The organism is Arthrobacter sp. THG-b23, from assembly GCF_059091265.1.
This window is the reverse complement of the sequence record NZ_JBNHGM010000011.1, coordinates 1-104,979: the sequence shown is the minus strand read 5'-3', so window position 1 is coordinate 104,979 and position 104,979 is coordinate 1. Positions and strand designations below refer to the sequence as shown.

Annotated in this window: 94 protein-coding genes, 2 tRNA genes and 2 pseudogenes; 77 read left to right on the top strand and 21 right to left on the bottom strand. The window is 67.8% G+C overall.

What is annotated here, in order from left to right; genetic code table 11:
- The 12 genes and pseudogenes from AC5RVD_RS16140 to AC5RVD_RS16085 all read left to right on the top strand — a co-directional run.
- The coding region (locus AC5RVD_RS16140; RefSeq protein WP_494127481.1) for an Rne/Rng family ribonuclease at window positions 1–3,094 on the top strand (3,094 nt) is incomplete at its 5' end.
- A 421-nt stretch (window positions 3,095–3,515) separates the two neighbouring features.
- Complete coding sequence (gene rplU, locus AC5RVD_RS16135; RefSeq protein WP_493977453.1) at window positions 3,516–3,824, top strand: 50S ribosomal protein L21; 309 nt, start codon at window positions 3,516–3,518, stop codon at window positions 3,822–3,824.
- A gap of 55 nt (window positions 3,825–3,879) precedes the next feature.
- Entirely contained in the window at window positions 3,880–4,140 is a 261-nt protein-coding gene (gene rpmA / locus AC5RVD_RS16130) for a 50S ribosomal protein L27 (protein ID WP_136785451.1), read from the top strand.
- Between the two features lie 125 nt (window positions 4,141–4,265).
- Window positions 4,266–5,780: pseudogene (obgE, locus tag AC5RVD_RS16125) on the top strand (GTPase ObgE); the annotation flags it as partial.
- Window positions 5,781–5,805: 25 nt separating this feature from the next.
- Entirely contained in the window at window positions 5,806–6,939 is a 1,134-nt protein-coding gene (gene proB / locus AC5RVD_RS16120) for a glutamate 5-kinase (protein WP_494113109.1), read from the top strand.
- Between the two features lie 80 nt (window positions 6,940–7,019).
- Complete coding sequence (locus AC5RVD_RS16115) at window positions 7,020–8,336, top strand: glutamate-5-semialdehyde dehydrogenase (protein WP_494127480.1); 1,317 nt, start codon at window positions 7,020–7,022, stop codon at window positions 8,334–8,336.
- 124 nt (window positions 8,337–8,460) lie between these two features.
- Window positions 8,461–8,694, top strand: a complete 234-nt coding sequence (locus tag AC5RVD_RS16110; protein WP_494113102.1) for a hypothetical protein — start codon at window positions 8,461–8,463, stop codon at window positions 8,692–8,694.
- 45 nt (window positions 8,695–8,739) lie between these two features.
- On the top strand, window positions 8,740–9,384 hold the full coding sequence (gene nadD / locus AC5RVD_RS16105) for a nicotinate-nucleotide adenylyltransferase (RefSeq protein ID WP_494113108.1): 645 nt from the start codon (window positions 8,740–8,742) through the stop codon (window positions 9,382–9,384).
- 34 nt (window positions 9,385–9,418) lie between these two features.
- Window positions 9,419–10,855, top strand: coding sequence for a ribonuclease E domain-containing protein (locus AC5RVD_RS16100; protein WP_494127479.1), 1,437 nt, complete (start codon window positions 9,419–9,421; stop codon window positions 10,853–10,855).
- 40 nt (window positions 10,856–10,895) lie between these two features.
- Complete coding sequence (rsfS, locus tag AC5RVD_RS16095) at window positions 10,896–11,282, top strand: ribosome silencing factor (protein WP_494113100.1); 387 nt, start codon at window positions 10,896–10,898, stop codon at window positions 11,280–11,282.
- Between the two features lie 151 nt (window positions 11,283–11,433).
- A tRNA-Ala gene (locus AC5RVD_RS16090) sits at window positions 11,434–11,506 on the top strand.
- A 73-nt stretch (window positions 11,507–11,579) separates the two neighbouring features.
- A tRNA-Ala gene (locus AC5RVD_RS16085) sits at window positions 11,580–11,652 on the top strand.
- Window positions 11,653–11,906: 254 nt separating this feature from the next.
- On the opposite strand, the gene AC5RVD_RS16080 is transcribed toward AC5RVD_RS16085, so the two are convergent.
- A complete protein-coding gene (locus tag AC5RVD_RS16080) occupies window positions 11,907–12,830 on the bottom strand; it encodes a LysR family transcriptional regulator (protein ID WP_494113099.1) in 924 nt (307 codons plus the stop codon).
- Between the two features lie 739 nt (window positions 12,831–13,569).
- Between AC5RVD_RS16080 and nrdH the strand changes: the two genes are divergently transcribed.
- The 12 genes from nrdH (at window position 13,570) to AC5RVD_RS16020 (ending at window position 24,555) form a co-directional block, all read left to right on the top strand.
- The gene (nrdH, locus tag AC5RVD_RS16075) at window positions 13,570–13,812 is read left to right on the top strand and encodes a glutaredoxin-like protein NrdH (RefSeq protein ID WP_494127478.1); all 243 of its coding nucleotides are present in this window, start codon (window positions 13,570–13,572) and stop codon (window positions 13,810–13,812) included.
- A gap of 46 nt (window positions 13,813–13,858) precedes the next feature.
- Window positions 13,859–14,326 carry a class Ib ribonucleoside-diphosphate reductase assembly flavoprotein NrdI gene (gene nrdI, locus AC5RVD_RS16070; protein ID WP_494113107.1) on the top strand — a complete coding sequence of 156 codons (468 nt, stop codon included), beginning with the start codon at window positions 13,859–13,861 and terminating at the stop codon, window positions 14,324–14,326.
- A 17-nt stretch (window positions 14,327–14,343) separates the two neighbouring features.
- Window positions 14,344–16,464, top strand: coding sequence for a class 1b ribonucleoside-diphosphate reductase subunit alpha (nrdE, locus tag AC5RVD_RS16065; RefSeq protein WP_494113106.1), 2,121 nt, complete (start codon window positions 14,344–14,346; stop codon window positions 16,462–16,464).
- A 165-nt stretch (window positions 16,465–16,629) separates the two neighbouring features.
- Entirely contained in the window at window positions 16,630–17,607 is a 978-nt protein-coding gene (nrdF, locus tag AC5RVD_RS16060; protein WP_494113098.1) for a class 1b ribonucleoside-diphosphate reductase subunit beta, read from the top strand.
- 330 nt (window positions 17,608–17,937) lie between these two features.
- A complete protein-coding gene (locus tag AC5RVD_RS16055; protein ID WP_494127477.1) occupies window positions 17,938–18,558 on the top strand; it encodes a hypothetical protein in 621 nt (206 codons plus the stop codon).
- A 378-nt stretch (window positions 18,559–18,936) separates the two neighbouring features.
- On the top strand, window positions 18,937–19,131 hold the full coding sequence (locus tag AC5RVD_RS16050) for a hypothetical protein (RefSeq protein WP_494127476.1): 195 nt from the start codon (window positions 18,937–18,939) through the stop codon (window positions 19,129–19,131).
- Window positions 19,112–20,317 (top strand): cupin domain-containing protein, encoded by a 1,206-nt coding sequence (locus AC5RVD_RS16045; protein WP_494127475.1) that lies wholly within the window; start codon window positions 19,112–19,114, stop codon window positions 20,315–20,317. The genes AC5RVD_RS16050 and AC5RVD_RS16045 overlap by 20 nt, the downstream gene beginning before the upstream one ends.
- A 10-nt stretch (window positions 20,318–20,327) precedes the next feature.
- Window positions 20,328–21,233 (top strand): ferredoxin family protein, encoded by a 906-nt coding sequence (locus AC5RVD_RS16040; RefSeq protein WP_494127474.1) that lies wholly within the window; start codon window positions 20,328–20,330, stop codon window positions 21,231–21,233.
- Between the two features lie 334 nt (window positions 21,234–21,567).
- Complete coding sequence (locus tag AC5RVD_RS16035) at window positions 21,568–21,927, top strand: iron chaperone (protein ID WP_494120783.1); 360 nt, start codon at window positions 21,568–21,570, stop codon at window positions 21,925–21,927.
- Window positions 21,928–21,968: 41 nt separating this feature from the next.
- The gene (locus tag AC5RVD_RS16030; protein WP_494127473.1) at window positions 21,969–22,631 is read left to right on the top strand and encodes a hypothetical protein; all 663 of its coding nucleotides are present in this window, start codon (window positions 21,969–21,971) and stop codon (window positions 22,629–22,631) included.
- A gap of 57 nt (window positions 22,632–22,688) precedes the next feature.
- Entirely contained in the window at window positions 22,689–23,270 is a 582-nt protein-coding gene (locus AC5RVD_RS16025; protein ID WP_494120781.1) for a dihydrofolate reductase family protein, read from the top strand.
- Between the two features lie 664 nt (window positions 23,271–23,934).
- Complete coding sequence (locus AC5RVD_RS16020; protein WP_494127472.1) at window positions 23,935–24,555, top strand: hypothetical protein; 621 nt, start codon at window positions 23,935–23,937, stop codon at window positions 24,553–24,555.
- Window positions 24,556–24,737: 182 nt separating this feature from the next.
- Here the strand turns inward: AC5RVD_RS16020 and AC5RVD_RS16015 are convergent, their stop codons facing one another.
- From AC5RVD_RS16015 to AC5RVD_RS16000, 4 genes and pseudogenes are all read right to left on the bottom strand, one after another.
- Window positions 24,738–25,106: a cupin domain-containing protein gene (locus tag AC5RVD_RS16015; protein WP_493987076.1), complete on the bottom strand. Its 369-nt coding sequence runs from the start codon at window positions 25,104–25,106 to the stop codon at window positions 24,738–24,740.
- 201 nt (window positions 25,107–25,307) lie between these two features.
- Window positions 25,308–26,382 (bottom strand): annotated as a pseudogene (locus AC5RVD_RS16010) (DNA polymerase IV).
- A 156-nt stretch (window positions 26,383–26,538) separates the two neighbouring features.
- The gene (locus AC5RVD_RS16005; protein WP_494127471.1) at window positions 26,539–27,480 is read right to left on the bottom strand and encodes an MFS transporter; all 942 of its coding nucleotides are present in this window, start codon (window positions 27,478–27,480) and stop codon (window positions 26,539–26,541) included.
- A gap of 317 nt (window positions 27,481–27,797) precedes the next feature.
- Window positions 27,798–28,685: a dihydrodipicolinate synthase family protein gene (locus AC5RVD_RS16000; protein ID WP_494127470.1), complete on the bottom strand. Its 888-nt coding sequence runs from the start codon at window positions 28,683–28,685 to the stop codon at window positions 27,798–27,800.
- Window positions 28,686–28,817: 132 nt separating this feature from the next.
- Here AC5RVD_RS16000 and pdxR point away from each other — a divergent pair, with 132 nt between their 5' ends.
- Window positions 28,818–30,212, top strand: a complete 1,395-nt coding sequence (pdxR, locus tag AC5RVD_RS15995; RefSeq protein WP_494127469.1) for a MocR-like pyridoxine biosynthesis transcription factor PdxR — start codon at window positions 28,818–28,820, stop codon at window positions 30,210–30,212.
- A 135-nt stretch (window positions 30,213–30,347) separates the two neighbouring features.
- Here pdxR and AC5RVD_RS15990 read toward each other — a convergent pair whose 3' ends face one another.
- The 3 genes from AC5RVD_RS15990 to AC5RVD_RS15980 all read right to left on the bottom strand — a co-directional run bounded on the left by AC5RVD_RS15990 (window position 30,348) and on the right by AC5RVD_RS15980 (window position 32,841).
- Entirely contained in the window at window positions 30,348–31,184 is an 837-nt protein-coding gene (locus AC5RVD_RS15990; RefSeq protein ID WP_494127468.1) for an aldo/keto reductase, read from the bottom strand.
- A gap of 393 nt (window positions 31,185–31,577) precedes the next feature.
- Complete coding sequence (locus AC5RVD_RS15985) at window positions 31,578–31,832, bottom strand: hypothetical protein (RefSeq protein ID WP_494113068.1); 255 nt, start codon at window positions 31,830–31,832, stop codon at window positions 31,578–31,580.
- 109 nt (window positions 31,833–31,941) lie between these two features.
- The gene (locus tag AC5RVD_RS15980) at window positions 31,942–32,841 is read right to left on the bottom strand and encodes a ribonuclease Z (protein ID WP_494127467.1); all 900 of its coding nucleotides are present in this window, start codon (window positions 32,839–32,841) and stop codon (window positions 31,942–31,944) included.
- Between the two features lie 360 nt (window positions 32,842–33,201).
- On the opposite strand from AC5RVD_RS15980, the gene AC5RVD_RS15975 reads away from it, so the two are divergent.
- A complete protein-coding gene (locus AC5RVD_RS15975) occupies window positions 33,202–33,771 on the top strand; it encodes a DnaJ family domain-containing protein (RefSeq protein ID WP_494113105.1) in 570 nt (189 codons plus the stop codon).
- 29 nt (window positions 33,772–33,800) lie between these two features.
- On the opposite strand, the gene AC5RVD_RS15970 is transcribed toward AC5RVD_RS15975, so the two are convergent.
- The gene (locus tag AC5RVD_RS15970) at window positions 33,801–34,424 is read right to left on the bottom strand and encodes a uridine kinase family protein (protein ID WP_494113066.1); all 624 of its coding nucleotides are present in this window, start codon (window positions 34,422–34,424) and stop codon (window positions 33,801–33,803) included.
- Between the two features lie 152 nt (window positions 34,425–34,576).
- Here AC5RVD_RS15970 and AC5RVD_RS15965 point away from each other — a divergent pair, with 152 nt between their 5' ends.
- Window positions 34,577–35,356, top strand: a complete 780-nt coding sequence (locus tag AC5RVD_RS15965; RefSeq protein ID WP_494127483.1) for a lipoate--protein ligase family protein — start codon at window positions 34,577–34,579, stop codon at window positions 35,354–35,356.
- A gap of 59 nt (window positions 35,357–35,415) precedes the next feature.
- Window positions 35,416–36,525, top strand: coding sequence for a GTP 3',8-cyclase MoaA (gene moaA / locus AC5RVD_RS15960; RefSeq protein WP_494127466.1), 1,110 nt, complete (start codon window positions 35,416–35,418; stop codon window positions 36,523–36,525).
- Between the two features lie 140 nt (window positions 36,526–36,665).
- On the opposite strand, the gene AC5RVD_RS15955 is transcribed toward moaA, so the two are convergent.
- From AC5RVD_RS15955 to AC5RVD_RS15945, 3 genes are all read right to left on the bottom strand, one after another.
- Window positions 36,666–37,295, bottom strand: coding sequence for an MBL fold metallo-hydrolase (locus AC5RVD_RS15955; protein ID WP_494127465.1), 630 nt, complete (start codon window positions 37,293–37,295; stop codon window positions 36,666–36,668).
- Complete coding sequence (locus AC5RVD_RS15950; protein ID WP_494127464.1) at window positions 37,292–38,380, bottom strand: S-(hydroxymethyl)mycothiol dehydrogenase; 1,089 nt, start codon at window positions 38,378–38,380, stop codon at window positions 37,292–37,294. Before AC5RVD_RS15950 ends, AC5RVD_RS15955 begins: the two co-directional genes overlap by 4 nt.
- Window positions 38,381–38,546: 166 nt before the next feature.
- The gene (locus AC5RVD_RS15945; protein ID WP_494080963.1) at window positions 38,547–38,804 is read right to left on the bottom strand and encodes a glutaredoxin domain-containing protein; all 258 of its coding nucleotides are present in this window, start codon (window positions 38,802–38,804) and stop codon (window positions 38,547–38,549) included.
- Window positions 38,805–38,970: 166 nt separating this feature from the next.
- Between AC5RVD_RS15945 and AC5RVD_RS15940 the strand changes: the two genes are divergently transcribed.
- From AC5RVD_RS15940 to pdxS, 8 genes are all read left to right on the top strand, one after another.
- Window positions 38,971–39,678 (top strand): SOS response-associated peptidase, encoded by a 708-nt coding sequence (locus tag AC5RVD_RS15940; RefSeq protein WP_494069113.1) that lies wholly within the window; start codon window positions 38,971–38,973, stop codon window positions 39,676–39,678.
- A gap of 139 nt (window positions 39,679–39,817) precedes the next feature.
- Window positions 39,818–40,252: an SRPBCC domain-containing protein gene (locus AC5RVD_RS15935; RefSeq protein ID WP_494069112.1), complete on the top strand. Its 435-nt coding sequence runs from the start codon at window positions 39,818–39,820 to the stop codon at window positions 40,250–40,252.
- 200 nt (window positions 40,253–40,452) lie between these two features.
- The gene (locus tag AC5RVD_RS15930; RefSeq protein WP_494113062.1) at window positions 40,453–40,767 is read left to right on the top strand and encodes a DUF6504 family protein; all 315 of its coding nucleotides are present in this window, start codon (window positions 40,453–40,455) and stop codon (window positions 40,765–40,767) included.
- 99 nt (window positions 40,768–40,866) lie between these two features.
- Window positions 40,867–44,433: a DNA polymerase III subunit alpha gene (locus AC5RVD_RS15925; protein WP_494127463.1), complete on the top strand. Its 3,567-nt coding sequence runs from the start codon at window positions 40,867–40,869 to the stop codon at window positions 44,431–44,433.
- Window positions 44,434–44,695: 262 nt separating this feature from the next.
- Window positions 44,696–46,708: a threonine--tRNA ligase gene (gene thrS / locus AC5RVD_RS15920; RefSeq protein WP_494113060.1), complete on the top strand. Its 2,013-nt coding sequence runs from the start codon at window positions 44,696–44,698 to the stop codon at window positions 46,706–46,708.
- 2 nt (window positions 46,709–46,710) lie between these two features.
- A complete protein-coding gene (locus AC5RVD_RS15915; RefSeq protein ID WP_494108882.1) occupies window positions 46,711–47,289 on the top strand; it encodes an HIT family protein in 579 nt (192 codons plus the stop codon).
- Between the two features lie 7 nt (window positions 47,290–47,296).
- Window positions 47,297–47,908 (top strand): phosphatidylinositol phosphate synthase, encoded by a 612-nt coding sequence (gene pgsA, locus AC5RVD_RS15910; RefSeq protein WP_493987096.1) that lies wholly within the window; start codon window positions 47,297–47,299, stop codon window positions 47,906–47,908.
- Window positions 47,909–48,063: 155 nt separating this feature from the next.
- Entirely contained in the window at window positions 48,064–48,978 is a 915-nt protein-coding gene (gene pdxS / locus AC5RVD_RS15905; RefSeq protein ID WP_493977499.1) for a pyridoxal 5'-phosphate synthase lyase subunit PdxS, read from the top strand.
- Window positions 48,979–49,055: 77 nt separating this feature from the next.
- Here pdxS and AC5RVD_RS15900 read toward each other — a convergent pair whose 3' ends face one another.
- Entirely contained in the window at window positions 49,056–51,104 is a 2,049-nt protein-coding gene (locus AC5RVD_RS15900; protein ID WP_494127462.1) for a M3 family metallopeptidase, read from the bottom strand.
- Between the two features lie 102 nt (window positions 51,105–51,206).
- Here AC5RVD_RS15900 and AC5RVD_RS15895 point away from each other — a divergent pair, with 102 nt between their 5' ends.
- Both AC5RVD_RS15895 and AC5RVD_RS15890 read left to right on the top strand, forming a co-directional pair.
- The gene (locus AC5RVD_RS15895) at window positions 51,207–52,517 is read left to right on the top strand and encodes a CapA family protein (RefSeq protein ID WP_494127461.1); all 1,311 of its coding nucleotides are present in this window, start codon (window positions 51,207–51,209) and stop codon (window positions 52,515–52,517) included.
- A gap of 328 nt (window positions 52,518–52,845) precedes the next feature.
- Window positions 52,846–53,880 (top strand): CapA family protein, encoded by a 1,035-nt coding sequence (locus AC5RVD_RS15890; RefSeq protein WP_494127460.1) that lies wholly within the window; start codon window positions 52,846–52,848, stop codon window positions 53,878–53,880.
- Window positions 53,881–53,925: 45 nt separating this feature from the next.
- On the opposite strand, the gene AC5RVD_RS15885 is transcribed toward AC5RVD_RS15890, so the two are convergent.
- Both AC5RVD_RS15885 and AC5RVD_RS15880 read right to left on the bottom strand, forming a co-directional pair.
- A complete protein-coding gene (locus AC5RVD_RS15885; protein WP_494113774.1) occupies window positions 53,926–54,648 on the bottom strand; it encodes a type 1 glutamine amidotransferase in 723 nt (240 codons plus the stop codon).
- Window positions 54,648–55,940 (bottom strand): Mur ligase family protein, encoded by a 1,293-nt coding sequence (locus AC5RVD_RS15880; protein WP_494120758.1) that lies wholly within the window; start codon window positions 55,938–55,940, stop codon window positions 54,648–54,650. The genes AC5RVD_RS15885 and AC5RVD_RS15880 overlap by 1 nt, the downstream gene beginning before the upstream one ends.
- Before the next feature lie 183 nt (window positions 55,941–56,123).
- On the opposite strand from AC5RVD_RS15880, the gene pdxT reads away from it, so the two are divergent.
- From pdxT to AC5RVD_RS15835, 9 genes are all read left to right on the top strand, one after another.
- Window positions 56,124–56,783, top strand: a complete 660-nt coding sequence (gene pdxT / locus AC5RVD_RS15875) for a pyridoxal 5'-phosphate synthase glutaminase subunit PdxT (RefSeq protein WP_494121015.1) — start codon at window positions 56,124–56,126, stop codon at window positions 56,781–56,783.
- A gap of 2 nt (window positions 56,784–56,785) precedes the next feature.
- Window positions 56,786–57,541 (top strand): YebC/PmpR family DNA-binding transcriptional regulator, encoded by a 756-nt coding sequence (locus AC5RVD_RS15870; protein ID WP_494113776.1) that lies wholly within the window; start codon window positions 56,786–56,788, stop codon window positions 57,539–57,541.
- 26 nt (window positions 57,542–57,567) lie between these two features.
- Entirely contained in the window at window positions 57,568–58,128 is a 561-nt protein-coding gene (gene ruvC / locus AC5RVD_RS15865) for a crossover junction endodeoxyribonuclease RuvC (RefSeq protein WP_494113777.1), read from the top strand.
- A gap of 161 nt (window positions 58,129–58,289) precedes the next feature.
- A complete protein-coding gene (gene ruvA, locus AC5RVD_RS15860; RefSeq protein ID WP_494113778.1) occupies window positions 58,290–58,925 on the top strand; it encodes a Holliday junction branch migration protein RuvA in 636 nt (211 codons plus the stop codon).
- A gap of 1 nt (window position 58,926) precedes the next feature.
- On the top strand, window positions 58,927–60,012 hold the full coding sequence (gene ruvB / locus AC5RVD_RS15855) for a Holliday junction branch migration DNA helicase RuvB (protein WP_494113779.1): 1,086 nt from the start codon (window positions 58,927–58,929) through the stop codon (window positions 60,010–60,012).
- 142 nt (window positions 60,013–60,154) lie between these two features.
- Window positions 60,155–60,598 carry a preprotein translocase subunit YajC gene (gene yajC / locus AC5RVD_RS15850; RefSeq protein ID WP_494127459.1) on the top strand — a complete coding sequence of 148 codons (444 nt, stop codon included), beginning with the start codon at window positions 60,155–60,157 and terminating at the stop codon, window positions 60,596–60,598.
- 111 nt (window positions 60,599–60,709) lie between these two features.
- Entirely contained in the window at window positions 60,710–62,437 is a 1,728-nt protein-coding gene (secD, locus tag AC5RVD_RS15845; RefSeq protein ID WP_494113781.1) for a protein translocase subunit SecD, read from the top strand.
- Window positions 62,438–63,433: a protein translocase subunit SecF gene (gene secF, locus AC5RVD_RS15840; RefSeq protein WP_494113782.1), complete on the top strand. Its 996-nt coding sequence runs from the start codon at window positions 62,438–62,440 to the stop codon at window positions 63,431–63,433.
- A gap of 278 nt (window positions 63,434–63,711) precedes the next feature.
- Window positions 63,712–65,922: a RelA/SpoT family protein gene (locus AC5RVD_RS15835; RefSeq protein WP_494113783.1), complete on the top strand. Its 2,211-nt coding sequence runs from the start codon at window positions 63,712–63,714 to the stop codon at window positions 65,920–65,922.
- Between the two features lie 55 nt (window positions 65,923–65,977).
- On the opposite strand, the gene AC5RVD_RS15830 is transcribed toward AC5RVD_RS15835, so the two are convergent.
- The 3 genes from AC5RVD_RS15830 to AC5RVD_RS15820 form a co-directional block, all read right to left on the bottom strand.
- Window positions 65,978–66,589, bottom strand: coding sequence for a type IV toxin-antitoxin system AbiEi family antitoxin (locus AC5RVD_RS15830; RefSeq protein WP_494127458.1), 612 nt, complete (start codon window positions 66,587–66,589; stop codon window positions 65,978–65,980).
- 98 nt (window positions 66,590–66,687) lie between these two features.
- Window positions 66,688–68,427, bottom strand: coding sequence for a DUF349 domain-containing protein (locus AC5RVD_RS15825; RefSeq protein WP_494127457.1), 1,740 nt, complete (start codon window positions 68,425–68,427; stop codon window positions 66,688–66,690).
- A gap of 63 nt (window positions 68,428–68,490) precedes the next feature.
- On the bottom strand, window positions 68,491–69,282 hold the full coding sequence (locus tag AC5RVD_RS15820; RefSeq protein WP_494113866.1) for a peptidylprolyl isomerase: 792 nt from the start codon (window positions 69,280–69,282) through the stop codon (window positions 68,491–68,493).
- A gap of 194 nt (window positions 69,283–69,476) precedes the next feature.
- Between AC5RVD_RS15820 and hisS the strand changes: the two genes are divergently transcribed.
- Complete coding sequence (gene hisS / locus AC5RVD_RS15815; protein ID WP_494127456.1) at window positions 69,477–70,826, top strand: histidine--tRNA ligase; 1,350 nt, start codon at window positions 69,477–69,479, stop codon at window positions 70,824–70,826.
- A 24-nt stretch (window positions 70,827–70,850) separates the two neighbouring features.
- Here the strand turns inward: hisS and AC5RVD_RS15810 are convergent, their stop codons facing one another.
- The gene (locus tag AC5RVD_RS15810) at window positions 70,851–72,101 is read right to left on the bottom strand and encodes an APC family permease (protein ID WP_494127455.1); all 1,251 of its coding nucleotides are present in this window, start codon (window positions 72,099–72,101) and stop codon (window positions 70,851–70,853) included.
- A 212-nt stretch (window positions 72,102–72,313) separates the two neighbouring features.
- Between AC5RVD_RS15810 and aspS the strand changes: the two genes are divergently transcribed.
- The 3 genes from aspS (at window position 72,314) to AC5RVD_RS15795 (ending at window position 76,279) form a co-directional block, all read left to right on the top strand.
- The gene (gene aspS, locus AC5RVD_RS15805) at window positions 72,314–74,110 is read left to right on the top strand and encodes an aspartate--tRNA ligase (RefSeq protein WP_494127454.1); all 1,797 of its coding nucleotides are present in this window, start codon (window positions 72,314–72,316) and stop codon (window positions 74,108–74,110) included.
- Between the two features lie 84 nt (window positions 74,111–74,194).
- Complete coding sequence (locus tag AC5RVD_RS15800) at window positions 74,195–74,812, top strand: GNAT family N-acetyltransferase (protein WP_494127453.1); 618 nt, start codon at window positions 74,195–74,197, stop codon at window positions 74,810–74,812.
- Between the two features lie 48 nt (window positions 74,813–74,860).
- Window positions 74,861–76,279: a replication-associated recombination protein A gene (locus AC5RVD_RS15795; protein ID WP_494127452.1), complete on the top strand. Its 1,419-nt coding sequence runs from the start codon at window positions 74,861–74,863 to the stop codon at window positions 76,277–76,279.
- A gap of 49 nt (window positions 76,280–76,328) precedes the next feature.
- Here AC5RVD_RS15795 and dtd read toward each other — a convergent pair whose 3' ends face one another.
- Window positions 76,329–76,781, bottom strand: coding sequence for a D-aminoacyl-tRNA deacylase (gene dtd / locus AC5RVD_RS15790; RefSeq protein WP_494113492.1), 453 nt, complete (start codon window positions 76,779–76,781; stop codon window positions 76,329–76,331).
- Window positions 76,782–77,020: 239 nt separating this feature from the next.
- Between dtd and AC5RVD_RS15785 the strand changes: the two genes are divergently transcribed.
- From AC5RVD_RS15785 to AC5RVD_RS15660, 26 genes are all read left to right on the top strand, one after another.
- Window positions 77,021–77,434, top strand: coding sequence for a hypothetical protein (locus tag AC5RVD_RS15785; protein ID WP_494127451.1), 414 nt, complete (start codon window positions 77,021–77,023; stop codon window positions 77,432–77,434).
- 337 nt (window positions 77,435–77,771) lie between these two features.
- The gene (rpsD, locus tag AC5RVD_RS15780; RefSeq protein ID WP_493967703.1) at window positions 77,772–78,398 is read left to right on the top strand and encodes a 30S ribosomal protein S4; all 627 of its coding nucleotides are present in this window, start codon (window positions 77,772–77,774) and stop codon (window positions 78,396–78,398) included.
- A gap of 253 nt (window positions 78,399–78,651) precedes the next feature.
- Window positions 78,652–79,035 (top strand): DUF948 domain-containing protein, encoded by a 384-nt coding sequence (locus tag AC5RVD_RS15775; protein ID WP_494113494.1) that lies wholly within the window; start codon window positions 78,652–78,654, stop codon window positions 79,033–79,035.
- 19 nt (window positions 79,036–79,054) lie between these two features.
- Window positions 79,055–79,288 (top strand): DUF6167 family protein, encoded by a 234-nt coding sequence (locus tag AC5RVD_RS15770; protein ID WP_493987122.1) that lies wholly within the window; start codon window positions 79,055–79,057, stop codon window positions 79,286–79,288.
- Between the two features lie 76 nt (window positions 79,289–79,364).
- On the top strand, window positions 79,365–82,043 hold the full coding sequence (gene alaS, locus AC5RVD_RS15765; RefSeq protein ID WP_494127450.1) for an alanine--tRNA ligase: 2,679 nt from the start codon (window positions 79,365–79,367) through the stop codon (window positions 82,041–82,043).
- 8 nt (window positions 82,044–82,051) lie between these two features.
- Complete coding sequence (gene ruvX, locus AC5RVD_RS15760; RefSeq protein WP_494120745.1) at window positions 82,052–82,624, top strand: Holliday junction resolvase RuvX; 573 nt, start codon at window positions 82,052–82,054, stop codon at window positions 82,622–82,624.
- Window positions 82,621–84,183 carry an endolytic transglycosylase MltG gene (gene mltG / locus AC5RVD_RS15755; RefSeq protein ID WP_494127449.1) on the top strand — a complete coding sequence of 521 codons (1,563 nt, stop codon included), beginning with the start codon at window positions 82,621–82,623 and terminating at the stop codon, window positions 84,181–84,183. The genes ruvX and mltG overlap by 4 nt, the downstream gene beginning before the upstream one ends.
- Window positions 84,180–85,094, top strand: a complete 915-nt coding sequence (locus AC5RVD_RS15750; protein ID WP_494127482.1) for a shikimate dehydrogenase — start codon at window positions 84,180–84,182, stop codon at window positions 85,092–85,094. The genes mltG and AC5RVD_RS15750 overlap by 4 nt, the downstream gene beginning before the upstream one ends.
- Window positions 85,095–85,126: 32 nt before the next feature.
- Window positions 85,127–86,326: a chorismate synthase gene (aroC, locus tag AC5RVD_RS15745; RefSeq protein ID WP_494113498.1), complete on the top strand. Its 1,200-nt coding sequence runs from the start codon at window positions 85,127–85,129 to the stop codon at window positions 86,324–86,326.
- Entirely contained in the window at window positions 86,326–86,868 is a 543-nt protein-coding gene (locus AC5RVD_RS15740; protein WP_494113499.1) for a shikimate kinase, read from the top strand. Before aroC ends, AC5RVD_RS15740 begins: the two co-directional genes overlap by 1 nt.
- Window positions 86,865–87,962, top strand: a complete 1,098-nt coding sequence (gene aroB / locus AC5RVD_RS15735) for a 3-dehydroquinate synthase (protein ID WP_494113500.1) — start codon at window positions 86,865–86,867, stop codon at window positions 87,960–87,962. Before AC5RVD_RS15740 ends, aroB begins: the two co-directional genes overlap by 4 nt.
- A 122-nt stretch (window positions 87,963–88,084) precedes the next feature.
- Window positions 88,085–88,648 (top strand): elongation factor P, encoded by a 564-nt coding sequence (gene efp / locus AC5RVD_RS15730; protein ID WP_493987129.1) that lies wholly within the window; start codon window positions 88,085–88,087, stop codon window positions 88,646–88,648.
- Entirely contained in the window at window positions 88,648–89,067 is a 420-nt protein-coding gene (gene nusB / locus AC5RVD_RS15725) for a transcription antitermination factor NusB (protein ID WP_493987130.1), read from the top strand. Before efp ends, nusB begins: the two co-directional genes overlap by 1 nt.
- Window positions 89,068–89,346: 279 nt before the next feature.
- Window positions 89,347–89,943 carry a bifunctional pyr operon transcriptional regulator/uracil phosphoribosyltransferase PyrR gene (pyrR, locus tag AC5RVD_RS15720; RefSeq protein ID WP_493987131.1) on the top strand — a complete coding sequence of 199 codons (597 nt, stop codon included), beginning with the start codon at window positions 89,347–89,349 and terminating at the stop codon, window positions 89,941–89,943.
- Window positions 89,940–90,944: an aspartate carbamoyltransferase catalytic subunit gene (locus AC5RVD_RS15715; protein WP_494113501.1), complete on the top strand. Its 1,005-nt coding sequence runs from the start codon at window positions 89,940–89,942 to the stop codon at window positions 90,942–90,944. The genes pyrR and AC5RVD_RS15715 overlap by 4 nt, the downstream gene beginning before the upstream one ends.
- Window positions 90,941–92,269, top strand: a complete 1,329-nt coding sequence (locus AC5RVD_RS15710) for a dihydroorotase (protein WP_494113502.1) — start codon at window positions 90,941–90,943, stop codon at window positions 92,267–92,269. Before AC5RVD_RS15715 ends, AC5RVD_RS15710 begins: the two co-directional genes overlap by 4 nt.
- A 1-nt stretch (window position 92,270) precedes the next feature.
- Window positions 92,271–92,771, top strand: a complete 501-nt coding sequence (locus AC5RVD_RS15705) for a PH-like domain-containing protein (protein ID WP_494113503.1) — start codon at window positions 92,271–92,273, stop codon at window positions 92,769–92,771.
- 8 nt (window positions 92,772–92,779) lie between these two features.
- Window positions 92,780–93,985 carry a glutamine-hydrolyzing carbamoyl-phosphate synthase small subunit gene (gene carA, locus AC5RVD_RS15700; protein WP_494127448.1) on the top strand — a complete coding sequence of 402 codons (1,206 nt, stop codon included), beginning with the start codon at window positions 92,780–92,782 and terminating at the stop codon, window positions 93,983–93,985.
- A complete protein-coding gene (carB, locus tag AC5RVD_RS15695) occupies window positions 93,985–97,284 on the top strand; it encodes a carbamoyl-phosphate synthase large subunit (protein ID WP_494127447.1) in 3,300 nt (1,099 codons plus the stop codon). The genes carA and carB overlap by 1 nt, the downstream gene beginning before the upstream one ends.
- On the top strand, window positions 97,277–98,152 hold the full coding sequence (gene pyrF / locus AC5RVD_RS15690) for an orotidine-5'-phosphate decarboxylase (RefSeq protein WP_494127446.1): 876 nt from the start codon (window positions 97,277–97,279) through the stop codon (window positions 98,150–98,152). Before carB ends, pyrF begins: the two co-directional genes overlap by 8 nt.
- Window positions 98,153–98,306: 154 nt before the next feature.
- A complete protein-coding gene (mihF, locus tag AC5RVD_RS15685) occupies window positions 98,307–98,624 on the top strand; it encodes an integration host factor, actinobacterial type (protein ID WP_494113507.1) in 318 nt (105 codons plus the stop codon).
- 12 nt (window positions 98,625–98,636) lie between these two features.
- Window positions 98,637–99,209 carry a guanylate kinase gene (gene gmk / locus AC5RVD_RS15680; RefSeq protein WP_494113508.1) on the top strand — a complete coding sequence of 191 codons (573 nt, stop codon included), beginning with the start codon at window positions 98,637–98,639 and terminating at the stop codon, window positions 99,207–99,209.
- A gap of 41 nt (window positions 99,210–99,250) precedes the next feature.
- On the top strand, window positions 99,251–99,514 hold the full coding sequence (gene rpoZ / locus AC5RVD_RS15675) for a DNA-directed RNA polymerase subunit omega (RefSeq protein WP_493977538.1): 264 nt from the start codon (window positions 99,251–99,253) through the stop codon (window positions 99,512–99,514).
- 24 nt (window positions 99,515–99,538) lie between these two features.
- Complete coding sequence (locus AC5RVD_RS15670) at window positions 99,539–100,822, top strand: bifunctional phosphopantothenoylcysteine decarboxylase/phosphopantothenate synthase (protein ID WP_494127445.1); 1,284 nt, start codon at window positions 99,539–99,541, stop codon at window positions 100,820–100,822.
- 266 nt (window positions 100,823–101,088) lie between these two features.
- Window positions 101,089–102,294 (top strand): methionine adenosyltransferase, encoded by a 1,206-nt coding sequence (gene metK, locus AC5RVD_RS15665; RefSeq protein WP_494127444.1) that lies wholly within the window; start codon window positions 101,089–101,091, stop codon window positions 102,292–102,294.
- Between the two features lie 5 nt (window positions 102,295–102,299).
- Entirely contained in the window at window positions 102,300–104,480 is a 2,181-nt protein-coding gene (locus AC5RVD_RS15660; protein ID WP_494127443.1) for a primosomal protein N', read from the top strand.
- Here the strand turns inward: AC5RVD_RS15660 and AC5RVD_RS15655 are convergent.
- Window positions 104,402–104,979: HNH endonuclease (locus AC5RVD_RS15655; protein ID WP_494127442.1), on the bottom strand; the 578-nt coding region annotated here is incomplete at its 5' end. The two genes, AC5RVD_RS15660 and AC5RVD_RS15655, sit on opposite strands and share 79 nt — an antisense overlap.

The window sequence follows — 104,979 nt, the reverse complement described above, 5'->3', positions numbered from 1 at the left end:
CCGCACCCGCCGCAGCACCAAGGCCCAGGCCACCGCGGCAGCAGCCGCCGAACTCACCATCGCCGAGGGAGAAGCCCCCGCCACGGCCACGGCCCAAGCCCCCGCCACGGCGCCGGTGGCCGCCGACGCAGGCGACGCAGCCGAAGCCATGGCCGGAAACACCGCCGGAACGGTAACGGCAGCCGACAGTACCGCAGCCGGCAGTACGGCAGGGGAGCAGCCCGCGAAGGCGCCCCGCCGTCGTCGTGCCGCCACGGCCGCCGCCGCTGCCCCTGCTGCCGAGGAAACCCCCGCCACCGCGGAGACGGCCCCGGCCGCCGAACCGGAGCAGGCGGCCGCCGCGGGAGATCCGGCCGAAGAAACCGCCGCAGAAGCGGACGCCGGGACCGATCCGTTCACCATTCCGTCCTCGCCGGTATCCCTGCTCTTCCACGCCCCGGACCTGTCCGCCGTCGCCGCCAAGCCGGAACCGGCCGCGGCCGACGACTCGGACGAGGACGACGAAGACGGCGGACGCCGCCGCAGCCGGCGGAACCGCCGCGGCCGCACCCGCAACCGCCCCGAGGCCGAAACCGGCAGCGATGAGGCCGGCAGCACGGAAGAAAGCGACGAGACCGTTGAAGCCGCCGACGAGGGTGCCGCGGGGGAGAGGGACGGCGTGACCTCGCGCCGCCGCCGCCGTCGCCGCCGCGGCGATGCCGATCTTGAACTCACCGGCGGTGCCGACGACGACCCGCCCAACACTGTCACCCGGGTGCGGGCCCCGCGGCCCATCACCGAGACCGCCCCCAGCAACAAGGTGGCGTCGGTCAAGGGTTCCACCCGCTTGGAGGCCAAGAAGCAGCGCCGCCGCGAATCGCGCGAGACGGGCCGCCGCCGCCAGGTCATCACCGAGGCAGAGTTCCTGGCCCGCCGCGAATCCGTCGACCGCCAGATGGTCGTCCGCCAGCGCGACGACAGGATCCAGATCGGCGTGCTCGAAGACGGTGTGCTGGCCGAGCACTTCGTGTCCAAGACCCAGCAGGACTCGTTGATCGGCAACGTCTACGTGGGCAAGGTACAGAACGTGCTGCCCAGCATGGAAGCGGCCTTCATCGACATCGGCCGCGGCCGCAACGCCGTGCTCTACGCCGGCGAGGTCAACTGGGACGCCGCCCACCTGGACGGACAGCCGCGCCGCATCGAGCTCGCGCTGAAGTCCGGCGACTCGGTCCTGGTGCAGGTCACCAAGGACCCGGTGGGCCACAAGGGCGCCCGCCTGACCAGCCAGATTTCGCTGCCGGGCCGCTTCCTGGTCTACGTACCCGGCGGCTCCATGACCGGCATTTCCCGGAAACTGCCCGACGTGGAACGCAACCGGCTGAAGAAGATCCTGAAGGAACACGTTCCCGACGGCGCCGGCGTGATCGTCCGCACCGCGGCCGAGGGCGCCAGCGAAGAAGAGCTGATGAACGACATCAACCGGCTGCGCGCGCAGTGGGAAGGCATCGAATCGCGTGCCGGTTCCACCAAGACGCTGGCACCGGAGATGCTCTACGCCGAGCCGGACCTGACCATCAAGGTGGTCCGCGACGTGTTCAACGAGGACTTCTCCAAGCTGGTGGTTTCCGGCGAAGAAGCCTGGGACACGATCGAGGCCTACGTGACCTATGTGGCCCCGGACCTGGTGGACCGGTTGGAGAAGTGGACGTCGGAGACGGACATTTTCGCCGCCCAGCGGATCGACGAGCAGATCCACAAGGCGCTGGACCGCAAGGTCTTCCTGCCCTCCGGCGGTTCCCTCGTGATCGACCGCACCGAGGCCATGACGGTGGTGGACGTCAACACCGGCAAGTTCACCGGCTCCGGCGGCAACCTGGAAGAAACCGTCACCAAGAACAACCTGGAAGCGGCCGAAGAAGTGGTCCGCCAGCTCCGGCTGCGCGACATTGGCGGCATCATCGTCATCGACTTCATCGACATGGTGCTGGAGTCCAACCGCGATCTGGTGCTGCGCCGGCTGGTGGAATGCCTGGGCCGCGACCGCACCAAGCACCAGGTGGCCGAGGTGACCTCGCTGGGCCTGGTCCAGATGACCCGCAAGCGCATGGGCACCGGGCTGCTGGAAGTCTTCGGCGAGCAGTGCGAGCATTGCGCCGGCCGCGGCGTGATCACCCACGACGAGCCGGTCGAACACCGTCGCCCCGCCGCGGCCACCGAGCACCACCAGGTCCGCATCGAAAAGCGCTCCGAACGGCAGTCGCGCAGCGAGAAGCGCCGCAACCGCGGCCAGGGCGGGCAGGAGTCTGTCGCCGAGGCCCCGGCCGCGGTGAGCCAGGAAGACGACGCCGAGCGCCGGGCCAAGGCCGAGGCCGCCCGTGCGGCACTGGCCAACATCGCCGCCGCAGCGCACGCCGCCCACGAGGCGGAAGAGCACCCGGAGACTGCCAAGGCCAAACGGCACGACGGCGAAGAACCTGCCGCTGCCGCCGTTGCCGGCAAGCCTGAAGCGGCGGCGGCCGGTACGTCCGCCGGAGCGTCGGGCCAGCCTTCAGGCTCCGGACGCAAGCGCAGGTCGCGCCGCGCGGACGATCCCGGCGTGGCAACCGCCGTCCCCGCGGCCTCGGCCGGCAAGGAACCAGAAGCCGCCGTGCTGGAGATCAACGGAGAAACGGTGGCCATCCCGCGCGCCGTGCACAGCCCGGTGGCCGCGCCGGAAGAGCCGTCGCTGACCCTGGAGAGCCTCACCGAGGCCTTCAACAAGGTTGCTCCGGTGGAGAAGCCGGAGCCGGCCGCGGCGGGGACGTCCGGCGCTGCCGAACCGCAGGCTCCGCACGACGACGCCCGGCCCGTGTCGGCTGCCGAGCCGCAGGCCCCGGCGGCGGCGGCCGCCGTCCGCAAGCCGCGCCGCCGTCGTGCCGCCAGCAGCCCGCAGGGTGCTGCCGATGCTCCCGTCCAGACGGTGGATGCCGCCGTTTCTTCGGAGAACGACGGCGGGCACCGCCACGCCGCCACCGCCCCGGCCGCGTCCGCGCTGGCCGAAGCGGCAGGGGACAAGAACGAAGCTGCGGCTCCGGTGGTGCTGGGTGTAGGAGTACCGGCCTCGGAACTGTAGGCGCCGTCGCATGCCGGGCAGGCCGCGGACCGCATCGGTTCCGCGGCCTGCCTGTGCCCGGGCTGCCTGTCTGGTGCCCGGCAGGACACCGTCTCCGGCTGCCGCAGAAGCGGCGCGCGCCGTGTCGCGGCGGCGAAATGCGCGTGCCTGGGCGGCGCGACCGGTAGTATTGTGTGGTGCGCCCGAGCGGATTGCAGTCCGCCCGCGCCAGGAAAGATGACGCCAGAGCCCGTCCCGGCACCCCCGGAGCCCCCTGGTTTGCGGCTGATAGCCGCAATAGCGTAATCTAGATCTTCGGTGCGTACGCCTTCGAAGGGTTTCCACCCGCAGGCGCGGATGCACAGTGCTTTCCAGGCCGTCATGTCGTGCCTGCGTATTCGAGCAAAAACTGTAATAAACGTCTAGAGAAGTGAGTTCCCAAGTGGTGTACGCGATTGTCCGCGCCGGCGGCCGCCAAGAAAAGGTTTCCGTTGGAGACCTCGTGACCCTTGACCGCGTCCCCGGCGAGGCCGGTAGCACCATCGAGCTGCCTGCTCTGCTCCTGGTCGACGGCGACAAGGTCACCTCTGCTGCCGATGCTTTGGCCAACGTCAAGGTCACCGCCGAGATCGTCGAAAATCTCCGCGGCCCGAAGATCGTTATCCAGAAGTACAAGAACAAGACCGGCTACAAGAAGCGCCAGGGCTACCGTTCTGCACTGACCAAGGTCAAGGTCACCGACATCGCGTAAGCGGTTCGCTGACTTTTAGTAAACGTTCCTTCAGAAACAAAGGTAGGCAAATCAGATGGCACATAAGAAGGGTGCGAGCTCCACTCGCAATGGTCGCGATTCCAACGCACAGCGCCTTGGCGTGAAGCGCTTCGGTGGCCAGGTAGTTTCCGCCGGCGAGATCATCGTCCGCCAGCGCGGCACCCACTTCCACCCCGGCGCCAACGTCGGCCGTGGCGGCGACGACACGCTGTTCGCTCTCGAGGCCGGTGCCGTTGAGTTCGGTACCCGCCGCGGACGCCGCGTCGTGAACATCGTGGCTGCCGCTGCGGAGTAATCCAAGCAGCTAACAGCTTTCCAGTGAGGCGGGCCGTCGGTCCGCCTCACTGGTGTTTTAACCAGACTAGAATCACTGGTGGGCCGTTTCGGTTCGCGCCCACCGGCACAGAGGAGATCGATCACGTGGCAACATTCGTTGACCGGGTAGTCCTGCATGTATCCGGCGGATCCGGTGGCCACGGTTGCGTCTCCGTCAAGCGCGAAAAGTTCAAGCCGCTGGGCGGGCCCGACGGCGGCAACGGCGGCAACGGCGGCGACGTGATCCTTCGCGTGGACGCCCAGACCACCACCCTGCTGGACTACCACCACGCCCCGCACCGGCACGCCACCAACGGCGGCCCGGGAATGGGGGACTGGCGCGGCGGCAAGAACGGCGCCACGCTGGTGCTGCCCGTCCCCGACGGCACGGTGGTCAAGACCAAGAACGGTGACGTTCTCGCCGACCTCGTGGGCGAGGGGGCCGAGTTCGTGGCCGCGGCCGGCGGCCAGGGCGGGCTGGGCAACGCCGCGCTGGCATCGGCCAAGCGCAAGGCACCCGGATTCGCCCTGCTGGGCATTCCGGGCGACGAGCGGGACATCGTCCTCGAGCTGAAGTCCATCGCCGATGTGGCGCTGGTCGGCTTCCCGTCCGCGGGCAAATCGAGCCTTATTGCCGCCATGTCCGCCGCCCGGCCGAAGATCGCCGAGTACCCGTTCACTACGCTGGTGCCGAACCTGGGCGTGGTCCAGGCGGGCGACATCCGCTTCACCATCGCCGACGTGCCGGGCCTGATCGAGGGCGCCAGCGAAGGCAAGGGTCTGGGCCACAACTTCCTGCGCCACGTGGAGCGCTGCGCCGCACTGGTCCATGTGCTGGACTGCGCGGCGCTGGAAGCCGACCGTGACCCCCTCTCCGACCTCGAGATCATCGAGCGGGAACTGGAACAGTACACGGTGGACATGAGCTACGCCGGCGCCGACGGCGACGTGGTCCCGCTGAACCAGCGACCCAAGCTGGTCGCGCTGAACAAGGTGGACGTGCCCGACGGCCGCGACATGGCCGAATTCGTGCGCCCCGAGCTGGAAAAGCGCGGCTACAAGGTGTTCGAGGTCTCCGCCTCCAGCCACGAGGGGCTGCGCCAGCTCGGCTTTGCCATGGCCGGGATCGTCGCGGCCGCCCGCGCCGAAGCGAAGGCCGCCCCGCCGAAGGTTGCCCCCGCCGTCCTGCGCCCGCGCTCCGTGAACGAGCGCGGCTTCATCATCCGGCGCGAGGAAAAGAACCTGGAACCGCTGTTCCGGGTGCTCGGAGACAAGCCCGAACGCTGGGTCAAGCAAACCGACTTCAACAACGACGAGGCCGTTGGCTACCTCTCCGACCGGCTGGCCAAGCTGGGCGTCGAGGACCAGCTGTTCAAGTCCGGCGCGCGCCCGGGCGACACGGTGGTAATCGGCGAAGACGACGCCGTGGTCTTCGACTGGGAGCCCACCATGGCGGCCGGCGCCGAGCTGCTGTCCTCCCCGCGCGGCACCGACCTGCGCCTGATGGAGTACATCCGGCCCACCCGCGAAGAGAAGCGCGAGCAGTACCAGGAGCGGAAGGAAGCCAGGGCTGCCACCCGCGCCGAACTCGAGGCCGAGCGCAAGTCAGGCATCTGGACCGCAGGGGAAGACAGTGACGACGACGATGCGCGCTGAGCCGGCCACGGCGGCTGACCGGACGCTGCTGGCCACGGCCGAGCGTCTGGTGGTCAAGGTCGGCTCATCGTCGCTGACCTCGGTGGCCGGAGGCATCTCCGAAGGGGCCCTGCTGTCCCTGGTGGAGGTGCTGGCCGCCCGCCGCAACGCCGGCACCGAAGTCATCCTGGTGTCCTCGGGCGCCATCTCCGCCGGATTGGCCCCGCTGGGTTTGGCCCGCCGTCCGCGGGACCTGGCCACCCAGCAGGCAGCCGCCAGCGTCGGCCAAGGCCTGCTGATGGCCCGCTACACCCATGCCTTCGGCGCCCGCGGCATTACCGTCAGCCAGGTGCTCCTGACCGCCGAGGACCTGATGCGGCGCCAGCACTACGCCAATGCCTACCGGGCGCTGCACCGGCTGCTGCACCTCGGCGTCGTCCCCGTGGTTAACGAGAACGACACGGTGGCCACCCACGAAATCCGCTTCGGTGACAACGACCGGCTGGCCGCCCTGGTGGCCCACCTGGTCAAGGCCGACGCGCTGGTGCTGCTCTCGGACGTGGACGCGCTCTACGACGGCCCGCCCAAGGACGGCGCGCGGCGGATCCCGCTGGTGGCCCGGCCGGAGGACCTGGACGGCGTGAACATTGGCCGCACCGGCGCCACGGGCGTCGGCACCGGCGGCATGGTGACCAAAGTGGAGGCCGCCGGAATCGCCGCAGGGTCGGGCATTCCGGCTTTGGTCACGTCCACGCCGAACGCGGCGCGGGCGCTGGCCGGCGAGGACGTGGGCACCTGGTTCGCGGTCAGCGGCACGCGCCGGCCGCCGCGGCTGCTCTGGCTGGCGCACCTGGCCTCCGTGCAGGGCAGGCTGGTGCTGGACGACGGCGCCGTGCAGGCCGTGCGCGAAAAGCACCGGTCGCTGCTGCCGGCCGGCATCGTGTCGGTCAAGGGCGACTTCGAACCGGGGGATCCGGTGGAGCTGGCCGACGGTGACGGCCGCGTGGTCGCCCGCGGCCTGGTCAACTTCTCCTCCTACGAGCTCCCGCGCATGCTGGGCCGCTCCACCCGGGAGCTCGCCGCGTCGCTCGGCCGGCAGTACGAGCGCGAGGTCATCCACGTGGACGACCTCGTCCTGCTCTGAACCACCCGTGCCAGCCGGCGGCGGCGTAACGTGACCTCCGTCGTCGTGCTGTGCCGGGCCCACGGGCTAAAATCAAGGGTATGACCCAGACAGCCCCCTCCCAGTCCACGGCCGAAGAGCTCCAGGACGGCCGGAAACCGGACGCCACCGCCGCCGTCGAGGCCATCGCCGGACGGTCCCGGACCGCCGCGCGCCGGATGGCACGCGCCAATCGGGCCTGGAAGGACAAGGCCCTGCAGGAGATCGCCGAATCCCTGGTCGCCAGGCGAGACCTGGTGCTGCAGGCCAACCGCCAGGACCTGGACGAGGGCAAGTCGAACGGCACCAGTGCCGCCCTGCTGGACCGGCTGACCCTGGACACCAAGCGCATCGACTCGCTGGCCGCTGCCCTGCAGAACCTGGCCGCGCTGCCGGACCCGGTGGGCACCGTGATGCGCGGACAGACCCTGCCGAACGGCCTGCAGCTGCGCCAGGTCCACGTCCCCATGGGCGTGGTCGCCGCCATTTACGAGGCGCGCCCGAACGTCACCGTCGACATTGCCGGCCTTGCGCTCAAGAGCGGCAACGCCGTGATCCTGCGCGGTGGCAGCGCGGCGCGGCACACCAACGTTGCCCTGCTGGGCATCATCCGCGACGCGCTGGACCGGGTGGGCCTGCCCTCCGATGCGGTGCAGAGCGTGGACGACTACGGCCGCGAGGGCGCCACCGCGCTGATGCAGGCGCGCGGCCTGGTGGACGTGCTGATTCCGCGCGGCGGCCGCGAGCTGATCCAGTCCGTGGTGAACAACGCGAAGGTGCCGGTGATCGAGACCGGTGAGGGCAATGTCCACATCTACCTGGACGAATCGGCCGGCACGGAGATGGCCGTGGACATCCTGCTTAACGCCAAGACCCAGCGGCCGTCGGTCTGCAACACGGTCGAGACCCTGCTGGTGCATCGCGATGCGGCAGCCTCGGCCGACGTCCTCGCGGCGCTTGCCGGTGCCGGCGTGCGGTTGCATGTGGACGAGCGGGTGGCCGGCATACTTCCCTCCGGGGTCGAGGCCCAAGCCGCCACCGACGAGGACTGGGGCCGCGAGTACATGGACCTTGACCTGGCGGTGGCGATGGTGGATTCCATGGACGATGCGGTCAAACACATCCGCACCTGGACGACCGGCCATACCGAGGCCATTATCACCAACGATCTGCGCAACGCCGAGAAGTTCATAGCCGAAATCGATTCGGCTGCAGTGATCGTCAACGCCTCCACCCGGTTCACCGACGGCGGGGAACTGGGGCTGGGCGCAGAGGTCGGCATTTCCACCCAGAAGATGCACGCCCGCGGGCCGATGGGGCTGCGCGAACTGACCACCACCAAGTGGATCGTTCAGGGCGACGGCCAGGTCCGCGACTAAACGGGTGCCGGCCGGGCCCGTCCCGGCCGAATCACGGTTCCGCCACCGGAACGCGTACCATGAGTAGGAAGCCATATCCCGTCCGCCTGCGTGCGGCCGGGCTGAAGAACCGCAAGGGAGAATCATGCTGTCTCAGGTCCTCGACGCCGCACTCGTGGCCAGCGAAGCCGCCCACGTAGAACTACCGGTCCCCGCCTGGGTAATCGGCGCCGGTTTCATGGCGGTCTTCCTGATCATGATGTTCGCCACGATCGCGTTCACCAGTGTCGGACAGCGCCACTCGGCGGTCGAGGAGCACGTGGACCCGCACAGGCAGCATCCGAACAAGCACGATCACGGCCAGGCCACGCGCCGCTAGCCGTTCGTGTCCGCGCTGCCCGTCAAATCCCCGCACGCCGGAGACCTGCACCTCACGTACCCGGGGCGCAAGCTCCGGCTGGGCGTCATGGGCGGAACGTTTGACCCGATCCACCACGGGCACCTGGTGGCGGCCAGCGAGGTAGCGTCGGTCTTCGGCCTGGACGAGGTGGTCTTCGTGCCCACCGGCCAGCCTTGGCAGAAGAGCGGACGCGAGGTCAGTCCGGCCGAACACCGCTACCTGATGACCGTGATCGCGACCGCATCGAATCCGCAGTTCACGGTCAGCCGGGTGGACATCGAACGGCCGGGGCTGACCTACACCATCGACACGCTGCGGGACTTGCGCGCGGCGCGTCCCGACGCGGAGCTGTTCTTCATCACGGGAGCGGACGCGCTGGCGCAGATCATGTCCTGGAAGGACATCGACGAGTTGTGGTCGCTGGCGCACTTCGTCGGCGTGACCCGGCCGGGCCACGAGCTGCACAATCTGGGCCGCAAGGATGTGAGCCTGCTGGAGGTTCCGGCGATGGCCATATCCTCCACGGACTGCCGGGAGCGCGTGGCCGACAACCAGCCGGTCTGGTACCTGGTGCCTGACGGCGTAGTACAGTACATAGCCAAGTATGGTCTCTACCGTCGCGCGCCGGACGGCGCCGTCGCCCTGAGCCAACTGCAACCAAGCCAATGAAATCAGTCGTTTACTACTGGGTGATCAGCAAAGCATGAGCAATCAATCCCAGCCGCCGCCCAGTCGCCGGGACATCCGGCGGCAGCGCGACGGCGCCGGCACGGGTCCGGAGGCTGCCTCCGCGAACGTCTCCCAGGCACCGGATGCCCAGGCAGAGGCCCCAGTCGATGGCGGGGGAGAAGTTGCCCAGGCGTCCGGCGACAGCCGGACAGAATCCCGCGAACGCCAGGGCGAGCGGTCCTCGCAGACCCGCGCCCGCGAGCGTGAGGCCCGCCGTGCACTCAAGACCCTGACCGCGGCGCTGCCCAAGATCCCGGCGCCCGAGCAGGAACAGGTGCCGACCCGGCGCCAGCTACGCCAACAGCAGTTGGAGCGCGAGAACCGCGTCCCCACGTCCGGCGCGCCGGCGGAGGGCCGGGCCGGAAATTCGGGTGCCCCCGCTGCCCCCACAGACACGCGCGCCCGTTCGTTAGGTGCACCGGGCGCCCCGGCTGCTAAGGAGGACACCCGCGCCCGGGCGTCGGACGCCCCCGCAGACGCCCGCGCCCGGACGTCGGGCGCCCCGGCGGATGTCCCGTATGAACCGCAGCGTCCGCCGATCGAGGGCGGACGGCGGGCCCGGCGCAGCGGGGACACCGGCCGGCATCCGGTCCAGCCGCCGGCCGACGCGCAAGGGAAGCCGCTCTCGGCGGCAGGGCGCGAGGCCGTCGACGCCGGTGAGATGACCGTTGAGCAGGCGCTGGCCGCCCGCGATCTGCTGATGGGCCAGGCCAAGAACATGGTTGCCATGATGGAGTCCCGGCAGGAGCAGGATCCCCACGACGTGGACCTGGAACTGCTGGCCCAGCAAAAAGCCCTCGCCGAGCGTGCCGCGGTACTGAACCGCCGGGCCGCGGACAAGAAGCGGCTGAGTGACGAAAACGAACAGCGCCGGCACACGGCCACGGACCGGCCGGCGGCGGACATTGCGTCCGCTCCGATGGAATTCGTGGCCGTCCCGGGGACCGACCGGCACGTGCTCCGGCCGTCGTCGACGTCCTACGTTCCGGTGGTGACGACGCCGGCTCCGGCGCAGGCGCCGCCGGTCCGGCAGCAGGCTCCCGCACGCCGGCAGCCGGCACCGGAATCGGCCAAGCCGCAATTGCCGGCGGCAACGGAAGCTGTGCCGGCAGTGGCAGGGACACCTGCGGGACAGGACCGGAACCCCGCCCCGGGACCCGTCGACACGGCCGCTTCGGCACCGCCTCGGTCGAAGATCCTGGCCCAGGCCGAAGCACTGGCCGAAGGGCGCGCTGCCACGATCCATCCGCTCAAGGCCAGCAGTGCCTACGGACTGGATCCCCTCGACGCCCGGACGGCAGGGCTCGACCGGGTCCGCCGGATCAGGCTCGCGGTCGGTGGTGCACTGGTGCTTGGCGCCGCTGCGTTCGCAGCGGGAATTGCCATGATGCTCGGAGTCTTTGGCGGCTAAAGCCGCCGCTCAACCGCTGGTTCATATTCCAAGGAGACACATGACCGCACCCGAAAGCTCGATCGCCATTGCCCGCACTGCCGCGAAGGCAGCCAGCGACAAGATCGCCGAAGACATCGTCGCCATCGACGTCAGCGAGCGGCTGGCCATCACCGACGTGTTCCTCATCGCTTCGGCACCCACCGAGCGGCAAGTCAATGCCATCGTCGACGGCATCGAAGAGGAGCTGCACAAACAGGACCTGCGCCCGATCCGCCGTGAAGGCCGGTCCGAAGGGCGCTGGGTACTGCTCGACTACGCAGGCGTCGTCATCCACGTCCAGCATCAGGAAGACCGCGTCTTCTACGCCCTGGAGCGCCTGTGGAAGGACTGCCCGTTCATCGATTTGCAGCTGGACCAGAAGCCCGCGTCGACGGGCACGGAGTAGCCGCAGCGAGCGAGCCCTGCCGGGCCGGGACCATTCCGTCCGGCCGGTGGGCCCGCCCGGAGTCCATCCGCTGATTTGGAATCCGTGAGAGTCTCTGCATAGAATATTCAAGTTGCTTCGAAGGAAGCGACGCGGAATCCGCAAGGATTACGGGGCTGTGGCGCAGCTGGTAGCGCACCTGCATGGCATGCAGGGGGTCAGGGGTTCGAGTCCCCTCAGCTCCACTCCGTGAAGCACCATCGGTGATATTCACGCAGCGGAATATAAACGCCGGTACGGCGAATCACTTCCATTCCAGGGGCTGTGGCGCAGCTGGTAGCGCACCTGCATGGCATGCAGGGGGTCAGGGGTTCGAGTCCCCTCAGCTCCACCCATCAACGAAGGTCCGGCACAAACAACTGTTTGCGCCGGACTTTTTCGTTGCCTGTGAATCGGCCATCCCTAGGTCCCGGAAGCGCAGTTTCGCCCTCTTTATCCGGGAGCCCGCCGCCTGCTAGCCGACATTCCTCGCCGATCTCGCGACGGTTCAGCTGTGGGCGAACGCGGGATTGCCGCCTAGTCGTTTGAGGACGCCATGCCCAATGAGCAGACACCGGCGACTATGGCCGATCGGCCGGCGCTCCCTCAAGTGCGCCTGGTCGTGATGCTCATGTCGCGCAGGATCACCGACAGCTGGTCCATAAAGAGGCCCAACTGGGCGTTCTGCCGGTCGTTGATCAGCAGCGCAAAGATGTTCCGTGCCAGCCGGATTTCCGGAACGTCCAAAACCACGATGCCGTCCGCTCCGTTGTGCATGGCCAGCTCCGGCACCAGCGCAGCGCCCAGGCCCGCCGCGGCCATGGCCAAGCTTGCATTGAAGTCATCGCAGTAGGCGACCACCCGGGGGTGGAGGTTGCAGCTGGCGAAGAGTCGCTCGATCACGGTGGCGTCCGCCGTGCCTGGATGGTGCATGATCCAAGGCATCTCGGCCAACTGCGAGGCCGTCACCGAGGCCCCGGCGCGGATGCCCCATGATTCGGGCAGCACCACCCGGAAGTTGTCGTCGCCGATCCATTGCCGGCTCACCGTGTTGGGCCATGCCAGCCCGCCCTGGCCCACTTGGAACACGAGGGCGACGTCGAGGCCGCCGCCGGCCCGCAGCCCCTGGATCGTCTGTCCCGGCTCGGCGACGGATACCTTGAGGTTGATCCCCAGGCCCGGCCATCCGGGGGCCTGCAGTAGTCGGGGGAGTACGTAGGTGGCCAGGCTGGGAAAGATTCCCAGCCTGACTTCCTGCGTGCTGGTGTCCTGGCTGCGGGCCGTGGCAGCCAGCAGCGCATCGATGTCCGTGAGGACCTTGGCGGCATGGCGGGACATCACCATCGCCGTTTCGGTCGGCTGCACGCTGCGCGCCGACCGCTCGAACAGCTTGGCGCCAGTCTCGCGCTCCAACGCGGACATCTGCTGGGAAACGGCCGAGGCCGTATAGCCGAGGTTGGAGGCCGCCGCAGCGAACGACCCTCGCCGGGTCACCTCGAGCAGCGTGCGCAGATGCACCGTGTTGACCATCAGCTCTCCTGTCGCTCGTTCCGGCCTGCGCTAAGCCTACCTTGGGCTCTGGGAGATCCTCGGGTCATACCGCGATGGATGGCGCCGCTCCGAGGTCCGGAAGGGCACTGCAAGGCGTCTGACCGGGAACGGGGCGGATGGACGCGCACAGGCCTGGGGGTGGGCGCGGGGCTGCCCCAGCGAGAGGAATGCCGCGTCCATCCGAAGTGTTGTATTAGGAGTGTCAACAGCACGTGAGGGGGCGTTCGAGCCCGCGACACGCTGCGAAGGCAGCCTCCGGGTGAAGCCACCGGACTGCAGAGCGCGGAGGCGGCGAATGCAGCCGGCCGAACGTCCGAAGCGGCCGCTATAGTCCGGATCACGGGAGCGGCAGCAGGAGAGACGACCGAAGCGGGGAACCACAACATCTAGTGGTCGTGGCACTAGGAGCGACACGCCGAGGAATCAGCGACACGAGACTTTCCGAAGTTGTGGGCAGCCAATCCACAGGCTGTGGATGGTGCGACGGAAAGGCCGGAATATCAACTGTTTCACCTCCGAAAATATCCCCATGGGCTGTGGACGAAGGCGGGCTCGGAATGACATACTTGTAATACATCATCTTGGGGTTCCGAATGGCCGAGTCCACTAGATGTAGTATTGGAACCGCTGGCGGGCAGCGAGCGCGGGTTCTTCTCAGGGACAGCCGCACAGCCAGAAAACAGCAGAACGCCGTACCGAGAATTAGGGGAGAAGGACCATGACTGTAACGGTTTACACCAAGCCAGCATGCGTGCAGTGCAATGCCACGTACCGGGCTCTGGACAAGAAGGGCATCGCCTACCAGAGCGTTGACCTGTCCCAGGATCCGGAAGCGCTGGACCGTGTCCGTTCCCTTGGTTACATGCAGGCGCCCGTCGTCGTCACCGAGCAGGACCACTGGTCCGGGTTCCGCCCGGACAAGATCGAGGAGCTGGCCCAGGCCGCTGCCTCAGTAGCCTGAGCGGACTCGTTCGGAACCAGAACCAAACGCCATGACCGAGCTGCTGATGAGTGAGGCCGCCAGGCGTGAGGCGGGTCCGGCAACCGGCGGGACCGCCGACACGGACCTGATCTATTTTTCCTCCGCCTCCGGCTACACCGACCGCTTCATGCAGAAGCTGGGGATGCCGGCGGCACGGATCCCGCTGCGGACCCAGCAGGAGACGCTTCACGCGCTCCGGCCGTTCGTCCTGGTACTGCCGACGTACGGCGGGGAATCCGGCAGGAACTCGATTCCGCCACAGGTCATCAAATTCCTCAACCGCGAGGAGAACCGGCGCCTGCTCCGCGGGGTGATCGGTTCCGGAAACACGAACTTCGGCACAACGTACTGCCTGGCGGCGGAGAAAATCGCCGCCAAGTGCCAGGTGCCGCTTCTCTATCGATTCGAACTCATGGGCACGTCCGAGGACGTCGACCGGGTCAAGCAAGGATTGGAACACTTTTGGAAACGACAGTTGCACACGCGGCCATAGCCGACGCCAAGGCAGAACTGCCGGCGGCATTCAAGGGACTGGGCTACCACGAACTCAATGCCATGCTGAACCTTTACGGTCCGGACGGGAAGATCCAGTTCGAAGCCGACCGCGAAGCTGCGCGCCAGTACTTCCTGCAGCACGTTAACAACAACACGGTGTTCTTCCATGATCTGGAAGAAAAACTCGACTACCTGATCAAGAACGACTACTACGAGCGCGAAACGCTCGACCAGTACACGATGAACTTTGTCCGGTCGCTCTACGACCGGGCCTACAAGAAGAAGTTCCGTTTCGAGACCTTCCTGGGCGCGTTCAAGTTCTACACGTCCTACACGCTCAAGACGTTCGACGGCAAGCGTTTCCTGGAGCGCTACGAAGACCGCGTCTGCATGGTGGCCCTGCATTTGGCCAGGGGCGACGAGGAGCTGGCGAACCGGCTGGTGGACGAGATCATCGACGGTCGCTTCCAGCCGGCCACGCCCACGTTCCTGAACGCCGGGAAGAAGCAGCGCGGCGAGCTGGTCTCCTGCTTCCTGCTGCGCATCGAAGACAACATGGAGTCGATCGCCCGCGGCATCAACTCCGCCCTGCAGCTGTCCAAGCGCGGCGGCGGCGTGGCGCTGTCGCTGACCAACATCCGTGAGCACGGCGCGCCGATCAAGCAGATCGAGAACCAGTCCTCCGGCGTCATCCCGGTCATGAAGCTGCTCGAAGACAGCTTTTCCTACGCCAACCAGCTCGGTGCCCGCCAGGGCGCCGGCGCGGTGTACCTGCATGCGCACCACCCGGACATCTACCGCTTCCTGGACACCAAGCGCGAGAACGCCGACGAAAAGATCCGGATCAAGACGCTCTCGCTGGGCGTTGTCGTCCCGGACATCACGTTCGATCTGGCCAAGAAGAACGAGGACATGTACCTGTTCTCCCCGTACGACGTAGAACGCGTCTACGGTGTGCCTTTCTCGGACATCTCCGTCACGGAGAAGTACTACGAGATGGTCGACGACAGCCGGATCAAGAAGACCAAGATCAGCGCCCGCGAGTTCTTCCAGACGTTGGCCGAGATCCAGTTCGAATCGGGCTACCCGTACATCATGTTCGAGGACACGGTGAACCGCGCCAACCCGATCCACGGCAAGGTCATCATGTCCAACCTCTGCTCGGAGATCCTGCAGGTCTCCTCGCCGTCGTTGTACAACGAGGACCTCACCTACGCCGAGATCGGCAAGGACATCTCCTGCAACCTCGGCTCGATGAACATCGCCAAGACCATGGACTCGCCCGACTTCGGCACCTCCATCGAGACCGCCATCCGCGCGCTCACCGCGGTGTCGGACATGTCCTACATCAACTCGGTGCCCTCGATCGCCGAAGGCAACCTGCAGTCGCACGCCATCGGCCTGGGCCAGATGAACCTGCACGGCTACCTGGCCCGCGAGCGGGTGCATTACGGTTCCGAGGAAGGCCTGGACTTCACCAACATCTACTTCTACACGGTGCTGTTCCACGCGCTTCGTGCCTCGAACAAGCTCGCGATTGAACACCGCCAGACCTTCGGCGGCTTCGAGAAGTCCAAGTACGCCTCGGGCGAGTTCTTCGACAAGTACACCGAGCAGGAGTGGGTGCCGCAGACCGACCGGGTCAAGGAACTCTTCGCCCATGTGGAGATCCCCACCCAGGCCGACTGGCGGGAGCTGAAGGCCTCCGTCATGGAGCACGGGATCTACAACCAGAACCTGCAGGCGGTTCCGCCCACCGGTTCGATCTCCTACATCAACAACTCCACGTCCTCGATCCACCCGGTGGCATCCAAGATCGAGATCCGCAAGGAAGGCAAGCTGGGGCGCGTGTACTACCCGGCCCCGTACCTGACCAACGACAACCTGGAGTACTACCAGGACGCGTATGAAATCGGCTACGAGAAGATCATCGACACCTACGCCGCGGCCACCCAGCACGTGGACCAAGGACTGTCGCTGACGCTGTTCTTCAAGGACACCGCCACCACCCGCGACATCAACAAGGCGCAGATCTACGCTTGGCGCAAGGGCATCAAGACCATCTACTACATCCGGCTCCGTCAGCTCGCGCTGGAGGGGACCGAGGTGGAGGGCTGCGTCAGCTGCATGCTTTAGCAGCCCACAGCAACTGAAAAGTACGACGGCGGGTGCCCGCCCGCCGTCGTACGGGCACCGACGGGGCGCCGGCAACCACCGGAACCGGCGGGCCACTGCCGGCCGCAGCGACGGCCGGCATTCGGGCACCATGGAACAACACAGATTTGCGAAGAAGGGGAAGCGATGTCAGCCGAGAAGGTCAAGCTTCTGCACCACGTGGAAGCGATCAACTGGAACCGGATCCAGGACGAGAAGGACGTTGAGGTCTGGAACCGGCTCTGCAACAACTTCTGGCTGCCCGAGAAGGTGCCCCTGTCCAACGACGTGCAGTCCTGGAACACGCTCACCGAGGACGAAAAGCTGCTCACCATGCGCGTCTTCACCGGCCTGACCCTGCTGGACACGCTCCAGGGCACCGTCGGCGCCGTGTCGCTGATTCCGGACGCCCTGACGCCGCACGAGGAAGCCGTCTACACGAACATCGCCTTCATGGAGTCGGTGCACGCCAAGAGCTACTCCTCGATCTTCTCCACCCTCGCCTCCACCAAGGAGATCGACGAGGCCTTCCGCTGGTCCACCGAGAACGAGAACCTGCAGAAGAAGGCCCGCATCATCGAGGGCTACTACTACGGCGAGGACCCGCTCAAGCGGAAGGTTGCCTCCACGCTGCTGGAGTCCTTCCTCTTCTACTCGGGCTTCTACCTGCCGATGTACTGGTCTTCGAGGGCCAAGCTGACCAACACCGCGGACCTGATCCGGCTGATCATCCGTGACGAGGCGGTGCACGGCTACTACATCGGCTACAAGTTCCAGAAGGGCATCGAAGGCGAGTCCGAAGCACGCAAGCAGGAGCTGAAGGACTACACCTTCGAGCTGCTCTACGAGCTGTACGAGAACGAGGTGCAGTACACCCACGACCTCTACGACGCCGTCGGCCTGGCCGAGGACGTCAAAAAGTTCCTCAACTACAACGCCAACAAGGCGCTGATGAACCTGGGCTACGAGGCCATGTTCCCGTCCACCGTCACCGACGTGAACCCGGCCATCCTCTCCGCCCTGAGCCCTAACGCGGACGAGAACCACGACTTCTTCTCCGGCTCCGGCTCCTCCTACGTGATCGGCAAGGCCGTCAACACCGAAGACGAGGACTGGGACTTCTAGCTCCTCCGAATTCTTCTTTATATAAATACAACTTCGTGCCCTGACTGGGGGGCGGGGCAGAAAGCTGAAACGACCTATCCGGGCAATTTGCCAGGATAGGTCGTTTTTTCAGCAGGTTGCGGCCCTCCCCTTTTTTCCAAAGGGTAGAGATATTGCGCCGGAACCCGTTGACAGCCCGAAAACCGCCGGCTTATGTTGAGGCCACTATGCGCCCGGTTGGGGGGACGCAGGAACCGTCGTTCTCTCCACGGACCTGTCGCCTTTATGGCATTTACGCATAATCGTGCAGGATGAGCCGACCAGCCCTCCTGCTGCCCGGAAGTTCCCATCATGAACCTCAAAAAAGCACTGCGCCTGCCCGTTTTCGTTGTATTCTTCCTCGCCGTGGGGGCCGCGCCGACCGTTGCGACGCCTGCGGAGGAAGCCCCCGTCACCTGGCCTCCCCCGGACACAGGAGGCCAGTACCTGCCCGTTCCGGAAGAATATTACGACCCGATTGAGATCAAGGCGTGCGGCACCACCGTCACCATGGAAGCCGGAGACGTCCGGGATGTTTATTACAAGTCCCGGGTGAAGCAGAACGGATCAACGATTCTGAAGTTCAAAGGAGATGCCACCGTGGACCTAACCCGTGCCTCGGATGGCGCCTTTATCAACGAACTCGACATTTCCGGAACGGCCTATCAATACATCTCAGCCGATGAGCTGACCGTTGTGGAACTCCTCAGTGGGCGCTCGATCGTGGCAGCAGCGAGTCCCGAAGAAGCCGAAATGATGGCCGCAGAAGGTTTGCCGGAGTTTGCCTACTACACACGGGGGTGGTTGGGTTTCTACAGCCAATTCTCTGAGGACCCGAAGGTGATGGAGCCGATCGCTTCGGATATCGTGCTGAACACCACCCGGCACGTGCACGATGTGTGCGAAATGCTCGATGAGGCGGCCTGGAAGTAACACCACCACCCGCCCCCTGAGGCGTTGAAGGCGTTGGCCCGGCAACGACTGTTCGCCTGCGGGCATTTGGGGCGCCCCGCGCGTGATCGGGTGCGGTGTGAAAAGCTGCGGAATCTTCCCGTGTGACGAGTATGGATCAGAATGTGATTGGCGAATGGTTTTGGTCGAATCGGGTTGCCGGTGCTGGATCAGTCGCCTCAACGCGGATGTGTTCCCAAACTCAACCTGTGCCGATATGTTGATCGCGGGCGGTGTTAGGAGGGATCGCACGGCCCAACGATCAGTCACAGATAACGGGTACTGATCTCAGCTATTCGATTCCAGGAGGAAGCATGACTGACCCCCAGAAGGATCCGGAGGAGCAGGAAGGCCCGGCGGATGGCGGCGCAGCCGGTGTTCCCGGCGTTCACGACGGTGGTGCTGACGGTGGCGCCGACGGTGGCGCCGACGGTGGCGCCGACGGTGGTGCTGATGGCGGGGCCGACGGTGGTGCTGATGGCGGTGCTGACGGCGGGGCACTTGGCGGTGGTGCCGAAGAGTCGGACAGCCGGTCTTGAGCAGCGCTCGAACTGACCTTCAGGATCCCGGCGCCGCGCCAAGGCCCGGGATCCTGGAGACCCGCCTCATTGGCGGAGGACGCGAACAGTTTGCCCACCACGCATGGGGACGAACGGCGCTGCTTACGCGCAACGCCAGCGACTTCTCGGATTTGTTCTCTGCCGAGGCAGTCGACGAACTGACTTCGCGGCGGGGACTGCGCACACCCTTCCTCCGTGTTGCCAAGGACGGCTCGACACTACCCGACTCATCATTCACTTCTTCCGCCGGGGCTGGCGCCACCATCTCTGACCAACTCGACGACACCATGCTTTGGCGAAGGCTCGCCGACGGTGCCACACTCGTGCTGCAGGCGCTGCACCGCACGTGGGAGCCGGTGGCAGACTTCTGCACCAAGCTGAGCTCGGAGCTAGGACACCCGGTTCAGGCCAATGCCTACATCACCCCACCCCAGAACCAAGGATTCGACGATCATTACGACGTGCACGACGTCTTCGTCCTGCAAATCGAGGGAACCAAGCGCTGGATCATCCACGAACCCGTCCACCCCGACCCGCTGCGTGACCAGCCCTGGACCGATCACCGCTCCACAGTTGCTGAGGCGGCGGAAGGCGAAGCGTACATCGACGCGGTGCTCAAGCCCGGCGATTCCCTTTATCTGCCTCGCGGCTGGTTGCATGCCGCCAAGGCGCAGGGCGAGGTATCCATTCACCTCACACTCGGAGTCCACAACTGGACCCGCTATGCGTTGGCCGAACAGCTGGCTCAGGCAGCGCTTGAACTGCTTCGCGACGATCCAGAGATGCGCAAGTCGTTGCCACTGGGTGTCGACGGCCCCACTGGCGAGCTCGACATCGTCCGCGAACGCCTCGCCATAGCCGTCACTGAGGCCGATTCCACTCCCCAGTTCCACCGCACGCGACGAGGACAGGGACGCCCGGCTCCGCTAGGACTGCTGGACCAGCTAGCGGCCGTCGATCACCTCGGCCCCGAGTCCCAAGTGCGGCTGCGTGATGCACTGCAACCACGGTTGGAGGATTCACGCCTGACCACGCGCGTGGGTTGGCTCGACTTCCCCGAAAAGGACTTGCCGTCTGTGACCCGGCTGCTCAACGGCAAGGTTCACACTGCGAACGATCTCGGCGTCGAGCTCGTCGAAAGGCTCTTGCGAGCCGGCGTCGTCGTTCCTGCGAAACAGTGATGACACCACGATGCCTGCAACCGAACGCTTCTTCTGCGCCGAAGGCGCCCGGACACGCGGCGACCCGCTGGCAGGCACAGCACCCCGCGGCTTCATCTGGGTCCTCATCGAATGCCGAGGCGGGTGGCCGACTAACGGCTTCAGCGACCTCGATCTCGAACCCGAAACCAAAGCACTCGTATTTTCCGCTGCGCAGGCGGCGCGGGCGCGGGTGCTGCTGGTACGACGACACGGCCGCAGAAGCCGCAAGGGTCCCGGCCGCTGGGCCGTGTTGCGCCACGAGAACTCCGGTGCCCATCGCCAGCAATGGGGAACGTGGACCCGTGATGAGGATCTGGCGCAGATCGCCCTAGCCCTCAAAACCCCCGGTGAGCCCGGCCTGCAGCCCGTCATTCTGGTGTGCACCCACGGTCGGCACGACCCCTGCTGCGCTTCGCGCGGACGCCCCGTGGCACGAAGACTGAGTGAACGCTGGCCGGAGCTGGTGTGGGAATGCACGCACGTAGGCGGTGACAGGTTCGCCGCCAACGTCATCGTTGCGCCCGACGGCGTCTACTACGGCGGTCTAGATGCGAAATCATCCGTTGCGACAATTGAAGAACACCTCGCGGGCCGTATCCACGCAAAGCATCTGCGCGGATACACAGATCTCGCCCAACCACAGCAAGCCGCTGTCGCGGCCGCGCTGAAATGTTTCGGCCCCGCCAGCCGTCATGACTACACGATCACTGACGCTGTCCGCGACGGCGATCACTGGCGGATTCGCATCACCGGCCGGCCGCCACATGCAGGGAGTATTGAGGTCGAACTGCAGGCACACCGTACTCCGCCGTGTCAGCTGACCTGCAGGGGACCGATGATGAGCTCAGTCACGGTCTACGAACCCACTTCGATCCGCCACTTTCTAAGGGCATGACCCAGCGGCCGCCGGGTCATGCCCTCGCAACAGACCCGTCTACGAGATGACCGATATAGTCGACGCTGTTGGGGTCGGGGACCTGGGATATTGCGACACCGCCAGCATGGATTTGAAGGCGTTAAGCCCTGGCCGCCGAGCAGCGCGACGCCGGACCGACGGCAGTCGAGAGGCATGAGGACCCCCCGGCCGGACAACGTACAGAAAGGGATGGATCGGTCGGTGATCTTTGGCGGCGGCAATCTATGGGTGCAGCTGTACTATGACCGGGGCGTGCACGATCGCTCAAGATGCGACCGTCGCCCGACATGACTTCGGCGAAAGGGAGAGAACCATGACAGCGAGTTCGATCATCGAGTACATCGACCGGTACGACGGTGATGTACGGGATCGGCTGCTGACCGTGTACGAACTGATCCGGTCGGCCGTGCCCGATGAAGCCGTCGAATCGATCAGTTGGCGTATGCCGACCTTCAAACTCGGCACCGAGCCGTTGTTCTTCTTCACCGGAACAAAGCGCCACATTGGGTTCTATCCCACTTCAGACGTGATCGCGCATTTCTCGACAGAGCTGACCGCATATGGGACCACCGAGCACTCTATCCAGCTGCGCCATGATGCCCCCCTCCCGACCGAGCTCATCCGCGAAATAATCGCCTGGCGGCTACAGCAGCTGCCTTCAGACAAGGTTTGAGTCAGTCGCCTCGGTGCATATAGCTGCGAAGTGTCAGCAGCATGCCCGGCACGACTGGGATAAGCTCGCTTGGGACGGAAACCAGCATCGAATCCGACTGTAAGGGCGGGGATTCCTTGGATCTATGGGGCGGCATGAGCCGCGACGAACTCCGCATCTTTTGTTGGGTTGCAGCCACCGTCTTTGCGCTTGCGGCCGGCGTCTGGCGTCCGCGCAGGCTTCATTGGACTGCGCTTGGCTCCGTCTTGCTCTTCGCGGCCCTCAATGCGGGCGCCGGGATCTACGTCCTGAACCACTTCGGTGATTCGCGCTGGTCGGCAGGGGGAGAACCGCCGCTGACCGCTCCGACGTTTTCCGGGACGCCTGTCGTGGGGCAGTTTCTGGGCCCGCTGGACTCCGCTCTGAACGGAGTGGTCGGTGGGGTGAACGAGTTCCGGGCCTTCAAGCAGGCACTTCCCGTAGCGCTGGACTTCCTGGCCGCGTCAGGCTGGGCCCTGCTGGTGTCATTCCCGCTTGCCATTCTCGCCGCCGGCATCAGTTACGCAGTAGCCAAGCGCCGAAAGGCGGACTTCGAAAAATACCGTGCCACAGTTGACCTGCTCAAAGATGAGCTCGAGCAGATCAAGCGGCAGATCTCGTCAGGGAATTCCGTCGGCACGGCTCTCCCTGCAGGGGACGAGATCACTGACGGGCGGCCTGACTGAGGCGCAGAGGATGAGTCAAGTGGGTGCCGGAGTTGGCGTAAAGGAAAGGAGAGCCCCGTGGGCAAGGTGGTCATGTACAGTTCGGTGTCGGTGGACGGCTTCGTCGCGGACGAGAACGACCAGCCCGGACCGCTGTTCGACTGGCTGACCAGCGGTGACGTCCCGTTGGACGAGAGCGGCGAGGTGAAGGTGTCGCAGACGTCCTACGACTACACCCGGCCGTACTGGGACCAGATCGGGGCGACAATCGTCGGCCGCCACGTCTTCGACATGACGGACGGCTGGGACGGGAAGCCTCCAAGCGGGGTCGACCACGTGGTCGTCGTGACGCACCGGCCGAAGCCCGAGGGCTGGGACCCAGAGGCGCCGTTTCACTTTGTCGACGGCGTCGAGGCAGCCGTGACCAGGGCGCAGGAGCTCGCAGGTGACCGCATCGTCGAGGTCGCCGCTGGCGACGTCGGTGGCCAGGTGCTCGCCGCGGGCCTGGTCGACGAGGTCCGCATGGACGTCGTACCCGTCGTGTTCGGGTCCGGCAAGCGCTACTTCGGGTCGGTCCGCGCACAGCACCTGTTGGAGGATCCCGACGTGGTGATACAGGGCAACCGGGTGCTTCACCTGCGCTATCGGGTGCGCCGTTGATCGATCAACATCCAGTCAGCGATTAAACCCTCAACTGTGAATAGCTACATTTGCTTGCCAGTTGGAGGCTAGTTCACTTTGCTTGTCTTGGTCCGTTTGGCCATCCTCCTTTGGGGGAACTCCCGCATCTGAGCAAAATAAACGACCTATCTAAGCATCGGTCATATGGGTCGTTCCTTAGATGCCGCTGTGCGGTCAGGACCTGATTCGAAGAATGTCATGCATCTGCGAAGTAAAGACGAGGGCAGGGGTAGGGTAAGTCGCGGGTTCGTACCGTCAACGATCGGCGGCGTGCCAACCACTGGAGGAATTCGGTGCGGGAAATAACCTTAATCTGGGCATCGACATTGCTTCCGCCCCTTTTCCCGCCCGTAGGTGTGACGTTTTCGCCTGCCTCCTGATATCCCATTCGCAACTGGGAGAAACGGTGCATTTCCTCTAGAACGGTTTTAATACACCCTCCATTCAAGAGGGTAGTAGTACTGCGCCCGAACCCATTGACAGTCGGAAAACCGCTGACGTACGTTGAGCGCACTGTGCGCCTGGCTGGGGGAAGGAACGCAGGGACCGTGGTTCTCTCAACGGACCTGTCGCCACTACGGCATCCAACGCATATCCGTGCAGGACGAGCGACCAGCCCTCCTGCCACGCCAGGAGTCTCATCATGTCCATCAAGAAAACACTGCGCCTGCCCATTTTCATTGCTCTCGCCCTCGTCGCGGGGACCGCGCCGGCCGTTGCATCGCCCCAGGAAGAAGCCCCCACCCCTTGGCCGCCCGAGGACACTGGGGGGCAGTACCTACCAGTCCCGGACGATTACTACGCTCCTATAGAGTTCGAGGCGTGCGGCACCACGGTCACTTCAGAATCCGGAGACGTCCGGGAAGTCCATTACAAGGCCCGGGTTAGGCAGAACGGGTCGACACTGGTGAAGTTCCGGGGCGATGCCACCGTGGACCTGACGCGCGCCTCGGACGGTGCCTTCATCGACGAACTCGACATCTCCGGACCGGGCTTCCAATACTTCTCGGCGGATCAGTTAACCATCGTCGACTCGCTCAAGGGTCCCTCGATCATCTACCCCATGGGCACCGATGATACCGCGGCGCTGGAAGAAGAAGGCCTTCCGGAGTTCTTGTACTTCGAGCGGGGGTGGCTGGCTTTCCATGCCCAATTCTCTGAGGACCCGGAGATGGTCGAGCCAACCTCGGTGGATATCGTGCTGAACACCACCCGGCACGTGCACGATGTGTGCGAAATGCTCGATGAGGCAGCCGAGGAATAACACGTCCTCCTCCCTGGGCCCGGGGAGGAGGTGCCGAGGTTCAACCGTGTCTGGGCGGCGGCGAGCAGGACGCCTGTATTCGGGGGGATTTAGCCTGTCTTGTGCTTCTGGTGGTCGACGGAAGGAGGCGACACCAGAGCGGCCGTCAGTCGTGCCAGGTGCGGCGACTGGAGATGACGCTCTTAGTCCTGTCGCTTGGCGTAGTCGCTGAATCCTTGCCAATCAACGACCACGCATTGCTCATCTCCTACGACCCATGCATCGTGACCTGGCGGGACGGACATATAGTCGCCGACGGTGAACTCGTTTTCCTCCCCGTCGTCCATGACGATCTTGAGTCGTCCGGACAACACATAGCCGGTATGGGCCACCTGACAGCTGTCCGTCTTAGCAATGGGTTTCACGTGCTTGGACCACTGCCAACCGGGCTCGAAAACCGCCCGCCCGACGGCGCCTGCCTCGAGATTGATCAAATCCAGCTTTCCTTTGCCGTCCTCGAAAGGCCGGGTTTCTTCGGGCTCGTTTAGACTCTTGCGGATCATGGGTGCCATGAGGGTCTCCTTTGAACCAGACGTGCAATGCGCACAAGTTTGGCAGCACCCCGGGAACGGGGTCAATGCGTCCCGGCCTGACGAGGACGTCTGCATCGTTGTCGGCAGTGGTGATCGCTTCGAACGGGGTCGCTAAGCCCAGAGGCTGCAACGGCTGCCGTCTTCACGCCTAATTAGTCGCCAACAAGGCGAGCGCCGCCGTCACCAGCCGCCGCGCGTCGGCGTATGTCCCTTTCGGGCGTCGTCGGGCATTGCCATTTCGGCCCGCAGGCCTAAGAGCCGGATGGGACGGCCCGCTTCGATTCCGGCCACGAGGTCCAATGCCCGGGCAAGGATTTCGTTCCGGTCGAACGTCTCGGGAATTTTCCTCGCGTGGGTCTTGGTGAAGAACGGTGCGTACCGAACCTTGAGGGTCAGCCCAACGACGGGCCGTCCTTCGGCCACAACATCCTCAAGGACACGCGCTGTCAGCTCCCTTACGGCGTCGTCGACCTGGGCGGGCTCGGTCAGATCCCGCTGAAAGGTGGTCTCCCGGCTGTGCCCGCGGGCAACCCACGGGGGTGTCGTCCACGACGCTGGCGCCGTCCCCGCGTCCTAGCTCCGCGTACCAAGGACCCATCTTTGGGCCGAATTCCGGGACCAGGTCTTGGGGGTCGGACGCGGCGAGCTCGGCGACTGTGTTAATGCCGAGTTTGGCCAGGCGGCCGGACACTTTGGTTCCGACGCCCCACAGGTCCTTGGTGGGCCGACCGCCCATGACGTCCAGCCAGTTTCCGGCAGTGAGACGGAAGACGCCGGCCGGCTTGCCGAAACCCGTGGCGACCTTGGCGCGGACCAAAGTGTCGCCGATGCCCACGCTGCAATGCAACTGCGTTCGCTCCAGGACAGCGGCCTGCAACTGCCGGGCGTAGGCTTCCGGATTCTCTGTCTTGACGCCGACAAAGGCTTCATCCCAGCCCAGCACCTGCACTGTGGCGCCGGGCTGCTCACGAAGCGTAGCCATCACCGTTTCAGACGCCGCGAGGTACGCCTCGTGATCGACAGGAAGGATGACAGCATCGGGCACTTTCCGGGCAGCGGTGCGTAGGGGCATTCCCGAACCCACGCCGAACGCCCTGGCTTCGTAGGATGCGGTCGACACCACAGCCCGTTCCGTGGGGTCGCCCCGGCCGCCGACAATGATCGGTTTGCCCGCAAGCTCCGGCCGCCGGAGCACTTCGACCGCAGCGATGAACTGGTCGAGATCGACGTGCAGCACCCACGGGATTCCGCTCACGCCACCAGTCTGCCCTATACGTCCCTGGCAAGCATCGGCTCTCCACCGAGCTTGGCCGCCGAGTCTTGCGCCCCTTTGACCTTCCAGCGCCGCCGACGGCGAGCACCGCACGTGTGTGCCGAGTGTGGCGAAGCCGTGCGCTGACCGGGCCTTGGTTCACACCTTCGCGCTGGCATGGCGGTCCAGGACTGACGCGCCCACGGCGGCCGTAATGATGGCCACTGCCAGGAACAATGGCAACTGGGTGGCGTGCGAAACGACGGCACCGGCCACAGCCGTTCCTGCCGAACCGGCAGTGATCTTCAGGGCTCCGACCCACACGAACACTTGGCCTCGTGCCTCCGGCGGTGCATATTCGCTGCGGGCGGCCAGGGTAGCGGCGAAAAAGTACGAGTTCGCGATCCCGGCCAAGGAGTAGGTCGCCACTGCGGCAGGGAAGTTGCCGGCAAATGCCGCCCCGGCCAGGGTTACACCTACCCCGGCCGCCAGCCACGTCATCAGTCGGTCTGCGTCGGCCTGCATCGGCCGGACCATCACGCCGGCTGAACCGGCCAGGCCACCGAGCCCATATGCCGCGGCAAGGACGCCGGCTGCAGCAGGTTCGACGGCGAGTTCGCCGGTGGAGGCTACCGCCGTGATGGGCAGCACCGCAACCGACAGGGCGACGACAACCGTCATATAGAGTGTTCGGCGCAGAGGACCCGTCGATAACATCATCACCAGTGTCCGTCCCGGCTGGGGGACCTCCGAGGCTGCGGCAGCTGGCGGGGAATATGGCAGGAGCCTGATTACCGCTGCAGCAACAAACGTGGCCGCGGCCAGGATCAGCGCTGCCACCGCGGGGCCTGACCACGCCGAAACCGCGGCAACAAGGGAGGGCCCGATCGTGCCGCCAATACCGTAGGTGGCCACGTCCCAGCCTTGGGCGCGGCGCTGGCTGGATCTTCCCGGCCCCGCTATGGCCGGCAGCCGACTGCTGATCCCCCCGGTCAGCAGCGGACCAACTAATCCGGAAGCGACCAGCAGCACCCCGGTGATGACTGGCCAGGTCACCGGATACAGCAGGACAGCCGCCGCGAGCGTTACCCCGTGGGCCATACAGGCCAGGGCAATAACGGAACGGCCGTCGCGGGCAGTATCAAGGCATCGGGCGACGAAGGGACCAAACATGTGTGGCGCGGTAATACAGGCACCAAGAAGGCCGGCCAGCCATCCTGGCGCCCCACTCGTCGCCACGAGAAGGATGATGGCAACCACCGCGCCCCCGTCCGCGCCGCGGGCCAAGGTGGCTGCCACGACATAGCGGGCAAGCCCCTCGGGCACATCGGTGCCTCGACTGCGCGTGCGGGCAGGGACGCTACGGCTTGGAAGACTCATTGGACCTGCCGCCTAAACCAGGATCAGGAGGCCTTTGGTCACGCCTGAAGTCCGCACCGGCGTATGGCGTCAGCGGCTTTCAGGCTGCCTTCACTGTCCAGACCGTGAAGCGGCAACGGCAGGCTGGGTGAGGAAATCAGCCCGAGTTGCTCTGCAATTGCTGCGGTAACGCGCAGGCTGCCGTACGTCCGGAAGAGCGACCATAGGGGCTCGAGGTTCGCCGACGCTTCCAGGGCCCGGTCGCTGCGGCCAGCCAACGCATGATCCGCCATCACCTTGGCCGTTTCGGGAAGGACGCCGGCGATCACCGAGTACCAGACGTCACAGCCGGCGAGCAGCGCTTCAGCAGCGGACCAGTCGCCGCTGATACCTACCGATATGCGTTCCGGCAGCAGCGAGCGCAACTCCCTCAGGCGTGCAGGAGCCTGCCCCGGTGGGGGAGGCGGGATTTTGATGGAGGCAATGGCCGGGATGTCGGCAATGCGCGAATACAGGGCATCGGAAAACGTGAACCCGGTGGTGCCTGGGTTGTCGTAGACGACGATGGGTACCGAGGATGCCGCCGAGACGTCCTGGTACAGGCTGAAGACTTCCTCCTCCGTCAGGCGTTGGTACGACACCGGGGCCAGCAGCAATCCTGAAGCCCCTGCTGCCTGGGCATCTTCAACATGCGCCAGGACATCGCGGGTACGCACCGCACCCACTCCAGCGATGACCGGGACCCGGTCGGCGGCATCGACAGCGGCTTCAAGTACGGCGCGGCGTTCCTCCCGGGACAAGTACGCGTAGTTTCCGGTGGAGCCGAGCACGCCAAGGGAGTTCACGCCGGCTCTCGCGGCCCGGGAGACCAATAGAGCAACGGCCTTCACCTCGATGCGGTCATCAACAACTGGTGTGAGGGGGAAAGCGCAGAGTCCGTCAAACATGAGTCCTTCTTTCATCCGGCTCTCGGCTGGGTAAAAGCGGAGCAGCGGCGTGGGCGTCTGGTTGCGGTTTCCATGGTGGCAAGCGCCTTGGTCCTACACTAGGTCCAAGAAAGGTGGAATCAGGAGGTCCATATGGGAGAGGCCGAACTTCCGCTCACACTCGACAGGAATGCTCCGGCTCCACTCACCGCCCAACTGGCCGACCAACTCCGCAGGGCCATCCTCGGCGGGCTGCTGGGGCCAGAGCACACGCTCCCGGCAACTCGCAGGATGGCCTCCGAGCTCGGCATTTCACGCGGGGTCGTGGTCCGGGCGTTCGAGCAGCTGGCCGGTGAGGGATTCCTGGAAAGCTACGGTGCCGGTGGAACCAGGGTCGCGCTCCGCCCGGACGTTCAACACCCTGCCAACGAGGAACGCCCGGTCCCGCACCTTCAGGGCAGCAGTCCGATCATCGACCTCACGCCGGGACGTCCCTCGTCCACGCCCTTCCGCGACCGCGAGTGGCACACTGCCTGGCGCAAGGCGGTATCCGAACAGGGACCCACACACCCGCCGCCACCTCTTGGGACCGACACCCTGCGGAAGGAGGTCGCCGGGCACCTGGCCGCATCCAGGGGGCTGGCCGTCGAACCGGATGACGTCATCGTTACCGCCGGTACCAGCGACACCCTGCATCTGGCCGTGGCCGCCCTTCGAAGCCGCAGAGAGCATCCCCGCATACTTGTCGAGGATCCCGGGTATCCAACGGCACGACGGGTCATGGCCGCTGCCGGTGCCGTGGTGGAAACAGTGCCCGTCGACGACGACGGACTCAAGGCCGCCCAGCTGGCGTCCCTTGGTCGGCTGCCGGACGCCGTGCTGATCACCCCGAGCCACCAGTACCCGCTCGGCGGCCGCATGCCCGTGCAGGAACGGCTGCATCTTCTGAACTGGGCAGCCGAACACGGTGTGCTCGTCCTCGAAGACGACTACGACAGTGAATTCCGCCACCGCAGGATGCCTTTGCCTGCCGTTGCTTCGCTTCCATCCACAGCCGATGTTGCGCTGCTCGGGACTTTTTCCAAGTCCCTCAGTCCCTGGCTGCGGTGCGGCTACCTCGTGGTCCGCGGGGAATCAGGCCGCGCGCTGAAGGCCATCCGCGAAGACCTGGACACACCGGTCGCCGGTATCCTGCAAACGGCCCTTGCCCACTACATCCAGGCCGGGGGCCTGGCACGGCACATTACCCGGGCCCGCCGCCAGTACGCGCACCGCAGGGCTTTGCTACTGGAACGCCTCGGAGCCCGCCCGGACCTTCACCTTGCTGCCCTCGACGGCGGACTTCACGCAGTACTGCGTTTCCAGGGAAAGGACGCCCTTCAACTGGCCGACGAGGCTCTTCGCCGGGGAGTCCGCCTGGTGACACTGGCCGCCTACTATGCCGACCGCGCGCCCGAGAACGGGCTCGTCATCGGGTACGGCGCCCCCAGCGATCTTCAGCTCACCAAAGCCCTTGACGTCATCGTCGAATTGCTGAGTGCGCGCTGACCGCTGCGGCTGCCATCCCATGAACCGGTACCTATCCGTCGAGACGCCAGACTGGATGGGGCCTCCTCGCCGCGTGAGCTGATGCGACGGGGAAGGAGCGCTTTCGTTCCCGCACGTGGGCAGCAACTCCTCGTCTCAGTTGATCTGATCAGGGTGGGAGCCGATCCGGCCGTCCCTGCGGTCGAGGCGGGCCAGGCGCTCCATGGCGGTGTTGTTCAGGCTAAAGTCCCAGACACGGAAGTTCTCCGCAATGCGGGGACCGGTGGCTTTGGGGATGGCGATATTGCCCAGCTGGAGATGCCAGCGCAGGACCACCTGTGCAGGGGTTTTGCCCAGATCGCGGGCCAGGTCCACCACGATAGGATCCTCCAGCGTTGCTCCCCGGGCCAGGGGACTCCAGGCCACGGTGCGGATGCCGAGGGCGGCGTTGAATTCCCGCAGTTCCGCTTGTTGGAACCACGGGTGCAACTCGATCTGGTTGACCGCCGGGACGAGGTCGGCGTTGTGGAGCAGCTGTTCGAGATGTTTCGGAAGGAAGTTCGAAACGCCTACCGCCCGAACGCGCCCCTCACGGTAGAGGCGCTCGAGCGCCTTGTAGGTTTCCACAAACAGACCACGCTTAGGCTGGGGCCAGTGGATCAAATACAGGTCGATGTAGTCGAGCCCCAGTTGCCGGGCCGAATCTTCGAAGGCTCGGAGCGCCCGGTCATGGCCGTGGTTATGGTTGTAAACCTTGGTGGTGACAAAGATTTCCTCGCGTGAGGCCAGCCCGCTGGCCGTGTATTTGCGGACGGCCTCACCCACCCCCTGCTCGTTGCCATACAGCGCCGCGGTATCGATATGGCGGAAACCGGCCTGCAAAGCGCGATAGCAAAGCCCGGCGGTCTCCGGCGGCGGAATCCTGGCCGTGCCGAAGCCGAGCCGGTCTATCCACACACCGTTGTTAAGCGCTGTCTTCTGCTCGGCCGCCATGGACGAGACTCTAGTCTTCGGGGCCCGCAGAAACGATCGTTCAGAGACGAAAGTCCGCACCCTGCGTCCCTGAATCTGCGAGCGAGCGGCCCTTGGCATCCGACGGCGACCGGAGGACGATTAAGGGACCGATATAAAGGAGGTTCGAGATGTGCTACGCCTCGAATAAGGATTCCCGTTGGGGTTTCCGCAGGGAAACCGCGCAGACGCCGGAAACCCGCCGGGAAGACAAGGACACCGGGAGCGAAACCTGGACGAAGTCTGATGACTCCGAAGTGATTGCCTTCCTCGACAAGTCGACAGTGGAAGAACCAGCCAGAGACCGGACCACGTAGCCGAAACCGTACGGAACCAGTGAAGCCCCGCAGTTAATCTGCGGGGCTTCGTTTGCGCCTACTGGCTCGGCGATTCATCCGGGTCGAAATCCTCCAGTGGGGCTCCCAGCCGGTCGTCCGCCATCCCGCCTTCGAGCGGGTCGGACAGAGTCTCGTCCACGGGACGCTCGGAGTCCGTATCGATCCCGGCGTCAACAAGTTCCGGCGGGATCGCGTCGGCGCCCTCATCCGGGATGACCGGGTCTTCACCCTGAATGTTCAGCTCGGGATCCGGCAGGTTCTGTTCGTCCTCCGGACGGTTCTGCTCGCTCATTGCAGCCTCCTTCGATCGGTGATCCAGTTTGCGCCTAGATTGCCACCGTAACCCGTTCGAGCCGACAGGGAAACAGGCCCACAGCCCGAAAACGTGGCACATCGGCGGGTCATCGCCGAGGACCAATCCGCCGGCGTTGGGGAAACGGGACCAGGTCCAGGTCCTTGGCCGCAACCACCTCTGCCCCTCCGGCGCGGGCCCTCGCCTGCTCCTCAAGCGGGACCACGTCGGCGTAGCGCGAGGAAAAATGGGTGAGCACCAGTGTGCCCACGCCGCCGCCGGCAGCGAGTTCACCCGCCTGTCCAGCGGTGAGGTGGCGGTGCCGAACTGCCAGGGCTCCGTCGTCGTCGCTGAAGGTGGACTCCGCCACGAGCAGGTCAGCGCCATCGGCGAGTTCCTCCGCGCCGGCGCAGAGCGCGGTGTCCATCACGAAGGCGAAGCGCTGTCCCGGCCGGGGCACGCTGACCTCCTCCAGCCGCACCCCATGCAAGGTTCCTTCCCGCTGCAGGCGGCCGACGTCGGGGCCGGAAACCCCGGCCGCAGCCAGCCGGTCGGGCAGCAGGGTGCGGTCGTCGGGTTCGACCAGCCGGTACCCGTAGGCCTCGATCCGGTGGTCCAGCGGACGCACCTCGAGGCCGTCGGCTATGGCCCCGGCGCCGCCGTGCGGGTGCAGGCGAAGGTCAAGTCCCGGGGAGGCAAGCGAGACCAGACCCCGGACCACGTCCCCGCCGGAGGCCGGATAGTGCAGGTGGACCGGATGCTCCACGCCGTCCAAAACCATGCGCGAGAGCACGCCGGGCAGTCCGTAGCAGTGGTCGCCGTGCACATGCGTGAGGCAGATGCGTGTGATCCGGCTGACCGAAACCCCGGCCAGGATCATTTGCCGCTGCGTTCCCTCACCCGGGTCGAACAGCAGGCCCTCGCCGTCCCACCGCAGCAGGTAGCCGTTGTGGTTGCGGGTCCGGGTCGGAACCTGCGAGGCGGTGCCCAGGACAACGAATTCGCGCATGCCGCCGAGTCTGCCATTGCGAAGGCTCCGGCGGCCACCGTTGGGAAGGGGGCAGGCACGGACCGGCGCGAACCGGCGTGGACCGGCGCGGAGTGGCGCGGGTGGAGGGGGCCGGCGCGGACCGGCGCGGAGTGGCGCGGGTGGAGGGGACCGGCTTGGACCGGCGCGGAGTGGCCGCACCGGCGCGCAGCGGCCGCAGACCCGTCGAACGGCCGCATGAAGGGCGGGGACGCATTGCTGCCCGGTAACCGGGCTGGGAAAATGTCAGGAACGGCCCGGTGGCTGAGCATGCGGGCAGGTCGTACTGGAGGCGGTGTCGGACGAGTGAATAGCAGGGCAGCGGGTGACAACGGCCGGCGGATGGAACGCGCCGCGGAGTTGCGGGCTTCACGGGAACGCGGGCCGGCCGACGCGGAGGAAGAGGAGCGAGCCGAGGCCGAAGAGGAGAAGCACCGGAAGATCCGGGAGCTGGACACCTCCCGGCGCGCGGACTACCTGATCCGGGAGGCCATGGCCCGCGGGGAGTTCGACGACCTGAAATACGCCGGCAAGCCGATCCCCAACCTGGGCAACGGGTACGACCCCGACTGGTGGCTCAAGGGGCTGATCGAGCGCGAGAACCTCACCGGTCTGGGCCCCGAAGCCCTGCTGCTGCGTACCGAGGACGCCGAGTTGGACGGACGGCTGGACCAGCAGATCTCGGACCGGCGGGTGCGCGAAATCCTGGAGGACTTCAACGCCAGGGTGGTCAACGCGCGGCGCCAGCTGCAGGGCGGTCCGCCGGTGATCACCAAAACGCGGGACGTGGAGTATGAACTGGAACGCTGGCGCGAACGCCGGGCAGCCAGGGCAGCCGAGGCGGCACGCGAGGCACCGGAGCCCGAGCCCAAGCGGCCGTGGTGGCGCCGGATGTGGGACGTGACCGAATAGGCAGGGGCGCTACTTCAGAGGTTGGCGCGCTACTTCCGCTGGGCGGCCGGTGTCCGGCGCAGGGCGGCCAGCTCTCTCTTCACCTGCCGCTTGGGGACAGGGCGAAAACCGGCCGCCACATAACGGTCGCGCACGGCGCGCTCGGAACGGAAGATCGCCCAGCCCCGCTTGAGCAGGAACGGCAGCGGCTTGCGGTGCTCCCGCAGGTCGCGCACCAGGCGGCGCACCGCCGTCGTGATGGGGGAGACCCTGATGAAGACGGGGTCAACTTCCGCCCCGAGGCCGCGCAGCCGACCGAGCACGGCGTCGGCGAAGATGCCCTCGGCAATCACCGGCCCCTCCGCGAGTTCCACGGAGCGGTGCCCGCTGTAGCTGGAGGTGGCGATGGAGTAGTTGGGGATCCGGGTGCTGCCGGTCTCCAACAGTTCCATTATGGCGCCGGCCGCGGCGCCGCTGTTCCAGGTGTCGGCATGGTCCCAGTCGATCTCCCCGTACGGGGTGAGCGGCATGGGGGACGCCCCGGTGTGCTCGCTGATCTCCCGATAAAACGCGTCGAGCTCCACATGCGGACGGCCGAACCGCGCCGCCAGGTAGGACTTACCGGAACCGGAGACGCCGCCTAGCAGCACGAGCGGGGTTTGGGGAGAAGTCACATGGCTATTATTCCGTGTCCGGCACCGTGGCAAGGTCCTCGAATGCCCGGACTCGGCGCGGACGGCACTTTACGGCCCCGGACCGTAAAATGGCAGGGGCATCCGCCGGGACCGGCGGCGCGGATCAGCAGGTTCAGGAAGCAGGCATCACTTTGGAGCAGTCGGCGCAGGGCCTTGGCGGGCTTGACTGGGTCCGCCAGCCGGATTCTTTCGGCGCGGAGGCGGACCTGCAGTTTGGACTGGAACTGCTGGCCGCGGCCAAGCAGGGACGGCTCGGCGCTACCGTGCGCGTCTACCGTCCGGCACCCACGGTGGCGTTCGGGCAGCGGGACGCGCACCTGCCCGGCTTCCAGGAGGCAGCCCGCCGCTGCCGCGACCTTGGATTCGAGCCGCTGGTGCGCAAGGCGGGCGGCCGTGCCGCGGCGTACCACGACGGCTGCCTGGTGCTGGACCATGTGGAGCCGCTGGCAGACGCCATTGCCGGCGCGAAGCAGCGTTTCGGCCGGTTCGGTGAGCTTATCGCCGGCGGTTTGCGGGCAACCGGGCTGCAGGCAGGCGTCGGAGAAATCCCGGGGGAGTACTGCCCGGGCGAGTTCAGCGTTCACGGCGCGTTCCCGGTTGATCCCCTGCGCCGGGTCAAGCTGGTGGGCACCGCGCAGCGGGTCGTCGCCGGCGCCTGGCTGTTTTCTTCCGTCGTGGTGGTGGAGGACTCGGCGCCGCTGCGCGAGGTGCTCACGGCCAGTTATGACGCACTCGGCCTGGAATGGGATCCGGCGACAGCCGGCGCGGCCGAGGACCTGCTGCCCGGCCTCGGCGTGGACTCGGTGGAGCAGGCGCTGCGGGCGGCGTACGCCGGCTACGCTGAAGTGGCGGACGGCGCGTTTCCCGACCTGCTGGCGCGCCTGCGGGTCCCGGAACCGGCCCCGTTGTAGTCGACGCCCGGCCAGCCTAGTCTGGAGGGGACCTCGAGTCCCGGCAGCGGAGGCACACCATGGACGGGCCAGCGCAGCACGGTCCGCACACCCTCAACGACGCACTGGGCCGGCCCCTGCGGGATCTGCGGATCTCCGTCACCGACCGGTGCAACTTCCGCTGCGTCTACTGCATGCCCAAGGAAGTATTCGGACGCGACTTCGTTTTCCTGCCCAAGGACCAGCTGCTGACCTTCGACGAGATCGTCCGGGTGGCCCGGATAGCAGCCGCGGAAGGGGTGGAAAAGCTCCGGCTGACCGGCGGCGAACCGCTGCTGCGGCGGGGGATCGAAGACCTGATCGCCGGGCTGGCCGAGCTCCGCACGCCCGAAGGCCGTCCGCTGGACCTGGCGATGACGACCAACGGCTCGGCGCTCGCCGGTAAGGCGGAGGCGCTCAAGGCGGCCGGGCTGTCCCGGGTGACAGTCTCGCTGGATTCGGTTGACGACGCCACCTTCCGCGCCATGAACGACGTCGACTATCCCGTCGCCGCCGTGCTCGAGGCCATCGAGGCAGCGGCCGCCGCGGGGCTGGGCCCGGTCAAGGTCAACATGGTGGTCAAGCGCGGCCAGAACGACGGCGGCGTCCCGGCCATGGCGCGCCACTTCCACGGCACACCCCACATCGTCCGGTTCATCGAGTACATGGATGTGGGCACGACCAACGGCTGGAACCTGGAGCAGGTGGTCCCGTCGGCCGAGATCATGCGGCGGATCGACGCCGAGCTTCCGCTGGAACCGCTGACCCCCCGGTACCCCGGGGAGACGGCCACCCGCTTCAGGTACCGCGACGGCGGCGGCGAAATCGGGACCATCTCCAGCGTCACGCAGGCGTTCTGCCACGGCTGCACCCGCGCCCGGCTGAGCACCGACGGGAAGCTGTTCACCTGCCTGTTCGGCACCGGAGGAACAGATCTGCGCGCCCTGCTGCGCGGCGGCGCTGACGACGAAGAACTGGGGCGCGTGCTGTCCGGCGTCTGGCGGAGCCGCACGGACCGCTACTCCGAACTGCGCAGCGCGGCCACCCAGGGCGCCGCAGCCGAAGACGGGACCGGTCGAGTGCCACGCGGGGCGCCCCCGGCCACCGGCTGGCCCGGGCAAAGGGTCGAGATGCACTACATCGGCGGCTGATCGGACGTCCACACCGTCGTCGCGCGCGGAACCGCGCCACCGCCGGCGGGGCGGAGCGGGCCCCGGACAGCACACCGCCCGCACCCGAACCGGAATCCGGCGGGGCACGGGCGGTGCAGGCGGACTGTGCGCGGACCTACTCAGTGGCCGCGGGCAATCCATTCGTCGAGCTGCGGTGCCTCGGCGCCGATGCTGGTGGCATCGCCGTGACCGGTCTTCACCGTGGTCTCGGCCGGCAGCGTCAGCAGCCGGCCCTTGATCGACTCGATGATCGTCTCGAAGCTGGAATAGCTGCGGCCGGTGGCGCCCGGACCGCCGTTGAATAACGTGTCGCCGCTGAACAGCACGTTCTGCGAGGCCAGGTGGAAGCAGACCGATCCGGGGGAGTGGCCCGGAGTGTGGATGGCCTGCAGCCGCGCCCCCGCGATCTCGAAGGTGTCGCCGTCCTCGATCGTGTGGTCGGGTGCGCTGTCCGGGAAGACGGCGTCCCAGAGCATCCGGTCGGCGTCGTGCAGGTAAACCGGTGCCTTCACCAGGTCCCGGAATTCACCGACGGCTCGGATGTGGTCGTCGTGACCGTGCGTGAGCAGGATGGCCTTCACGGTCCGGGAGCCGACGGCGTTGGCAATGGCCTGCGGATCGTGTGCGGGGTCGATCACGATGACCTCGGTGGCGTCGCCGACGATCCACACATTGTTGTCCACGTCCCAGGTGCCGCCGTCCAGCGAGAACGTGCCCGAGGTGACCAGGTTTTCGATTGCCGCGCTCATGCTACCTCCACCACCGAACGCAGCACCTTGCCCTCGTGCATCTTGTCGAACGCGGCCTCAACCTCGTCCAGCTTGATCCGCTCGGTGACAAAGGCGTCCAGGTCCAGGTTGCCCTGCTTGTAGTGGCTGACCAGCATCGGGAAGTCGCGGGACGGCAGGCAATCGCCGTACCAGGAGGACTTCAGCGAGCCGCCGCGGCCGAACACGTCCAGCAGCGGCAGTTCGATCTTCATGTCCGGCGTGGGGACTCCCACCAGGACCACGCGCCCGGCGAGGTCGCGGGCGTAGAACGCCTGCTTGTAGGTTTCCGGACGTCCGACCGCTTCAATCACGACGTCGGCGCCGTTGCCGCCGGTCAGTGCCCGGATGGCTTCCACCGGGTTCTGTTCCTTCGAGTTGATGCCGTGCGTGGCACCGAGCGACTTGGCCAGCTCCACCTTGTTGTCGTCGATGTCGACGGCGATGATCGTGGTGGCGCCGGCAAGCTTGGCGCCGGCGATGGCGGCGATGCCCACGCCGCCGCAGCCGATCACGGCCACGGATTCGCCGCGCTTAACCTCGCCGGTGTTAATCGCCGCGCCGATGCCGGCCATGACGCCGCAGCCGAGCAGTCCGACCGCCGCCGGGTCGACGTCGTCGTCCACCTTGGTGCACTGGCCGGCGGCCACCAGGGTCTTCTCGGCAAAGGCACCGATGCCCAGGGCGGGGGAGAGCTCGGTGCCGTCCTCGAGGGTCATCTTCTGGGTGGCGTTGTGCGTGTTGAAACAGTACTGGGCCTCACCGCGCCGGCAGGCCCGGCACTCGCCGCACACGGCGCGCCAGTTCAGGATGACGCGGTCGCCGGGCTGAAGATCGGTCACATCGGGGCCGACGGCGCTGACCACGCCGGTGGCTTCGTGGCCGAGCAGGAACGGGAAGTCGTCGTTGATCCCGCCCTGCTTGTAGTGCAGATCGGTATGGCAGACGCCGCAGGTGAGGATGTCCACCAGCGCCTCGCCCGGGCCCGGATCGGGAACCAGGATGGTTTCGATGGAGACCGGAGCATTCTTTTCCAGGGCCACTACTGCCCGAACCTTGTGAACCATGCGGGAGTGATTCCTTCCTAGCGAAGTCTGGCGAGGCCGTCGTCGGCCGTCCTGCCCCATCCTAGGAACAAAACAGGGGCGCCACAATTTCCAAAACGATTGTTATGGAAACTGCGGGCGCCCCGTGGGCCCGCGGTCCGAATTCCGCCGGCGGAGCCTGCCGCTGTCAGACGCCCAGGCGTTCCTTGACCAGCGAGAGCGGCGGGTTCGTGGCGCTGCTGCCATCCGGGAAGAGCAGGGTGGGAACCGTCTGGTTTCCGTCGTTGAGCTTCTCGACGAGCTCCGCGGTGCCGGGGACCTCTTCGATATTGATCTCCGTGTAGGCGATGCCCTGCGCATCGAACTGGGTCTTGAGGCGGCGGCAGTACCCGCACCAAGTGGTGGAGAACATGGTGACGGTTCCGGCAGCAGGTGTGTAATCCAAGATGGCTCCTTCTGGTCTGAAAGCTTGTGTACATGTCAACGTCGCACCGGGCGCGGTCATTCCCGGCGCCGGCGCGGCGGCAGCCGGCCGGGCATCCGCCGCGCGGCTGAGGCTGTTTCGGGCCGCGCGCCGGACATCGGCCGCGCGGCTGGACCATAATGGAGGCATGTGCGGCAGATACGTCATGGCCCGGAGCACCGGAGACCTGGTGGCTTCCTTCGACGTCGATGAGTCCTATGTCGAAGAGATCCAGCCTTCCTACAACGTGGCACCGACCGACGAGGTCCCCTTGATCATCGACCGCAAGCAGGCCGACGGCGAGGGAGTGTCCAGGAAACTCATCGTGGCCCGGTGGGGCCTCGTGCCGCCGTGGGCCAAGGACCCGCGCTCCGGCGCCCGCCTGATCAACGCGCGGATGGAGACCGTGACGGAGAAACCCTCGTTCCGCAAGGCGGCGGCCAGGAAGCGCGGATTGCTTGTTGCCGACGGGTATTTCGAATGGCAGAAGACCGAGGACGGCAAGATCCCGACCTACCTGCACGGCGAAGGCGAAGAGGCGCTGGCTTTCGCGGCCTTGTTCGAAAACTGGCCCGACCCGGCCCTGCCCGAAGACCACCCGGAGAAGTGGCTGCGCACCTGCACCATCATCACCACCCAGGCGGCCGATGCGCTCGGGCATATCCATGACCGGACACCGCTGATCGTTCCGCCCGGCCTCTATGCGGACTGGCTGGATCCGGAAACAACATCCGAGGCCGACGTGCGGCAACTGCTGGAGGCCATGCCCGAACCGCATCTTGTCCCGCGGCGGGTCAGTTCGAAGGTCAACAACGTGCGCAATAACGGGCCCGACCTTATCGACGAGGCAGCATGACTGCCGTCCGGCGGCCCGGAAGCGGGGATCGTTCCCTGAGCGGCGTCCCCGCAGCCATTGTGCGCCGGCCCCGGCTGCCGGAAGCTGGGATGGAGTAGCCGGACCCGCGCCGCCAAGGCGGGAACCAGGGGAGGAAACCATGCCCGGACAGTACGTGGCCAGTTCGACGGCGACGATTGCGGCGCCGCCGGACCGTGTCTGGTCGGTGATCACGGACCCCGAAGCCATCCGGGGATTTATGTTCGGCACCGACGTGCAGACCGATTGGAGCGTCGGCGGGCCCATCCGATGGCGGGGTGAGTGGGAGGGCGAAGCGTACGAGGACAAGGGCCAGGTGCTGGAGTTCGAACCCGGACGCCGGCTGGTCGTCACGCACTTCAGCCCGCTGTCCGGCCGGGAGGACCTGCCCGAGAACTACCACCGTCTCGTCTGGACGCTGGAGGAAGTTCCGGGCGGCACGGAGTTCACGCTGTCGCAGGACAACAACGAGACCGCCGAGGCGGCGGAACACTCCAAGCTGATGTGGGACAAGCTGGTCGGCGACGTGAAGTACCTCGCCGAGCACGAGGTCTAGGCTCCTTGGCCGCCGTACTGCGGCACGCTGGGCAGCCGTCGTGGGGCGGCCCGATTTTGTCAGTGCCCGAACCTACGCTTGATCTTGGATTCGAATACATATTCGAATAGAATAAGAGGGTCAAGTTCTTCGGCGGGCGTGTTGGCAGGGGCGCTCGCCGGGGATTACGACCCGTTGTCCAGATGAAAGGCGACTGGGACATGGGTGTTTTCAGTGAAGCAGTTGACGTTGTGTGTTCCCCTGCCGGACAGCCGCTCCGGCTGCGCTGGCAGGGCAGGAGCTACCGGATCGTCGCGGAACCGGTGCGTTGGTACGAACGCCGCAATTGGTGGGCGGAGGAACTGCGTGCGGAACGGGGCAGGGGCGCAGGGCTGGTGGACCATGAGATCTGGCGGGTGCAGGCGCGGCTGAATGGCCGGTCGCAGATCCGCACCCTGGACCTTTCCCATCAGGTGGATACCGGACGCTGGCGCCTGATCCGCGTCCATGATGCCGTCCGGGAGCTGAGCGCCTGACGGCACCGCGGTTCCCGCCGGCCTTTCTCCCAGCCCCCGGTTCGCCCCGGCAGCCCGCCGGATGCCGATCCTGAGCCCCAACCGTTGTTTGGAATGTCCATGAGCTTCACCCACCTGCACGTATCCACGGCGTACAGTGCCCACTACGGTGTCTCCTGGCCGGAGGAACTGGCCGCAGCGGCCGCTTCCTTCGGAGCCGACGCCTTGGCCTGCACCGACCGGGACGGCCTCTACGGGACGGTCAAGCACCTGAAGGCATGCCTGGCCACGGGGATGGATCCGATAGTCGGCGTGGACCTGGCCGTCCAAGACGGCGGCGGCCGGGACACCGGCCGCGTTGTGGTGCTGGCCCACGGCGGGAACCAGGGCAGGGGCTACCATGCGCTCTGCCGCCTGGTCTCTGAAGCCCATGCCGGCACGGCTGCCCGCGGGCGTGCCGGCAGCCGCCGGACGCCCGGCGTGACGGTGGATCAACTCGCCCGGCATGCCGGTATTCCGGACGGCGAACCTGCCCTGACGGTGCTGCTCGGCCCTTTTTCCGACGTCGGACAGGCGCTGCGCCGCCGCAGCTACGCCGAAGCCCGCCGGCTGGCCGGACGCTGGCGCAGCGGAATGCCGGCCGGGTCGCTGGTTGTGGAAATCGTCTCCCACCTGAGTGCCCCGGGGGAGAACCTCAGTACCGCCCACGCGGTGCGGATGCTTAACCTGGCCGCGGAGCTGAATCTGCCGGCAGTGCTGACCAATGCCGTGCGCTACTGCGAAGAGGACGGAGCCGCCACCGCCGATGTGCTGGACTCGGCGAGGGCACTGACAGCCTTGTCCAAGCTGCCGGACCTGCAGCCGAGCGCCCAGGGCTGGTTGAAATCCCCCGACCGGATGCAAGCCCTGGCGCGGGAAATCGTGCAGGCAGCCGGCGGCGGAAGCAAGGACGTCATCCGCCTGCTGGCCACGACGGAAGCGGTGGCCGACCGCTGCCGCATGGATTCTTACCAAGACATGGGCTTCAAGCGCCCGGTGGTCCCCGAAGCCTCTGTCATCGGGATCGACGGGGATCCCGTGGCCGAGCTGGTGCAGCGCTGCGAAACCGGCATCGCCGAACGGTTCGGCGAAATGTCCGGACGGGCCGAGAAGGAACTGCGGGACCGGCTGGCCCATGAGCTGGGCATCATCTCGCGGCTGGGCTTCGCCTCCTACTTCCTGACGGTGGCCGAAGTGTCGCGCATGATCACCGGAATGGGCGTGCGCGCCGCGGCCCGGGGGTCGGGCGCCTCAAGCCTGGTGAACTATCTGCTCTACATCAGCCACGTGAACCCCCTGGACCACGGGCTGATCTTCGAGCGCTTCCTTTCCCAGGACCGTTCCACCCTGCCGGACATCGACATCGATGTGGAAAGCTCAGAGCGGCACAACGTCTACCAAAAGATCTTCGACCGTTTCGGCAGCCAGCGGGTCACCCTGATGAGCATGCAGAACGGTTACCGTGCCCGCGGGGCGGTCCGCGACGCCGGCTTGGCGCTGGGCCTGCCGGAGGAGGAGATTTCGGGCATCGCCAAACAGCTGTGGCGGTTCTCCGCGCGCCAGTTCCGTGAGGCGATGGCAGAAAAGCCGGAGCTGCGCGCGTTTTCCGCGCAGGTGGAGCAAAACCAGCAGCTGGACCTGCTGGTGGATTTGACCGAACGGCTGGACCGGTTGCCCCGGCACATCTCCATGCACCCCTGCGGGGTGATCCTGGGCGACACCTCGCTGTTGGACCGCACCCCTACCCAGCCAAGCGGGCTGGGGCTGCCGATGAGCCAGTTCGACAAACACGACATGGACCCCATGGGCATGCTCAAGCTGGACGTGCTGGGCGTGCGGATGCAGAGTTCCATCGCCTACGCGCTGAAGGAAATAGCCCGCATCCATCCGGACAAGGACGCCGTGACGGCAGCCGGCCGGCACCCGGTGGGCGGGGAGGGAACCGGACCCGACTACATTGCCGCGGACGGGACCATCAACCTGGAACGGGTCCCGCTGGACGACGAACCGACCTACGAGCTGATCCGCAGCACCCACACCCTGGGATGCTTCCAGATCGAATCACCGGGCCAGCGCGAACTGGTGGGCAAGATGGCCCCGCGGGACTTCAACGACCTGATTATCGACATTTCGCTGTTCCGGCCGGGCCCGATGCAATCGGATATGGTCCGGCCGTTCCTGGAGCACCGCCATGGCTGGGCGCCGGAGCGCTTCCCGCACCCTGATTTGATTCCGGTCCTGAAGGAAACCCACGGCGTCACGATCTTTCACGAACAGGTCCTGCGGACTTTCGACGTATTCACCGGCTGCGGCCTGGCCAAGGCGGACGAATTCCGCCGGCTGCTGGGCAACGAGGAAGCCGAACCCGCGGTGGAGGAATACTTCCGCAACGCCTCGCTGGACCGCGGCTATCCGCCGGAGGTGGTCGACGCAGTGTGGGGCACGCTGAAGTCCTTCGGCAGCTTCGGGTTCTGCAAAGCCCACGGGGCCGCCTTCGCCGTGCCCACCTACCAGACGGCCTGGCTGAAGGCCCACCACCCCGAGGCGTTCCTGGCCGGGTTGTGGCAGCACGATCCGGGAATGTACCCGCTGCGCCTGCTGGTGGCCGAAGCGCGGCGGTTGGGCATCCCGATCCTGCCGCTGGACATCAACCGCAGCACGGACCGCTACCAGGTGGAACGCGTTCCCTCCGGCACCGGGGAAAAGCTGGGGATCCGGCTTAGCCTGACCGGCATCTACGGGCTCTCGGCGACCGAGCTCAAACGCATAGTTGCCGGCCAGCCGTACGAATCGCTGGCCGACCTGCGGGCGCGGGCCAAGGTCGGCAAACCCGCGCTGAAACGCCTGGCCCAGCTGGGGGCCTTCGACGAACTGAACCGCAGGACCGGCCAACGCGGCGGCCGGGCGGCCAGCCGGACGGATCTGGTCTACCATCTGGACCAGCCGGACGCACGCCCGGTTCCCCAGCGCTACCAGCCCACCGAGGGCCAGCTGTCCCTGCCGCTGGGGGACCTGGAGCTGCGCCATCTCGTCCCGGTTTTCCCGGAACCTACCACTGTGGACAAGGTGCGCACCGAACTGGACCTGCTCTCGATCGACGCCAGCTCCCACCTGATGGAGAGCTACGCGCCGCTGCTGGCCCAGCTCGGCGTCACCCAGGCCAAGGACCTGCTGCACCTGCGCAACGGGAGCGAAGTGATGGTGGCCGGTATCCGTGTTGCCACCCAGACCCCGCCCATGCGCGGCGGCCGGCGGGTGGTTTTCATCAGCGTGGACGACGGCACCGGCTGCGTGGACGCCACCTTCTTCCAGGAAGCCCAGGAACGTTCCGGCCCGCTGCTGTTCGGCACCGAGATGCTGCTCATCCGCGGCCTCACCCGGCGGACCGGACCCAGGGGGATCGGGCTGCAGGCGCTGGAGGCGTGGGACCTTTCGGACACCGCCGGCCTGCCGCTGCCGGGCAACCCCGTCCCTTCCGGGCCTGCGGCGGGGCGTACGCCCGCAACCCCGGCACAAGGCAGGGGCGCCGACCGCCAGGAAAAGCCGGGAACTGGCGAACTTGCCCGCCGCATGGCCGCGGAAGGACTGGATCACCGCGTTCCGGCCGAACCCTGGCTGGCCGGAAGCCACGGGAACCGGGCAGGGTGACGCCGCCGGCCGGAAGCTACGGTGATGCACCACCGCCGGCGGGAAGCCACGGGAACCGGGTAGGGTGACGCCGCCGGCCGGAAGCAGCGTGAACCCGCAGGTGATCCCGCCGGCCGGAGCGGCCGGCCGGTCTCCGCGTGCGCCCAGCCCCTGCCGCGCCGGTGTTGGTCGGGCAACTCGACAGCGGATACGATCGTAGAGGCTTGCAGCGCCCAAGTATGTCGCTGCTGTAACGGCTTACATCCACCATAAGGAGACCTCTGTGTCAGCGCCCCAGAACATCACCCTCATCGTCGACGGCGAAGAGAACCAGGTGACCGAGGGCACGACGGGGGCCGACCTTTACGGCGCCCGGCGGGAGGTCGTCGTCGTCCGCGTCGACGGCGAACTGAAGGACCTGGACCAGCCGATCCCCGCCGGCGCGAAGGTCGAAGCCGTGACCATCGACTCCCCGGACGGACTCAACGTGCTGCGCCACTCCACCGCGCACGTGATGGCCCAGGCCGTGCAGCAGCTGCGGAAGGACTCCAAGCTCGGGATCGGCCCGTACATCACCGACGGCTTCTACTTCGACTTCGACGTCGAGGAGCCCTTCACCCCGGAGGACCTGAAGCAGCTGGAGAAGATGATGCTCAAGATCGTCAACTCCAACCAGCGCTTCGTCCGCCGCACCGTCTCCGAGACCGAAGCGCTCGCCGAGATGGCGGGGGAGCCGTACAAGGAAGAGCTGATCGGGCTCAAGGGCCATTCCGACGAGGCCGGCGAGGGAGCCAGCATCGAAGTGGGCGCCGGCGAACTGACGATCTACGACAACGTGGATGCCAAGAGCGGCGAAGTGGTCTGGAAGGACCTCTGCCGCGGGCCGCACCTGCCCAACACCAAGCTGATCTCCAACGCCTATGCGCTGACCCGCTCGGCCGCCGCCTACTGGCGGGGCAACGAAAAGAACAAGCAGCTGCAGCGCATCTACGGCACCGCCTGGCCCACCAAGGAAGACCTGAAGGCCTACCAGGAGCGGCTGGCCGAGGCGGAGCGCCGCGACCACCGCCGGGTGGGCGCCGAGCTGGACCTGTTCTCCTTCCCGGATGAACTGGGCTCCGGCCTGCCCGTCTTCCACCCGAAGGGCGGGATCGTCCGCAAGGCGATGGAGGATTACTCGCGGCAGCGGCACACCGAGGCGGGCTACGAATTCGTCTACACCCCGCACATCACCAAGAGCAACCTGTACGAGGTCTCCGGCCACCTGGACTGGTACCGGGACGGGATGTTCCCTCCCATGCATGTGGACGAGACCCGCGATCCCGAAACCAACGAGGTCGTCAAGCCCGGCCAGGACTACTACCTGAAGCCGATGAACTGCCCGATGCACAACCTGATTTTCCGCTCGCGCGGCAGGTCCTACCGCGAGCTGCCGCTGCGGTTGTTCGAGTTCGGCTCCGTCTACCGTTACGAAAAGTCCGGCGTTGTCCACGGCCTGACCCGCGTGCGGGGCATGACCCAGGACGACGCGCATATCTACTGCACCCGCGAGCAGATGAAGGACGAGCTGACCACCACGCTCAACTTCGTGCTGGACCTGCTCAAGGACTATGGGCTCGACGACTTCTTCCTGGAGCTCTCCACCAAGGACCCGGAGAAGTACGTGGGCTCCGACGACGTGTGGGACGAGGCCACCCGCACCCTGGCCGAGGTCGCCGAGGCGTCCGGCCTGGAACTGGTGCCGGACCCGGGCGGAGCGGCCTTCTACGGCCCCAAGATATCGGTACAGGCCCGCGACGCGATCGGCCGGAGCTGGCAGATGTCCACCATCCAGCTGGACTTCAACCTGCCCGAGCGGTTCGAACTCGAATACCAGGCAGCCGACGGCAGCCGCCAGCGCCCCGTGATGATCCACCGCGCCCTGTTCGGCTCGGTGGAGCGCTTCATGGGCCTGCTGATCGAGCACTACGCCGGCGCCTTCCCGGCCTGGCTGGCCCCGGTCCAGGTGGTCGGCATCCCGGTGGCGGAGGCGTTCAACGACTACATGCTGGAGATCGTGGCCAAGCTGCGGGCCCAGGGCATCCGCGCCGAAGCCGACCTGGGCTCGGACCGCTTCCCGAAGAAGATCCGAACCGCCAGCAAGGACAAGGTTCCGTTCGTGCTGATCGCCGGCGGGGAGGACGCCGAAGCCGGAGCCGTCTCCTTCCGCTTCCGCGACGGCAGCCAGGACAACGGCATCCCGGTGGACGAGGCAGTGTCCCGCATCGTGCAGGCCGCAGCCAGGCGCGGCAACTGACGATGGCCGAGACGACCGAAGCCATGACCGACCGGACCGGCGATGAGGTGACGGACGGCTTTGAGCTGCCCGGCGTGCCGGATGCCTTCCAGCGGCTCTGGACGCCGCACCGCATGGCCTACGTCAAGGGCGGCCAGGGCCAGTTCAAGAACAAGGACGAGTGCCCGTTCTGCATGGCTCCGGCCCGCCCGGACGAGGAATCGCTGATCGTCCACCGCGGCGAGTTCGCCTACGTGGTGCTCAACCTGTTTCCGTACAACCCCGGGCACCTGCTGGTCTGCCCGTACCGCCACGTGCCCGACTACACGGACATCACCGCGGAGGAGACAGCCGAGTTCGCCGAGCTGACCCAGACGGCGATGCGGGTCCTGCGGAAGGTGGCGAACCCCAGCGGCTTCAACCTGGGAATGAACCAGGGTGCGGCCGGGGGCGCAGGGGTCGCGGCGCACCTGCACCAGCACGTGGTGCCCAGGTGGGGCGGCGACGGGAATTTCTTCCCGATCATCGCGCAGACCAAGGCGATCACCGAGACCCTGGATGAGGTCCGCAAGCAGGTAGCCCAAGCCTGGCCGGCACGGTAGCGCGGCGATGCTCAACAAGTACGCGCGCGGATTCTTCGGAAAACTGTTCACGCCGCTGGCCCGTGCCCTGATCCGGATGGGTGTCTCGCCCGACGCCGTCACCATCGTGGGCACCCTCGGGGTCTCCGTGGGGGCGCTCGTGTTCTACCCGCTCGGGGAGCTGTTCTGGGGAACGGTCTTCATCACGGCGTTCGTCTTCTCCGACATGGTGGACGGCCTGATGGCCCGCATGCTGGAGCGCAACAGCCGCTGGGGCAACTTCCTGGACTCCACCCTCGACCGGCTGGCCGACGGCGCGGTGTTCGCCGGCGTGGCCATCTGGTTCTTCACCGGCGGGGATAACCTGGCCATCGCCGTCTCCGCACTCGTCTGCCTGCTGCTGGGCTCGCTGGTCTCCTACGCCCGGGCCAAGGCGGAATCGCTTGGCTGTACCGCCGCCGTGGGCCTGGCCGAACGCTCCGAACGCCTGGTATCCGTCCTGGTCTTCACCGGACTGACCGGACTGGGCCTGCCGGAAGTGGTCCTGCTGGTGGTCCTGGTGCTGCTGGCCGCCGCCAGCCTGCTGACCGTGGCCCAGCGGATCCTGGCCGTCTACCGGCAGACACAGCAAACCGCCTGATCCGCCCGGGGCCGCCGGCCGCCCGGACCGCCACCGGTCCCGGCGGACGGCGGCCCGCACCGGACGGCCAGGAAGGTTACGTCATCGGTGACCCTGCGCGCCGGGCCGGACGTATGATGAGATGTACGTTTCCTACCGACTCCTAGGGGCTTTTAGTGTCCAGCAGTGAAGAAACTTCGACTCACGCCCCCGTAACCGGCAGCAGCCGGGTCAAGCGGGGCATGGCCGAGATGTTGAAGGGCGGCGTCATCATGGACGTCGTGACCCCCGAACAGGCGCGCATCGCCGAAGACGCCGGTGCCGTGGCCGTGATGGCCCTCGAGCGCGTTCCGGCGGATATCCGCGCCCAGGGCGGCGTGTCCCGGATGAGCGATCCGGACATGGTGGACGGCATCATCGAAGCCGTTTCCATCCCGGTGATGGCCAAGGCCCGCATCGGCCACTTCGTCGAGGCGCAGGTGCTGCAGTCCCTCGGCGTGGATTACATCGACGAGTCCGAGGTGCTGACCCCGGCCGACTACACCAACCACATCGACAAGTGGAACTTCACCGTTCCCTTCGTCTGCGGCGCCACCAACCTGGGCGAGGCCCTGCGCCGCATCAACGAAGGGGCGGCCATGATCCGCTCCAAGGGCGAAGCCGGCACCGGCGACGTCTCCAACGCCACCGGCCACATGCGCCAGATCCGCGCCGAGATCAAGCGCCTGTCGGCGATGCCCGAAGACGAGCTGTACGTGGCGGCGAAGGAACTGCAGGCCCCGTACGAACTGGTCAAGGAAATCGCCGCGACCGGGAAGCTGCCGGTGGTGCTGTTCACCGCCGGCGGCATCGCCACCCCGGCCGACGCCGCGATGATGATGCAGCTGGGCGCCGACGGCGTGTTCGTCGGTTCCGGCATCTTCAAGTCCGGCAACCCGGCCGAGCGCGCCGCCGCGATCGTCAAGGCCACCACCTTCCATGACGACCCGGACGTCATCGCCAAGGTCTCGCGCGGCCTGGGCGAGGCCATGGTCGGCATCAACGTGGACGAGATCCCGCAGCCGCACCGCCTCGCCGAGCGCGGCTGGTAAACACCGACGACGGCGAACGCCCGGTCCCGCACGAAGGTGCGGCGCCGGGCGTTCGCCGATAACCGACGTCCCCGCCGTTACCGGAGGTCCCCGCGGCCTGCCGGGGCACTGCTCTCCCGGTCGAGCCCGCGCCGGGCCAGCAGCGGCGCCAGGTCCGCGTCCTGGCCGCGGAAGCTCCGGAAGGCCTGCAGCGGATCCATGCTGTTGCCCCGCGAGAGCAGTTCGCGGCGGAAGCGGTCCCCGTTGCTGCGCTGCAGCCCGCCGTTTTCCGCGAACCAGGCCACGGTATCGGCGTCCAGGATTTCGCTCCAGATGTAGGAGTAGTAGCCCGCCGCGTAGCCGCCGGCGAAAATGTGCTTGAAGTAGCCGGTGCGGTAGCGCGGCGGGACCAGGGGCAGGTCGATTCCGGCATCGGCCAGTGCCTGGCGTTCGAAGGCCAGCGGATCCTCGACCCGCTGCCCGGCGGCCAGGCTGTGCCAGGCCAGGTCGAGCACGCACGCGGCCAGGTACTCGGTGGTGGCGAAGCCTTCGCCCCACAGCTGCGCTGCTTTGATGCGGTCCACTACCTCCCGCGGCAGCGGCTCGCCGGTCAGGTGGTGCCAGGCGTAGTTGCCGACAACCTCCGGTTCCAGCATCCACATCTCGTTGACCTGCGACGGGTATTCCACGAAGTCCCTGGGCACGTTGGTGCCCGAGAGGCTGGGGTATTTCACGCGGGAGAGCAGGCCGTGCAGCGCATGGCCGAATTCGTGGAAAAGCGTCACCACGTTGTCGTAGCTGAGCAGGGCCGGCTCGCCGGGAGCGGGCTGCGGGATGTTCAGGTTGTTCATGACCACGGCCCGCTGTCCCAGCAAGCGGGACTGCTCGACCAGCGAATCCATCCAGGCGCCGCCGTTCTTAGTGTCCCGGGTATGGAAGTCGCCGATGAACAGGCCGAGCCGGGCGCCGTCGTCGTCCATCACTTCCCAGATCCGCGCCTGCGGATGGTAGGCGGTGAGGTCCGGCCGGCCCTCGAACCGCAGTCCGTACAACCGGTTCGCGGCGAAGAAGACGCCGTCGGCGAGCACGCGTTCGAGCTCGAAGTACTGCCGCAGCCCGGCCAGGTCCACGCTGTAGTCGCGGCGGCGCACCGCCTCCGAATAGAAGGCCCAGTCCCACGGCTCGAGGGGGTGGCCGGCCGCCTCGGCCAGGATCTCCGCCTCGGTGCGGGCGTTGGCGACGGCGGGCGGGACCAGGCGCGCCAGCATGTCCTGCACGGCCGCGAGCGAGGGCGCCGTCTGCCCGTCCAGCACATACTCGGCGTGGTTGGCATAGCCGAGCAACGCGGCCCGCTCGGCCCGCAGCTCCGCCGTGCGGGCCGCCAGCTCCAGCGTCCTGTTGCCCGCTTCGCTGCGGCCCACCGATGCCTCGTGCAGGCGACGGCGGGTGCCGCGGTCGGTGAGCGTTTCCAGCGACGGCTGGGCGGTCGGCAGGGTCAGCGCCAGCAGCCATCCGTCCTCGTAACCGGCGTCCCGCGCCGCCAGCTCCGCGGCGGCCAGGTCGTCGTCGGCGAGCCCGGCCAGTTGCCCGCGGTCGGTGACATGCACCGCGGCGGCATTGCCGGCGGCGAGCAGCTCCCGCGAATACTCCGCGTCCAGCTCCGACAGTTCCACGTTCATCGCCCGCAGCCGCTCCTGGTCCGCCGGCGGAAGCTGGGCGCCGGCCCGGCGGAACTTCTTGCGCAGCTCGGTGAGCAGGCGCAGGTCTTCGCCCTCGAGGCCTTCTGCGGTTTCGTCGACCGCCGAGACCCGCCGGTAGAGAGACGCATGCAGGTAGATGTTGTCCCGGTGGGCGGCCCGCTGCGGGGCCATCTGCCGCTGCAGTTCCATCACGTCGTCGGTGGCGTCCGCGGCGGCGAAGTTGTCCAGCACGGCGCTCACCCGGTACAGCGTGCGGCCGGACCGCTCGAAGGCGACGGCGGTGTTCTCGAAGGTTGCCGGCGCCGGGTTGGCCGGGATCGCCTCGATGTCCGCCAGCTGCTCGCGGAAGCCGGCCTCGAACGCCGCCGGATAGTGTTCCGGGCGGATCGCGGCGAAATCGGGCAGCTCATAGGGGAGGAGACTGGGTTCCAGGAAGGGGTTGGCCATGCCACCACTGTGCCACGGGTGCCCGGCGTCTTTGCCGTATTGGCCGCGGGCACGCCGACGCGCCGCCGTGAGCCACGCCACGTCCGGACTTACACTTGCGGCATGAACAGGCAGCCGCCCGAGGGGACGGGGCTCCCGGTGTGGACCAGGCGGGCCGCGGTTGCGCTGGGGGCGGCAACCGCGGTCCTCGCGCTGGCCACCGGCTGCGGGGTAGTGGCCGACGGCGCGGGCCGGTCCGGGGTGCCCCCCGGCCAGTCCACGCCCTCCGGCCGGGGCGCGCCGGGTCCGTCGCGGGACGCTGCCGGCCGGCCCGCCACGGCCACCGCGGCACCCGCGGAGGAACCGACCCACGGCGCCGCGGCCGGCTGCCCCACGCTGCGCTGCGCGTCGGTGCTGGTGACCGGGGACATGCTGGTGCACGCCGGACTGTGGGAACAGGCCGCGGCCGACGCGGCGGAGACCGGCAACGGGCCGATGGACTTCGAACCCCTGCTCAAGGGACAGCGCGCGTACCTCGAACGCAGCGATCTGGCGATCTGCCACCTGGAGACGCCGGTCGCCCACGAGAACGGGCCGTACTCCGGCTATCCGTCCTTTAACGTGCCGCCGCACATCCTGGATGCCGCCAAGGCGATGGGATACGACGCCTGCACCACGGCCAGCAACCACACCCTCGACCAGGGGACGGTCGGGCTGGAGCGCACGCTGGAGGCCCTGGACGACCGTGGGCTGGAGCACACCGGGTCCTACCGGAACCGGTCGGATGCGGGCGAGCCGCTGATCCTGGCGGCCGGCGGCGCGGACATCGCCGTGATCACCGGCACGTACGGGCACAACGGGCTGCCGCCCGAACACCCCTGGCAGGTGGACATGCTGGACGCCGACGCGATGATCGGCAAGGCCAGGGAAGCCCGCGGGCGCGGCGCAGACATCGTGCTGGGTGCCATGCATGCCGGCGACGAGTATGCGTCCGTCCCCAGCGCGCAGCAGGAAGAGGTGGCCCACGCTCTGGCGGACAGCGGCGAGTTCACCCTCATCTACGGCCACCACACCCACTCGGTGCTGCCGATCGAAAAGTACCGCGGCACGTGGATCGCCTATGGTCTGGGCAACGGCGTCACCGAACTGTCGCCGTGGTACGAGGTGAACAACGAAGGCCTGCTGCTGCGCGCCCAGTTCAGTGAAGGCATCGACGGCGGGTGGCTGGTCAGCGACCTGGCGTGGGCGCCCAGCCTGATCACCGCCAGCCCGTTCCGCTGGTGCTCGGTGGCCGCGGACAGGCCGCAGGGCGTCTGTGCATCGAAGCGTGCGGATGCAGCGTCGCGTGAACGGACCAAGACCACGGTGGAATCGATGGGCGCTGCCGGGCACGGCGCCCACGAACTGCTGATCACCCGGGAACGGGACCACTAGCGTGGCCGGCATCCCGTCGGCGGAGGCCGGGCCGCGGGAAGGGCGCCCGGCACCGTGCCCGGGCAACCATCGCCCAGCCGGGACGAGGACGCCCCTCACGGCGGCGGCGGGCGTGGCCATCGCGGCCCTGCTCCTGGCCGGCTGCAGCCCGGGAGGGCAGACGGGCGCCCCGCCCGGAACGGGGCCGGCGGTGCCCTCCGTCTCGGGCCTGCCGGGCAGCGGTGGCACGGGGGAGGCTCCTCCGTCGTCCTCCACACCGGCGCCCGCCCCGAAGCCGGCGGTGACAGCCGGAGCGGGCCCGGATTGTCCGGGAATCCGCTGCGCAACCGTGGCCCTCACCGGCGACCTGCTGCTGCATGAGCCGCTCTGGGAGCAGGCGGGCGCGGACGCCCGGCAGACCGGGAAGGGGGCCTTGGACTTCGAGCCGATGCTGGCCGCCCAGGAGCAATACCTGGACACCGCGGACCTGGCCGTCTGCCAGCTGGAAACTCCCGTGGCCGCGGACGACGGACCGTACTCCGGCTACCCGGCGTTCAACGCGCCGCCGCAGATCCTCGACGCCGCCACCGCCGTGGGCTACGACGCCTGCACCACGGCCAGCAATCACGCGTTCGACCACGGCACCGCCGGCCTGGACCGGACCCTGGACGCGCTGGACGCGCGCGGCCTGGAACACACCGGCTCGTACCGCAGCGCGGCCGAGGCCGAGGACGTGCTGGTCCTGGACACCCCGGCCGCACGGATCGCGGTCATCACCGGCACGTTCTCCCTGAACGGGCTCGTGCCGGACCGGCCGTGGCAGGTGGACATGCTGGATCCGGCTGCCATGATCGCCAAGGCCAGGAAGGCCCGCGCGCTGGGCGCGGACATCGTCCTGGGAGCGGTCCATGCCGGGGACGAATACACCGACTACGCCAGCCCGGCACAGCAGGAGGCCGCCCACGCGCTGGCCGACAGCGGCGAGTTCTCCCTGGTGTACGGGCACCACAGCCACTCCGTCCAGCCGATGGAGCGCCACAACGGCACCTGGATCGCCTACGGGCTGGGCAACACCATTGCCGCCCATGCAACGCCGGACATCCTCAACACCGAGGGCTTGATGGTCCGGGCCCAGTTCAGCCAGGCCGACGAGGGAGGTGCCTGGGACGTGGCGCGGCTGGACTGGCTGCCGGCCACGTTCGACGGACCCGGGCACCGCTGGTGCCCGGTGGCCGCCGATGCGCTGGAAGCAGCCGCGAAGTCCGGCGAATGGTGCGTGTCCGAACAGGCGGACGCGGCCAGCCGGCAACGGATCAAGGCGACCGTCGAGTCGATGGGTGCCCCGACGGACATCGCCCGCGAGTGGCTGCTCAGCGGAGAATGACGCCGCCTTCCGGCGGCTGAACCGCCGTGGCGCCGGCCGGCTGCGTCAGCGCGGGCGGGCGGCTGCGTCGGCGCGGGCTTCGGCCTCATGCGGGATGTCCAGCGCCACGTCGTTGAAGCTGCCGTAGCGCCGCTCGGCGGCGTGCCGGATCAGGTAGTCGGCGACGGCCGGGTTCTTGGGCAGCAGCGAACCATGCAGGTAGGTGGCAACGACGTTGTGGTAGCGGGCCCCCTCGGTGCCGTCGGTGCCGTTGTTGCCCTGGCCCTTGGCCACCCGTCCGAACGGCCGGACGTCGCTGCCGAGGGTGGTCAGTCCGCTGTGGTTCTCGTACCCGATGATGGTGCCGAACTCGCTGCTTTCGAGCACGGTGTTGCCGATCAGCCGGACGGGCCCGCCCACGGTTTCGGCATCCAGCAGCCCGATGCCGGTGATGACCTCGCCGGTGTGGGTGGTGAACCGGTGGCCGAACAGCTGGTACAGGCCGCAGACGGCCAGCATCGGCAGGCCGTCCTCGGCCAGCTCCCGCAGCCGGCCGCCCTGGGCCAGCAGGTCGGCCTGGATCTTGTTCTGGCCGGAGTCCTGGCCGCCGCCGCCCACGATCAGGTCAACCTGCTCCGGGAACGCGTCGCCGGGGTTGTACTCGTGCAGCCGGACGTCGTAGCCGCGCAGCTGAAGGCGCCTGCGCAGCACCAGGACGTTGCCCCAGTCGCCGTAGATGTTCATGTCCCGCGGGTACAACTGGAGCAGGTCGATAACAGGGGCGTCCATCAGGAGACCACTTCCACTTCGGTCAGTTTGCCGAGCTCGCGGCGCAGCGCCAGCATGGCGGTGTAGGTGCAGTAGATGCGCTTCGGCGTATCCGGATCGCCCGCAATGAACCGTTGCAGCGAGGCGTTCAGGTCCGTGTCCACCCGGCCCACCGGAACGTCCTCATAGAAGAGGCGCAGGCCCATGTCGCGCGCCCGGACCCCGGAGACCTCGGCCACGCCGGTGTCCCGCAGCGAATCGAAGTCGACGTCCCACAGCCAGGACATGTCCCGCCCGTCGGCGTAGTTGTCGTTGATGGCGATCATGGTCCGGTAGCCGGCGGCGGGGAAGGACTTCAGGGCCAGCCGGAAGCCGGCCGGGTTCTTCACCAGCACCAGGTCCAGCGGCTGGCCGTTGACGGTCAGCGATTCACCGCGGCCGAAGGCCGGGGTGACGTTCTCCAGCGAGGCCAGCAGCGCCGGCTCGTCCACGGCGGGACCCAACACGGTCCGCGCCAGCACCATCGCCGCGGCGGCATTGAACACGTTGTAGACGCCGGTCAGCTTCAGCTCGACCTCGATCGCGCGTCCGTCCAGCTGGAAGGTTGCGGCGGCCCCTTCACAGGCCGACAGCACGACGTCGGCGCTCGGCCGGTCGCCTTCGGCGGCGGTGGCGGCGGAGGGGCCGGCAGACGCGGTCCGCATCTCGTCGTCGTGCGGGAACATGTGGCGCAGCTGGGGTGCCAGGCCGAAGTATTCGATCCGCGGCGCCGCCACGGCGCCGGCCAGTGCCGCAATGCGCGGGTCCTCACGGTTGAGTACCACCGCCTCAGTCGTCGCGGCGGCAATCTGCCGGAGGAATCCCGCAGTCGTTTCGATTTCGCCGAAGCGGTCCAACTGGTCGCGCATGACGTTGAGCAGCAGGCTGTAGCGCGGGGCCACCAGTTTGACGAAGTGAACCGCGTGGGCCTCGTCCAGCTCCAACACGGCGATATCCGCGTCCAGCCGGCCCCGGGCGTCCGAGTCGCCCAGCACGGACGCAACCACGCCGCGGGTGAAGTTGCTGCCCGTGCGGTTCGTGAACACCTTCAGGCCCTGGCCCTGGAGCAGCTCCACCACCATCTTGGTGGTAGTGGTCTTGCCGTTCGTTCCGCTGATCACCACGACGCCGCGCGGCAGCGTGCCGAGCGTGCGCGGCAGGAACTGCGGATCGATTTTTTCGGCCACCAGGCCGGGCAGTGCGGAACCGCCGCCGCGGAGCCTGGCTACCGCCTTTACGGCCTTTCCGGCAACGGTCGCAAGGAGGTGTCGCATGAGTAGAGACTATACAAGCCGCCGGGGTCGGGGCACCGCCGGCTCCCGGTTAATGGTGTCGGGTCCCACAGCGCCGGCGCGCACCGTTTAACGCTGCCGGACCGGTTGGCACTACTGTTTTTTCGTACGGCCGCCACGTCGGGCGGCCCGCTGCCGAACTTTCGAGGAACCGTCACCGTGGTCATGATTGGTGTGCTTGCCCTGCAGGGCGATGTCCGCGAACATCTATCCGTCCTGGAACACAGCGGTGCCCAGGCGGTGCCGGTGCGCCGGCCGCGGGAATTGGACGCCGTGGACGGCCTGGTCATCCCGGGCGGTGAATCCACCACGATTGACAAGCTCACCCGCATTTTCGAGCTGGCCGACCCGCTCAAGAGGCGGATCGAGGCGGGAATGCCGGTCTACGGTTCCTGCGCGGGCATGATCATGCTCGCCCGGGAGATTGCCGATCCGGCCACGGACCTGAAGGGCGAGCCCCAGCAGACGCTGGGCGGCCTGGACATTACGGTGCGGCGAAATGCCTTCGGCCGGCAGCGTGAATCGTTCGAGTCCAACCTGGACTTCCACGGCCTGGAGTTCAGTGCGGCGTCTCCCGGCCAGGACGCGGCGCCGGTACACGCCGTGTTCATCCGGGCGCCGTGGGTGGAACGCGTGGGCAAGGACGTGGAGGTCCTGGCCACCGTCGAGCCGGAGGAGGCCTCCCACACCGATACTTTGCACGGGACAGCTAGAATAGTGGCAGTGCGTTCGCGGCATTTGCTGGCGACATCCTTCCACCCGGAGATTACGGGGGAGCGCCGCATCCACGAACTTTTCATCCGCATCGTCAGAGGAGAGGCGTAAGCATGGCCGGACACTCCAAGTGGGCAACCACCAAGCACAAGAAGGCCGTGATCGACGCCAGGCGTGCCAAGTCGTTCGCGAAGCTGATCAAGAACATCGAAGTGGCGGCCCGCAACGGGGGAGCGGACATGTCCGGCAACCCCGCGCTGGAACTGGCCGTCCAAAAAGCCAAGAAGACCTCGGTCCCCAACGACAACATCGACCGCGCGGTCAAGCGCGGCGCCGGCCTGACCGGCGAAACGGTGGACTACAGCGAAATCATCTACGAGGCCCGCGGGCCGCAGGGCTCAGCCGTGCTGATCGAGTGCCTCACCGACAACAAGAACCGGGCCGCCTCCGAGGTTCGCCTGGCCATCACCCGCAACGGCGGCACCGTTGCCGACCCCGGGTCGGTGTCCTACATGTTCTCCCGCAAGGGCGTGGTGTCCCTGCCCGCGAACGGGCTCACGGAAGACGACCTCCTGATGGCGGTGCTGGAAGCCGGCGCGGAGGAAGTCAAAGTGCAGGGCGACAACTTCGAGGTCCACACCGATCCCACGGACCTTCGCGGCGTCGTGGCCGCACTGGAAGAGGCCGGCATCGAGTACGAAACCGATGAAATCGAGTTCGTCTCCTCGATGGCCGTCGATCTCGACGCGGACGCGGCCCGGAAGTTCATGAAATTGGTGGATGCGCTCGAGGACCTGGACGACGTCCAGAACGTCTACTCCAACGCCGACATCAGCGCGGATGTCCTCGCCGAAATCGAGAACGACTGACACCGGTCCGGCCGGCGGCACCAGCCATGCGCGTGCTGGGAGTGGACCCGGGCCTAACCCGCTGCGGCCTGGGTGTGGTCGACATTGAACCGAACCGCCGCTCCTCGCTGGTCGACGTCGGGGTGGTCGGGACCACCCCGGACATGCCGCTGGAGCTGCGCCTGCTTAAGATCGCCGACGCCATCGACGAATGGCTCGACGCGCACACGCCGGACGTGCTCGCCGTCGAACGCGTTTTCAGCCAGACCAATGTCAGCACGGTGATGGGCACCGCCCAGGCGTCCGGCGTGGTCATAGCGGCGGCAGCACGGCGGGGGATCGCCGTCGCGCTGCACACCCCTACCGAAGTGAAAGCGGCGGTCACCGGCAACGGGCAGGCGGACAAAGCCGCCGTGACCAAGATGGTGACACGGATCCTTCGGCTGGACACCCCGCCGCGACCGGCCGACGCCGCTGACGCCTTGGCGTTGGCAATCACCCATGCCTGGCGCGGCGGGGCAGCGAAACCGGCTGCCGGCGGCGGGATGACGGCGGCCCAGAGGCTCTGGGCGGAGGCCGAAGCAAAGGCCAAGCGGAACCGCCGCTGACCTGTCGCCTGCGGCTGAAGGCAAACGTTGCCGCGGTGTGGCGGTCGCCGGTAATGTCTGCGCTGCCCCGTAAGCTATTCGTAGATATGTTCGGACAATCCGCCCGCCGTGCTGCTGGCGGGCGGACTCCGGGCCGCAGGCCGGAATTGGGAGTTGAGTTCATGATTAGCTCGTTGCGCGGCGTTGTCGCCCACGTGGGATTGCAATCGGCCGTGATCGACGTCAACGGATTCGGCATGCTCGTCCAGGCGACGCCGCAGACCCTGGGCACGCTGTTCGTGGGGCGGGAGGCCGAACTGGCCACCACCATGATTGTCCGCGAAGACGCCATGACGCTGTTCGGCTTCGAGGACGCGGCGCAACGGGAAGTTTTCGAAACCCTCATCTCGGTCAGCGGGGTCGGTCCGAGGCTGGGCCTGGCGGCGCTGTCGGTGCACTCGCCCGAAGCCCTGAGGGTTGCCGCCGCGGAGGGGGACAGCAAGGCGTTCACCAAGGTTCCGGGCATCGGGCCAAAGCTCGCCGGCCGGATCGTGCTGGAGCTGGCCGGGAAGCTGATCCCCACCGGCGAGCAGGCCCCCCGACAGACGGGCGGCTGGAAGGGACAGGTGCAGGAGGCACTGGCGGGCCTGGGCTGGTCGGAGAAGGACGCCGCCGCGGCGGTGGACATCACCGCGGAGGAAAATCCGGAGGCGGCGGCAGCGGGCAATGTGGGCGATTTGCTGCGCCTGACCCTGCGCAGGCTGGGCCAGGACGGTGCCCGGACGGGCTCGGCGCGGCGGACCGCGGGAGTGAACTAGCGTGGCAGAGGATTCCGAGAACAACCGGCTGGTCTCCAACACGTCGGAAACCGAAGAACGCGCGATCGAGTCGGCGCTGCGGCCCAAGAATTTGGACGATTTCGTGGGCCAGGCCAGGGTCCGCCAGCAGCTGTCGCTGGTGCTGGAAGCTTCCCGGATCCGCGAACGCACGGCCGACCACGTCCTGCTGTCCGGCCCGCCCGGGCTGGGCAAGACCACGCTGGCCATGATCATTGCCGCGGAAATGAACGCGCCGCTGCGAATCAGCTCGGGACCGGCGATTCAGCACGCGGGCGACTTGGCGGCGATCCTGTCGTCGCTGACCGAAGGGGAGATCTTCTTCCTGGATGAGATCCACCGGATGTCGCGGCCGGCGGAGGAAATGCTCTACATGGCGATGGAGGACTTCCGGGTGGACATCGTGGTGGGCAAGGGCGCCGGCGCCACCGCCATCCCGCTCGACCTGCCGCCGTTCACCCTCGTCGGGGCCACGACCCGGGCCGGGCTGCTGCCGGGTCCGCTGCGCGACCGTTTCGGCTTCACCGGGCACTTGGAGTTCTACGCCGTCGCGGAGCTTGAACTGGTGCTTCGCCGCTCGGCCATGCTGCTGGATCTCAAGGTGAGTTCGGCGGGCTTCGCCGAGATCGCCGGACGCTCCCGCGGCACTCCGCGCATCGCCAACCGGTTGCTGCGCCGCGTGCGGGACTGGGCCCTCGTGCACAAGATCGAGGAGATCGATGCGCGTGCGGCAGCGGCTGCGCTGGATATGTACGAAGTCGACGAACGGGGACTGGACCGGCTGGACCGGGCGGTGCTGACCGCGCTGATTACCAAGTTCGGCGGAGGACCCGTGGGTTTGTCCACCCTGGCCATAGCCGTCGGCGAGGAAACCGAGACGGTGGAGACGGTGGCCGAGCCCTACCTGGTCCGCGAAGGGCTGCTGGGCCGGACGCCGCGCGGACGGGTCGCCACCGCCGCCGCCTGGCAACACCTGGGGCTGGCGGTGCCGGATCATCTGGCCGCGGGACAGACCGAAGACCTGCTCTCGGAACTGCTGGAGCCGGACACGGATTTCGCCGAAAACTGAAGCTTGACCGTGTAAGGGCCGTCACCGCGTAGAATGGTAGGAACGTGCGGAGTGCGCCGTTCCTCGCGGGACGCGGCAGGCTGCGTACACGGCCCGGATTTTCCTACCGGTCCGCTCCAGACTTTTAGGACGGAACTTTCCTGTGTTCGTAAACCTCTTCACCGGCACCACTCCTCAGCAGCAGTCGGGCGGCATCGACGTGATGACGATCGCCCTGTTCGCCGTTTTCGCGCTGCTGATCTTCTTCATGTTCCGCAAGCAGAAGAAGGTCCAGGCCCAGATGCGCGAAAAGGCGGAGCGCCTCAAGGAGCAGATGGTGCCGGGCACCGAGGTGATGACGCAGTTCGGCCTCTTCGGCACCGTCGTTTCCCTCGACCCCGACAACAACAAGGTGGTCCTTGAACTGTCGCCGGGCAACACCGCCACCGTGCACACCCAGGCGGTGAACGAAGTGGTGACGCCGGAGACCCCCGAGGTCCCCGACGACGCCTCGTCCCTCACCGCGGAAACCGCCACCCGCCCGGAGGAATCCGCCGAGGACACCCTCAAGCGACTGAACGAAGAACAGAACAAAGACACCAAGTAGGCCAGCAACGGCTTAGCCGTATAGGCGTGCAGTGGCGGGGCATGCCCCGCCACTTCGCCATGTACCGGCCGGTTCCGCCGGCCGACTGAGCCGATGAGAGAAAGATCTTCCATGGCACGATCCGGTTCCACCAGCATTGCGCGGCGGACACTTATCTGGCTCGGTGTGCTCCTTGCCGCCGGCACCGTCATCCTGGGCAGCGGTGTGTTCACCGGCCAGGCGAGCTGGGCGCCCAAGCTGGCGCTCGACCTCGAGGGCGGCACCCAGATGATCCTGGCCCCGCAGGTCCAGGGCGGCGGGGGCGAGATCACCGCCGAGCAACTCAACCAGGCCGTGGAGATCATCCGCCAGCGCGTCGATGGTTCCGGCGTGGCGGAAGCTGAGATCACCACGCAGTCGGGCCGCAACGTGGTGGTCAGCCTGCCCGGTGTTCCGGACCAGCGAACCCGCGAACTGATCCAGGCTTCGGCCGCCATGGAATTCCGCCCGGTACTCACCGTTGCGCCCGGTTCCGCCGTCCCGGAAGAAGAGCGGACGCCCGAAGCGGACCTTCCGGAACCGGCTGCCGCCCCGGAGAACGCCAGCGACATGAACTGGATCACCCCGGAGCTCTACCAGGAGTTCGAGGCGCTCGAATGCCTGGATCCGGCTGCAGCGGACGAGGAGACCGAGCCTGCCGACCCGGCCAAGCCGATGGTCGCCTGCGAACCGGACACCGGCATGAAGTACATCCTGGGCCCGGTGGAGGTGCCCGGCACGGACATCGCCGACTCCAGCTTTGGCCAGGTGCGCGGCACTCAGGGACAGACGCTGAACCAGTGGGCAGTGAACATCGAGTTCAACGGCGAGGGGACCGAAACTTTCAAGGCCGTGACCGAACGGCTGTTCGGGCTCTCCGGCGCCCAGAACCAGTTCGCCATCGTGTTGGACGGCGAGGTGATTTCCGCCCCGACAACCAACGCCGTCATCCCGGACGGCAAGCCGCAGATCACCGGCAACTTCACGGAAGAATCTGCCCGTGTCCTCTCCGAACAGCTGAAGTACGGCGCGCTGCCGATCAGCTTCGAGATCCAGAGCGAACAGCAGATTTCCGCCACCTTGGGCGCCGACCAGTTGCGGATGGGCCTGTTCGCCGGGCTCATCGGGCTGGCGCTGGTCGCCGCCTACTCGATCTTCCAGTACCGCATGCTCGGCCTCGTGACCATCGCGTCGCTGGTGGTGGCCGGAATTATGACCTATCTGGCGATTGCCATCCTGGGTTGGACCGAAAACTACCGGCTGTCCTTGGCCGGCGTCGCGGGCCTGATTGTGGCGATCGGCCAGACCGCCGACTCGTTCATCGTCTACTTCGAACGTATCCGCGACGAACTGCGCGAGGGCCGGGGCCTGGTCTCGGCCGTGGATAACGGCTGGAAGCGTGCACGGCAAACCGTGCTGGCCTCCAAGGCAGTCAACTTGCTGGCCGCCGTCGTGCTCTACTTCGTGGCGGTGGGCAACGTGCGCGGTTTCGCCTTCACGCTGGGCCTAACCGCGGTGGCCGACCTCCTGGTGGTCTTCATGTTCACGCACCCGACCATGCAGCTGCTGGCACGCACCAAGTTCTTCGGCGAGGGCCACCGGTTCTCCGGCCTGGATCCGCGCTTGCTGGATGCAGTGCCGCTGTACCGCGGGGCAGGGCGGATCCGCCAGCCCGGCGAACGCAAGGCGCCTGTGCGGGCCAAGAACGCCGCGGCGGCCGCCGAAGCCGACCGCCGCCAGACCATCGCCGAACGCCGGGCGGCCGAGAAGCAGCGCGCCACCAGCGGCGCGGGCCGCGGGTCCGACAAGGAGAGCAACTAAATGGCCAACTTTGCTAAGTGGGGCAACGATCTCTACACCGGCAAGCGCTCCTACGACTTTGTCTCCAAGTACAGGCTCTGGTTCGGCATTGCCGCCGCCGCGATCCTCCTGTCCATCGTGGTGCCGTTCGTCAAGGGCGGGTTCAACCTGGGCATCGATTTCCGCGGCGGTTCCGAGTTCACCGTTTCCAACGTGGAAAACACGGACGTCGGTCCCGGCGAGGCTGCCGTGGCCCAAGTCGCCGCGGATGCAGATCCCCGCGTGACCAACATCGCCCCGGGGACCATGCGGATCCAGACCGAGCGGCTGGACGACGACCAGACCCTGGAACTGCGTGACGCCCTGGTCGAAGCCTACGACGTCAACGCCGACCAGGTGACGTCCTCCTTCGTCGGTCCTACCTGGGGTGCCGACGTGACCCGGCAGGCTATCTGGGGCCTCGTGGTGTTCGTTGTGCTGGCGGCGATCATGATGGCGCTGTACTTCCGGACCTGGAAGATGTCCGTCGCCGCGCTCAGCGGCCTGGTGGTCGTGCTCATCGTGACCGCCGGCATCTACTCGCTGAGCGACTTCGAGGTGACGCCCTCGGCGATCATCGGCTTCCTGACCATTTTGGGGTACTCGCTCTACGACACGGTGGTGGTCTTCGACAAGATCCGCGAGAACACGGAGGACCTGGACAAGTCCACCCGGAGGACCTTCGCGGAAGAGGTCAATCTCGCCGTGAACCAGACCCTGGTCCGGTCCATCAACACCTCCGTGGTCGCCGTCCTGCCGGTCGCCGCCATCTTGTTCATCGGCGCGTTCCTGCTCGGCGCCGGCACGTTGAAGGACGTGTCGCTGGCGCTGTTCATCGGCATCATCATCGGCACCGCCACCACAATCTTCATTGCGGCGCCAATGTACGCGCGGCTCCGGGCAAAGGAACCGGCGCTGCTCAAGCAGGCCAAGAAGGTGGAAGAACGGCGCCGCACCGAGGCTGCCCCCGCGGTATGACGCTGCAGCGGGACGCCGGGGCCGCCGGACGGGCATAGAATGGTTTTTCCGGAACAGTGCTGGGCCGTGCGCCGCCCGCCGGCGGACCAAAGGCTGTAGCGTCGTTCCAGGATCAATCGGGAAGGGCGGGAAAGTTGGCCGAACACCTTAGGTCGACGGACCAGGCCAGTGATGCCGGCGTGAAGCCGGATCCTGGTCCTTCTGTCGTGCCCGCGGCCTCCGAAATCCCCGGCACCGCACCCGTCCGCCATGCCTTCCCGGGCCGCCGGGAACGGACGATGTCCCGGCTTGCCCGGCTGGCCGGACGGGGCGGCACCAGTTATTCGCCCATCCTGGAGCCGCTGCTGCGCACCGTCCGGGCCAACAACCCGCGCGAGGACTTCGACCTGATCCACCGCGCGTTCGTGGTGGCCGAGCGCAGCCACCGCGGGCAGAAACGCAAGAGCGGCGACCCGTACATCACGCATCCGGTGGCCGTAGCCACGATCCTCGCGGAACTGGGCATGACCGGAACCACGCTGGCCGCCGCCCTGCTGCACGACACCGTCGAAGACACCGAGTACACTCTCGCCGACCTGAAGGCGGAGTTCGGTCCCGAGATCGCGATGCTGGTCGACGGCGTCACCAAGCTGGACAAGGTGCAGTTCGGCGACGCGGCCCAGTCGGAGACCGTGCGCAAGATGGTCGTGGCGATGGCCAAGGACATCCGCGTCCTGGTGATCAAGCTGGCCGACCGGTTGCACAACGCCCGGACCTGGCGCTTTGTCTCCCCGGAGTCGTCGGCGAAGAAGGCCCGCGAGACCCTGGAGATCTTCGCCCCGCTGGCCCACCGTCTGGGCATGAACACCATCAAGTGGGAGCTGGAAGATCTCTCCTTCGCGGCCCTGCATCCGAAGGTCTATGAAGAGATCGTGCGGATGGTGGGGGAGCGCACCCCCGAACGCGAGAAGTACCTGACAACGCTGCGCACCAAGATCGGCGACGATCTGCGCGCTGTGAAGATCAAGGCCACGATCACCGGCCGGCCGAAGCACTACTACTCGATCTACCAGAAGATGATCGTGCGGGGTAAGGACTTCGACGACATCCACGACCTGATGGGCATCCGGGTCCTGGTGGACACGGTCCGCGACTGCTACGCGGCGCTCGGGGCCCTGCATGCGCGCTGGAACCCGCTGCCCGGCCGGTTCAAAGACTACATCGCCATGCCCAAGTTCAACATGTACCAGTCGCTGCACACCACGGTGATCGGTCCGGGCGGCAAGCCGGTGGAAATCCAGATCCGCACCCATGAAATGCACCGCCGCGCCGAATACGGCGTCGCGGCCCACTGGAAGTACAAGGACATCGCCCGCGGCGGGCCGGCCGACGGCGGCGACATGGGCTGGCTCCGCAGTTTGGTTGACTGGCAGCAGGAGACCAGCGACCCCGCCGAGTTCCTGGACTCCCTCCGGTTCGAAATCAACGCCAAGGAAGTCTTCGTCTTTACCCCCAAGGGCGAAGTCATGGCGCTGCCGGCCGGATCAACCCCGGTGGACTTCGCCTATGCCGTGCACACCGAAGTTGGCCACCGCACCATCGGTGCCCGGGTCAACGGCAAGCTGGTCCCGCTGAACAGCGAACTCAGCCACGGCGACTGGGTGGAGATCTTCACCTCCAAGGCCGAGGGAGCCGGCCCCAGCCAGGATTGGCAGGGCTTCGTCAAGAGCCCGCGGGCACGGAACAAGATCCGCCAGTGGTTCACCAAGGAGCGCCGCGAAGAGGCGATCGAAAAGGGCAAGGACCAGCTCACCCGAGCCATGCGGAAGCAGAACCTGCCGCTGCAGAAGATGATGACGCACGACGCGTTGATGTCGGTGGCGCAGGAACTTCACCACGCCGACGTGTCAGCGCTGTACGCCGCCGTGGGCGACGGCCACACGTCCGCCCAGAATGTGATCGAGCACTTGGTCGGCCTGCTCGGCGGACGGGAAGCGGTCGAGGAGGCCGAGCCGTCCCTCCCGACGACGGTCAAGCGGCCGAAGCATCCGGACTCCGGCGTCACCGTCGTCGGCGTCGGCGACGTGTGGGTCAAGCTGGCCCGGTGCTGCACCCCGGTCCCGCCGGATCCCATCGTCGGGTTCGTCACCCGGGGCTCGGGCGTGTCGGTGCACCGCTCCGACTGCCGCAACGTGGCCGAGCTGCGCGAAAGCCCCGACCGGATCGTCGACGTCGCGTGGGCGCCCACCCAGTCCAGCGTGTTCCTGGTGGAGATCCAGGTCGAGGCGCTGGACCGCAAGAGCCTCCTCTCCGATGTCACGCGCGTGCTCGCCGAGAACCATGTCAACATCCTCTCCGCCACGGTGCACACCTCGAGCGACCGGCTGGCGATCTCGCGGTTCTCCTTCGAGATGGGCGACCCGAAGTACCTCAGCCATGTGCTCAGCGCGGTGCGGCGCATCGACGGCGTGTACGACGTGTACCGCAGCTCGGGATCCCAGCGCCGCTGATCCACCCGACGGCGGGGACGCCCCGCCGCGTCCCCCGGGCAGAACGTTCCCGCTGTCAGGCTGCGCCCATCGCCGAGTCCAGGCGCTGCAGCGCCCGGGACTTGCCCGGCAGTCTCGGCCGGGCCTCGATTGCCTGGCGGATGGCGTCCAGCGGACAGCCGAGCCCGCTGGTTCCGGCCAGCGCCCTCAACACGGGGACAGCGTCCGGGTCCGGTGCGTGCAGGGCAACGTCCAGCGCGGTCCGCAGCGGTGTGCTGACCGGGACCCCGCCGATTGTCACGGTATCCAGGGGGCCCAGCGTCACTTCGTGGATCAGGGCAAGGCGGTACCGGCCCTGCGACGTGGTCCGGTGCCGGTGGTCCAGCAGCACCGAAAGTTTCTGCGGGGCCGGCGCGCAGCCGTAAACCCATGCCGCCGTCAGCCTCCCCAGCACCACTTTCCGGCGGACATGCTCGGGCAGGCTGTAGTACGCGGCGGCCGCGCGGTGCCGGGGTGTGATCTGGTCCCACGGCAAGGCGAACCCCGAACCATAGACGTTGACCAGGAGGCCGTCCAGGCGCATGCACTCAAGTTCGCTGCGGCTGAAGGGATGCCCCGGTCGGAGTACCGCCGGCGGGGCCTGGGCGTTACGTGCAGCCGCCGGAGCGGCGGGAGGTTGACGGGTCATGCCAGACAGCATGCCAAAATGGTCCGGGACAGCCGAAGGGCCCCGGAACGCTTTGTGGAAAGCGTTCGGGGGCCCTTCGGCTGTGTAGGGCTTACCCGCTAGGAGAAGTCCTCCGCAGAGCGCTGCAGCGTATCGAGCCACTGGCGGCGGGCATCCAAGGCCTCGCGGGCCTTGGCGATCCGCCGCTGGTCGCCGGCCTTTTCGGCCTGGGCCAGGTCATCCTCGAGCCCGACGATTGCCGACTCAAGCTGGGACAGCGCGCTGTTGGTACGGGCCTTGGTCTCCGGGTTCGTCCGGCGCCAGTGGTCGTCGTCGGCGGCCTTCACCGCGTCCTCAACCTTGCGCAGGCCCGCCTCGATCCGCTGCATGTCACCGCGCGGGACCTTGCCGGCTTCTTCCCAACGGTCGCGGATGGACTGCAGGGCCTTCTTGGCTGCGGACAGGTCGGTCACCGGCAGCAGCGCCTGGGCCTCGGCGACCAGCGCCTCCTTGACCACCAGGTTGGCGGCGAACTCCTGGTCGATCGCCTCGTTGGCGGCCTGGCGCGCGGCGAAGAACTTGTCCTGCGCCGCCCGGAACCTCGCCCACAGCGCGTCGTCATCCTTGCGGCTGGCGCGCTTGGAAGCCTTCCAGTCGTCCATCAGCTTCCGGTACTCGGCTGCGGTGTGCCCCCAGTCGGTGGACGTCGAAAGCTCTTCGGCCCGGGCGATCAGGGCTTCCTTGGCGGCCTTTGCCGCCGCGTTGTCGCTGTCCAGCTGGCTGAAGAACGCGCGGCGGTGCCGGTCGAAGACCGTCCGTGCGGAGCGGAAGCGTTTCCACAGTGCGTCCTCGGTGCTGCGCCCCAGCCGGATGCCGTTCTTCTGGGCGGACTTCCACGCGTCGAAGAGTTCGTTCATCCGGGCGCTGCTGGTCTTCCACTGCACCGACGACGGGTCCTTGCCGGCGATTTCCTCCGCTTCGGCGACGATGGCTTCGCGGGCCGCCAGTTCGGCGGCACGCAGGGCTTCCTGGCTTGCCTTCTCGGCCTTCTGCAGCTCGCCGATGGCAGTGCCAAGTTCGGCCAGCCGGGACTCGAGCGCGGGCACGTCGCCCACCATGTGGCGTTCGGCCACCTGGGCCTTCAGATGCTCCAGGGTCTTGTGCATGTCGTTGGAGGGAGCCTTGGCTTCCACCCGCTGTTCCAGCAGCGCCGCCTGGGCCGCGACGTCGTCATACTTGCGCACGAAGTAGGCCAGCGCCTCGTCCTTGCTGGCGTCCGGGTACTGCCCGACAGGGTGCTCCTGTCCGTCGAGCAGCAGGAACACGTGGCCGTCGTCGGTGACCCGCGCCCACTTGGAAGCTTCGGACAGCGGCGTGGAGGCGACCGCCGGAACGGGGATGACCTGTTGGGCGGGAGCAGCGGCAGCAATCTTTCCCGGCATGGCCGCCGGCGTGGGCTTGGGGCCCGGGGCGGGCTTCGGGACCGGTTTGCCCGCCGGTTGCGTGGCGCTGGGGGAAGGCCCCGGCGCTGCCGGCGCCCTTTCCTCGGTGGCCGGCTGCTGCGCGGCGGCCGGGGGCTCGGTGGCGGCGGGCTCGCCGGCCTCCGGCGCCCGTTCTGCCGGTGCAGCAGCCTCCGGCGCCTGCACAGCCTGTTGTGCCGGTGCCGCCTCCGGCGCCTGCACAGCCTCTTCGGCGGGTGCCGCCTCCGGCGCGTACGCAGCCTCTTCGGCGGGTGCCTGTCCGGCTGCCGGAACGCTTGCGGCTTGTTCGATCGGGGCCTGTTCCGCTGCCGGACCGGTTGCGGTCTGTTCGGTTACGGCGGTCTGGGCTGCTTCGTCGGATTGCTGACTGGGTGTCACCGCTAGAACTCTTTCGCTTGTGCCTGGCGCCGCCTGTTCAGCGGCACCAACGTGGTGGGGTGCTCACTGGAGGGTGAACGACTCTATTGTTACCGGTATCTTAGGCGGGCCGTCCTGGCTGTCGGCATCCTCGACGCCTCCGGCCGCGATCTGCTCGATGACGTCCAGCCCTTCCGTTACCTTACCCATAATCGTGTAGCCGCCGGTATCCTGCGGGATCGTCGAATCTTTCCACGCAATGAAGAACTGTGTCCCGTTGCTGTAGGTATCCGCACCGCGGGCGACGGCAATAGTGCCGGCCGGATACACGCCGTCTTCGGGGGTGTTCTCCACCGGGCCCCACTGGTATTCGGGATCGCCGCCGCCCGCCCCGTCCACGGAACCGCACTGCAAAACGCCCATGCTGGCGGCGGTGGTGAGCCGGTGGCAGGTCTTGCCCTCGAAGAAACCGTCCCGGGCCAGGGTGCTGAAGACCGCTGCCGCCTGGGGCGCCACGTTGCCGTCCAGTTCTACGCCGATGTCGCCCTCGTTCGTGGCGATGGTGCCGTTGAAAACCTTTCCCTCGGCGATCTCCGGCGACGGAATGTTTGCCGCGTTGGCGGAGGGCTGCGGCGAGGCAACGCCTTGCGGGTCTTCGAGGCCTTGGCGGACCTGTTCCACCTCCGACGGAGTGGGGTTCGAGGCGAACACGGTCAACTGGACGATCACGCCACCGGCTACCAGGGCCGCCACTGCTGCGCCGCCGATAATGTTGTCGCGCTTGCGCCGGGCCGCCTGCTGCCGGCGCAGGTCGCGCTTGGCCTCCATCCGGGCAATGCGGCGCCGGGTTTCGCGGTCATGACGGCTCCGGGCCAAAGCTCCTCCTGGTCGTTGCGGTGAACGGCTCCGCCCGACGTCGGGGCGTCACCCGGCAGCGCGTTTGGTTCCGCTGCCGTGGCAGGCCTTAAACTGGTCCAGCAGCCAGTCTAGCGATCCGGTGCCTCCGCACTGCCGCCGGCTTCGATGCACCCGCCTCATCCTTACCCCTCATGTCTAGGAGATACGTCCATATGGCACGCAAGGCCTCCCTGTCAGGCTTCCCGGAATGGCTTCCGCAGGAGAGGCTTGTGGAGCTGCATGTTCTGGATTCGCTGCGCCGGACGTTTGAGCTGCACGGCTTCTCCTCCATCGAGACCCGCGCCGTCGAAACCGTGGCCCAGCTGCTGCGCAAGGGCGAGATCGACAAGGAGGTTTACGGCCTGCACCGCCTGCAGGCCGACGAATCCGAGGGCAAGGCCGAGGACAAGCTGGCCCTGCACTTCGACCTCACGGTGCCGTTCGCCCGCTATGTCGTGGAGAACGCCGGCCACCTGGCCTTCCCGTTCCGTCGCTACCAGATCCAAAAGGTCTGGCGGGGCGAGCGCCCGCAGGAGGGCCGGGCCCGTGAGTTCACCCAGGCGGACATCGACGTGGTGGGCGACGGCGAGCTGCCGTTCCGCTACGACGTCGAACTGGCGTTGGTCATCGTCGAGGCCCTCAGCGCGCTGCCCATCCCGGAGTTCAAGCTTCGCGTGAACAACCGGAAACTGGCGGAAGGCTTCTACCGCGGCATCGGCCTGACCGATACCGTCGGCGTGCTGCGCAGCATCGACAAGCTGGAGAAGATCGGTCCCGAGAAGGTCGCCGCACTGCTCCAGGAAGAACTCGGCGCCACCGACGAACAGGCGCAGGCGGCGCTGAAGCTGGCGTCCATCCGCACCGAGGACACCTCCTTCGTGGACCAGGTGCGGGCGCTCGGTGTCCGGCACGAGCTGCTGGACACCGGTCTGGCCGAGCTGGAGGAAGTCATCGGCGAGGCGCACCGGCGCGCCCCGGGCAAGGTGCTGGCCGACCTGAGCATCGCCCGCGGCCTGGATTACTACACCGGAACCGTCTACGAAACCGTCCTCGTGGGCCACGAGCAGCTGGGCTCCATCTGCTCCGGAGGCCGTTACGACGCGCTGGCGGCCAAGGGCAACCGGACCTTTCCCGGCGTTGGCCTCTCCATCGGCGTGACCCGGCTCGTCATGCGGATCCTGGGACAGGAGCTCGCGGCGGCGTCCCGCCAGGTGCCGACGACGGTGCTCATCGCCCTGGCGAACGAGGACAGCTGGTCGCAGGCCCAGGACGTGGCGGGGGAGCTGCGTTCGCGCGGCATCAGCGTGGAGGTGGCCGCGAAGGCGGACAAGTTCGGCAAGCAGATCAAGTACGCGGACCGCCGCGGCATCCCCTTCGTCTGGTTCACCTCGCTGGCCGACGACGGGAGCCTCAGCCACGAGGTCAAGGACATCCGCTCCGGCGACCAGGCCGCGGCCGATCCGGCGGTCTGGACCCCTCCGGCGGAGGACCTGGCCCCGCAGATCACCGCGGCCGCCCACTGACGGCGGCCGCGTTGCCGGCCCGGCTCAGGCGCCGGGGCGGCGGCGGACCGGCGCCAGCGCCGCGCGGCCGACCACGCCCGCGCCGAGCACGGCCACCATCATCAGCACGGACGTGACCGGCAGGGTGAAGGCCAGCAGCAGGCAGCCGACGAGCCCTGCAACATTCAACAGCTTTGGCGCGTGCCAGGGCCGCTCGTCGAGGGTCAGGGCGGCCGCGTTGGTGACGCTGTAGTAAATCAGCACGCCGAAGCTGGAGAGCCCCACCACCGCGAGCACATCCTGGGTGAGCAGCAGGAAAATGACGACGGCGGCCACGACCAGGTCCGCCGCCCACGGAACCTTGAAACGGGTACCCACCGTGGCGAAGACGCGCGGCAGGTCGCCTTCCCGGGCCATGGCGAAGGTGGTCCGGCCGACGCCGGCGATCAGCGCCAGCAGGGCGCCCAGGCTGGCGAGGGCGGCGGCGATGGCCATGGCCGTGGTGCCCACGCCGCCTCCGACCTCCTCCATGACGGCGCGCAGCGGGGCATCGCTCTCCGCCAGCAGCTCGGGTCCCAGGTAGCGCAGCAGTCCCAGGCCGATCAGCATGTAGAGCACGAACGTAATCAGCAGCGCGGAGAAGATGGCCACGGGAATCAGCTTCTTCGGTTCGCGGATCTCTTCGCCCATCGTGGCGATCCTGGCGTAGCCGGCGAACGCGAAGAAGAACAGCCCCGCGGCCTGCAGCACGCCGTACGGCGACGCGGCGATCTGCCCGGCCGGAGCCCCGACCGGATCGGCGTCGAAGGCCACAACGATTGCGAAAACCAGCACGGCGGCCACGAACGCCACGATCCACCGGGTTACCCAGGCGGTCCGGGTGATGCCCAGCAGGTTGATCGAGGTCAGCACGACGACGGCGGCCACGGCGGCGGCGGTGGCATACTCCGGGAAAACGTAGAGGCCGAAGGTTAGGGCCATGGCCGCGCAGGAGGCAATCTTGCCGGTCACGAAGCTCCAGCCGGCCAGGAAGCCGGGCCATTCGCCCAACCGCTTCCGTCCGTAGATATACGTGCCGCCGCTGGTGGGGTAGAGGGCGGCCAGTTGCGCGCTGGCCGCCGCGTTGCAATAGGCCACAAACGCTGCGATGGCCAGTGCCAGCGGCAGCCAGGGACCGGCGGCGGCAGCCGCGGGACCGAACACGACGAAGACGCCGGCTCCGATCATGGATCCGACGCCCACGGTGGTCGCATCGACTCCGCCCAGGCGGCGTTCCAGCGACGATTCACTACTCACGGTTGCTCCAGCTCCTTGCCCGCTGCGCCCCGGCGCCGACCGGCCGGTCCGGGCCATTTCCTGCCGCACGGCGGTAGTCGAGGTCCGGGGCGCGGCTTGATCAACGGTAAACTCGTCTACATCTCCACTCACCATAGCCGTACCCCGCCACCGCACGAGGTAAACAGCGGGCGGCGAACAGATGAGCGAATCGTTCTACCGGAAGGACTGTTGTGCTGCGCACACACGACCTCGGCACCCTCAGGGCCGAGCACATCGGACAAACCGTTACCCTCGCCGGCTGGGTGGCCCGCCGCCGCGACCACGGTGGTGTGGCGTTCCTGGACCTGCGCGACGCCTCCGGTGTGGCGCAGGTAGTGGTCCGCGAGGAGGACGTGTTCCATTCGCTGCGCAATGAATACGTGCTGCAGATCAAGGGCACCGTGGAGAAGCGCCCGGAGGGCAATGAAAACCCGGCCCTCGCCACCGGTGAGGTGGAGGTGATGGCGGAGGACGTCGTCGTCCTCAACACCGCCGATCCGCTGCCGTTCCAGGTGGACGAGCACGTGGAGGTGGGCGAGGAAGCCCGCCTCAAGCACCGCTACCTGGACCTGCGCCGGCCGGGCCCCTCGAAGGCGCTGCGGCTGCGCTCGGAAGCCAACCGGGTGGCACGCGAGCTCCTGCACGGCGACGGATTCGTGGAGATCGAGACCCCGACCCTGACCCGCTCGACGCCGGAAGGCGCCCGCGACTTCCTGGTCCCGGCGCGCCTGGCCCCGGGGGCCTGGTATGCGCTGCCGCAGTCCCCGCAGCTGTTCAAGCAGCTGCTGCAGGTGGGCGGCTTCGAGAAGTACTACCAGATTGCCCGCTGCTACCGCGACGAGGACTTCCGGGCCGACCGCCAGCCGGAGTTCACCCAGCTGGACATCGAGGCCAGCTTCGTGGACCAGGACGACATCATCGCCCTCGGCGAGCGGATCGTGCAGGCCCTGTGGCGGCTGATCGGCGTCGAGATCACCGCGCCGATCCCGCGGATGACCTACGCCGAGGCGATGGACAAGTACGGTTCGGACAAGCCGGACCTGCGGTTCGGGCTGGAGCTGACCGAGCTGACCGAGTTCTTCAAGGACACCACGTTCCGCGTCTTCCAGGCGCCCTATGTGGGTGCCGTGGTGATGCCCGGCGGAGCCTCGCAGGCCCGCCGCACGCTGGATGCCTGGCAGGAATGGGCCAAGCAGCGCGGCGCCAAGGGCCTTGCCTACGTGCTGGTCCAGGAGGACGGCGAGCTGACCGGCCCGGTGGCCAAGAACCTCACCGACTTTGAGCGCGAGAACCTCGCGGGCACCGTGGGCGCCAACCCCGGCGACTGCATATTCTTCGCCGCCGGCGACCGTGCCGCCTCCCGCGCGCTGCTGGGCGCGGCGCGCGTGGAGATCGGCCACCGCACCGGCCTGATCAACGAGGGCGACTGGGCGTTCGTCTGGGTGGTCGACGCGCCCATGTTCGAGCCTGCCGAAGCGGCCGTCGCCTCGGGCGACGTGGCCGTGGGCGGCGGCAAGTGGACGGCCGTGCACCACGCCTTCACCTCGCCCAAGCCGGAATTCATGGACACCTTCGACACCGACCCGGAGTCGGCGCTGTCCTACGCCTACGACATCGTCTGCAACGGCAACGAAATCGGCGGCGGATCCATCCGTATCCACCAGCGGGACCTGCAGGAACGCGTGTTCAAGGTGATGGGCCTGGACAAGGAGTCCGCGCAGACCAAGTTCGGCTTCCTGCTGGAGGGCTTCAAGTACGGCGCCCCGCCGCACGGCGGCATCGCCTTCGGCTGGGACCGCGTGGTTGCCCTGCTGGCCGGCGAGGAGTCCATCCGCGAGGTCATCGCCTTCCCGAAGACCGGCGGCGGCTACGACCCGCTGACCGCAGCGCCGGCACCGATCACGCCGCAGCAGCGCAAGGAAGCCGGCGTCGACGCCAAGCCGCAGCCCAAGGACGCGGCCAAGGAGGCCGGAACCAAGGCGGAGTAGCCGGGCACTCTAACCTCCCTGACGCACGACGGCGGGCGCGCACACCTCTTGCGGTGCGTGCCCGCCGTGCTGTCTGCTGGGAGCATGCAGACAGCTACCGGTGGCGGCGTCGCCGTCGTCCCGGCAAACCGGGCCTCTTGGGACGACCTGCAGGCGGTTTTCGGTGCCCGCGGTGAAGCGGCGCGGTGCCAATGTCAGTGGTTCCAGACGCCCGCGGCTCAGTGGCGGGAGGAGCTGGTCGAGGACCGGGCTCTCCGGCTCCGGGCCGAGACCCGGTGCGGTGATCCCGCGGCCGGTTCCACCAGCGGCCTGGTGGCGTACCTGGACGGCGAACCGGCAGGCTGGTGCGCGGTGGAACCCCGGACGGCGTACCGGCGTCTGCGCACCAGCAGGGTGGTGTGGGCCGGCCGCGATGAAGACCCCGACGATGGGACGGTGTGGGCTGCTGTGTGCTTCACCACCCGGGCCGGCTTCCGGCGCCGCGGCATCAGCCGGGCCTTGGCTTCCGCCGCCGTGAACTGGGCGAAGGGGAACGGCGCCCGCGCGATCGAGGGCTACCCGCTCATCCCCAAGCCCGGGCAGCAGGTGACGTGGGGCGAACTGTACGTGGGCAGCCACAGCATTTTTAGCGCGGCGGGTTTCCGCGAGGTCACCCGCCCGACGCCCCGCCGCGCCGTGATGCGCATCGACTTCCGGGAGTAGGGCCGGGCGGTGCCCGGGGCGTCAGGGGGGAACGATAGCCTTGACCGTGTGAGTGACTTGTTCAGTGCGGCCGCAGGCGACGACGAAGACTACGACGGCGACGGCCGGGAACCGGTGTCCGACGGCGACGCCGGATCGGGGCGTCCGCGCAGCCCGCTGGCGGTCCGGATGCGGCCGCGCACGCTGGACGACGTAGTCGGCCAGCAGCACCTGCTCCAGTCGGGATCGCCGCTGCGGCTGCTGGCAGCCGGCGGTGCGGCCACCGGTCCGGCGGGGCCGTCGTCGGTGATCCTGTGGGGTCCGCCCGGCACCGGCAAGACCACGCTGGCCCACGTGATCGCCCGCGGCCCCGGCCGCAAGTTCGTGGAGCTCTCGGCGATCACCGCCGGCGTCAAGGACGTGCGTCGGGTGATGGACGAGGCGCTGACCGCCCGCGACCTGCACCGGATGACCACCGTGCTGTTCCTGGACGAGATCCACCGCTTCAACAAGGCGCAGCAGGACGCGCTGCTGCCCGGGGTCGAGAACCGCTGGGTGGTGCTGGTCGCCGCGACCACCGAGAACCCGTCGTTCTCCGTGGTCTCGCCGCTGCTGTCCCGCTCGCTGCTGCTGACGCTGAAGCCGTTGACCGCCGACGACATCGAAGCCCTGCTGGTGCGCGCCGTGACGGACGAGCGCGGGCTGGCCGGGCGCGTGGCCCTGAGCGATGAGGCGCTGGAACACCTGGTCCGGCTCGCCGCGGGCGATGCGCGCCGCGGCCTGACCGCGCTGGAGGCCGCCGCAGGAGTGGCCTGGGGCGAATCCGGCGGGACGGGCGAGGACGGCGCCCCGGTCCTCGTCGAACTCGGCCACGCCGAGCGTGCGATGGACCGCGCCGCGCTGCGCTACGACCGCGCCGGCGACCAGCACTACGACATCACCAGCGCCTTCATCAAGTCGATGCGCGGTTCCGACGTGGACGCGGCGCTGCACTACATGGCCCGGATGCTGGAGGCGGGGGAGGACCCGCGGTTCGTGGCCCGCCGGATCATCATCCATGCGTCCGAGGACGTCGGCATGGCCGACCCCACGGCGCTGCAGACGGCCGTCGCCGCCGCGCAGGCCGTGCAGCTGATCGGCATGCCCGAGGCCCGGCTGGTGCTGGCCCAGGCCGTGGTCCACATCGCCACTGCACCGAAGTCGCCGGCCTGCTATGCGGCGATCAACGCGGCCGTGGCGGACGTGCGCGCCGGCCGCGGCCAGGGAGTTCCCGTGCACCTGCGCGACTCCCACTACGCCGGTGCCAAGGGCATGGGCCATGGGAAGGGCTACATCTACTCGCACGATGCCCCGCACGGGATTGCCACCCAGCAGTACGCACCCGACGACCTGGTGGGCCGGAACTACTACGAACCGACCACCAACGGCGCGGAACGGGAAATTTCCCCCCGGGTGGACCGGCTGCGGAAGATCATCCGCGGCGACTGACGACGGCGGTGCGCAGCGACTAACGACGGCGGTGCCGGCCGTGCGCAGCTTAGTCTCGGCGCGGCTTGCCGAAGTCCTCGGTGTCCAGGCTGATGGTGAACGGGCCGGAATTCACCAGCTCCAGCTCCATCATGGCGCCGAAGACGCCGGTTTCCACCCGCGCGCCGAGCACCCGCAGCGCCGCCACGAAGTCCTCCACCAAGGGTTCGCCGACCGCCGCCGGGGCGGCCGCCGACCAGGACGGCCGCCGGCCGCGGCGGGTATCGGCGTACAGCGTGAACTGGCTGACGACCAGCAGCGGGGCGCCTGCCGTGGCGCAGGACTGCTCGCCGTCGAGGATCCGCAGCTGCCAGGTCTTCTGTGCCAGGGCCACGGCGTCGTCCGTGGTGTCGGTGTGGGTGGCGCCGACCAACACCACCAGTCCGGGACCGGGCAGGGCGCCCACCACGGCGCCGTCGACACTGACGCTGGCGCGGCTGGCGCGCTGCAAAATGGCTCGCATGGACCCAGCCTAGGCAAAAGCTGCCGGTCCGCACGAACGGCGGGGCCGGAAGCCGGCGACGGGTGCAACCGCGGACGCCGCACTGCACGACCTCCAAGACTCCATGGGCCATGCGGACCCGCGCACCACGCGCCGGTATGAACGGGCCCAAAAACTCAACAAACGCGCCGCCTACGACGGCGCGAAGGCGTTGGCCTGACGGTCAATCCCTTGGACATAGAAGGGTGAACACACACAGGATGATGCGCGTGGTGAAGCCGCGCCAGGCGTACTCTCGAGGCACGTGGGGACTCGGAAGGGGCAGAGCGCTCCGTGCGGTTTCCTCGACTGAAGGAGGAGCCATCAGAACCATCCGTCTCATCAAGCGCCAGGTCGTCGAGACGCCCCAGCCTGCAAAGGCCCTCTTCCTGTGTTTCCTAGGGTTCTTCCTCCTCGCCTTCGTCGTTGCATTACTCAAGGGTCCGGAATGGTTGGTGCTGCTGGTTTTCGGGGCCGCCGGACTCTCATTCTTTCTCTTTGGTCTCTGCATCTTCAGGGACCTCAATGGTGCAGCCAATGCTTGGTCCCGTATGTACAAGGAGAGCAAAGGAATTTCGCAGGAAGGCTTCACCTTCGTCGATGTTCCGACGGTAAGGTTCATGGGCTTCTTCTAGGTCCTGTTCTTTGTAGGCATAGCACTTGAGACTTTCAGATAGCCACACGCGCCCGGCACGCCGGTGAAGGCGGCACCGCCCGCGGACGGGGTCGACCGGGTGGCGGCAGCCCGCGGACCGTGCCCACCCGAAGCGTGCGGCAGCAACCCGAGCTGCTGCTAGAATGGTTGGCTGACTGGCAAGCCGTTCTTCACGCGCCGTCAAACCCCGGATCAAATCAGAGGTGGGGCCAGACGCGTGCCGCGAACGGACTGTAGCTGAAGGTAGCGGTTGACCAACGCTCTCCGATACATGGAGGCCAGCAAACCATTGCACCGCACATAACTGGAAGGACATCGTGGCTAACAACACACGAGCCCGCCGCAAGGTCCGCATTTCGCGTGCCCTTGGCATTGCCCTGACGCCCAAGGCTGAGAAGTACATGGAGCGTCGTCCGTACGGCCCCGGCCAGCACGGACGCGCCCGCCGCAAGCAGGACAGTGACTACGCCGTACGTCTGCGCGAGAAGCAGCGTCTGCGTGCCCAGTACGGCATCCGCGAAGCACAGATGACCCGTGTCTTCGAGGAAGCCCGCAACACCGCCGGCCTGACCGGTGAAAACCTGATCGAGCTGCTGGAAATGCGTCTTGACGCCCTGGTGCTGCGTGCCGGCTTTGCCCGCACGATTGCCCAGGCCCGCCAGCTGGTGGTGCACCGCCACATCATGGTTGACGGCAAGCGCGTGGACCGCCCGTCCTTCCGCGTTTCCGAAGGCCAGCTGATCCACGTGCACGAGCGCTCCGAGAAGATGCCCCCGTTCCAGGTGGCAGCTGCCGGCGCTCACCGCGACGTGCTCCCCAACGTTCCGGCGTACCTGGATGTCGCTCTGGAGAAGCTGCAGGCCCGCCTGGTCCGCCGCCCCAAGCGCTCCGAGGTCCCCGTGACCTGCGAAGAGCAGCTGGTGGTCGAATACTACGCTCGCTAGGCCCGTTGTCCCGGGCGTGAAACCCCGGGACCGCACCTGCGAGATGCCGCCCCCGTGCGCGGGGGCGGCGCTGAACAGCCCGCGGCATCGGCCGCGGGCTGTTCAGTAGGTAAGGTGTTGTCAGTGGCGGGATGGTGCCTTCGTCAAGGTGCGCCCCGCCGTCGTTAGCCGGACCTAAGCAGCGGATGGCCCGCCCACGCTGCGCGCGGAACCGGAGTACGCCATTAACCAGCAAATAGGAGCGTTTGAGCCCATGTCAGGTGGAGATATCGCCGGTCTGATCGCCGCGGGCGTGTTCGCGGTGCTGGTGGCCATTCTGGCCATACCGGTCTGGAAGCTCGGCAAGGTGTTTGACGAACTGCGCCAGGCAATCCGGGAAATCAGCGACGGCACCACGCCGCTGATCGGCGAAGTCACCACTACGGTGAGCACCACCAACGAACAGCTCAGGAAGGTCGACGGGATCTCCAACCACGTCTCGGACGCCTCCGCCAACGTGTCGGCGCTGACCTCGCTGGTCTCCGCGACCCTGGGCTCGCCCCTGATCAAGGTGGCCGCTTTCTCCTACGGCGTGCGCAGCGCCTTCAATGCCGCCGGCAAGGGCGCGCCCGAGGGCAAGCGCCGCCGCGGCCGCTAAACGGGAAAGAGGAACCGATATGAAGCGAATGATCTGGATGGCCGCCGGTGCGGCGATCGGCGTGCTCGCGGTGCGCAAGGTGTCCCAAACGCGTGACGCGTTGGGCCCGGCGGGACTGAACCGTGCCCTGGCGCAGGTGGCCGACTCCGTGGCCAACTTCGCCGACGCGGTCCGCGACGGCATGCAGGAACGTGAAACCGACCTGCGCCTGGCCCTCGGCATCGATTCCGCCGACGACGTCCGCAAGCGATAAGTTTTTCTACGGTCACCGAAGCCGCTGCCCGGCCCCCACAACCGTTTTGCACCCCGGAAGGTAAGACACAGGCACCATGAAATCCCATGAGATTGTCCGCCGCTGGCTCGACTTCTTCGAGAAGAAGGGCCATTCCGTGGTCCCCTCGGCGTCCCTCGTGTCGCCGGATCCCTCGCTGCTCTTCACCGTGGCCGGCATGGTGCCGTTCATCCCGTACCTGACCGCCCGCGAGACGCCGCCGTACCCGCGCGCCACCAGCGTGCAGAAGTGCATCCGCACCGCGGACATCGAAGAAGTCGGCAAGACCGTCCGGCACGGCACGTTCTTCCAGATGTGCGGCAACTTCTCGTTCGGCGACTACTTCAAGGAACGGGCCATCGCGATGGCCTGGGAACTGCTGACCAGCCCGGTGGAGCAGGGCGGCTACGGCCTGCCCCCGGAGAAGCTCTGGATCACCGTGTACGAAGAGGACGAGGAAGCACTGGCCATCTGGCGCGACCAGGTGGGCGTCCCGGCCGAGCGGATCCAGAAGTCCGGCAAGAAGGACAACTACTGGTCCACCGGCCAGCCCGGCCCGGCCGGGCCCTGCTCGGAAATCTTCTACGACCGCGGCCCGGAGTACGGGATCGAGGGCGGCCCGATCGCCGACGAGACCCGCTATATCGAAATCTGGAACCTGGTCTTCATGCAGTACCAGCGCGGTGCGGGCATCGGCAAGGAAGACTTCGAGATCCTGGGCGAATTGCCGCAGAAGAACATCGACACCGGCCTGGGCATGGAACGCCTCGCGATGATCCTGCAGGGCGTGGAGAACATGTACGAGACGGACCAGGTCCGCCCCGTGCTGGACAAGGCCGCGGAGATCTCCGGCAAGGAGTACACGAGCGCCGAGTCCGACGACGACCCGCACCACGGCGACGATGTGCGGCTGCGCGTGGTGGCCGACCACATCCGCTCCGCGCTGATGCTGATTTCCGACGGCGTGACCCCCTCCAACGAGGGCCGCGGCTATGTGCTGCGCCGGCTGATCCGCCGGGCCGTGCGCGCCATGCGCCTGCTCGGCGTGGAACGCGCCTGCCTGCCGGACCTGCTGCCGGTCTCCCGGGACGCGATGAAGGGCACCTACCCGGAAGTGGCCGACGACTTCGAGCGGATCAGCCGGATCGCCTACGCCGAGGAGAAGGCGTTCCTGCGCACCATTGCCTCCGGCACCGCACGGCTTGAAGAGGCCGTGAAGGAATCCAAGGCTGCCGCGAAGCCGATCTCCGGCGAGGACGCCTTCACCCTGCACGACACCTACGGCTTCCCGATCGACCTGACCCTCGAGATGGCCGAGGAAGCCGGTCTGCAGGTGGACGAGGCCGGATTCCGGTCGCTGATGGCCGAACAGCGCCAGCGCGCCCAGGCCGATGCCCGCGGCAAGAAGCTGGGCCACGCCGACGTGACCGTCTTCCGCGAGATGCTCGCCGAAGGCGAGACCGTCTTCACCGGCTACGACGAACTCAACACCGAATCCACGGTCCGCGGCATCGTCCGCGGCGGCGAAGTGCGCGGTTTCGCCGGCCAGGGCGAGGAAATCGAACTGGTGCTGGAAGCCACCCCGTTCTACGCGGAGGCCGGTGGACAGGCCGCAGACGTCGGACTGATCACCGGTGATGGGTTCGTGGTCGAGGTGCTCGACGTGCAGAAGCCCGTCAAGGGCCTGAGCGTGCACAAGGCCGTGGTGCGCGAGGGCGAACTGCCCTCCGGTGCCACGGTGCAGGCCGCCGTCGACGCCCAGCGCCGCCAGGCCGGCGAGCAGGCGCACACCGGCACGCACATCATCCATGCGGCCCTGCACCAAATCCTGGGCCCGGAGGCGCTGCAGCGTGGTTCCTTCAACAAAGCCGGCTACCTGCGCTTCGACTTCTCCTGGGGCGAGGGACTCTCCGACGCCGCCAAGTCGGAGGTCGAAGAGGTCTCGAACCTGGCCATCCGCAACAACTTCGAGGTCCAGACCCGCATCATGCCGCTGGCCCAGGCCCGCGAGCTGGGCGCCATGGCCCTGTTCGGCGAGGCCTACGGGGACACCGTGCGCGTGGTAGAGATCGACGGCGCGTGGTCCCGTGAGCTCTGTGGCGGAACCCACGTCGAGGCCACCTCGCAGATCGGTTCGTTGACTCTGCTGGGCGAGGCATCGGTCGGTTCGGGCAACCGGCGCGTGGAGGCCTTCGTGGGCATGGAGGCCTTCCGCCACATGGCCGCCGAGCGCGCGCTGGTGAACGAACTCTCCGAAATGCTCAAAGTGCCGGGAGCCCAGCTGCCCGAGCGGATCGCCGCCACCCTGGCCAAGCTCAAGTCCGTGGAGAAGGAGCTGGACAAGCTCCGCAAGGAACAGCTTGCCGCCTCGGCCGCCTCGCTGGTGGCCCAGGCCCAGGACGTGGCAGGAGTGCGGCTGCTGGCGCACAATGCCGGCGAACTCAGCGGCGCCGACGACCTGCGCAGCCTGGCCCTGGACCTGCGGACGCGGCTGGGCTCCGACCCGGTGACCGTGGCCATGACGGGAGTGGCCAACGGCCGGCCCCTGATCCTGGTGGCCACCAATGAGGCCGCCCGTGCCGCGGGCGTCAAGGCCGGCGCCCTGGTCAAGACCGCTGCCGGAGTACTGGGCGGCGGAGGCGGCGGCAAGGACGACGTTGCCCAGGGCGGCGGGTCCGATGCCACCAAGATCGACGAGGCACTGGCCGCCGTGACGGCCGCGGTCGCCAACCGCTAGGGCGTCCTGTGTCTGTTCCCGATTATCCGCGCGGCACCAAACTCGGTGTCGACGTCGGTGCGGTGCGCGTGGGCGTGGCCAGCTGCGATCCGGACGGGATCCTGGCCACCCCGGTGCGCACCCTGAAACGCGATGCCAAGAAAGACAGCGACGTCAGGGTCCTGGTGCGCGAGGCCGCCGAGCGGAACGCCGTGCAGGTGTTCGTCGGGCTTCCGCGGACGCTGTCGGGCGGGGACTCGGCCTCCACGGAAATGGCCCGCGGCTACGCCCGGAAGCTGGCCGCAGCCCTGGCTGTGGCGGGGTCGGCTGCCCGGGTCAACCTGATCGACGAGCGCCTGACTACCGTAGCGGCGCACCGCGGACTGCGGGAGGCTGGCATGGATACGCGTCAACATCGTAAAGTAGTTGATCAGGTAGCTGCGGTGGGTATACTGCAGCAGGCTATTGACATGCAACGGGCCCAAGGGCAGGACGTGGGGACACCTGTCGCACCGCCCGCCGGCAGCCATGTGCCGGATGCCAGCCATGAGGAGCCGACGATTTCGCACGGACATGACCGAAGCGGGGACCCCGGGACATGAGCAAGCACCCCGACGACTGGAACAACCTGCCATCCCGGCGCGCCGTGCGCGGCCGCCCGGCCGCTGACCCGCGCTTCGATGACACCGTCCCGCCGTACTGGGACGACGACGCGGTACCCGAATGGGAGGAAGCGCCCGCGGACGAGGCCTGGCCCGAGCCGCCCGCCCACCCCGCCGCAGCCGCGCCCCCGGTTCCCCCCGGGCGGGACGAGCCGGCCCCCGGCCTCCGGGACCAACCGGCCGCCGCCGGGCGGGACGAGTCCGCCCCGGGCCTCCCGGACGAACCGGCCGCCGCAGGCTGGGACGAACCGGAACCGGCCACCGTCGTCCACCAGCAGGTCCCTGCCGCGGACGGCGAAACGGAGCAGGACTGGGACGTGGCCGACGACGCCGGCGCGTACCAGGACGACGCACAGATCTACCACGACGGCCGCCTGGACTTTTTCGAGGATGAGCCGGCGTCGGGCCGGAAGGGCAAGCCCCGCAGCAAGCAGCGGGCGCGCCGCCGGCGCAACACGATCATGCTGGTCGTGTTCGCGGTCTTCGCCGCTGGCCTGGTCGGCGTGGTGCTGTTCCTGCAGAACCTGCTCGGCATGGGCGGCGGTCCCGAAGACTATGCCGGCCCCGGGGAGGGGCAGGTGACCTTCACCGTGGAACAAGGGGCCGGTCCGCTGGCGATCGCCGGTTCACTGGTGGAAAAGGACATCGTTTCCAACAGCGAAATCTTCCTGGGCGAGCTGGCCAGCCAGGCGAACGGCCGCGAGGTCCAGCCCGGCGACTACCAGATGCAGTACAAGCTGCCGGCCGCGGACGCGGCCGCCATCCTGCTCGCGGACGTGGGGGAGAAGGTTTCCTACGTTGCCATTAACCGCACCTGGCGGCAGGACGAGGTCTTCGACGCCCTGAGCAAGGGCACGAAGATCCCGGCCTCCGAGTTCGCGGAGCTGGCCAAGAATCCGCAGCAGTTCGGGTTGCCGGAGGACGCACGGAACCTGGAAGGGTACCTGTTCCCCGGAGAGTACCGCTGGCCGCTGGACGCCACCGCGGAGGACATCATCGCGGAACTGGTCGCCAACACCAAGGAGCGGCTGACCAGTGACGGCATCACCGACCCGCAGGATCAGTTCCGGGTGCTGACCATCGCCAGCATCATCGAAGCCGAGGCCGGCGAGGCCGACTACGCCAAGGTCGCCGGGGCCATCCAGAACCGGCTGAAGCCTGACAACACCGAAACGAACGGCCTGATCCAGTCCGACGCCACGGTCACGTACGGGCTGGGCCGGAAGGGCTACGACATCACGCCCGAGGAAAAGGCCGACAAGTCGAACCCGTACAACACCTACGCGCACACCGGGCTGCCGGCCGGGCCGATCAACTCGCCCGGCGGACCTGCAATCGACGCGGCCGCCAACCCGGCCGACGTGCCCTACTACTACTGGGTGACGGTCAACCTGGACACCGGCGAGACCAAGTTCGCCGAGACGCTGGCAGAGCACAACGCGTACACCAAGGAATACCAGCAGTGGTGCAGCGAGCAGGAAGAGGGCCGGTGCAGCTGACCGCCCGTCCCGCGGACGGCGGGCCTGCCGGGAGGCGGCCCGCTGCCCGGCAGCTCCAGGCGGCGGTGCTCGGCCATCCGATCGGCCACTCGCGGTCGCCTGCCCTGCACCGCGCCGCCTATGAGCTGATCGGCTTTGACTGCAGCTACCGGGCAATCGATGTCACCGCGGACCGCGTGCCGCAGTTCGTGCAGGGCCTGCGCGCGGAGCGGGACTGGGCCGGGCTGTCGGTGACCATGCCGCTGAAGGCCGCCATGGTCGGCCAGATGGACCGGGTCAGCGAACTCGTGGACCTGCTGGGAGTGCTCAACACCGTGGTTCCCGAGTACGACGGCGAGGGACGGGTGACGCTCTCCGGTCACAACACCGACGTGGCCGGCATCGTCGGTGCCCTGCGCCACGGCGGTGTCGCAGAGGGCGTGCCGGCAGTGATCCTCGGTGGCGGCGGCACCGCCGCAGCGGCCGCCGCCGCGCTGGCGGACCTGAAACCGTCCGAGGTGACCCTGTGCCTGCGGAACCCGGCCAGCGCCGGGAGCGTGCAAGGCATCGCCCGCCACTTCGGCCTGCCGCTGCGGGTGGCCGGGTGGGAGCAGGCGGCCGCCGTGCTGCGGCGGGCCGGGACAGTGGTCTGCACGCTGCCGCCGCGGGCCGCCGATTCCCTGGCCGCGGAGCTGGCGGCGGAGGCCGGAACGGACCGGAGCGGCCGCGTGTTGCTCGACGTCGCTTACGATCCCTGGCCCAGCGAGCTGGCGGCCGTCTGGCAGCGCCACGGCGGGTCGGTGGTCCATGGTTTGGAAATGCTGATCTACCAGGCCGTGGAGCAGGTGCGCTTGTTCGCGGGCGATCGCTTCACCAACGCCGCCGAAGTCACAAATGTGATGTGTGACGCGGTAGGTGCACCGCGGCGCTAAACAGCCCGCCGATGCATGGCAGTATTGAATCCATGTTGCGTTGGTTAACCGCCGGTGAATCCCATGGTCCGGCCCTGGTAGGAATTATCGAAGGCGTCCCTGCCGGCGTCGAACTGACCGCAGCCGAGGTCCAGGATGCCCTGGCCCGGCGGCGTCTTGGCTACGGCCGCGGTGCCCGGATGAAGTTCGAAAAGGACGAGGTCACCCTGGTGGGCGGCGTCCGCCACGGCCTGACCCAGGGCGGCCCGGTGGCGATCGAGGTCGCCAACACCGAATGGCCCAAGTGGGAAACCGTGATGTCCGCCGATCCGGTCGATCCGGCCGCACTGGAGGACCTGGCCCGCAACGCCCCCCTTACCCGGCCGCGGCCGGGCCACGCCGACTTCACCGGCATGCAGAAGTACGGCTTCGACGAAGCCCGCCCCGTGCTGGAACGCGCCAGCGCCCGGGAGACGGCGGCGCGTGTGGCCCTGGGAACCGTGGCCGCGAAATTCCTCGCCGCCCTGGGCATCCGGCTGGTCAGCCACACCACCGCGGTCGGCCGGGTCTCCGTTCCGGAAGGCCGCCCGGTGCCCGGGCCGGGTGATGTCCTGGCGCTGGACGAAGATCCGCTGCGCTGCTTCGACGCGGAGACGTCCGGGGCCATGGTGCTGGAAGTGGACCAGGCGCACAAGGACGGCGAAACCCTGGGCGGCGTGGTCGAGGTACTGGCCTACGGCCTGCCGCCGGGACTGGGCAGCTACGTGCACTGGGACCGCCGGCTGGACGCCCGCCTGGCCGCCGCCTTGATGGGGATCCAGGCGATCAAGGGCGTGGAGGTCGGCGACGGCTTCCTCACCGCCGCCCGCCGCGGATCGGAAGCCCATGACGAAATCGTCCGCGACGAGAACGGCACCATCGTGCGGGCCAGCAACCGGGCCGGCGGCATCGAGGGCGGCATGAGCATCGGGGAAACGCTGCGCGTCCGCGCGGCGATGAAGCCGATCGCGACGGTGCCCCGCGCGCTGTCCACCATCGATGTCACCACCGGAGAGCCGGCCAAGGCCCACCACCAGCGTTCGGACGTCTGCGCGGTGCCGGCGTCCGGCGTCGTCGCCGAAGCCATGGTGGCCCTGGTGCTGGCCGAGGCGGTGACCGAGAAGTTCGGCGGCGACTCCGTGAGCGAGACGGCACGCAACCTCCAGTCCTACCTGGCAGCGATCCCGGAGTCGCTGGATTCGATCGGCCGCTAGTGGCAGCCGGGCAGCCGCTCAAGCTGCGGCGCCACCTGGTCCTGATCGGCCCGATGGCGTCCGGCAAGTCGACGCTGGGCAGCCAGTTCGCCAGCCGGCACGGCCTCGCTTTCGCCGACAGCGACAAGCGGCTCGTCGAACGGCACGGGCCGATTACCGCCATCTTCACCTCGATGGGCGAGCACGCCTTCCGCGAGCTCGAGGCCCGCGAAGTGGCGGCGCTGCTCGCCGCAAACAAGCCGCCCGCCGTGGTGTCGCTGGGCGGCGGCGCCATCCTGGACACCGGTACGCAGCAACTGCTGGCCGACTGCACCGTGGTTTTCCTGGACATCGACGTGGACACCGTGCGGCCGCGCATCATCAAGGACACCGGCCGGCCCCTGCTGGCCGGCGACCCCGTGGGCCGCTGGATCGAGACCTTCGGGCAACGCCGGCCGGTCTACGAGCGCCTGGCCGACCTGGTGCTGGACACCCGCGGCAAGACACAGCAGCAACTGCTGGCCGAACTCAGACAACTGCTTGATGAAAGGCACGAACAGTGAGCAACACCGCCGAGGCAACCACCATCCCGGTCACCGGGAACACGCCCCAGGAAGCGTACGACGTCGTCGTCGGCCACGCGCTGCTGGGCCGCCTGCCGCAGGTGCTGGGGGAGCGGGTCCGGAAGGTCCTGGTGATCCACCCGCGGGCGCTGCGTGCCACCGGCGACGCGGTGCGCGAGGACCTGGCCTCCAACGGGCTGGAGGCGCTGACCGCCGAAATTCCGGACGCCGAGGAGGGCAAGCACATCCAGGTGGCCTCGTTCTGCTGGCAGGTGCTGGGCCAGAACGACTTCACCCGCTCGGACGCCATCGTGGCCGTGGGCGGCGGGGCGGTCACCGACGTGGCCGGCTTCGTGGCCGCCACCTGGCTGCGCGGCGTCAAGGTGGTGCACATCCCCACCAGCCTGCTGGGCATGGTGGACGCCGCGGTGGGCGGCAAGACCGGCATCAACACCGCCGAGGGCAAGAACCTGGTGGGCGCCTTCCACCCGCCGGCCGCCGTGCTGGCCGACCTGGACGCGCTGCAGACACTGCCGCCCAACGAACTGGTCACCGGGCTGGCCGAAGCCGTCAAGTGCGGGTTCATCGCCGACCCGGCCATCCTGGAGGTGATCGAGGCCGATCCCAAGGCCGCGAGCACCGCCGGCACGCCGCAGCTGCGGGAGATCATCGAAAGGTCCATCCGGGTCAAGGCCGCCATAGTCTCCTCCGACCTGCGCGAGTCGGGACGCCGCGAGTTCCTGAACTACGGGCACACCCTCGGCCACGCCATCGAGCTGGCCGAGCGCTACCAGATGCGCCACGGCGCGGCCGTGTCGATCGGGCTGGCCTTCGCCGCCGAGCTGTCCCGGATGGTGGGCCGGCTGGACGACGCCACCGCCGACCGGCACCAGGCGATCCTGACGTCGCTCGGACTGCCCGTTACCTACCGCCGCGACCGCTGGGCCGCGCTGCTGGACGGGATGAAGCGGGACAAGAAGGCCCGCGGGGACCTGCTGCGGTTCGTGGTGCTGGACGGCCTGGCCAAGCCCGGGATCCTGGAAGTGCCGGACACCTCGCTGCTGTTCGCCGCCTACCAGGAGATCGCCGAGTAGCCCCGGCCGCTGCCGCCGCCTTCGGGCGGCAACCCGCCAGCAGGTAGAATGTCTGCTGGACTTCGCTCCGGGCCGGGCGGACTTTCCGCCCGCGGCCCGCCATCATCGACGAAAGTGAAACTGTGGCCACAACCAACGACATCAAGAACGGCACCGTGCTGAAGCTGGACGGCCAGCTGTGGAACGTCATTGAGTTCCAGCACGTGAAGCCGGGCAAGGGCGGTGCGTTCGTGCGCACCAAGATCAAGAATGTCGTCAGCGGCAAGATCCAGGACAAGACGTTCAACGCCGGCCTGAAGATCGAAACCGCCACGGTTGACCGCCGCGATTACACCTACCTGTACAAGGACGGCGACGACTTCGTCTTCATGGACGTGCAGGATTACGACCAGGTGACCGTTCCCGGTCCCGTGGTCGGCGACGACGAGAGCTTCCTGCTGGAAAACATCAAGGTCAACATCGCCATGCACGACGGCATCCCGCTCTACATCGAGCTGCCCGCCTCCGTGGTCATGGAGATCACCTACACCGAGCCCGGCCTGCAGGGCGACCGTTCCACCGGCGGCACCAAGCCCGCCACGGTGGAGACCGGCTACCAGATCCAGGTTCCGCTGTTCCTGGAGACCGGCACCAAGGTCAAGGTCGACACCCGCACCGGCGACTACCTGGGACGAGTCAACGACTAGTGAGTGCTCCCACTTCTGCCCGCGGCAAGGCCCGCCGCAGGGCCGTCGACGTCCTCTTTGAAGCCGAACAGCGCGGCGTGTCCGCCGCCGAGGCGCTGGCCGGGCGGGGCAAGACCGACCAGGTGATCAACCCCTACACCGCGCAGATCGTGGAGGGTGTCGCCGCGCTCCAGCCGACCATCGACGAGTTCCTGGCCACCTACGCCCAGGGCTGGACACTGGAACGGATGCCCGCGGTGGACCGGATCATCCTGCGGGTCGGCTCCTGGGAACTGCTCTACAACGACGACGTCCCCGACGGCGTAGCTGTCAGCGAGGCCGTGGAACTGGCCAAAACGCTGTCGACCGACGAGTCGCCCTCCTTCGTCAACGGACTCCTGGGCCGGCTGCAGCAGCTCAAGCCCACGCTCCTGGCCTGACTCCGGCCTCACAGCCACCATCCCCGACTCCGGCCTAACAGCCACCATCCCCACGCGCGACGGCGGGTGCCCGCTGGGGCATCCGCCGTCGCTGCGCGTTGGCCACCCCTGCCGGCGCGGTGAGCTTGGGCCTCCCGCGGGTGAGCTTGGGCACATCGTCCGCGGATGGCCGTCGCACAGCCGTCACGAACGCTGCGTGCCGACCCGGCCGTGGTAATTTTGAGGGCGCAAGCAACCTTTAAATTCCGTCCAGTGAGGCGGGGAAGGAGGCGGCAACTGATGAACACGGACTCCCCGGCGCAGCAGCCGGCATCGTCGCGCGTTGTACTTGCCGAAGCGGACATCAACCGCGCGTTGACCCGTATCGCCCACGAGATCCTCGAGGCGAACAAAGGCCCCAAGGACCTTGTCCTGCTGGGCATCCCGCGCCGCGGCTACCCGCTGGCCCGGCGGCTGGCCGCCAAAATTGCCGCCGCCGACCCCTCCGTCGCTGCCGAAGAAATCATCGGCCAGCTCGACGTGACCATGTTCCGCGACGACCTGCGCCGCCATCCCACGCGTTCCCCGCTGCCCACCCAGCTGCCGGCAGACGGCATCGACGACAAGGTCGTGGTGCTGGTCGACGACGTACTCTATTCCGGGCGCACCATCCGCGCCGCCCTGGACGCCCTGGTGGATCTGGGCCGGCCGAGGATCGTGCGGCTGGCCGTCCTGGTGGACCGCGGGCACCGCGAGCTGCCGATCCGTGCCGACCATGTCGGCAAGAACCTCCCCACCTCCTCCAAGGAGAAGGTCCGGGTCCGGCTGGCCGAGACCGACACCAACAACGGTGCGCCGGCCACCGACGAAGTAGTGATCGAGGACGTCAGCGCATGAAACACCTGCTCTCCACCGCCGACCTGGCCAAGCAGGACGCGGTGCAGATCCTGGACACTGCCGAGGAGATGTCAGCCGTCTCCCAGCGCGAGGTCAAGAAACTGCCCGTGCTGCGGGGCCGCACCGTGGTGAACCTCTTCTTCGAGGACTCCACCCGCACCCGCATCTCCTTCGAGGCGGCCGCCAAGCGGCTCTCGGCCGACGTCATCAACTTCGCCGCCAAGGGGTCGTCGGTCTCCAAGGGCGAATCGCTCAAGGACACCGCCCAGACCCTGGAAGCGATGGGCGCGGACGCCGTCGTCATCCGGCACTGGGCCTCCGGGGCCCCGGCACGGCTGGCCGGTTCGGGCTGGATCGACGCCGCCGTGGTGAACGCCGGCGACGGCACCCACGAACACCCCACCCAGGCGCTGCTGGACGCGTTCACGCTGCGGCGCACCTGGGCCAAACTCACGGGCATCCCGTCGACGGGGAGCGACCTGGCAGGCATGAAGGTGGCCATCGTCGGGGATATCCTGCACTCCCGGGTGGCCCGCTCCAACCTGTGGCTGCTGCGCACCCTCGGCGCCGAGGTCACCATGGTCGCGCCGCCGACGCTGCTGCCGGTGGGCAGCCGCCAGTGGCCGTGCACGATCAGCTACGACCTGGACGCCACGCTGGCCGAGGGCACGGACGCCGTCATGATGCTGCGCGTGCAGGGGGAGCGGATGAACGCCGCCTACTTCCCGTCCACGCAGGAGTATTCGCGCCGCTGGGGGTTCGACGACCGCCGCCTGGCGGCGCTGGATGCCTCCGGCCGCGCCGGCACCATCATCATGCACCCCGGCCCGATGAACCGCGGGCTGGAAATCTCATCGGCGGCAGCCGACTCGCCGCGGTCCACTGTGCTGGACCAGGTACGCAACGGTGTCGCCGTGCGGATGGCCGCGCTCTACCTGTTGCTCTCCGGCGGCACCGAATCCGCCGCCCCCGCTCCCACCGCCACCCAGGAGGCCAAGTGACCGAGTCCAGCGAAACCACCTACCTGATCCGCGGGGCTTCGCTGACCGGCGGGGAGCGTGCCGACCTGCTGCTCCGCGGCGGGACCATTGTGGAGGCGGGCACCGCCTTGGGCGCGGCCGGCGCCGTCGAAATCGACGCCGACGGGCTGATCGCGTTGCCGGGCATGGTTGACCTGCACACGCATCTGCGCGAGCCGGGCCGCGAGGACGCGGAGACGGTGGAGACCGGCACCCGGGCGGCGGCGCTGGGCGGCTTCACCGCCGTGCACGCCATGGCCAACTCGACGCCGGTCGCCGACACGGCCGGCGTGGTCGAGCAGGTATACACGCTGGGCCGGACCGCCGGCTGGGCGGACGTCCGCCCGGTGGGCGCCGTGACCGTGGGCCTGGCCGGCGAACGGCTCGCCGAGCTCGGCGCGATGGCCGACTCCCGTGCCCGGGTCCGGGTCTTTTCCGACGACGGCATCTGCGTTTCGGACCCGGTGCTGATGCGCCGCGCGCTGGAGTACGTCAAGGCGTTCGACGGCGTGATCGCCCAGCACGCCCAGGAGCCGCGGCTGACCGACGGGGCACAGATGAACGAGGGAACCGTGTCGGCGGTGCTGGGCATGACCGGATGGCCGGCCGTCGCGGAGGAGAGCATCATCGCCCGCGACGTGCTGCTGGCGCAGCACGTGGACTCCCGCCTGCACGTCTGCCACGTCTCCACGGCCGGATCGGTGGAGCTCATCCGCTGGGCCAAGGCCCGCGGGATCAAGGTCACCGCCGAGGTCACGCCGCACCACCTGTGGCTGACCGACGAACTGGTCCGCAGCTACGACCCGGTCTACAAGGTCAACCCGCCGCTGCGCACGGACGAGGACGTGCAGGCCCTGCGCGCCGGCCTGGCCGACGGCACCATCGACGTCATCGGCACCGACCACGCGCCGCACCCTTCCGAGGCGAAGGAGTGCGAATGGGCCCAGGCAGCCATGGGCATGACAGGGCTGGAAACAGCGCTGTCCGTAGTGCAGCACACCATGATCGAGTCCGGCCTGATCGGCTGGGCCGACTTCGCCCGGATCACCTCCGCCATGCCGGCCCGCATCGGCCGGCTGGCCGGGCAGGGCCAACCGCTGGCCGCCGGATCGGCCGCCAACATCACCCTGGTGGACCCCGCGGCGCGTTGGACGGTGGACCCCTCCGCGATGGCCACCAAGGGCAGGAACTCGCCGTTCGCCGGCCGGGAGCTGCCCGGCCGCGTGGTCGCCACGTTCCTCAACGGGCACCCCACCGTGCTGGACGGCGCCCTGAACACCCCGGCACGCCCGGCAGAGGAGGCCTGACATGGACCAGATCCAGGCCGGCCTGGTGATGCTCGCCGTCGCCCTCGTGCTCATGGTGCTGGTGGCCGTCGGCTGGCGCAACCGGCTCAAGCGGCAGCGGGACATCGCGCCGCTGCCGCACGTCCCGGCGGACACCGCCAACCCGACCGGCTACTACGAAGGCATGTACGTGGTCACGACGACGGCGGGGGACTGGCTGGACCGCGTCGCCGTCCACGGCCTCGGCATCCGGACCAAGGCGGCGCTGCGGACCTATCCGCACGGCGTGCTGATCGAGCGACCCGGCTCCACGGACCTCTACATTCCGGCCGGAAGCATCTCCGACGTCCGGACCGAGAGCGGCATGGTGGGCAAGTTCGTGGAGTCCGAGGGCCTGGCCGTGATCACGTGGAAGCTGGGGGAGCGCGAGGTCGACACCGCCTTCCGCACCCGGCAGGCCGCCGAGAAACAACCGCTGCTGGCGCAGCTGCAGACATACCTACCCGCCGTACAGGAAGACTAGGACACATCGTGAGCGCAGAAACAACTTACCTCTCCGCACCGGCGCTGCTGGTGCTCGAAGACGGCCGGACCTTCCGCGGCCGCAGCTACGGCGCACAGGGCACCGCGCTGGGCGAGGCGGTCTTTTCCACCGGCATGACCGGCTACCAGGAGACCATCACCGACCCGTCCTACGCCCGCCAGCTGGTGGTGCAGACCGCGCCCCACATCGGCAACACCGGGGTGAACGACGACGACGCGGAATCCCGCAAGATCTGGGTGGCCGGCTACGTGGTCCGCGACCCGGCCCGCCGGCCCTCCAACTGGCGCTCCGAGCGCAGCCTGGACGACGAACTGGTCAACCAGGGCATCGTGGGCATCCAGGGCGTGGACACCCGCGCGCTGACCCGCCACCTGCGCGAACGCGGCGCGATGAAGGCCGGCATCTTCTCCGGCGACGCGGCCGCCCGCCCCGCGGCGGAGCTGCTGGCCGAGGTCAACGCGCAGCCGGCGATGGAAGGCGCCCGGCTCGCCGAAGAGGTCAGCGTCACGGAAGCCTACGTCGTCGAACCGGCCGACCACGGCTGGGAAGGGGAGCCGCGGTTCACCGTCGCCGCCCTCGACCTGGGCATCAAGGCCATGACCCCCGTACGGTTCGCCGAGCGCGGGATCCGGGTCCACGTGCTGCCCGCGACCGCCAGCTTCGAAGACATCCAGGCCGTCTCGCCCGACGGCATGTTCATGTCCAACGGGCCCGGCGACCCGGCCACGGCCGACCGCCAAGTGCTGCTGCTGCGCAAGGTGCTCGACGCCGGCCTGCCGTTCTTCGGCATCTGCTTCGGCAACCAGATCCTGGGCCGCGCCCTGGGCTTCGGCACCTACAAGCTGCGCTACGGCCATCGCGGCATCAACGTGCCGGTGATGGACCGGCGCACCGGAAAGGTCGAGATCACCTCGCAGAACCACGGCTTCGCCGTCGACGCCCCGCTCGACGGGCCCACGCTGGCCCCGGAGGAGCGCTTCGGCCGGGTCGAAGTCAGCCACGTCTGCCTGAACGACGACGTCGTCGAGGGCCTGAACTGCCTGGACATCCCCGCCTTCTCCGTCCAGTACCACCCGGAGGCGGCCGCCGGGCCACACGATGCGGCGCCCCTGTTCGACCGTTTTACCGACCTGATGAACTCCCGCCGAACCCAGACCGGGACCGCTTCCGAGACGACGAAGGAAAGCAAGTAATGCCCAAGAGAGAAGATCTGAAGTCCGTCCTGGTCATCGGTTCCGGTCCCATCGTGATCGGACAGGCGGCCGAGTTCGACTATTCCGGCACCCAGGCGCTGCGGGTGCTGAAGGAGGAGGGCCTGCGGGTCATCCTGGTCAACTCGAATCCCGCCACCATCATGACGGACCCCGAGTTCGCCGATGCCACCTACGTGGAGCCGATCACGCCGGAGGTGGTCGAAAAGATCATCGCCAAGGAGCGCCCGGACGCCCTGCTGCCCACCCTGGGCGGCCAGACCGCCCTGAACACAGCGATAGCGCTGGACAAGAACGGCGTGCTGGACAAGTACAACGTGGAGCTCATCGGCGCCAACATCGCCGCCATCGAACTCGGCGAAGACCGGGAGAAGTTCAAGGGCGTGGTGGAGCGCTGCGGCGCCGAATCCGCCAAGTCCGTGATCGTGCACTCGATGGACGAAGCCTTCGCCGCCGCCGAGGAACTCGGCTACCCGATGGTGGTGCGCCCGTCCTTCACCATGGGCGGCCTCGGCTCCGGCATGGCTTACAACGCGGAGGACCTGCGCCGCATCGCCGGCGCCGGCATCCAGTACAGCCCCACCAGCGAGGTGCTGCTCGAAGAGAGCATCCTGGGCTGGAAGGAATACGAGCTCGAGATGATGCGCGACAAGAACGACAACGTCGTCGTCGTCTGCTCGATCGAGAACTTCGACCCGGTGGGCGTGCACACCGGCGACTCCATCACCGTGGCCCCGGCCATGACGCTGACCGACCGCGAGTTCCAGAAGCTGCGCGACATCTCCATCGCGGTGATCCGCGAGGTCGGCGTCGACACCGGCGGCTGCAACATCCAGTTCGCCATCGAACCGGACACCGGCCGCGTCGTGGTGATCGAAATGAACCCGCGCGTCTCCCGGTCCTCGGCGCTGGCTTCCAAGGCCACTGGTTTCGCGATCGCCAAGATCGCCACCAAGCTGTCGCTCGGGTACACGCTGGACGAGATCCCCAACGACATCACGCAGCAGACCCCGGCCGCCTTTGAACCGACGCTGGACTACGTCGTCGTCAAGGTGCCGCGTTTCGCGTTCGAGAAGTTCCCGGCGGCCGACCCGACGCTGACCACCACCATGAAGTCCGTGGGCGAGGCGATGGCTATCGGCCGCAACTTCACCGAAGCGCTGCAGAAGGCGCTGCGGTCGCTGGAGCAGAAGGGGTCGCAGCTCGAGTTCGACCCGGTCAACGACTATGACGTGCCCGAACTGCTGGCCAAGTCCAGAGTCGGGTCCACCGAGCGGCTCTCGATGGTGCAGCGGGCGCTGCTCGGCGGCGCCACGGTCGAGCAGGTCTTCGAAGCCACGGCGATCGACCCGTGGTTCCTGGACCAGCTGCAGCTGATCAACGAAGTGGCCACCGAAATCCGCCGCGCGCCGGCGCTGACCGAGGACATCCTGCGGCTGGCCAAGCGGCACGGCTTCTCCGATGAGCAGATCGGCAAGCTCAGCCACACCAGCGAGGCCGTGGTCCGCGGGGTCCGTCACGCGCTGGGCATCCGTCCGGTGTTCAAGACGGTGGATACCTGCGCAGCCGAATTCGCCGCGTACACCCCGTACCACTACTCGTCCTACGACGAGGAGGACGAGGTCGAGCTGCACGCGAAGCCGTCCGTGATCATCCTCGGCTCCGGCCCCAACCGGATCGGCCAGGGCATTGAGTTCGACTACTCCTGCGTCCACGCCACCATGGCGCTGCGCAAGGCCGGGCACGAGACGGTCATGATCAACTGCAACCCGGAGACCGTCTCCACCGACTACGACATCTCCAACCGCCTGTACTTCGAGCCCCTCACGCTCGAGGACGTGCTGGAGGTCATCGCGGCGGAGGAGCGCACCGGCGGCGTGCTCGGAGTGTTCGTGCAGCTGGGCGGCCAGACGCCGCTGAAGCTGGCCCAGGCGCTGGCCGACGCCGGCATCCCGATCCTCGGCACCTCGCCGGAAGCCATCGACCTGGCCGAGCACCGCGGCGCGTTCCAGCGCGTGCTGGATTCGGCCGGCCTGATCGCCCCGAAGAACGGCACCGCCGTGTCTTTCGAGGAAGCCAAGAAGATCGCCGACGAGATCGGCTACCCGGTGCTGGTCCGCCCGTCCTACGTGCTGGGCGGGCGCGGCATGGAGATCGTTTACGACGAGGCCAACCTGTCGCGCTACATCGCCAATGCCACCGAGATCACGCCGGACCACCCGGTGCTGGTGGACCGCTTCCTGGAAGACGCGATCGAGATCGACGTCGATGCCCTCTACGACGGCAAGGACCTCTACGTCGGCGGCATCATGGAGCACATCGAGGAGGCCGGGATCCACTCCGGCGACTCCGCCTGTGTGCTGCCGCCGATCACCCTGGGCGCCGACGTGCTGGACCGGGTGCGCAACGCCACCGCCGCCATCGCCGAGGGCGTGGGGGTGCGCGGCCTGATCAACATCCAGTTCGCGCTGGCCGCCGACGTGCTCTACGTGATTGAGGCCAACCCGCGCGCCTCGCGCACCGTCCCGTTCGTGTCCAAGGCCACCGGCGTGCAGCTGGCCAAGGCCGCGGCGCTGATCGGTACCGGAGTTGACATCGCCATGCTGCGCAGCGTCTACAAGGTGCTGCCGGAGACCGGTGACGGTTCCCGGCTGCCGCTGGAGGCACCGGTGGCGGTGAAGGAGGCGGTGCTTCCGTTCAGCCGGTTCCGCACGCCCGAAGGCACCGTGGTCGACTCGCTGCTCGGCCCGGAGATGCGCTCCACCGGCGAGGTCATGGGCATTGACAAGTACTTCGACACGGCCTTCGCCAAGAGCCAGGCCGCGGCCGGCAGCGCCCTGCCGACGTCCGGCAAGGTGTTCGTCTCGGTGGCCAACCGCGACAAGCGCTCCATCATCATGCCGGTGAAGCTGCTGGTGGACCTGGGCTTCGAAATCCTCTCCACCGGCGGCACGGCCGAAGTGCTGCGCCGCAACGGCATCCAGTCCACCACCGTGCGCAAGATCGCCGAAGGGCGCTCCGACGAGGGCGAGGGCACCATCGTCGACCTCATCACCGAAGGCCGCATCGGGCTGATCCTCAACACCCCGTCCGGCGGCCAGGCCCGCGGCGACGGCTACGAGATCCGCGCTGCGGCGACGTCGGTGGGAACCCCGATCATCACCACCGTGTCCGAGTTCGGTGCCGCCATCCAGGCCATCGAAGCGATGCGCCAGTACGAGTGGGACGTGACCAGCCTGCAGGAGCACGCGGAGAACCTGAAGGCCGCGTTCTATGCCTGAGCCGCACGCCCGGCCGCAGCCAGCCACCTTCGGGCAGCGGCTGCGGGCGGCGATGGAGGCCCGCGGGCCGCTGTGCGTGGGCATTGACCCCCACCCGTCGCTGCTCTCCGCCTGGGGACTGAACGACGACGCCGAAGGGCTCGAACGCTTCTCCCTCACCGTGCTGGACGCGGTGGGGGAGCAGGCTGCCGCCCTCAAGCCGCAGGTGGCGCTGTACGAACGACACGGTTCGGCCGGCCTGGCGGTGCTGGAGAAGCTGCTGGCGGCGGCGGCCCAGGCCGGCGCCCTGACGATTGCCGACGCCAAGCGGGGCGACATTGGCTCCACCATGGCCGCCTACGCCGACGCGTGGCTGCGCGACGGCTCGGCGCTGGCGGCCGACGCCGTGACGCTCAGCCCCTACCTCGGGTACGGATCGCTGCGGCCGGCGCTGGACCTGGCGGCGGCAACCGGCCGCGGAGTGTTCGTGCTGGCGCTGACTTCCAACCCGGAGGGCGCCAGCGTGCAGCACGTCGGCGGCGCCGAGTCCGTGGCCGCCCGGATCGCGGAGGCGGCGGCCGCCGACAACGCGGAGGCCGGCCGCGCCGGCGAGCTGGGCTCCGTCGGCCTGGTGGTCGGCGCCACGGTCCGGGCCGAGGTGATGGAACGGCTCGGGCTGGACCTGGCGGCGGTCAACGGGCCGCTGCTGGCCCCCGGGCTGGGCGCACAGGGTGCCACCGGGGCGGACATCGCGGCGGCCTTCGGTTCCGCCGTCGGGAATGTCCTGGCCACCTCCAGCCGGGACATCCTCCAGGCCGGCCCGGACACCGCCGCCTTGCGCGGGGCCGCGGACCGCACCCTGGCCGGCTTGTCGGGCCTCGCGGGCTGAGCGGCGGCCGGGGCTGGCCCGTCTAACCTCCTGTGCCGAACAGCCGGGCGTGGCGGCGGCCCTGAGCCGCCGTGTTGCGGTTCTGGTAAGTTCAATTCATGCCCAATGTGCCCGCCCGGCATCTTGTCCGCGGGCCGGATTGTCTGGAGGAGCTGTGGGTCTTCGACCGCTGACGGAGAGCGAACGCACCACCGCCCGGCTGAAAGCGACGGCCGCCCGGGTCGAACGTGCGGAAATCAAGGCCAAAGTGAAATCCGGCGCCATGACCGTTGCCGAGGTGATCGAGGCGGCCGCGTCGATGGAATCGGTCGGCCGGCTGCGTGTGGCAGAACTGCTCGAAGCGTTGCCGGGCATCGGCCCGGTCCGCGCGGCCGCCATCATGGAGACGGTCCGCATTGCGCCCAGCCGCCGGCTGCGCGGGCTCGGCATCCACCAGCGGCGAGCCCTGATAGACCACTTGAAATCCCAGTAACAGATGGAAGATATGTCCGACAAACCCCGCCTGACCGTTCTCGCCGGCCCCACGGCCGTCGGCAAGGGCACCGTTTCCACCTATATCCGCGACAACTACCCCGACGTCTGGCTGTCGGTATCCGCCACCACCCGCGAACCGCGGCCCGGTGAGCAGGACGGCGTCCACTACTATTTCGTCGGCCCCGAAGAGTTCGACCGGCTGGTGGCCGCCGGCGACATGCTCGAGTGGGCCCTCGTGCACGGCCGGAACCGCTACGGAACGCTGCGGCGCACCGTGGAGGAGGCCATGGCTGACGGCAAATCCGTGCTTTTGGAGATCGACCTGCAGGGCGCCCGGCAGGTCAAGGAGTCCATGCCGGATGCCACGTTCGTGTTTTTGGCCCCGCCCAGCTGGGAGGAAATGGTCCGCCGACTGGTGGGCCGCGGCACGGAAACACCCGAAGAACAGCAGCGCCGGCTGGAAACCGCTAAACTGGAACTTGCTGCCGAGCCCGAGTTCGATTTCACCGTCGTTAACGACGATGTCCAGCGGGCGGCAGACGAGCTCGTTTCATTGATGGGACTTGTCCCGCACCCGCGCTGAGCGGGTACAGAGAACACGTCCCGGAACCCATTGGAGATTTAGTGTCGACCAACCTCGAAGGCATCATCAACCCGCCGATCGACTCCCTGCTGGAAGCAACGGATTCGAAGTACGCGCTGGTGATTTACGGTGCCAAGCGTGCCCGCCAGATCAACGCCTACTACTCGCAGCTGCACGAAGGCCTGTTCGAGTACGTCGGCCCGCTGGTGGACACCAAGCTGAACGAGAAGCCGCTGTCCATCGCACTGCGCGAAATCAACGAGGGCCTGCTGGTCAGCAAGCCCGTCGAAAAGGCCGCAGAGTAACCAGCGTCTAACACCGGGGCAGGCATGCGGATCATTTTGGGCGTAGGCGGCGGCATCGCCGCCTACAAGTCGGCATCCCTGCTTCGGTTGTTTAAGGAAGCCGGCCACGACGTGACGGTCATCCCGACCGACGCCGCCGACAAGTTCGTGGGCCGCGCCACCTGGGAAGCCCTCTCCGGCAACCCGGTGAGCAACAGCGTGTTCGATGCCGTCGAGTCGGTCAACCACGTCCGCCTCGGCCAGGACGCGGACCTCGTCGTCGTGTGCCCGGCCACCGCGGATCTGCTGGCACGCGCCGCCGCCGGCCTGGCCGGCGACCTGCTCACCAACACGCTGCTGGTGGCCACCGCACCCGTGGTCTTTGTGCCAGCCATGCACACCGAAATGTGGCAGCATCCAGCCACCGCGGCGAACGTGGCCACGCTGCGCAGCCGGGGCACCACGGTGATGGACCCGGCCGTAGGCCGCCTGACCGGCAAGGACACCGGCCCCGGCCGGCTGCCCGAACCGGCGGAAATCTACGATTTCATCGCCGCAGGCCTCGCCGACGGAACGTTGAAACCCCGGACGACGGCGGAGGCCGGCTGGGCGCCGGAGGACTCGGCCGTGCCCGGGCTCGCGGCTCCGGAACCCGGTCCGCTGGCCGGGAAGCGGGTCCTGGTCACTGCCGGCGGCACCCGCGAACCGCTGGACCCCGTGCGCTTCCTGGGCAACCGGTCCTCCGGCAAGCAGGGCGTGGCACTGGCCCGCGCCGCGGCGGCTGCGGGAGCGGAGGTCGAACTGATCGCCGCCCACCTCGAGGTGGATATTCCCGACGGGCTCAAGTCCAGCTCGGTGGAGACCGCCCTGGACCTGCGCGAGGCGACGCTCGAAGCGGCGGCGCGCTCCGACGTCGTCATCATGGCAGCCGCCGTGGCGGATTTCCGGCCGGCGGAAGTGACCGACACCAAGATCAAGAAGCGCGACGACGCCGAGGACCCGGTGATCACGCTGGTGCGGAATCCGGACATCCTGGTGGAGGTCGTGCAGCAGCGCGGCTCCGGCGAGGCGCCGCTGATCGTCGGTTTCGCGGCGGAGACCGGCGACGACCGCGGCGACGTGCTCGACTATGCGCGCAGCAAGCTCGAACGGAAGGGCTGCGACCTGCTGGTGCTCAACCGAGTGGGCCGCGACCTGGTGTTTGGCCAGGATGACACCGAGATCACGGTGCTGGCACGCAGCGGCGTCGAACCGCAGACCCACCGCGGCAGCAAAGACAGTGCGGCGGCCGTGGTCATCGAGCGCATCACCGCCGAACTCTCCGGCTGATGCTGCTTCCGGGCATCCGGGCTGACACTGCCTTCAGGCTGACGCCGGCTCCGGGTTGACACTGCCTCAGGGGCGACACTGGCTCCGGGCTGCCACTGCTTGTGCCGCTTGGGGGGAGCGGAAGACGCGTCTTCTTCATCTCCCTCATGCCGCGGTAACCGGACCACCCGTTACCCCCTGTGTACTACTGTTTCGCTCCATGACCGGGCCTTCGGGGCCGCGTCTACAGTTCCGTGGCGGTCCCCGCCAGCAAGTAAGGTATGTCTGTGACTTCTTCTGACAGCAATCTGCGGCTCTTCACGTCCGAGTCCGTGACCGAAGGCCATCCGGACAAGATCTGTGACCAGATTTCCGACGCCATCCTCGACGCCCTGCTGCGCGAGGATCCCGAGTCGCGGGTAGCCGTAGAGACGCTGACGACGACCGGCCTGGTACATGTGGCCGGCGAGGTTACCACTCAGGGCTACGTGGAGATCCCGCAGATCGTCCGCGATACCATCCTGGAGATCGGCTACAACTCCTCGGACAAGGGGTTTGACGGCGCGCGTTGCGGCGTCTCGGTTTCCATCGGCCAGCAGTCGCCGGAGATCGCCTCAGGGGTCTTCAACTCCTTTGAAACCCGCGAGGGGACCGGTATCGACGCGCGCGATGCCCAGGGCGCCGGCGACCAGGGCATCATGTTCGGCTATGCCAGCGACGAGACCGACGTCCTGATGCCCGCACCGATCTGGCTCGCGCACCGGCTGTCCGAGCGTTTGACCGAGGTGCGGAAGGACGGGACGCTGCCGTATCTGCGGCCCGACGGCAAGACGCAGGTGACCATCGGTTATGACGGCGACAAGCCGGTGTCCGTTAACTCGGTCGTGATTTCCAGCCAGCATGAAGGCGGCGTGGACCTGGAACATCTGCGTGCGGACCTCGCCTCGCGCGTCATCGAGCCGGTGCTGGCGACCAGTTCCCTGGACGCCACCAACGTGCGCTACATCCTTAATCCGGGCGGCGACTTCGTGATCGGCGGGCCGGTGGGCGACGCCGGGCTGACCGGACGCAAAATCATCGTGGACACCTACGGTGGCATGGCCCGTCACGGCGGCGGCGCGTTTTCCGGCAAGGATCCGTCCAAGGTGGACCGTTCCGCCGCCTATGCCATGCGCTGGGTGGCCAAGAACGTGGTGGCCGCGGGACTGGCCCGTCGTGCCGAGATCCAGATCGCGTACGCCATCGGGATGGCGCGGCCGGTCGGCATTTACGTGGAAACGTTCGGAACCGAGACCGTTGATCCGGCGCGCATCGCCCAGGCGATCGAGGAAGTCTTCGACCTGCGTCCGCTGGGCATCATCGACGACCTGGAGCTCAAGCGGCCCATCTACAAGCAGACCGCGGCACACGGGCATTTCGGCCGTGAACATGCCGACTTCACCTGGGAGCGGACCGACCGGGCGGACGCACTGCGCAGCTACTTCAACGCCTGAGCCTGATGGGCCCTGATCCGCACCAGCTGAGCCTGCTGCAGGGCTTCGGTGCCCCCAAGCAGGCGCCGGGCACCTCGCCGGCGGCGGCGACCGATCCGGTGGCCCGGGTGCTGATCGAAACGGCGCTGCCGCATCTGGACCGGATCTTCGATTATCTGGTGCCGGAGCATTTGGACGCCGACGCTGTTCCCGGCGCGCGGGTCAAGGCCCGGTTCGGCGGCCAGGAAATGAGCGGGTACATCACCCGCCGCACGTCCGAGGTGCCGGAAGGGGTCAAGCTGGCTCCGTTGGCCAAGGTGGTTTCCGCGCAGCCGGTGCTGACCGAGGAACTGCTCCGGCTGGCCACGTCGGTGGCCGAGCGCTACGCCGGAAACGTCAGCGACGTACTGCGCGCCGCCATCCCGCCCCGCGTCGCCAAGGTGGATAAGGAATTCGCCGCCTGGGCGACCGACGCTGCGGCAGCGGAGGCCCAGCCGGCCGTGGATGCCCACGCGGCTACCACCGTCGCCACGGATGCCGCGGCTGCCGCCGCCCCTCCGGCTGCCACCGCTGCTCCGGTTGCCGCCGCCCCTCCGGCTGCCACCGCTGCTACTGCCGACCCGGCAGCTACGGCTGAGGCGGAGCAAGCCTTCGCCGGTTATGACGGCGCCGGCGACTTTCTGGCCCAGCTGGCGTCGGGCGCCGCCCCGCGGGCCGTGTTGGCCAGCCACAAGTCCTACGGCCCTGCTTCGTGGGCAGCCCAAGTAGCGCACGCCGTGGCGAGCGTACGGCAGAGCGGCCGCGGCGCCGTCGTCGTTGTTCCGGACGCCAAAGACCTGGCGCGGCTGGAAGCCGAATTGGAGCGCGTCCTCGGCGCGGACCAGTTTGTCCGCCTGACTGCCGAGGACGGGCCGACGCCGCGCTACCGGAACTACCTGCGGTTGCTGCATGGCGAGGTGTTCGTGGCCGTCGGGACGCGCTCGGCCGCCTTCGCCCCGGTGCAGGATTTGGGCCTGGTGGCCATGTGGGACGACGGCGATGACCTGCTGCTGGAGCAGCGTTCCCCCTACCAGCATGCCCGCGAGGTGTTGTTGTTGCGCACGGCGCAGGCCGGCTGCGCGGCCCTGTTCGCTGGTGTCTCGCGGAGCGGCGAAGCACAGCGGCTGGTTGAGAGCGGCTGGGCGTCGGCGCTCACGCCCGCCCGGCCGTTCCTGCGCCAGGCGACTCCGCGCATCCTCAACACCGCGGATTCGTTCCAACAGGAACGCGATCCCATGCTGCGCCATGCCCGTCTGCCGCAGGCCGCGTGGCGGGCCGCCAAGGAAGGCCTGGAACGCGGTCCGGTGCTGGTCCAGGTGGCGCGGACCGGCTTCTCACCTGCCCTTGCCTGCCAGGACTGCCGCACGCCCGCCAGATGCACCGACTGCAACGGGCCGCTGGCGCAGCCGGGGCGCGCGGCGGCTCCGGCTTGCCGGTGGTGCGGCCGCTTGGCCACGAACTATTCCTGTCCCGAATGCGGGTCCCACCGACTCCGCGCCTCTGCAGTCGGCGCCCTGCGTACCGCAGAAGAACTGGGACGTGCGTTCCCGGGGGCGACGGTCGTGTCTTCTTCGGGGGAACACATCAAGTCTGTGGTCGAGTCAAGGAAAGCCCTGGTGGTCGCAACACCGGGAGCCGAGCCGGTGGCGCCCGGCGGCTACGCGGCCGCGTTGCTGCTGGATGGCAACGCCATGCTCAGCCGCGAGTCCCTTCGCGCCCCCGAAGACGTGCTGCGCCGATGGTTCCGCGCAGCGTCGCTGGTGCAGCCGGCGTCGGAAGGGGGGCTGGTGGTAGTCACCGCCGATCAGGATGCCGTTGTGGCGCCCTTGGTTCGGTGGGACCCCACCGGCGCCGCAGCCAGGGAGATGCAGTTGCGGCGCGAGCTTCAGCTTCCCCCGGCCGTGAGGATCGCCGCCCTGACAGGGAAGCCCTCAGGCATTGAAGCTTTCATGGCGGATTTTGAGCTCAGCGGCAGCCTTCGCAGCGTCGGACCCGTTGAGTTGCCGGCCCGACCGGGGGAGAGCAGTGAGCACCGCCTGCTGCTGTTCTTCAGCTATCAGGATGGCGCCCGCGTGACTGCTGCGCTCCGTCACCGCAAGGCGGCGCTGTCCGCCAAGCGCGTCCCCGACCCGGTACAGGTGCGCTGCGACGGGACCGACCTGCTGTAACCTTCCGAATGCGCGGTCCGGCTCCGGGCGCGGGGCGCTTGGGCTGCGTCTGAACCGGGTGACGGCGTGCCTGGGAGTGGTGGCGGGGTGGAGGTGTAGGTGTGTCCGGTGGGGGTGGTGGTTTCCACGGTGTGGTGTGGTCCGTCGATGGGGCGGGAGGTCCAGCCTTCGGCTTCCTTGGACTGGTTGCATTGTTCGCAGAGTCCGTGGCCGTTGGCCATGGTGGTTTTGCCGCCTTGTGACCAGGGCAGGATGTGGTCGATGTGCCGGATCGGGGCGTCGCACCAGGGCCTGCCGCAGACGGCGTCGCGGGCGAGGATCATCCGGCGCATCCCGTCGGGGAACTTCCGGGCGGCCGAGTCCATCCCCAGCAGCTGCCCGGTCCCGGGGGCGGTGTAGAGACGGCGGACCCAGATGTCCTCCACACTGTGTTGTTTCAGCACTTTGGTGCGGTGGGCCTGTTCGCGGGCGGTCTTCCAGCCCGGCTCGGTCCCGGCCG

Bases quoted from the DNA above. Each gene is read 5' to 3' on its own strand.
- hisS (WP_494127456.1), top strand. From the start codon at position 69,477: ATGGCACGCAAGGCCTCCCTGTCAGGCTTCCCGGAATGGCTTCCGCAG.
- AC5RVD_RS15930 (WP_494113062.1), top strand. From the start codon at position 40,453: ATGGGTGTTTTCAGTGAAGCAGTTGACGTTGTGTGTTCCCCTGCCGGA.
- nrdH (WP_494127478.1), top strand. From the start codon at position 13,570: ATGACTGTAACGGTTTACACCAAGCCAGCATGCGTGCAGTGCAATGCC.
- AC5RVD_RS16115 (WP_494127480.1), top strand. From the start codon at position 7,020: ATGACCCAGACAGCCCCCTCCCAGTCCACGGCCGAAGAGCTCCAGGAC.
- ruvA (WP_494113778.1), top strand. From the start codon at position 58,290: ATGATTAGCTCGTTGCGCGGCGTTGTCGCCCACGTGGGATTGCAATCG.
- AC5RVD_RS16100 (WP_494127479.1), top strand. From the start codon at position 9,419: ATGAGCAATCAATCCCAGCCGCCGCCCAGTCGCCGGGACATCCGGCGG.
- pyrR (WP_493987131.1), top strand. From the start codon at position 89,347: ATGAACACGGACTCCCCGGCGCAGCAGCCGGCATCGTCGCGCGTTGTA.
- AC5RVD_RS16035 (WP_494120783.1), top strand. From the start codon at position 21,568: ATGACAGCGAGTTCGATCATCGAGTACATCGACCGGTACGACGGTGAT.
- carB (WP_494127447.1), top strand. From the start codon at position 93,985: ATGCCCAAGAGAGAAGATCTGAAGTCCGTCCTGGTCATCGGTTCCGGT.
- AC5RVD_RS15715 (WP_494113501.1), top strand. From the start codon at position 89,940: ATGAAACACCTGCTCTCCACCGCCGACCTGGCCAAGCAGGACGCGGTG.
- alaS (WP_494127450.1), top strand. From the start codon at position 79,365: ATGAAATCCCATGAGATTGTCCGCCGCTGGCTCGACTTCTTCGAGAAG.
- AC5RVD_RS16020 (WP_494127472.1), top strand. From the start codon at position 23,935: ATGTCCATCAAGAAAACACTGCGCCTGCCCATTTTCATTGCTCTCGCC.
- secD (WP_494113781.1), top strand. From the start codon at position 60,710: ATGGCACGATCCGGTTCCACCAGCATTGCGCGGCGGACACTTATCTGG.
- AC5RVD_RS16000 (WP_494127470.1), bottom strand. From the start codon at position 28,685: ATGTTTGACGGACTCTGCGCTTTCCCCCTCACACCAGTTGTTGATGAC.
- proB (WP_494113109.1), top strand. From the start codon at position 5,806: ATGCGCGCTGAGCCGGCCACGGCGGCTGACCGGACGCTGCTGGCCACG.
- AC5RVD_RS16050 (WP_494127476.1), top strand. From the start codon at position 18,937: ATGGCGGCGCAGCCGGTGTTCCCGGCGTTCACGACGGTGGTGCTGACG.
- AC5RVD_RS15980 (WP_494127467.1), bottom strand. From the start codon at position 32,841: ATGCGCGAATTCGTTGTCCTGGGCACCGCCTCGCAGGTTCCGACCCGG.
- dtd (WP_494113492.1), bottom strand. From the start codon at position 76,781: ATGCGAGCCATTTTGCAGCGCGCCAGCCGCGCCAGCGTCAGTGTCGAC.
- AC5RVD_RS15705 (WP_494113503.1), top strand. From the start codon at position 92,271: ATGGACCAGATCCAGGCCGGCCTGGTGATGCTCGCCGTCGCCCTCGTG.
- pdxR (WP_494127469.1), top strand. From the start codon at position 28,818: ATGGGAGAGGCCGAACTTCCGCTCACACTCGACAGGAATGCTCCGGCT.
- AC5RVD_RS15835 (WP_494113783.1), top strand. From the start codon at position 63,712: ATGTCCCGGCTTGCCCGGCTGGCCGGACGGGGCGGCACCAGTTATTCG.
- rsfS (WP_494113100.1), top strand. From the start codon at position 10,896: ATGACCGCACCCGAAAGCTCGATCGCCATTGCCCGCACTGCCGCGAAG.
- nrdI (WP_494113107.1), top strand. From the start codon at position 13,859: ATGAGTGAGGCCGCCAGGCGTGAGGCGGGTCCGGCAACCGGCGGGACC.
- AC5RVD_RS15895 (WP_494127461.1), top strand. From the start codon at position 51,207: ATGAACAGGCAGCCGCCCGAGGGGACGGGGCTCCCGGTGTGGACCAGG.
- AC5RVD_RS15940 (WP_494069113.1), top strand. From the start codon at position 38,971: ATGTGCGGCAGATACGTCATGGCCCGGAGCACCGGAGACCTGGTGGCT.
- AC5RVD_RS15950 (WP_494127464.1), bottom strand. From the start codon at position 38,380: ATGGTTCACAAGGTTCGGGCAGTAGTGGCCCTGGAAAAGAATGCTCCG.
- AC5RVD_RS15770 (WP_493987122.1), top strand. From the start codon at position 79,055: ATGAAGCGAATGATCTGGATGGCCGCCGGTGCGGCGATCGGCGTGCTC.
- AC5RVD_RS16040 (WP_494127474.1), top strand. From the start codon at position 20,328: ATGCCTGCAACCGAACGCTTCTTCTGCGCCGAAGGCGCCCGGACACGC.
- pyrF (WP_494127446.1), top strand. From the start codon at position 97,277: ATGCCTGAGCCGCACGCCCGGCCGCAGCCAGCCACCTTCGGGCAGCGG.
- AC5RVD_RS15955 (WP_494127465.1), bottom strand. From the start codon at position 37,295: ATGAGCGCGGCAATCGAAAACCTGGTCACCTCGGGCACGTTCTCGCTG.
- AC5RVD_RS15985 (WP_494113068.1), bottom strand. From the start codon at position 31,832: ATGAGCGAGCAGAACCGTCCGGAGGACGAACAGAACCTGCCGGATCCC.
- AC5RVD_RS16015 (WP_493987076.1), bottom strand. From the start codon at position 25,106: ATGGCACCCATGATCCGCAAGAGTCTAAACGAGCCCGAAGAAACCCGG.
- nrdF (WP_494113098.1), top strand. From the start codon at position 16,630: ATGTCAGCCGAGAAGGTCAAGCTTCTGCACCACGTGGAAGCGATCAAC.
- AC5RVD_RS16055 (WP_494127477.1), top strand. From the start codon at position 17,938: ATGAACCTCAAAAAAGCACTGCGCCTGCCCGTTTTCGTTGTATTCTTC.
- AC5RVD_RS15660 (WP_494127443.1), top strand. From the start codon at position 102,300: ATGGGCCCTGATCCGCACCAGCTGAGCCTGCTGCAGGGCTTCGGTGCC.
- AC5RVD_RS15785 (WP_494127451.1), top strand. From the start codon at position 77,021: ATGATGCGCGTGGTGAAGCCGCGCCAGGCGTACTCTCGAGGCACGTGG.
- AC5RVD_RS15935 (WP_494069112.1), top strand. From the start codon at position 39,818: ATGCCCGGACAGTACGTGGCCAGTTCGACGGCGACGATTGCGGCGCCG.
- AC5RVD_RS16110 (WP_494113102.1), top strand. From the start codon at position 8,461: ATGCTGTCTCAGGTCCTCGACGCCGCACTCGTGGCCAGCGAAGCCGCC.
- rpmA (WP_136785451.1), top strand. From the start codon at position 3,880: ATGGCACATAAGAAGGGTGCGAGCTCCACTCGCAATGGTCGCGATTCC.
- AC5RVD_RS15800 (WP_494127453.1), top strand. From the start codon at position 74,195: ATGCAGACAGCTACCGGTGGCGGCGTCGCCGTCGTCCCGGCAAACCGG.
- AC5RVD_RS15870 (WP_494113776.1), top strand. From the start codon at position 56,786: ATGGCCGGACACTCCAAGTGGGCAACCACCAAGCACAAGAAGGCCGTG.
- gmk (WP_494113508.1), top strand. From the start codon at position 98,637: ATGTCCGACAAACCCCGCCTGACCGTTCTCGCCGGCCCCACGGCCGTC.
- aroC (WP_494113498.1), top strand. From the start codon at position 85,127: ATGTTGCGTTGGTTAACCGCCGGTGAATCCCATGGTCCGGCCCTGGTA.
- pgsA (WP_493987096.1), top strand. From the start codon at position 47,297: ATGCTCAACAAGTACGCGCGCGGATTCTTCGGAAAACTGTTCACGCCG.
- AC5RVD_RS15830 (WP_494127458.1), bottom strand. From the start codon at position 66,589: ATGACCCGTCAACCTCCCGCCGCTCCGGCGGCTGCACGTAACGCCCAG.
- AC5RVD_RS16005 (WP_494127471.1), bottom strand. From the start codon at position 27,480: ATGGCCCACGGGGTAACGCTCGCGGCGGCTGTCCTGCTGTATCCGGTG.
- moaA (WP_494127466.1), top strand. From the start codon at position 35,416: ATGGACGGGCCAGCGCAGCACGGTCCGCACACCCTCAACGACGCACTG.
- AC5RVD_RS16030 (WP_494127473.1), top strand. From the start codon at position 21,969: ATGCCCGGCACGACTGGGATAAGCTCGCTTGGGACGGAAACCAGCATC.
- mltG (WP_494127449.1), top strand. From the start codon at position 82,621: ATGAGCAAGCACCCCGACGACTGGAACAACCTGCCATCCCGGCGCGCC.
- AC5RVD_RS15915 (WP_494108882.1), top strand. From the start codon at position 46,711: ATGGCCGAGACGACCGAAGCCATGACCGACCGGACCGGCGATGAGGTG.
- ruvC (WP_494113777.1), top strand. From the start codon at position 57,568: ATGCGCGTGCTGGGAGTGGACCCGGGCCTAACCCGCTGCGGCCTGGGT.
- AC5RVD_RS15975 (WP_494113105.1), top strand. From the start codon at position 33,202: ATGGAACGCGCCGCGGAGTTGCGGGCTTCACGGGAACGCGGGCCGGCC.
- AC5RVD_RS15670 (WP_494127445.1), top strand. From the start codon at position 99,539: ATGCGGATCATTTTGGGCGTAGGCGGCGGCATCGCCGCCTACAAGTCG.
- AC5RVD_RS15880 (WP_494120758.1), bottom strand. From the start codon at position 55,940: ATGCGACACCTCCTTGCGACCGTTGCCGGAAAGGCCGTAAAGGCGGTA.
- AC5RVD_RS16080 (WP_494113099.1), bottom strand. From the start codon at position 12,830: ATGGTCAACACGGTGCATCTGCGCACGCTGCTCGAGGTGACCCGGCGA.
- secF (WP_494113782.1), top strand. From the start codon at position 62,438: ATGGCCAACTTTGCTAAGTGGGGCAACGATCTCTACACCGGCAAGCGC.
- AC5RVD_RS15775 (WP_494113494.1), top strand. From the start codon at position 78,652: ATGTCAGGTGGAGATATCGCCGGTCTGATCGCCGCGGGCGTGTTCGCG.
- AC5RVD_RS15900 (WP_494127462.1), bottom strand. From the start codon at position 51,104: ATGGCCAACCCCTTCCTGGAACCCAGTCTCCTCCCCTATGAGCTGCCC.
- AC5RVD_RS15925 (WP_494127463.1), top strand. From the start codon at position 40,867: ATGAGCTTCACCCACCTGCACGTATCCACGGCGTACAGTGCCCACTAC.
- pdxT (WP_494121015.1), top strand. From the start codon at position 56,124: ATGATTGGTGTGCTTGCCCTGCAGGGCGATGTCCGCGAACATCTATCC.
- AC5RVD_RS15885 (WP_494113774.1), bottom strand. From the start codon at position 54,648: ATGGACGCCCCTGTTATCGACCTGCTCCAGTTGTACCCGCGGGACATG.
- AC5RVD_RS15990 (WP_494127468.1), bottom strand. From the start codon at position 31,184: ATGGCGGCCGAGCAGAAGACAGCGCTTAACAACGGTGTGTGGATAGAC.